General features: G+C 63.5%; 103 protein-coding genes, 2 tRNA genes, 3 pseudogenes and 1 riboswitch (1 of these 109 cut by a window edge). Of the genes and pseudogenes, 59 read left to right on the top strand and 49 right to left on the bottom strand.

Annotation, left to right across the window (positions count from 1 at the left end; translation table 11 throughout):
* Window positions 1–214, top strand: partial view of a hybrid sensor histidine kinase/response regulator gene (locus BMX61_RS12095; RefSeq protein WP_075629472.1) — the end only. It extends 3,320 nt beyond the left edge of the window; only the last 214 of its 3,534 coding nucleotides appear in the window; its start codon lies off the left edge, out of view; the stop codon is at window positions 212–214.
* A 57-nt stretch (window positions 215–271) separates the two neighbouring features.
* Here BMX61_RS12095 and BMX61_RS12090 read toward each other — a convergent pair whose 3' ends face one another.
* Together BMX61_RS12090 and BMX61_RS12085 are read right to left on the bottom strand one after the other, a co-directional pair.
* A complete protein-coding gene (locus BMX61_RS12090; RefSeq protein ID WP_075629590.1) occupies window positions 272–964 on the bottom strand; it encodes a response regulator in 693 nt (230 codons plus the stop codon).
* 250 nt (window positions 965–1,214) lie between these two features.
* Entirely contained in the window at window positions 1,215–1,667 is a 453-nt protein-coding gene (locus tag BMX61_RS12085; RefSeq protein ID WP_075629591.1) for a hypothetical protein, read from the bottom strand.
* A gap of 257 nt (window positions 1,668–1,924) precedes the next feature.
* Here BMX61_RS12085 and BMX61_RS12080 point away from each other — a divergent pair, with 257 nt between their 5' ends.
* Complete coding sequence (locus BMX61_RS12080; RefSeq protein WP_075629473.1) at window positions 1,925–2,308, top strand: DUF952 domain-containing protein; 384 nt, start codon at window positions 1,925–1,927, stop codon at window positions 2,306–2,308.
* Entirely contained in the window at window positions 2,305–3,387 is a 1,083-nt protein-coding gene (locus tag BMX61_RS12075) for a quinone-dependent dihydroorotate dehydrogenase (protein ID WP_075629474.1), read from the top strand. Before BMX61_RS12080 ends, BMX61_RS12075 begins: the two co-directional genes overlap by 4 nt.
* 134 nt (window positions 3,388–3,521) lie before the next feature.
* On the opposite strand, the gene BMX61_RS12070 is transcribed toward BMX61_RS12075, so the two are convergent.
* The 3 genes from BMX61_RS12070 to BMX61_RS12060 form a co-directional block, all read right to left on the bottom strand.
* Window positions 3,522–4,889 (bottom strand): MATE family efflux transporter, encoded by a 1,368-nt coding sequence (locus BMX61_RS12070; protein WP_075629475.1) that lies wholly within the window; start codon window positions 4,887–4,889, stop codon window positions 3,522–3,524.
* 167 nt (window positions 4,890–5,056) lie between these two features.
* The gene (locus BMX61_RS12065; RefSeq protein WP_075629476.1) at window positions 5,057–5,575 is read right to left on the bottom strand and encodes a CAP domain-containing protein; all 519 of its coding nucleotides are present in this window, start codon (window positions 5,573–5,575) and stop codon (window positions 5,057–5,059) included.
* Window positions 5,575–5,841, bottom strand: a complete 267-nt coding sequence (locus BMX61_RS12060) for a DUF6460 domain-containing protein (RefSeq protein WP_075629477.1) — start codon at window positions 5,839–5,841, stop codon at window positions 5,575–5,577. The genes BMX61_RS12065 and BMX61_RS12060 overlap by 1 nt, the downstream gene beginning before the upstream one ends.
* Before the next feature lie 399 nt (window positions 5,842–6,240).
* On the opposite strand from BMX61_RS12060, the gene BMX61_RS12055 reads away from it, so the two are divergent.
* The 3 genes from BMX61_RS12055 to BMX61_RS12045 all read left to right on the top strand — a co-directional run bounded on the left by BMX61_RS12055 (window position 6,241) and on the right by BMX61_RS12045 (window position 9,176).
* Window positions 6,241–7,200, top strand: coding sequence for a class I SAM-dependent DNA methyltransferase (locus tag BMX61_RS12055; protein WP_075629478.1), 960 nt, complete (start codon window positions 6,241–6,243; stop codon window positions 7,198–7,200).
* Between the two features lie 184 nt (window positions 7,201–7,384).
* Complete coding sequence (locus BMX61_RS12050; RefSeq protein WP_075629479.1) at window positions 7,385–8,020, top strand: YitT family protein; 636 nt, start codon at window positions 7,385–7,387, stop codon at window positions 8,018–8,020.
* Between the two features lie 337 nt (window positions 8,021–8,357).
* Complete coding sequence (locus BMX61_RS12045; protein ID WP_139198916.1) at window positions 8,358–9,176, top strand: hypothetical protein; 819 nt, start codon at window positions 8,358–8,360, stop codon at window positions 9,174–9,176.
* A gap of 37 nt (window positions 9,177–9,213) precedes the next feature.
* Here the strand turns inward: BMX61_RS12045 and BMX61_RS12040 are convergent, their stop codons facing one another.
* Both BMX61_RS12040 and BMX61_RS12035 read right to left on the bottom strand, forming a co-directional pair.
* The gene (locus tag BMX61_RS12040; RefSeq protein ID WP_075629481.1) at window positions 9,214–9,675 is read right to left on the bottom strand and encodes a carboxymuconolactone decarboxylase family protein; all 462 of its coding nucleotides are present in this window, start codon (window positions 9,673–9,675) and stop codon (window positions 9,214–9,216) included.
* Window positions 9,676–9,677: 2 nt separating this feature from the next.
* Window positions 9,678–10,211: an RrF2 family transcriptional regulator gene (locus tag BMX61_RS12035; protein ID WP_075629482.1), complete on the bottom strand. Its 534-nt coding sequence runs from the start codon at window positions 10,209–10,211 to the stop codon at window positions 9,678–9,680.
* Between the two features lie 193 nt (window positions 10,212–10,404).
* On the opposite strand from BMX61_RS12035, the gene BMX61_RS12030 reads away from it, so the two are divergent.
* The 4 genes from BMX61_RS12030 to pdeM all read left to right on the top strand — a co-directional run bounded on the left by BMX61_RS12030 (window position 10,405) and on the right by pdeM (window position 16,066).
* Window positions 10,405–11,139: an ABC transporter substrate-binding protein gene (locus BMX61_RS12030; RefSeq protein ID WP_075629483.1), complete on the top strand. Its 735-nt coding sequence runs from the start codon at window positions 10,405–10,407 to the stop codon at window positions 11,137–11,139.
* A 148-nt stretch (window positions 11,140–11,287) separates the two neighbouring features.
* The gene (locus tag BMX61_RS12025) at window positions 11,288–12,541 is read left to right on the top strand and encodes an NAD(P)/FAD-dependent oxidoreductase (RefSeq protein WP_075629592.1); all 1,254 of its coding nucleotides are present in this window, start codon (window positions 11,288–11,290) and stop codon (window positions 12,539–12,541) included.
* Between the two features lie 208 nt (window positions 12,542–12,749).
* Entirely contained in the window at window positions 12,750–15,254 is a 2,505-nt protein-coding gene (locus BMX61_RS12020) for a ligase-associated DNA damage response DEXH box helicase (protein ID WP_075629484.1), read from the top strand.
* 74 nt (window positions 15,255–15,328) lie between these two features.
* Window positions 15,329–16,066, top strand: a complete 738-nt coding sequence (pdeM, locus tag BMX61_RS12015; protein WP_083639613.1) for a ligase-associated DNA damage response endonuclease PdeM — start codon at window positions 15,329–15,331, stop codon at window positions 16,064–16,066.
* A 51-nt stretch (window positions 16,067–16,117) separates the two neighbouring features.
* Here the strand turns inward: pdeM and BMX61_RS12010 are convergent, their stop codons facing one another.
* The 6 genes from BMX61_RS12010 to BMX61_RS11985 form a co-directional block, all read right to left on the bottom strand.
* Window positions 16,118–17,419 carry a histidine-type phosphatase gene (locus tag BMX61_RS12010; RefSeq protein WP_139198915.1) on the bottom strand — a complete coding sequence of 434 codons (1,302 nt, stop codon included), beginning with the start codon at window positions 17,417–17,419 and terminating at the stop codon, window positions 16,118–16,120.
* A gap of 127 nt (window positions 17,420–17,546) precedes the next feature.
* Window positions 17,547–18,311, bottom strand: coding sequence for a class I SAM-dependent methyltransferase (locus BMX61_RS12005; protein WP_075629486.1), 765 nt, complete (start codon window positions 18,309–18,311; stop codon window positions 17,547–17,549).
* 20 nt (window positions 18,312–18,331) lie between these two features.
* Window positions 18,332–18,568 carry an Lrp/AsnC ligand binding domain-containing protein gene (locus BMX61_RS12000; RefSeq protein ID WP_075629487.1) on the bottom strand — a complete coding sequence of 79 codons (237 nt, stop codon included), beginning with the start codon at window positions 18,566–18,568 and terminating at the stop codon, window positions 18,332–18,334.
* Between the two features lie 93 nt (window positions 18,569–18,661).
* Entirely contained in the window at window positions 18,662–19,513 is an 852-nt protein-coding gene (locus BMX61_RS11995; protein WP_075629594.1) for a TIGR02186 family protein, read from the bottom strand.
* A 5-nt stretch (window positions 19,514–19,518) separates the two neighbouring features.
* Complete coding sequence (locus tag BMX61_RS11990; RefSeq protein WP_075629488.1) at window positions 19,519–20,445, bottom strand: sulfite exporter TauE/SafE family protein; 927 nt, start codon at window positions 20,443–20,445, stop codon at window positions 19,519–19,521.
* A gap of 475 nt (window positions 20,446–20,920) precedes the next feature.
* Window positions 20,921–25,333 (bottom strand): peptidoglycan-binding protein, encoded by a 4,413-nt coding sequence (locus tag BMX61_RS11985; RefSeq protein ID WP_075629489.1) that lies wholly within the window; start codon window positions 25,331–25,333, stop codon window positions 20,921–20,923.
* 496 nt (window positions 25,334–25,829) lie between these two features.
* Here BMX61_RS11985 and BMX61_RS11980 point away from each other — a divergent pair, with 496 nt between their 5' ends.
* From BMX61_RS11980 to BMX61_RS11960, 5 genes are read left to right on the top strand one after another with little or no spacing between them, the layout of a single operon-like run.
* Window positions 25,830–27,623: an acyl-CoA dehydrogenase C-terminal domain-containing protein gene (locus tag BMX61_RS11980; RefSeq protein ID WP_075629490.1), complete on the top strand. Its 1,794-nt coding sequence runs from the start codon at window positions 25,830–25,832 to the stop codon at window positions 27,621–27,623.
* Between the two features lie 53 nt (window positions 27,624–27,676).
* The gene (locus BMX61_RS11975; protein ID WP_075629491.1) at window positions 27,677–27,934 is read left to right on the top strand and encodes an AbrB/MazE/SpoVT family DNA-binding domain-containing protein; all 258 of its coding nucleotides are present in this window, start codon (window positions 27,677–27,679) and stop codon (window positions 27,932–27,934) included.
* Window positions 27,934–28,263 (top strand): type II toxin-antitoxin system ChpB family toxin, encoded by a 330-nt coding sequence (locus BMX61_RS11970; protein WP_075629492.1) that lies wholly within the window; start codon window positions 27,934–27,936, stop codon window positions 28,261–28,263. Before BMX61_RS11975 ends, BMX61_RS11970 begins: the two co-directional genes overlap by 1 nt.
* 48 nt (window positions 28,264–28,311) lie before the next feature.
* Window positions 28,312–29,520 carry an acetyl-CoA C-acetyltransferase gene (locus tag BMX61_RS11965; RefSeq protein ID WP_075629493.1) on the top strand — a complete coding sequence of 403 codons (1,209 nt, stop codon included), beginning with the start codon at window positions 28,312–28,314 and terminating at the stop codon, window positions 29,518–29,520.
* Window positions 29,521–29,539: 19 nt separating this feature from the next.
* Window positions 29,540–31,753, top strand: coding sequence for an FAD-dependent oxidoreductase (locus BMX61_RS11960; protein ID WP_075629494.1), 2,214 nt, complete (start codon window positions 29,540–29,542; stop codon window positions 31,751–31,753).
* A gap of 54 nt (window positions 31,754–31,807) precedes the next feature.
* On the opposite strand, the gene BMX61_RS11955 is transcribed toward BMX61_RS11960, so the two are convergent.
* The 5 genes from BMX61_RS11955 to BMX61_RS11935 all read right to left on the bottom strand — a co-directional run bounded on the left by BMX61_RS11955 (window position 31,808) and on the right by BMX61_RS11935 (window position 37,820).
* Window positions 31,808–33,451, bottom strand: coding sequence for a hypothetical protein (locus BMX61_RS11955; protein ID WP_075629495.1), 1,644 nt, complete (start codon window positions 33,449–33,451; stop codon window positions 31,808–31,810).
* On the bottom strand, window positions 33,444–33,884 hold the full coding sequence (locus BMX61_RS11950) for a GtrA family protein (protein WP_075629496.1): 441 nt from the start codon (window positions 33,882–33,884) through the stop codon (window positions 33,444–33,446). Before BMX61_RS11950 ends, BMX61_RS11955 begins: the two co-directional genes overlap by 8 nt.
* Window positions 33,884–34,909: a glycosyltransferase family 2 protein gene (locus BMX61_RS11945; protein WP_075629595.1), complete on the bottom strand. Its 1,026-nt coding sequence runs from the start codon at window positions 34,907–34,909 to the stop codon at window positions 33,884–33,886. Before BMX61_RS11945 ends, BMX61_RS11950 begins: the two co-directional genes overlap by 1 nt.
* Before the next feature lie 355 nt (window positions 34,910–35,264).
* A complete protein-coding gene (locus BMX61_RS11940) occupies window positions 35,265–36,296 on the bottom strand; it encodes a Tim44 domain-containing protein (RefSeq protein ID WP_075629497.1) in 1,032 nt (343 codons plus the stop codon).
* A gap of 150 nt (window positions 36,297–36,446) precedes the next feature.
* Window positions 36,447–37,820 (bottom strand): Nramp family divalent metal transporter, encoded by a 1,374-nt coding sequence (locus BMX61_RS11935; RefSeq protein WP_075629498.1) that lies wholly within the window; start codon window positions 37,818–37,820, stop codon window positions 36,447–36,449.
* A gap of 283 nt (window positions 37,821–38,103) precedes the next feature.
* On the opposite strand from BMX61_RS11935, the gene mntR reads away from it, so the two are divergent.
* From mntR to BMX61_RS11915, 3 genes are all read left to right on the top strand, one after another.
* Window positions 38,104–38,562, top strand: a complete 459-nt coding sequence (gene mntR, locus BMX61_RS11930; RefSeq protein ID WP_075629499.1) for a manganese-binding transcriptional regulator MntR — start codon at window positions 38,104–38,106, stop codon at window positions 38,560–38,562.
* Between the two features lie 191 nt (window positions 38,563–38,753).
* On the top strand, window positions 38,754–39,530 hold the full coding sequence (locus BMX61_RS11925) for an SDR family NAD(P)-dependent oxidoreductase (protein ID WP_075629500.1): 777 nt from the start codon (window positions 38,754–38,756) through the stop codon (window positions 39,528–39,530).
* Window positions 39,531–39,701: 171 nt separating this feature from the next.
* Window positions 39,702–40,445: a FadR/GntR family transcriptional regulator gene (locus tag BMX61_RS11915; protein WP_075629502.1), complete on the top strand. Its 744-nt coding sequence runs from the start codon at window positions 39,702–39,704 to the stop codon at window positions 40,443–40,445.
* 107 nt (window positions 40,446–40,552) lie between these two features.
* Here the strand turns inward: BMX61_RS11915 and BMX61_RS11910 are convergent, their stop codons facing one another.
* Window positions 40,553–42,490 carry an autotransporter outer membrane beta-barrel domain-containing protein gene (locus BMX61_RS11910; protein ID WP_075629503.1) on the bottom strand — a complete coding sequence of 646 codons (1,938 nt, stop codon included), beginning with the start codon at window positions 42,488–42,490 and terminating at the stop codon, window positions 40,553–40,555.
* A 536-nt stretch (window positions 42,491–43,026) separates the two neighbouring features.
* Window positions 43,027–44,247, bottom strand: coding sequence for a calcium:cation antiporter (locus BMX61_RS11905; protein ID WP_075629596.1), 1,221 nt, complete (start codon window positions 44,245–44,247; stop codon window positions 43,027–43,029).
* Between the two features lie 455 nt (window positions 44,248–44,702).
* On the opposite strand from BMX61_RS11905, the gene BMX61_RS11900 reads away from it, so the two are divergent.
* The 3 genes from BMX61_RS11900 (at window position 44,703) to BMX61_RS11890 (ending at window position 46,836) form a co-directional block, all read left to right on the top strand.
* Window positions 44,703–45,359: a S24 family peptidase gene (locus tag BMX61_RS11900; RefSeq protein ID WP_075629597.1), complete on the top strand. Its 657-nt coding sequence runs from the start codon at window positions 44,703–44,705 to the stop codon at window positions 45,357–45,359.
* 1 nt (window position 45,360) lies between these two features.
* Window positions 45,361–46,257, top strand: coding sequence for a hypothetical protein (locus BMX61_RS11895; RefSeq protein ID WP_075629504.1), 897 nt, complete (start codon window positions 45,361–45,363; stop codon window positions 46,255–46,257).
* A gap of 147 nt (window positions 46,258–46,404) precedes the next feature.
* On the top strand, window positions 46,405–46,836 hold the full coding sequence (locus BMX61_RS11890; RefSeq protein WP_075629505.1) for a tellurite resistance TerB family protein: 432 nt from the start codon (window positions 46,405–46,407) through the stop codon (window positions 46,834–46,836).
* Window positions 46,837–46,873: 37 nt separating this feature from the next.
* On the opposite strand, the gene BMX61_RS11885 is transcribed toward BMX61_RS11890, so the two are convergent.
* The gene (locus BMX61_RS11885; protein ID WP_075629506.1) at window positions 46,874–47,689 is read right to left on the bottom strand and encodes a transporter substrate-binding domain-containing protein; all 816 of its coding nucleotides are present in this window, start codon (window positions 47,687–47,689) and stop codon (window positions 46,874–46,876) included.
* Between the two features lie 196 nt (window positions 47,690–47,885).
* On the opposite strand from BMX61_RS11885, the gene BMX61_RS11880 reads away from it, so the two are divergent.
* Window positions 47,886–49,832 carry a glycosyltransferase family 2 protein gene (locus BMX61_RS11880; RefSeq protein ID WP_075629507.1) on the top strand — a complete coding sequence of 649 codons (1,947 nt, stop codon included), beginning with the start codon at window positions 47,886–47,888 and terminating at the stop codon, window positions 49,830–49,832.
* A 104-nt stretch (window positions 49,833–49,936) separates the two neighbouring features.
* On the opposite strand, the gene BMX61_RS11875 is transcribed toward BMX61_RS11880, so the two are convergent.
* Together BMX61_RS11875 and BMX61_RS11870 are read right to left on the bottom strand one after the other, a co-directional pair.
* Window positions 49,937–50,010 (bottom strand) — tRNA-Gly (locus tag BMX61_RS11875).
* A gap of 78 nt (window positions 50,011–50,088) precedes the next feature.
* Window positions 50,089–51,189 (bottom strand): 2'-deoxycytidine 5'-triphosphate deaminase, encoded by a 1,101-nt coding sequence (locus BMX61_RS11870; RefSeq protein WP_075629508.1) that lies wholly within the window; start codon window positions 51,187–51,189, stop codon window positions 50,089–50,091.
* Between the two features lie 76 nt (window positions 51,190–51,265).
* Window positions 51,266–51,344, top strand: a riboswitch (SAM riboswitch).
* Between the two features lie 46 nt (window positions 51,345–51,390).
* On the opposite strand from BMX61_RS11870, the gene BMX61_RS11865 reads away from it, so the two are divergent.
* A complete protein-coding gene (locus BMX61_RS11865) occupies window positions 51,391–52,575 on the top strand; it encodes an O-succinylhomoserine sulfhydrylase (protein ID WP_075629509.1) in 1,185 nt (394 codons plus the stop codon).
* 330 nt (window positions 52,576–52,905) lie between these two features.
* Window positions 52,906–53,298: a Co2+/Mg2+ efflux protein ApaG gene (apaG, locus tag BMX61_RS11860; RefSeq protein WP_075629510.1), complete on the top strand. Its 393-nt coding sequence runs from the start codon at window positions 52,906–52,908 to the stop codon at window positions 53,296–53,298.
* A gap of 133 nt (window positions 53,299–53,431) precedes the next feature.
* On the opposite strand, the gene BMX61_RS11855 is transcribed toward apaG, so the two are convergent.
* The 3 genes from BMX61_RS11855 to BMX61_RS11845 all read right to left on the bottom strand — a co-directional run bounded on the left by BMX61_RS11855 (window position 53,432) and on the right by BMX61_RS11845 (window position 57,170).
* Complete coding sequence (locus tag BMX61_RS11855; RefSeq protein WP_407703767.1) at window positions 53,432–54,415, bottom strand: Hsp33 family molecular chaperone; 984 nt, start codon at window positions 54,413–54,415, stop codon at window positions 53,432–53,434.
* A gap of 478 nt (window positions 54,416–54,893) precedes the next feature.
* Window positions 54,894–55,811, bottom strand: coding sequence for an ornithine carbamoyltransferase (gene argF / locus BMX61_RS11850; protein ID WP_075629512.1), 918 nt, complete (start codon window positions 55,809–55,811; stop codon window positions 54,894–54,896).
* Window positions 55,812–55,967: 156 nt separating this feature from the next.
* A complete protein-coding gene (locus BMX61_RS11845; protein ID WP_075629513.1) occupies window positions 55,968–57,170 on the bottom strand; it encodes an aspartate aminotransferase family protein in 1,203 nt (400 codons plus the stop codon).
* Between the two features lie 429 nt (window positions 57,171–57,599).
* On the opposite strand from BMX61_RS11845, the gene BMX61_RS11840 reads away from it, so the two are divergent.
* Window positions 57,600–58,145, top strand: a complete 546-nt coding sequence (locus tag BMX61_RS11840) for a GcrA family cell cycle regulator (RefSeq protein ID WP_075629598.1) — start codon at window positions 57,600–57,602, stop codon at window positions 58,143–58,145.
* 570 nt (window positions 58,146–58,715) lie between these two features.
* Here the strand turns inward: BMX61_RS11840 and phoB are convergent.
* The 7 genes from phoB to phoR form a co-directional block, all read right to left on the bottom strand.
* Window positions 58,716–59,399, bottom strand: coding sequence for a phosphate regulon transcriptional regulator PhoB (gene phoB / locus BMX61_RS11830; protein ID WP_075629515.1), 684 nt, complete (start codon window positions 59,397–59,399; stop codon window positions 58,716–58,718).
* 462 nt (window positions 59,400–59,861) lie between these two features.
* A complete protein-coding gene (gene phoU / locus BMX61_RS11825; RefSeq protein ID WP_075629516.1) occupies window positions 59,862–60,572 on the bottom strand; it encodes a phosphate signaling complex protein PhoU in 711 nt (236 codons plus the stop codon).
* A gap of 44 nt (window positions 60,573–60,616) precedes the next feature.
* On the bottom strand, window positions 60,617–61,432 hold the full coding sequence (pstB, locus tag BMX61_RS11820; protein ID WP_075629517.1) for a phosphate ABC transporter ATP-binding protein PstB: 816 nt from the start codon (window positions 61,430–61,432) through the stop codon (window positions 60,617–60,619).
* A 14-nt stretch (window positions 61,433–61,446) separates the two neighbouring features.
* Window positions 61,447–62,769 carry a phosphate ABC transporter permease PstA gene (pstA, locus tag BMX61_RS11815; RefSeq protein WP_075629518.1) on the bottom strand — a complete coding sequence of 441 codons (1,323 nt, stop codon included), beginning with the start codon at window positions 62,767–62,769 and terminating at the stop codon, window positions 61,447–61,449.
* Window positions 62,766–64,250 carry a phosphate ABC transporter permease subunit PstC gene (pstC, locus tag BMX61_RS11810; protein WP_075629599.1) on the bottom strand — a complete coding sequence of 495 codons (1,485 nt, stop codon included), beginning with the start codon at window positions 64,248–64,250 and terminating at the stop codon, window positions 62,766–62,768. The genes pstA and pstC overlap by 4 nt, the downstream gene beginning before the upstream one ends.
* Window positions 64,251–64,680: 430 nt before the next feature.
* A complete protein-coding gene (locus BMX61_RS11805) occupies window positions 64,681–65,715 on the bottom strand; it encodes a substrate-binding domain-containing protein (RefSeq protein WP_075629519.1) in 1,035 nt (344 codons plus the stop codon).
* 198 nt (window positions 65,716–65,913) lie between these two features.
* On the bottom strand, window positions 65,914–67,194 hold the full coding sequence (phoR, locus tag BMX61_RS11800; RefSeq protein WP_092742690.1) for a phosphate regulon sensor histidine kinase PhoR: 1,281 nt from the start codon (window positions 67,192–67,194) through the stop codon (window positions 65,914–65,916).
* A gap of 348 nt (window positions 67,195–67,542) precedes the next feature.
* Here phoR and ppk2 point away from each other — a divergent pair, with 348 nt between their 5' ends.
* Window positions 67,543–68,427, top strand: coding sequence for a polyphosphate kinase 2 (gene ppk2 / locus BMX61_RS11795; protein WP_075629520.1), 885 nt, complete (start codon window positions 67,543–67,545; stop codon window positions 68,425–68,427).
* A gap of 28 nt (window positions 68,428–68,455) precedes the next feature.
* On the opposite strand, the gene BMX61_RS11790 is transcribed toward ppk2, so the two are convergent.
* Complete coding sequence (locus tag BMX61_RS11790; RefSeq protein ID WP_075629521.1) at window positions 68,456–69,853, bottom strand: hypothetical protein; 1,398 nt, start codon at window positions 69,851–69,853, stop codon at window positions 68,456–68,458.
* 225 nt (window positions 69,854–70,078) lie between these two features.
* On the opposite strand from BMX61_RS11790, the gene BMX61_RS11785 reads away from it, so the two are divergent.
* The 11 genes and pseudogenes from BMX61_RS11785 to BMX61_RS11740 all read left to right on the top strand — a co-directional run bounded on the left by BMX61_RS11785 (window position 70,079) and on the right by BMX61_RS11740 (window position 79,042).
* Entirely contained in the window at window positions 70,079–71,062 is a 984-nt protein-coding gene (locus BMX61_RS11785) for an NAD(P)H-dependent flavin oxidoreductase (protein ID WP_075629522.1), read from the top strand.
* A 164-nt stretch (window positions 71,063–71,226) separates the two neighbouring features.
* Window positions 71,227–71,302 (top strand) — tRNA-Thr (locus BMX61_RS11780).
* Window positions 71,303–71,488: 186 nt separating this feature from the next.
* Complete coding sequence (locus BMX61_RS11775; RefSeq protein ID WP_139311779.1) at window positions 71,489–71,827, top strand: hypothetical protein; 339 nt, start codon at window positions 71,489–71,491, stop codon at window positions 71,825–71,827.
* Window positions 71,828–72,058: 231 nt separating this feature from the next.
* The gene (locus BMX61_RS24685; protein ID WP_170854934.1) at window positions 72,059–72,217 is read left to right on the top strand and encodes a PVV-CTERM domain-containing choice-of-anchor G protein; all 159 of its coding nucleotides are present in this window, start codon (window positions 72,059–72,061) and stop codon (window positions 72,215–72,217) included.
* A gap of 45 nt (window positions 72,218–72,262) precedes the next feature.
* Window positions 72,263–72,460, top strand: a pseudogene (locus BMX61_RS11770) (hypothetical protein); the annotation flags it as partial.
* 107 nt (window positions 72,461–72,567) lie between these two features.
* A complete protein-coding gene (locus BMX61_RS11765; protein ID WP_075629525.1) occupies window positions 72,568–72,816 on the top strand; it encodes a hypothetical protein in 249 nt (82 codons plus the stop codon).
* A gap of 437 nt (window positions 72,817–73,253) precedes the next feature.
* On the top strand, window positions 73,254–74,246 hold the full coding sequence (coxB, locus tag BMX61_RS11760) for a cytochrome c oxidase subunit II (protein ID WP_075629601.1): 993 nt from the start codon (window positions 73,254–73,256) through the stop codon (window positions 74,244–74,246).
* A gap of 59 nt (window positions 74,247–74,305) precedes the next feature.
* Window positions 74,306–76,813 (top strand): cytochrome c oxidase subunit I, encoded by a 2,508-nt coding sequence (gene ctaD, locus BMX61_RS11755; RefSeq protein ID WP_092742686.1) that lies wholly within the window; start codon window positions 74,306–74,308, stop codon window positions 76,811–76,813.
* Between the two features lie 5 nt (window positions 76,814–76,818).
* The gene (locus tag BMX61_RS11750) at window positions 76,819–77,202 is read left to right on the top strand and encodes a hypothetical protein (protein WP_075629527.1); all 384 of its coding nucleotides are present in this window, start codon (window positions 76,819–76,821) and stop codon (window positions 77,200–77,202) included.
* The gene (locus BMX61_RS11745; RefSeq protein WP_075629528.1) at window positions 77,199–77,966 is read left to right on the top strand and encodes a cytochrome c oxidase assembly protein; all 768 of its coding nucleotides are present in this window, start codon (window positions 77,199–77,201) and stop codon (window positions 77,964–77,966) included. The genes BMX61_RS11750 and BMX61_RS11745 overlap by 4 nt, the downstream gene beginning before the upstream one ends.
* Window positions 77,963–79,042, top strand: a complete 1,080-nt coding sequence (locus BMX61_RS11740) for a c-type cytochrome (RefSeq protein WP_083639616.1) — start codon at window positions 77,963–77,965, stop codon at window positions 79,040–79,042. Before BMX61_RS11745 ends, BMX61_RS11740 begins: the two co-directional genes overlap by 4 nt.
* Here BMX61_RS11740 and BMX61_RS24680 read toward each other — a convergent pair.
* Both BMX61_RS24680 and BMX61_RS11730 read right to left on the bottom strand, forming a co-directional pair.
* Window positions 79,024–79,194 (bottom strand): hypothetical protein, encoded by a 171-nt coding sequence (locus tag BMX61_RS24680; protein ID WP_170854933.1) that lies wholly within the window; start codon window positions 79,192–79,194, stop codon window positions 79,024–79,026. The two genes, BMX61_RS11740 and BMX61_RS24680, sit on opposite strands and share 19 nt — an antisense overlap.
* Window positions 79,195–79,804: 610 nt before the next feature.
* Window positions 79,805–80,662 carry an SDR family oxidoreductase gene (locus tag BMX61_RS11730; protein WP_075629603.1) on the bottom strand — a complete coding sequence of 286 codons (858 nt, stop codon included), beginning with the start codon at window positions 80,660–80,662 and terminating at the stop codon, window positions 79,805–79,807.
* Window positions 80,663–80,889: 227 nt separating this feature from the next.
* Between BMX61_RS11730 and BMX61_RS11725 the strand changes: the two genes are divergently transcribed.
* Entirely contained in the window at window positions 80,890–81,495 is a 606-nt protein-coding gene (locus BMX61_RS11725) for a cysteine hydrolase family protein (protein WP_075629530.1), read from the top strand.
* Window positions 81,496–81,516: 21 nt separating this feature from the next.
* Here BMX61_RS11725 and BMX61_RS11720 read toward each other — a convergent pair whose 3' ends face one another.
* The 3 genes from BMX61_RS11720 to BMX61_RS11705 all read right to left on the bottom strand — a co-directional run bounded on the left by BMX61_RS11720 (window position 81,517) and on the right by BMX61_RS11705 (window position 86,526).
* Window positions 81,517–83,556: an NAD(+) synthase gene (locus BMX61_RS11720; RefSeq protein ID WP_075629531.1), complete on the bottom strand. Its 2,040-nt coding sequence runs from the start codon at window positions 83,554–83,556 to the stop codon at window positions 81,517–81,519.
* Between the two features lie 238 nt (window positions 83,557–83,794).
* Window positions 83,795–84,961: an AI-2E family transporter gene (locus tag BMX61_RS11710; RefSeq protein ID WP_075629533.1), complete on the bottom strand. Its 1,167-nt coding sequence runs from the start codon at window positions 84,959–84,961 to the stop codon at window positions 83,795–83,797.
* Window positions 84,962–85,332: 371 nt separating this feature from the next.
* Window positions 85,333–86,526, bottom strand: coding sequence for an MFS transporter (locus BMX61_RS11705; protein WP_075629604.1), 1,194 nt, complete (start codon window positions 86,524–86,526; stop codon window positions 85,333–85,335).
* Window positions 86,527–87,066: 540 nt separating this feature from the next.
* Here BMX61_RS11705 and BMX61_RS11695 point away from each other — a divergent pair.
* The 4 genes from BMX61_RS11695 (at window position 87,067) to BMX61_RS11680 (ending at window position 91,252) form a co-directional block, all read left to right on the top strand.
* Window positions 87,067–88,782, top strand: coding sequence for a long-chain-fatty-acid--CoA ligase (locus BMX61_RS11695; protein WP_075629535.1), 1,716 nt, complete (start codon window positions 87,067–87,069; stop codon window positions 88,780–88,782).
* Window positions 88,783–88,884: 102 nt separating this feature from the next.
* Complete coding sequence (gene pgi / locus BMX61_RS11690; RefSeq protein WP_075629536.1) at window positions 88,885–90,510, top strand: glucose-6-phosphate isomerase; 1,626 nt, start codon at window positions 88,885–88,887, stop codon at window positions 90,508–90,510.
* Window positions 90,511–90,578: 68 nt separating this feature from the next.
* Complete coding sequence (locus BMX61_RS11685; protein ID WP_075629537.1) at window positions 90,579–90,815, top strand: CopG family ribbon-helix-helix protein; 237 nt, start codon at window positions 90,579–90,581, stop codon at window positions 90,813–90,815.
* 2 nt (window positions 90,816–90,817) lie between these two features.
* Window positions 90,818–91,252, top strand: a complete 435-nt coding sequence (locus tag BMX61_RS11680) for a type II toxin-antitoxin system RelE/ParE family toxin (RefSeq protein ID WP_324610616.1) — start codon at window positions 90,818–90,820, stop codon at window positions 91,250–91,252.
* Here BMX61_RS11680 and BMX61_RS11675 read toward each other — a convergent pair.
* From BMX61_RS11675 to BMX61_RS11650, 6 genes and pseudogenes are all read right to left on the bottom strand, one after another.
* Window positions 91,197–92,123 (bottom strand): carbohydrate kinase family protein, encoded by a 927-nt coding sequence (locus BMX61_RS11675; protein ID WP_075629538.1) that lies wholly within the window; start codon window positions 92,121–92,123, stop codon window positions 91,197–91,199. The genes BMX61_RS11680 and BMX61_RS11675 overlap by 56 nt on opposite strands.
* Before the next feature lie 150 nt (window positions 92,124–92,273).
* Window positions 92,274–92,963 carry an orotate phosphoribosyltransferase gene (locus BMX61_RS11670; RefSeq protein WP_075629539.1) on the bottom strand — a complete coding sequence of 230 codons (690 nt, stop codon included), beginning with the start codon at window positions 92,961–92,963 and terminating at the stop codon, window positions 92,274–92,276.
* Between the two features lie 35 nt (window positions 92,964–92,998).
* Window positions 92,999–93,367: pseudogene (locus BMX61_RS11665) on the bottom strand (glyoxalase superfamily protein); the annotation flags it as partial.
* Window positions 93,366–94,415 (bottom strand): dihydroorotase, encoded by a 1,050-nt coding sequence (gene pyrC / locus BMX61_RS11660; RefSeq protein ID WP_075629605.1) that lies wholly within the window; start codon window positions 94,413–94,415, stop codon window positions 93,366–93,368. The pseudogene BMX61_RS11665 and the gene pyrC, both read right to left, overlap by 2 nt.
* A 128-nt stretch (window positions 94,416–94,543) precedes the next feature.
* Window positions 94,544–95,176, bottom strand: coding sequence for a nucleoside triphosphate hydrolase (locus BMX61_RS11655; protein WP_075629541.1), 633 nt, complete (start codon window positions 95,174–95,176; stop codon window positions 94,544–94,546).
* A gap of 222 nt (window positions 95,177–95,398) precedes the next feature.
* Entirely contained in the window at window positions 95,399–95,797 is a 399-nt protein-coding gene (locus BMX61_RS11650; protein WP_083639626.1) for a DoxX family protein, read from the bottom strand.
* A gap of 198 nt (window positions 95,798–95,995) precedes the next feature.
* Here BMX61_RS11650 and BMX61_RS11645 point away from each other — a divergent pair, with 198 nt between their 5' ends.
* Both BMX61_RS11645 and BMX61_RS11640 read left to right on the top strand, forming a co-directional pair.
* Window positions 95,996–96,703 (top strand): Crp/Fnr family transcriptional regulator, encoded by a 708-nt coding sequence (locus BMX61_RS11645; RefSeq protein ID WP_075629606.1) that lies wholly within the window; start codon window positions 95,996–95,998, stop codon window positions 96,701–96,703.
* 112 nt (window positions 96,704–96,815) lie between these two features.
* Complete coding sequence (locus BMX61_RS11640; RefSeq protein WP_075629543.1) at window positions 96,816–97,286, top strand: hypothetical protein; 471 nt, start codon at window positions 96,816–96,818, stop codon at window positions 97,284–97,286.
* Between the two features lie 30 nt (window positions 97,287–97,316).
* Here BMX61_RS11640 and BMX61_RS11635 read toward each other — a convergent pair whose 3' ends face one another.
* Window positions 97,317–98,351, bottom strand: a complete 1,035-nt coding sequence (locus tag BMX61_RS11635; RefSeq protein WP_075629544.1) for a proline racemase family protein — start codon at window positions 98,349–98,351, stop codon at window positions 97,317–97,319.
* Window positions 98,352–98,623: 272 nt separating this feature from the next.
* On the opposite strand from BMX61_RS11635, the gene BMX61_RS11630 reads away from it, so the two are divergent.
* The 10 genes from BMX61_RS11630 (at window position 98,624) to BMX61_RS11585 (ending at window position 109,229) form a co-directional block, all read left to right on the top strand.
* Window positions 98,624–98,998: a YkgJ family cysteine cluster protein gene (locus BMX61_RS11630; protein ID WP_092742684.1), complete on the top strand. Its 375-nt coding sequence runs from the start codon at window positions 98,624–98,626 to the stop codon at window positions 98,996–98,998.
* 222 nt (window positions 98,999–99,220) lie between these two features.
* Window positions 99,221–102,937 carry a trifunctional transcriptional regulator/proline dehydrogenase/L-glutamate gamma-semialdehyde dehydrogenase gene (gene putA, locus BMX61_RS11625; RefSeq protein ID WP_075629545.1) on the top strand — a complete coding sequence of 1,239 codons (3,717 nt, stop codon included), beginning with the start codon at window positions 99,221–99,223 and terminating at the stop codon, window positions 102,935–102,937.
* Between the two features lie 195 nt (window positions 102,938–103,132).
* Window positions 103,133–103,714 (top strand): IMPACT family protein, encoded by a 582-nt coding sequence (locus BMX61_RS11620; RefSeq protein ID WP_075629546.1) that lies wholly within the window; start codon window positions 103,133–103,135, stop codon window positions 103,712–103,714.
* A gap of 321 nt (window positions 103,715–104,035) precedes the next feature.
* Complete coding sequence (locus BMX61_RS11615; protein ID WP_075629608.1) at window positions 104,036–104,512, top strand: DUF1810 domain-containing protein; 477 nt, start codon at window positions 104,036–104,038, stop codon at window positions 104,510–104,512.
* Window positions 104,513–104,737: 225 nt separating this feature from the next.
* A complete protein-coding gene (locus tag BMX61_RS11610) occupies window positions 104,738–105,184 on the top strand; it encodes a hypothetical protein (protein WP_075629547.1) in 447 nt (148 codons plus the stop codon).
* Window positions 105,181–106,452, top strand: a complete 1,272-nt coding sequence (locus BMX61_RS11605) for a relaxase/mobilization nuclease domain-containing protein (RefSeq protein ID WP_075629548.1) — start codon at window positions 105,181–105,183, stop codon at window positions 106,450–106,452. The genes BMX61_RS11610 and BMX61_RS11605 overlap by 4 nt, the downstream gene beginning before the upstream one ends.
* Before the next feature lie 29 nt (window positions 106,453–106,481).
* The gene (locus BMX61_RS11600) at window positions 106,482–107,003 is read left to right on the top strand and encodes a hypothetical protein (RefSeq protein WP_075629549.1); all 522 of its coding nucleotides are present in this window, start codon (window positions 106,482–106,484) and stop codon (window positions 107,001–107,003) included.
* Window positions 107,000–107,227 (top strand): hypothetical protein, encoded by a 228-nt coding sequence (locus BMX61_RS11595; protein WP_075629550.1) that lies wholly within the window; start codon window positions 107,000–107,002, stop codon window positions 107,225–107,227. Before BMX61_RS11600 ends, BMX61_RS11595 begins: the two co-directional genes overlap by 4 nt.
* Window positions 107,224–108,729, top strand: a complete 1,506-nt coding sequence (locus BMX61_RS11590) for a type IV secretory system conjugative DNA transfer family protein (protein ID WP_083639620.1) — start codon at window positions 107,224–107,226, stop codon at window positions 108,727–108,729. The genes BMX61_RS11595 and BMX61_RS11590 overlap by 4 nt, the downstream gene beginning before the upstream one ends.
* A gap of 14 nt (window positions 108,730–108,743) precedes the next feature.
* The gene (locus BMX61_RS11585; protein ID WP_075629551.1) at window positions 108,744–109,229 is read left to right on the top strand and encodes a hypothetical protein; all 486 of its coding nucleotides are present in this window, start codon (window positions 108,744–108,746) and stop codon (window positions 109,227–109,229) included.
* Between the two features lie 156 nt (window positions 109,230–109,385).
* Here the strand turns inward: BMX61_RS11585 and BMX61_RS11580 are convergent, their stop codons facing one another.
* Window positions 109,386–109,949, bottom strand: coding sequence for a recombinase family protein (locus tag BMX61_RS11580; protein WP_075629552.1), 564 nt, complete (start codon window positions 109,947–109,949; stop codon window positions 109,386–109,388).
* A gap of 160 nt (window positions 109,950–110,109) precedes the next feature.
* Here BMX61_RS11580 and BMX61_RS11575 point away from each other — a divergent pair, with 160 nt between their 5' ends.
* The 4 genes from BMX61_RS11575 to BMX61_RS11560 all read left to right on the top strand — a co-directional run bounded on the left by BMX61_RS11575 (window position 110,110) and on the right by BMX61_RS11560 (window position 112,017).
* Complete coding sequence (locus BMX61_RS11575) at window positions 110,110–110,469, top strand: hypothetical protein (protein ID WP_139198914.1); 360 nt, start codon at window positions 110,110–110,112, stop codon at window positions 110,467–110,469.
* The gene (locus BMX61_RS11570; RefSeq protein ID WP_092742613.1) at window positions 110,466–111,227 is read left to right on the top strand and encodes a hypothetical protein; all 762 of its coding nucleotides are present in this window, start codon (window positions 110,466–110,468) and stop codon (window positions 111,225–111,227) included. Before BMX61_RS11575 ends, BMX61_RS11570 begins: the two co-directional genes overlap by 4 nt.
* Window positions 111,228–111,346: 119 nt before the next feature.
* Entirely contained in the window at window positions 111,347–111,694 is a 348-nt protein-coding gene (locus BMX61_RS11565; protein WP_075629555.1) for a type II toxin-antitoxin system RelE/ParE family toxin, read from the top strand.
* Entirely contained in the window at window positions 111,691–112,017 is a 327-nt protein-coding gene (locus tag BMX61_RS11560) for a helix-turn-helix domain-containing protein (RefSeq protein ID WP_075629556.1), read from the top strand. Before BMX61_RS11565 ends, BMX61_RS11560 begins: the two co-directional genes overlap by 4 nt.
* A 55-nt stretch (window positions 112,018–112,072) precedes the next feature.
* On the opposite strand, the gene BMX61_RS11555 is transcribed toward BMX61_RS11560, so the two are convergent.
* Window positions 112,073–112,327 carry a hypothetical protein gene (locus BMX61_RS11555; RefSeq protein ID WP_075629557.1) on the bottom strand — a complete coding sequence of 85 codons (255 nt, stop codon included), beginning with the start codon at window positions 112,325–112,327 and terminating at the stop codon, window positions 112,073–112,075.
* 62 nt (window positions 112,328–112,389) lie between these two features.
* Entirely contained in the window at window positions 112,390–112,641 is a 252-nt protein-coding gene (locus tag BMX61_RS11550; protein ID WP_075629558.1) for a hypothetical protein, read from the bottom strand.
* Between the two features lie 129 nt (window positions 112,642–112,770).
* Here BMX61_RS11550 and BMX61_RS25485 point away from each other — a divergent pair.
* A pseudogene (locus tag BMX61_RS25485) lies at window positions 112,771–113,026 on the top strand (transposase); the annotation flags it as partial.

The following is a 113,026-nucleotide window of genomic DNA, read 5'->3' as shown; positions in this document are numbered from 1 at the left end:
GGACGAGGGAACGGGGCTGGAGGCGATCGACAGGCTGCAGGCGCATCTTGGCCGAACCCTGCCGGCGCTTCTGGTCACGGCCGATCGCTCGCCGGAGCTGCGTGCGGCGGCCGAAACGGCGGGCGTGACTTTGCACAACAAGCCCGTGCGCCCCGCCTCCTTGCGTGCCTGGCTGACACGCTTCGCGCCCGCAGCAAGACTGGCGGCGGAATGACGCTGCCCTCTCGATGCTCCAGCGCCCTTTGTCGGCGCGTCAAGAGGTCGAAATCGCCTAGACTTTCCGTTCCGGCTCCCGCTCCAAGATCCTGCCGTAATGGATCACGGCCTGGGTGCGGCTGTCGACATGCAGCTTGAGGAGGATGGCGGAGACATGCGCCTTGATCGTCGCCTCGGAGACACCGAGCTCATAGGCGATCTGTTTGTTGAGTAACCCCTCGGCCAGCATGGACAGGACGCGCGCCTGCTGCGGGGTGAGGGATTGCAGACGCTGAAGCAGCGTCTGGTTCTCAGGGTCTACGCCGGCGCCTGGGATAAAGCCCGGAGGCATAAAGATCCCGCCGTCCAACACCGTCCCGATCGCCGCGCGGATCTCATCCAGACCGGCCGACTTCGACAGGAAGCCGCAGGCGCCGAGATCGAGCGCGCGCTGGATCGTCGCGGGATCGTCATGGGCGGAGACGACCATGACCGGCAGGGCCGGATGTTCCACCCTGAGGCTCATCAAGCCGGAAAAGCCGCTGACGCCTGGCATCGTCAGATCGAGGAGGAGCAGGTCAGCCTCCGGCGTCTCGGCCACGGCATGCCTGAGCGAGGCGAAGTCCTGCGCCTCGATGATGACGGGGCCGTTCTCGGCGGCAAGCGCCTGGGCCATCGCACCTCGAAACAGCGGATGATCATCCGCGATGATGATTGTCGCTCTGACGGCCACCGGATCGGGATCCTCGCGACAAAGGGCGTGCCTCATCCCCGCCTGCATCGTGGACATGCTCATGTCGCTCCTCCCCGAGCCATGTGCCTGGCGCGGCGCCTCACGCCGCAGCCGATCGCTTCTTTGCAGCCGGAGCGCTTGCGCGCCAGCTTCACCCAAGCAAGGCCTCGCCGCGCACCTCCTGCAGGCCCCTCCAACCGCAACGCCTGCACGGCGCGCGGCAAAGCGAAAGGTCCCAGCCATTCCAGGGACAGCCGCGCCTGCCGCATATCCCCGGATCGAGGCCTCAGGTCTTGTCGGGCTCCGCACGCTCCCGCCCCTCCCCGGCCGGTGGCGTGCTCTGCTTGTTTTCGAAGGAATGGACCATGTCGAAAAAGCTGCGCATCCATCTTTCCATGATGCCGATGCTGCGGTCAATCTCCTCATCTGTGGGCAGATTTGCCGATGGACGCGGCGCTGGCGCGAGATTTCTGGCTTTTTCCAGCGCATCGACACGGCGCGTGAGGTCATCGAGTTCGCGTTCGAAGGCGGCGCGCTCGTCGGCCGCCATGCGGCAGGCGACGGTTTCGCCGCTTTCCCGGCAGAGCGAGACTTCGCCCGTGGCGGTATCCAGCCGGATGAGGCCATGCTCGCTGCGTTCCATCACGTAGCGTCCGGGTGCGGGCTCCTCGGCCTTCACCGGCGTGCCGGCCATCCAGACGAACGCCGCAAGACCCAGCAGCGGAAAGGGTTTGTCCATGGCAATCTCCATTCATGTCAGGGCCAAGCGCCGCAGGAGCATGATCATCAAGGGTCATGCAGGCGCCGCCTTCCCGCGAGGCGGGAAAGGGCCGATGCCCTCAGGAATCCGTTGGATCTTAGCGCATCACTTCCCGCATTGGTGGACATTGGCGCGCAATTGAGGCATGCCGCAGGCAAGAGCCGGTCGAAAGGGGTCAAGCGAGACTGTGCGCGCAACCCGCGACATCCTTGTGGGCACGGCAGGAGGGTGCAGATATGACGCAGGTGATCTACAAGATCGTGCCGCGTGCGCTGTGGCAGGAGGCCCGCGCGTCAGGCCGTTTCGAGGGCGCGCCGGTTGATCTCGCCGATGGCTTCATCCATTTTTCCACCGCTGACCAAGCTGTGGAAACCGCGATGCGCCATTTTAGCGGACAGAGGGATCTCCTTCTGGTTGCCGTGGATGCCGAGGCGCTCGGCACGGCGCTGGTCTTCGAGCCATCGCGCGGCGGCGCCCTGTTTCCCCATCTTTATGGCTTGCTGCCGCTTTCGGCCGTTCTGTGGGAGGCCGAGCTGCCGCTTGGCGAGGACGGGCGCCACATCTTTCCCCCGCAGGTGATGTCGGACAGAGACACGGCAGGACCGGAGGCCGCGCGATGAACCGCTTCATCGACCGGATGGGCCGGCGCGCCTTGTTTCGCTTCGACCCCGAAACGGCCCATGGCCTGTCGATCGCAGCCCTGAAGACCGGTCTTGCCCCAGCCAAGCCGACGCGCGCCGACCCGCGCCTGCGCCAGACGGTTGCCGGCATTTCCTTTCCCAATCCGCTCGGCCTGGCCGCCGGCTATGACAAGAATGCCGAGGTGCCCGAGGCGATCCTCAAGCTCGGCTTCGGCTTTACAGAGGTCGGCACGCTGACGCCGCGGCCGCAGGCCGGCAATGACAAGCCGCGCATCTTCCGCCTGAAGGCCGACGAGGCGGTCATCAACCGGCTCGGCTTCAACAATGACGGCCATGATGCGGCCCTCGCCCGCCTGGCGCAATGCCGCAGGGACGCGCTGATCGGCGTCAATATCGGCGCCAACAAGGACAGCGCCGATCGCATTGCCGATTATGTGCAGGGCATTCGCCGCTTTTCCGGGCTCGCCCGCTATTTCACGGTCAATATCTCCTCGCCCAACACGCCGGGCCTGCGCGACCTGCAGGCGCGCGAAAGTCTCGCCGCGCTTTTGAAAGCCGTGCTCGCCGCGCGGGACGAGGTGGCGGTCGAGGCCCGTGTCCCGGTTTTCCTGAAGATCGCCCCGGATCTGAGCGAGGAGGGCATGGACGATATCGCCGCCGAGGCGCTGGCCCACCCACTGGACGGGCTAATCGTTTCCAACACCACGCTTGCGCGCGATGGTCTGAGCGATACGCGCCAGGCGCAGGAAGCCGGAGGCCTTTCCGGAAAGCCGCTTTTTCGCCGTTCCACCATCATGCTGGCCCGAATGCGCCAGCGCGTCGGCCCTTCCCTGCCGATCATCGGCGTGGGCGGCGTCAATTCCGGGGAGACGGCGGCGGAGAAGATCCGCGCCGGAGCGGATCTGGTTCAGCTCTATTCCTGCATGGTGTATCACGGGCCGCGCCTGCCCGGCCTGATCGTCAGCCACCTCTCGCATCTGTGCGCGCGTGAACAGCTCTTCTCGATCCGTGATATCCGCGACAGCCGCACCGACTTCTGGGCGGCGGAAAAGCTTTAGGACAGCATCAGATCGGTTTGCCCCTATCGGCGCTTTTCAACACTGCGCTTGTCGATCCTCGTTATGCCGGATGGATCACGGCTCTGCGGCGCTGCTTTCGTGTCGTCCATCGATGCGAGGCGCAAACCGGAGCTTCAGGACACGAAGGTTGCGGTCACCCGCCTGGGAAGCCGCGCCAATAGCAGGACACCGCGCGCCACCAGGAAGAGATTGAGCGCCGCCCAGAGGCCATGATTGCCGAAAACGGGCACCAGCACAGCCGCTGCCAGGGCGTAAAGACAGAAAGCGGCCAGCATCATGTTGCGCATGTCGCGCGACCAGGTGCCGCCGATGAAGACGCCATCCATCAGGAAGGCCAGGGCGCCGGTCAGCGCGGTGACGGCCGCCCAGGGCACGTAACGATAAGCTTCGGCGCGCACATCCGCCGCATTGGTCAGTGCATCGATCATCCAGGGGCCGATGACCAGAAACAGAAGCGTGGTCGCGGCGGCAAGCGCAAAGGCCCAGAGGGCCGTCAGCTTCAAGGCCCGCTCGAAGGCCGGACGGTAGCGCGCGCCGATCGCCCGGCCCGTCAATTGCTCGGCCGCATTGGCAAGCCCGTCGAGATAATAGCCCGCCAGGAGGAAGATCGTCATCAAAAGCGAATTGGCCGCCAGCGTCACCGCGCCCTGCGCTGTACCCAGCCGCGTCATCACCATGAAGGCGGCGAGCAGCACGAAAGAGCGGATCATGATATCGCGGTTGAGCGCGAAGAGCGCCATCAGCCGATCCCGGGCGACGATTTCCGCAAAGGCGGGACGGTGGCGGCGATCGAAGCCGGACATGACCAGGAACAGGCCAACCAAAGCACCGATCGTTTCGCCGGCCGCCGTGGCGCAGGCAACGCCGACCACGCCCCAGCCCAGCACCAGGCCGAGGGTGATCGACAGCACGATGTTGATGCCGTTGATCAAGCTTTGCAGGAAAAGGCCGAGCGCGCCCTGCCCCCGGCCGAGTACGAAGCCAAGCACGGCATAATTGGCGAGCGAGGCAGGCGCGGCGAGAATCCGGTAGAAGAAATAGCTGCGGGTAACCGCGGCGATCTCCTCGCCCGGCTGAAGCACGGCAAGGCCGGCACGCAGGATCAATGGTGACAGCGCCGCAAGCGCCAGGCCGCATACCAGCGCGATTGCGAGCGAGCGCCAGAAGATCGCCTGCTGCTCGCGCAGATCGCCACGCCCAAAGGCTTGCGCCACCAGGCCGGTGGTGGCCGAGCGCAGGAAATTGAACGTGGTGAAGATCAGGTCGAAAAGAATGGCGCCGACCGCAAGACCTGCCAGCAGCCGCGCCTCGCCAAGCCGCCCGATAACGCCGGTATCCACCAGACCGAGAAGTGGCGTGGTGAGAAAGCCAAGCGTCATGGGAATGGCGATCGATAGAACCAGCCTGTTGGTGACGACAAAGGCGCCACCCTCGCTTTTCGTCACGGCATTCTCGGGCAGATCGGGCGAAGCGGCGGTCATGAGGGGCTGTCCATGGATCGGTCCAGTCATCGGCGCAGGGCCGGCGAGATCGGAACATTCAGCGAACACACACCCCTCGTCAAGAGGGTTCAGGCCGCAAATCGGACGGCAGAATCCGTCAGTCGGGGCACCGGTGCTCTGCAGTGCCAAAGGGTGATCCGGCAGGCTCAGCCAGAGGACAGGACCATGGCCCAATAAGGCCGGTTGCCAGTCGCGGGATTGGCGACCACTGCCACGCCGAGCCCGCTATAATGGGAACCCAGCATGTTTTCGAGATGTTTCGGCGAGTGGAACCAAGCCTGATAGGCTGCTTCGGCGCTCGCCTGACCGGCTGCGATGTTTTCGGCCGCCGGCAGTTTGACATTGCCGTCCTTCATCCGGTCATGAAAGCTGTCGGAGATCGAAAGCAGATGCGCCATCTTCCCGGCCTTGGCCATGCGCGCGGCCTGATAGCGGGCAGCGGCAACGGCAGCGGGGTCGCGCGACAGCGGCGTGAGGCCCTTGTCCTTGCGCAACTGGTTGACGAAGCCGAGCACCGTATCGGTCTCATCGCGGCCGACGCCGGGCGGCGGAGGAACGGGCCGGCCAGCGCAACTCGCCAAAGCGGAGAGGCCGCCCAGCGCAAGGAGGGACAGAACGGCCCGGCGCGAGCGGCCGAGCTGCGAGACAACAGGCAGAGACGACATCAGCGGCGGATGCTCAACAGGCGGATGATCAGGAAGGCCGGCACGACGATGGCGCCGCCCAGGAGCAGATAATCGCCGAACGAACCGAGCGCTGCAAAACCCTGGCGCCAGAGATCGCGCAGGAAGTCCTCGATCGTGTGGAGAATGCCGAAGGGCGTCCAGCCGAAGACCTTCATCAGAAAGCCGACGATCAGGGAGATCACCACCAGCTTGATCACCACGCGCAGCGGCGAATCCCCCAGAAACCGGTTCACACCGTCGCTCATCTCGATCCTCTCACTCGGTTGCCGTAGCGACAGTGTCGCCGCCATCGGCTGCGCAAACATGGTGTCGCAGGCTCAAATCTGCTGCATGACCTTGCCTTGAATCGATACCGATCCAAGGCATGACGCGGTCGCGCCCTCTTCGACGCGATCTGCTTTATCAGCCCTGGCTGACGCGGGCATGACGCGGCGATGGCGTCCGAGTTGGGCTTTTCTTCGACCACGACCGATTATTTCATGCGCGGCATATCGTCATGGCGCGCGTCGGGCTTTTCCGAAGGCCGCGAAAGACGATTTCACCCGCGACCGGTCTGCGCTATCAGCGGCGGATCTCGAAGACAAGACGGGGCGCATGACGGCGGGTATGCTGCTGATCCCCGACAGCGCGGAGCCAGACAGCCGATGAGCCTCCATTCCCTGACCTCCGGCGACCTGCTGGCCGACCGGCGCGCCGAATATGCGGCCATGCTTGCCGAAAGCGGCGATGCCGAAGGTGCGGCCGACCTCATGCGCCAGGCGCTGGAACGCGTGCCGGACTGGGCTGCCGGCTGGTTTCGCCTTGCCGATTATGCCGAAAAGGCCGGCGCGAAGGCAGAGGCGCTGGCGGCGCTGGAGCGGGTGCTGGCGCTTTCGCCCGAGGATGTCTTCGGCGCGCGGCTGAAGCAGGCGGCACTTGGTGGCGCGCCTGCACCGCGTCAGGCGCCCAGCGCCTATGTCGCCCAGCTCTTTGACGATTATGCCGATCGGTTCGACGCTGCCCTGGTGGAGCGGCTTGGCTACAGCGTGCCGCAAAGGCTTGCCCGCCTGGTGACAAGCCAAGCCGACGTCCCCTTTGGCCTGGTCGTCGATCTCGGCTGCGGCACTGGACTTTTCGGTGCCGAAATCCGCGCGCTTGCCCATCGGCTCGAGGGCTTTGACCTCTCGGCCAACATGCTGGCCAAGGCGCGGGCCAAAGGGCTTTACGACCATCTCGGCCAGGCCGATCTTGCGCAGCCGGCCGAACGCTCGGGCCTGTTCGGCACCGCCCTCGCGCCTGAAAGGACGGATCTCGCCGCCGCTGCCGACGTGCTGATGTATCTCGGCGATCTCGTGCCGGTTTTCACCCTGGCAGGGCAGCTGGTGAGGCAGGGCGGGCTGTTTGCCTTTTCAGTGGAGGACGCCGATGCCGCGCCTGGTGGAGGCTCCTCTGAGGCAGGGATTCTCCTGCGTCCATCGCTGCGCTTTGCCCATCAGGACGCCTATGTGACGGCGATTGCGCGTGATGCCGGTTTCGATATCCTCACGACCGAGCGCGCGACCATTCGCAAAGATGGCGCGGAAGAGGTGCAAGGCATTCTGTTTCTTGCGCGCAAAACCAGCTGAGCGATCGATTCTTGCGATCTTGAATTAGGTCAGCATTCCTTACATATCGCGCTTGCGAAACCGGGCTAAACGCCTGATACTATTTGCGTGTTGGCAGAGCATTCTGCGGAATTTTCGTCGTCTTTCCCTGTTTTGTCCGCTGAGGGGCCTTGCCCGCTAGCGCGTTTTTGCCGGAGACATGCCGATGGCACAGCTGATGAGCACGCTTGGCTTCTGGAACTCCACGGCTGCGCGCCACACGCCTGTAGAGGATGTACAGGGCATCATAACCGGCAGCCTTGTGGCAGCCCTAGGGCTCTATATGCTCGCCAGCGCCGGGCTTCTCACCGGCAGCACGGCTGGGGTCGCCTTCCTTCTGCATTACGCCTTCGGCATCAATTTCGGCCTTGCCTTCTTCCTGCTCAACCTTCCCTTTTTCTACCTGTCGCTGAAGCGGCTCGGCCTGGCTTTTACGCTCAAGACCTTCATCGCCATCGGGCTGACCGCGCTTTTGTCCGATCTGCAGACACGCTTCTTTACGATTGCCGGCATGCAGCCGGCCTGGGGGGCGCTGACCGGCGGCCTTCTGCTTGGCTATGGTCTTCTGGCGCTTTACCGCCACCGCGCCAGCCTCGGGGGCGTCGGCATTCTCGGCATCTGGATGCAGGAGCGCTTCGGCATCCGCGCCGGGCTGGTGCAGCTCGTAATCGACATGGGCGTGCTCGCCGTCGCCTTCTTCGTCACCACGCCGCAGACCGTGCTTTATTCCGTCCTTGGCGCCGTCGTGCTCAATCTCTTCGTCGCCATCAATCACCGCTCGGATCGCTATATCGCGCTTTGAGCTCAGCGACGTGACGTAGCGGATCCGTCCGCCGCATCACCGGTTGCATTTTCGCAGATCGTGATGTGTGCCCGAAATTTTCCGCAATCGCTTCCCATGTCAGGGAAGAAGAAGGCGGCCGTCAAAGGCCTGTCCTCTTCGCTCCGAGCCCTCTTGCGTTCGGCGGGATGATGTATTGCGCCGCGGGCAAGACGCGCAATGCGGAAGGGCTCGTCGTCCGGTCCCTGACACGATGACAATCGACATCACCGATTTTGAAATTAGGCCGATCCGGAAGAAGAGACATTCTCTGGTCTGGCGGACCAGGCTTTATCTTCAGGCCGCGGCCGCTTCGGCCTTGCCGGGCTTCGCGGCCGGCCGGCTGGACAGGCTGAACAGCACGCTTCGGCTTGAGGGTACCGATCACCTCAAAGGCCAGGACGTGATCCTCGTGGCCTGCGATCCAGCCTATTTCCGCCGCTATGCCTTATCCTTCATCAAGTCGCTCGCGCTGATCGGCAAGGCTTTCTGTGTTCATCTGCACCTGCTCCAACCTGATCAGACGGTTCTGGACGAGGTCGACCGGCTGCGCCGGCTCTATCGGACGATCCGGCTGAGCACGACGATCGATCCGCTCGACGGTCTCGACCTGCCTCGACGGCTCAACATCTACTATAACGCCGCGCGGTTCGTCGGTGCGCCCAGGCTTCTGGACCTGGGTGTGGAACGCCTGCTGATCCTCGATATCGACACCATCGCCCGGTCCTGCCCCTGGGAGACGCTCGACGCTGTCACGGCGCAGGCCGCCTTCAACTTTCGTCCGCACAAGGCCAAGCCCTGGCAGAAGATCATCGCCAACGCTGTCTACTATCGCAACACGCCGCTTTCGCGTGATTTCGCGGGACGACTTGCGCGCGTGCTGCTGGCAGGGCTGGCGGCCGGTCCGCACTATCATCTCGACCAGATCCTGCCACATTACCTCCTGCAGATCGGTGCGCGCAGCTTCGCGGCTGGCATTGCCAGCGTTCCCGCCGACTTGATCAGCCTGGATTATGCCGAGGATGCCAGCCTCTGGACGGCCAAGGGGGCCGACAAGGCCTCCGCCAGGTTCCTGGCGGAGCGGGCGCGGATCGATGCGATGGCGCTGCCTGCGGCCAACGGCCGGCAGCGCGCCTGACGGCAGACGCGCGCCATCGCAGGGCTGCTGAACACCCTCAGGCCACCTGCGCCAGAGCATCGATCGGATGCTGAAGCCGGAAGCCGACGGCCAGCCTGTTCCAGATATTGATCGTGCCGATCGCCACGGTGATCTCGGTCATCTCCGCTTCGGAAAAATGCGCCTTCAGCGCCGCATAATCGGCATCCGGTGCGCCGGCATGGGCGATATCGGTGATCGCATCGACCCAGCCGAGCAGCGCGCGCTCGCGCGCGTCATAAAGGGGCGATTCCCGCCAGACGCACATCAGATTGATCCATTGCTCGCTCAGCCCGTCGGTGCGCGCTTCCTTCACATGCATGTCCACGCAATAGGCGCAGCCATTGATCTGCGATGCGCGCAGCTTGATGAGATGGATGAAACGCCGCTCCAGCCCGCTGGACTGGACATGGCTTTCCAGCGCAAGGACGGCCTTGTAGGCAGCCGGTGCGGCCTTGGCGAAATTCAGGCGGGTTTGCATCGTCAGGTCTCCTTGAGGGCCGGCGCAGCACCTTGGCCGGGCCGGCGTTGATGAAGGGTGAGAAAGGCGCAGCCGCGCGCGGCAATGGCGCCATCGCTATCTTCGGCGGCCAGTCCGGCAACGACATCGGCGATGGTCACGCGCGCAAGCTCCGCGCGATAGGCGCGCTCTGCCTTCAACATGGCGGCGGCAATGCCGCAGGGCTTGGCGAAATAGCGGCCAGGCAAGGGATCGGGGCCGCGCTGGCGGATCTCGGCACAGCGAAAGGCCGGCGCGAGCCCTTCGAGCGCGAGGACGATGTCGAGCAACGATATAGCGGAAGCCGGCCTCGCCAGCCTGTAGCCGCCACGCGGGCCGGGCACGGTTTCAAGAAGGCCGGTGGAGGAAGACAGCGCCTGGAGGTGCTTGAGGAGATAGCTGACGGAGACGCCATGGAAGGCCGCGAGCGCGGCGGCCGAGACCACGGCGCCGGGCTCAAGCCCTGATAGCAGCGCTACGCAATGGATCGCCTGTTCGACACCCTCGCCAAGTTTCATAAGCCATCTCCTAATCGTGGATAATTTTTATCCGCGATTTGGGAAAAAGGCAAGCACTGGGAACCGGCGACAACGAGCGACATCTTGCCGCTCGTCAGAGAAGCGCTTGTGCAACGCGGCAACTGCGCTAATCTTCGCCTGCCGCTCAGCCAGGGCGGCGCAAACAAGGGGAACGCGCGTGAAGAAGATTTTGATGGCAGCGGCGGTGCTGCTGGCCGCAACCCAGCTGGCACAGGCCCAAGACACGATCACCATCGCCACCGAGGGCGCCTACCCGCCCTTCAACTATGTCGACACGGATGGCAGCCTGAAGGGTCTCGATGTCGATATCGCCAATGCGCTCTGCGATGAAATGAAGGCCAAGTGCAAGATCGTCTCCCAGGAATGGGATGGCATGATCCCGGCGCTGACCGCCAAGAAGTTCGATGCGATCATCGCCTCCATGTCGATCACCGAAGAGCGGAAGAAGAAGATCGACTTCTCGAAGAAATACTACTCCCAGCCGCTGTCGATCGGCGTGCCAAAGGACAGCACGATCACCGGCGTGACGCCCGAAGCCCTGAAGGGCAAGGCGATCGGCGCGCAGGGCTCCACCACCCAGGCCGACTATGCCGAGGATCACTATGGCAAGGCCGGGGCCGAGGTGAAGCTCTATCCGAGCAATGACGAGGCGACGGCGGACCTGCAGAACGGCCGTCTCGATGCGCTGATCACCGACAAGTTCGTGCTGGTCGACTTCCTGAACAAAGCCGGCAAGGATTGCTGCAAGCTGCTTGGCGACGTACCCGACACGCAGACCGAGGTGGGCATCGGCCTGCGCCAGGGCGATCCGCTGAAGGAAAAGTTCAACGCGGCAATCGATGCGATCGTCAAGAACGGCACCTATACCAAGATCACCCGAAAATATTTCCCCTTCGATATCTATTGATTCATCGAGTCGATCTGCGCCGGGCCGGGCATTGAGCCAGGCCTGGCGCAGTCTTTTTCCCCTTTGCCTTTTGGCTTGTCCGCTGCGGTAGGCGCCCATCGATCGGGGCGCGGGGGAAGCCCTGTGGCGCGATTGCTGGTGAATGTTCATGACAACTGACTGTCTCGTCCTGGGCGCTGGCATCATCGGCGTCAGTGCGGCGTTGCATCTTCAGGCGCGCGGCCGTTCCGTCGTGCTGGTCGATCGCGCAGAGCCCGGCCGGGGCACGAGCTATGGCAATGCCGGGCTGATCGAGCGCTCCTCCGTGGTGCCCTATGCCTTTCCGCGCAAGCTCTCGGCCCTCTTTGCCTACGGCCTCAACCGGCGCTCGGACGTGCGCTACGATCCAAGATTCCTCGCCCGGATCGCGCCCTTTCTGCTGGGCTATTGGCGCGCATCCGCCCCTGATGCGCTGCAGGCCTCGGCCGCGGCACTTCTGCCGCTGATCGAGGCCTCGATCACGGAGCATCAGGCACTGGCCGAGCGCGCGGGCGCATCGACATTGATGCGGGCCGGCGGCTGGATCTCTCTCTACAAGAGCCAGGCCAGCTTCGAGGCCGCAGCGCGGGAGGGCGAGGGCTTTCGCGCCTCGCACGGGCTCTCGGTCTCGATCCTCGATAGCGATGCCTTTCTCGCTCTGGAGCCCGCCTATCGAACGGGTCGAAACGCCATTGCCGGCGCGGTGCATTGGCGCGATCCTCTGACAGTGGAAGACCCGCTGGCGCTGACCAAGGCCTATGCCGAACTCTTTCGCCGGTCGGGCGGACAGGTGCTGCGCGGCCATGCCGAGACGCTGCGGCAGGAGGCGGCCGGCTGGTCGGTCGAAACCGAAGTCGGGCGCCTTGAAGGCAGGCAGGCCGTTGTGGCGCTGGGTCCGCAGTCGGCAGCGCTCATTGCGCGCTTCGGGCTCAAGGTGCCAATGGCGGTCAAGCGCGGCTATCACCGCCATTACGCTCAGCCGGAAGGCCTGATGCCGGAACGGCCCGTGGTGGATGAGCAGGCCGGCTATGTGCTTGCACCCATGCGCCAGGGCCTGCGGCTGACGACCGGCATCGAATTCGCGGCTGCCGACAGTCCCGTCAATCTGGCGCAAATCCAGGCCTGCGAGGTGGCGGCGCGTGGGCTTCTGCCGCTGGGTCCGCCTGTCGAGGCCGAGCCGTGGCTGGGCCTGCGCCCATGCCTGCCCGATATGAAGCCGCTGATCGGCCCAGTCCCGCGCCAGGCTGGCCTCTGGTGCGATTTCGGCCATGCCCATCATGGGCTGACGTTGGGACCGGCCAGCGGCCGGCTTCTGGCGGAGCTGATAACAGGCGAAACCCCTTTCGCCGATCCCATGCCCTTTTCCCCTGCCCGCTTCGCCTGAAGCAGTCCGCTCTTCAATTCCCGCAGGCACAGACCTATTTTCGGTCATGGCAACGGGCTGCCTCCGGATCATGGTGATTTTGGACCGATACAGTCTGACGTCTCAAGCATGACCAACATGACAGGGCGAGAACGGGATTTGCGGCGGCAACTGCCGCGGGTGTCGCCATCCCACTCCAGGCCGAAAGGGAGTTTGCGTGGACAGGACGATGGATAGCCCGGACACGCTGCCTGCCCCTTTCCGCCAATGGTTCGAGAAAAAGGGCTGGCAGCCGCGGCCGCATCAGCTCGGGCTGCTGTCGCGCGTTGGCGCGGGCGAGGACATGTTGCTGATCGCTCCGACCGGCGCGGGCAAGACCCTGGCGGGTTTCCTGCCGTCGCTCGTCTCGCTGAGCCAGCGCGGCCGCATTCCGCCGGGCTCGGGCTTTGCCGGTATCCATACGCTCTACATTTCACCGCTCAAGGCCCTGGCCGTCGATATCGAGCGCAATCTGACCGGACCGGTGACCGAGATGGCCCTGCCGATCCGCATCGAGAATCGCACGGGCGATACGCCGCAGGGCAAGCGCCAGCGCCAGCGCGTCAATCCGCCCGATATTCTCCTGACCACGCCGGAACAGCTGGCGCTGCTGCTGGCCAATGGCGAGGCCGAGCGCTTCTTCAAGGATCTGCGCTTCGTCATCTTCGACGAGCTGCATTCGCTGGTCACCTCCAAGCGCGGCCACCTTCTCTCGCTCGGCCTTGCAAGGCTACGCCGGCTGGCACCGGATATGCGCGCCATCGGACTGTCGGCGACGGTCGCCGACCCGATGGACCTGCAGCGCTGGCTGGTCGGTCAGGTCGAGGGGGCCTCGCGCCATGCGGGGCTCGTCAAGATCGAGGGCGGGGCCAGGCCGGAGATTTCCATTCTGCATACCGAAACCCGCGTGCCCTGGGCCGGGCATCGGGCCGAATATGCCATGGGCGAGGTGTATGAAGCGCTGAAGCGCCACCGCACCACCCTGCTCTTCGTCAACACCCGCAGCCAGGCAGAGCGGCTCTTCCAGGCGCTGTGGACGATCAACGACGACAATCTGCCGATCGCCCTGCATCACGGCTCGCTCGATGTCGGCCAGCGGCGCAAGGTGGAAGCCGCCATGGCCGAGAACCGGCTGCGCGCCGTCGTCGCCACATCGACGCTCGATCTCGGCATCGACTGGGGCGATGTCGATCTCGTCATCCATGTCGGCGCGCCCAAGGGGGCAAGCCGGCTCGCCCAGCGCATCGGCCGCGCCAATCACCGCATGGACGAGCCAAGCCGCGCAATCCTCGTGCCGGCCAACCGTTTCGAGGTGATGGAATGCCAGGCGGCGCTCGACGCCAACTATCTCGGCGCCCAGGATACGCCGCCTGTCGGGCGCGGTGCGCTGGATGTGCTGGCCCAGCATGTTCTCGGCATGGCCTGCGCCGCCTCCTTCGATCCACTGGAGCTTTACGACGAGATCACCAGCGCTTCGCCCTATGCCGGGCTCGACTGGGAAACCTTCGAGCGGATCATCGATTTCGTCGCCACCGGCGGCTATGCCTTGCGCGTCTACGAGCGCTATGCCCGCATCCGCAAGACGGAGGATGGGCTCTGGCGCGTGTCGAACCCCAAGGTCGCCCAGCAATACCGGCTGAACATCGGCACGATCATCGAATCGCCTGTTCTCAATGTCCGCCTCGTTTCGAAGAATGCGCGTGGGCGGCTGGGGCGCGGCGGCATGTCGCTTGGCAAGGTGGAGGAGTTCTTCCTCGAAATGCTCTCGCCGGGCGATACATTTCTCTTCTCTGGCAAGGTGGTGCGCTTCGAAGGCATTCGCGAGAGCGAATGCCTTGTGAGCCAAGGCTATGCGCTCGACCCAAAGGTGCCGTCTTATGCCGGGGGCAAATTTCCGCTTTCCACCTATCTGGCTGCGCAGGTCCGGCGCATGCTGGCCAATCCATCCGGGCACGACGCCCTTCCCGACCAGGTGCGCGACTGGCTCGCGCTCCAGCAGGATCTCTCCATGCTGCCGGCGGAAGACGAGCTGTTGATCGAGAGCTTTCCGCGCGGCAACCGCTTTTTCATGGTTGCCTATGCCTTCGAGGGGCGGCTTGCGCACCAGACCCTCGGCATGCTGCTCACGCGCAGGCTCGATCGGGCAGGCCTGCGCCCCATGGGCTTCGTTGCCACCGATTATTCCCTGGCGATCTGGGCGACGGAGGATCTGGGTCTTGCCTTCACGCGGGAGCGCCCATCGCTTGAAGACCTGTTCGACGAGGACATGCTGGGCGACGATCTCGAAGCCTGGCTGGACGAGAGCTATCTGCTGAAGCGCACCTTCCGCAATTGCGCGATTATCTCCGGCCTGATCGAACCGCGCCATCCCGGACGTGAGAAGACAGGGCGGCAGATGACCGTCTCCAGCGACCTGATCTATGACGTGCTGCGCAGCCACGAGCCCGACCACATCCTGCTTCGGGCCACGCGCGAGGATGCGGCAACAGGGCTTTTGGATATTGGCCGGCTTGGCGATATGCTCAGGCGAATCAAGCGCCACATCACCCATCGGCCGCTCGATCGTGTCTCGCCGCTGGCCGTGCCCGTGATGCTGGAGATCGGCCGCGAGGCCGTGCCGGGCGGCGGGCAGGACCTGCTTCTGGCCGAGGCGGCGGAAGACGACCTGCTGACGCAGGCGATGGCCGAGGGATGAGGGCGCGGCGGCCATGGACGGGGCGAACAGGCAAGGCTGCCTTGTCGCTTCCAACAACGAGACCAACGACACGCATGAAATTTTCCTCGACCGGGCCCTATCCGCCGTCATCGCGGCAGACCGGACCTGCCTATCGCTTCGAGCGCATTGTCATTCAAGGCGTGGAAGCGCTGTGCGATCCCTCCGGCGCGCTGTTCCTGCCGGCGCAGTCGATGCTGATCGTGTCCGACCTGCATCTGGAGCGTGGCGCCGCCTTTGCCCGGCGCGGCAGCCTGTTGCCGCCCTATGACACGCTGGCGCAGATGGCCCGTCTGGAACAGGTGATCCTGCGCCACGATCCCAAGCGGGTCTTGAGCCTTGGCGACACTTTCCATGACCGGCGTGGGGCGGCCCTGATGCCGGCTCTCTTCCGCGAGCGGCTGGATGGCATCATGCGCGGGCGGGAATTCCTGTTCATTCTCGGCAATCACGATCCGGATGGCGTGGCCGATCTTCCCGGCATGGCCGCCAGCGTCCTGCATCTGGACGGCCTAACCTTCCGGCACGAGCCGAGCCCGGACGCAACACCTGGTGAGATCGCCGGCCATCTTCACCCGTCAGCCTCCGTCACCCGCAGGGGCGGCACGGTGCGCCGGCCCTGTTTTGCGACGGATGGACGCCGCCTGATCATGCCGGCCTTCGGCACGCTGGCGGGCGGGCTGGACCTCGACCACAAGGCCATGCACGGCCTGTTCGACCGCAGCCGGCTCACCGCGCATCTTCTCGGTCGCGATCGGATCTACTCGGTACGCTACGGCAATCTCGCCGGCTGATAATATATCAAAACGCAGCGCATTCGCGTGGCAAGGGCTGCGTCTTGCCAGTCAATGGTAGCTATAAGGCGCGACCGCAGTCATATCGAGCTTCGGCCGGGAGAGCTTCAGAAAGGTCTCCAGCGGGCAGGCGCCATCGACCGCCTCCGCCGCGCAGCCGGGAATGGCGGCAACAGCCTGGAGCGGCGGATGGGCGGAATCCAGACTGATGGCCTTGCGGATCTGGTCGAGGCTCGGCGCCGCGAAGCCAGCGCGGACATAGGCCTTGCCGGCGGCGTCATGCAGCCGCTCGAAGGTCAGCGCGCCGGTTGGCGGCGTTTCGTCATCGAGATAGGGCGGGATATGCCAGTGAAGGCCGAGCAAGGCGGCGATCTCGGCCTGCTGCGTATCGCTGCCCATGAACAGCAGGAACCTGGCATTCGGCGGGCCGCCGGCCGCCTCGTCGCCCTTGGGATCGACGGCCAGCGCGATCAGGATCTGGTTGAGGAAATTCGAGGCGTCGCGGGCCGCGAGATAGGGCACACGGTTGCCGACGTCGTACTTCAACTGACGCAGCTTTGACAGCCGGATGATGTCTTCGGCAGTCGAGGCCTTGCCGAAGGCCACCTGATCAGCCGGAAAGCCATTGGCATATTGCAGCAGGAAGACCTGGGCAAGCGTGCCCGCCTTTGCGAGCGGTCCCTTGACCGAGACGCTCGCCGGCTTGTCGTCCCTGGCCTCCTTGACGTCGAGCTTCCAGGGCTGCTCCGACAATGGGCACCCCTCGCTGCCGGCAGGGCATTCTAGGATAGCGTCGATCTCCTTCAGGAGCGGTTCAGTCTCGGCCTTGAGCCTATCGAAACTGCCACCGGCCGCCTGCAGAATCGCGGCCTTCGCCTCATCGACATCGATGGCGCCGAGATCGACGTCGGAGGCGTCATAGAGCGGGTCCGGCCCCTCGCCTTTCCAGGTGCCGACAGAAAGGCCGCAGCCGGGAAACATCGCCTCAAGCAACACATTGCCGGTGTCGATGGTGCGCTTGACCGCGCTGTTGGCCCAGCCGAAGACCGTGCCCGGCGGCGGGCAGCCCTCGGCAGGCACCAGCCCCTTGGCTGCAAGCATGCCGCGCTCGAAGGGCGCCAGACCTTTGACCGCTGCCACGCCATGCGCGGTCAGTTGGCCGTCGGCGACATCCCATTTGGGCCAGGGCTTGGGCGAGAGCTTGGCCAGTTCCTTGCTGTCGGTCTGCGGCCGCACGCCATGGCGCATGAGCGCGATGTATTTGTCGGTGAGCAGCGCATCGGCGCCTTGCGCTCCCGCGACCGTCAGCAGGAGCATCGCGAGGGCGCAAGCGAGGCGGGACGGCATAGGCATGGTTCATCCTCAAGATGGCAGCGATGCTGAAGACGATCGGCAAGAGTAAAGGAACACAGACCGCGCCGCACGTCTTCCCCTGATTTAGAAAGAGCTTATGACGGAAGCATGACGTCGTCACGCTGCATCAGCCCATGCGATAAATGTGAAGCTGTGTGCGCCTGCCGTCTTCGACCGCGACGACGCGTTCCGGCGTGACGTCGGGAACGATGAAGCTGTTGGAAACGAGAAGCGTGCCCGGTCGCATCTCCCGCCGGGCCTTCTCGTAGAGCCTGGGCATGGGCACCGGCGAGAGGAAGCAATAGACGAGGTCATAGGCCGAGAGATCCTCGTCCCAGAGGCTGCGATAGACGATCCTGGCATTGGCGCGGCGGGCAAGCCAGACGCGCAGGCGCGAGAGCGCGAAGACCAAGGGCGCCGTTTCGATGCCGGTCGCCGAGATCTCCGGCTTCAGCCGTGCCACATGCAGGACGACATCGCCCAGGCCACTGCCGAGATCGACCAGGCTTTTCGCGCCGCTCCCGTCGGCAAGCTCGGCAAGGGCGGCGGCGGCTTTGGCATTGGTGAGATAGAGCGGCACCTGTTCGGAGGCGCTGTTCCAATAGACCAAGGCGAAGAGCACGAAGGCAATAAGAAAAGCCCAGGCGGGCACCACATCCGAATAGAGAATGGCGAGCGGCAGGAGAAGCTGGATCGGAAAGAAGATGCGCGGCAGACGCAGAGCCAGCCCGAAAAGCGCGGCCACCGAGCCTTCAAACAGCAGAACCCAGCCCGGCCCGAAGCGCAGATCGTCGGGCAACATGGGCAGCAGCGTCAGGACCAGCGCCAAAGCCAGGATCTGACAAACGAGAACCTTGATCCAGGGCAGCAGATGCCGGCGGAACATGCGCATTGGAAAAACCGCCGCCTTTGTCAGAAGGCGTTGAAGGTCAGGGTGGTCAGCGAGCGCTGAACACCGTCGACCGTGGCGATGTTGTCGTTGACGAATTTGCCGATATCCTGGCCCTCCTCCAGATAGATCTTGATCAGGAGGTCATAATCGCCGCTCGTCGAGTACATTTCGGAGACGATCTCCTTGCGGTAAATCGCATCGGCCACCTCATAGGTCTTGCCCGGGGCGCATTGCAGCTGGACGAAAATCGGCTTCATGGGCAGGTTCCTCTGGAGGCACGCGTTATTGCCCCTCCCATACTGCATAAATGCGAGGATCGGAATCGATTTGCGCGCGGGAATCCACGCCGATCAATCGCGGCGGAAGACGACGCTGGCCAGCCAGCCGGTGATGACGGCGATGAGCACGGCGAAGAGACCGTAGAAGAAGGGCTGCTCATGCGCCGCACGCGTGATCGCCTGTTCGAGGCCGGTCTTGACCACGCGCAATTGCAGCGCACGGGCTGAGACGAAGGCGCCGTCGCGGAACAGATAGGCGCGGACGAGATGAGTGCCGTTCGGCACATTGGCAGGCAGGCGTACGGTGGCGCGAAACAGGCTGGCGCTGATGAACTGCACGCCGCCGGGATCGCGCTGATAGATGCCCGAGGCCTCCTTCAGCCGGCGGAAGGCATCGCGGAATGCGCCGACATTGCTGCCATCGCCCAAAAAGCCGACCGGCTCCAGCCGCATATGATCGACGCCGATACCGATATTGTTGATCTCTCCGGCCGGCGCGATGCGCTCGATATCGCGTGTGCTCGACAGGGAGTAGGATTGCGGCACGGATTCGAAGGTCATCGAATGGCGGTTGATCCAGATGCCGAAAACGCGCTCCTTGCGCCGGACCGTGGCATTCTCCTTCGGCCCCTCCAGCGCCACCACGATATCATATTTGCCCTGCGCCAGAAGACGGGGGTTGAAGCCGTCAATGGCGCCGAAAATCGTCAGATCCGCGCCGCGAAAGTCCGAGGTGATGGCGATCTCTTCCGTGGAAATACCGATGTCGAGATTTTCCGTCGGCTCCGGCGCCGGCGTGTCCTCGGCCGAGAGCGTCGGGCTGCCGCCGGTGATCGGTGTGACCGGCGGAACGGCCTGGGCCAGCGCATCCGTCGCCATGAGGAGGGTCGATGCGATCAGGGCTAGAGCGAGCAGACGGTGCATGCGCATCAGTAGCTCGCCATGCTGGAAACGATCGAATAGATCTCGGCCGGCGGAATGACCAGTTCCACGGCGAGCCGGATGCCGACCGCCAGCACGAGAATGGCCAGCAGTGCGCGCAACTGTTCGCCACGCAGCTTCTGTCCGACCCGCACGCCATATTGCGCGCCGATGACGCCAGCGATCATCAGGAAGAAGGCGAGCACGATATCGACCGTATAGTTCGCCGTCGCCTGGACGATGACCGTATAGGCGGAGACGAAGATGATCTGAAACAGCGACGTGCCGACGACGACATTGGTGGGGATGCGCAGGAGATAGATCATTGCCGGCACCATGATGAAGCCGCCGCCGACCCCCATGACCGAGGTGAGCACGCCGATACAGAAACCGAGCGCGATGACCGGCAGGACGCTGAGATAGATCTTCGACTTCTTGAACCGCATCTTCAGCGGCAGACGATGAACCCAGCTGTGATGGCCGGGACGGCGCAGCGGCATCGCCTCGTTGCGCGCTGCACGGCGCAACGCGCGCAGGCTTTCCGCCAGCATCAGCCCGCCCACCGTGCCCAGCAAAATGACATAGGCGAGCGAGATGACCAGATCGAGCTGGCCGAGCCGGCGCAGCAGTGCGAAGATCCAGATGCCGGCGCTTGCCCCCGCCAGACCGCCGCATAAAAGCACGGTGCCAAGCTTGATATCGATCGTTCCCCGCCGAAAATGGGTGATGGCGCCGGAGATCGACGAGGCGACGACCTGGTTTGCCCCGGTCGCAACCGCGACCACGGGCGGGATATTGTAGAAGATCAGGAGTGGGGTAATTAGAAAGCCGCCGCCGACGCCGAACATGCCCGAGAGAAAGCCGACGGCCGCGCCCATGCCCAGGATGATCAGGATGTTCACCGACAATTCAGCGATGGGAAGATAAACGGTCACGCCACATACCCGATCCAGATGACAAGCGCTCCGGCACGCTCCTGGCCGGCCTTCGCGATCTTCGCGGCGTTTCGGCGCGCCGTCCGCCTGTTCGTTTCAAAGAGGCCGCGATCATCATGCTGTTTCCGGCATGATTTCGCCACCTCTCGCAAGGCGGCGACAAGCGACCGGGACGAGCCATCCGCTGTTCGCAGCCTCTCCGCCCCACATAAGCGCTTGCGTCCAGCTGTGATCTTAGCGGATGATTCTTTCCGTCGCGTTGCGCTGCGAAACGAAGATGCAGGAGGAGCGGCGCGCCTGTGGGCGCTATCCAGTGTCCTTGCCATGGGTCGCTCCAGGGCCGCGCGCCGGCTTGCGACAAGCGAGGTCGTGCGCGCTTCGCAAGAGATCGTCCGGGCAGGTGCAAGGCAAAGGCCGAGGCGGATCGTCGATCCCCTCGCCCTTCTCCGGCCCATGCCGTTACGCCTTCTGGCCGTTACGCCTTCTGGCCGTTGCGCTTCAACAATTCACGCACCAGCTGATCGGTGATCTGGCCGGTCGGTGCCTGGCCGATCGCGCTCTGGAAAGCCTTGATCGCCGTCACCGTCTTCGCACCGATCTCGCCGTCCGGGCGGCCGGCGTCGAAGCCGTTATTGTTGAGGATGGCCTGGATGTTGCGGATGGCCTTCTTCATGTCGATGGCGCCGGTCGTCTGGGCCTTGCCCAGCCAGGCATCGGGCACGGATGGCTCGTTGGCAGAGGCCTCCAGCGCCTTCGGCTTCCACACGGCTGCTTCCGCCTTGGCGATCTCCAGATCGGCCGGCTTGATGACCTTGGCCACTTCGTCGCGCTTCTGCGCGGCATCCGTGTCGCCCTGCGCGGCGGCGGCGTCGAACCACTTCCAGGACTTTTTGAGATCCTGACTGACGCCATTGCCGCGCGCATAGAGGATGGCCAGATTGAACTGGCTGTCGCGAACGCCGCGCTCGGCCGCCATCTGGAACCAATGTGCCGCCGCGGCGAAATCAGGCGGGCCAACGCGGCCGCCGGCAATCAGCACCGCAAGATTGTGCATGGCGCTGGCATTGCCCTTTTCGGCCGCGACTTCGTACAGCGTCTTTGCCTTGGCGAGATCCTGCGAGACGCCGCTGCCCTTCTCATAGAGACTGCCGAGGCGGTAGAGCGCCGGCGCCAGGCCGGCATCGGCGGCGCGCTGGTACCAGAGCGCTGCCTTGGCGAGATCTGGCGCAACGCCGCGTCCATCGGTGTAGATCGCACCGATTTCGAAGAAGGCGAGCGGGTCGGCGGCACGGGCCGCGTCGGCGAGCGCCGGCGGGGCGATTTCGGCGGGCACGTCGATCGCGGCAGACGCAGACGGAGCGGGGCGAACGGCGGACGTGGTAACCCGGGTCACAGGCGCTGCGGAGACCGTGCTGGCGGACGCCGCCACCGACTGCGCCTCCATGGTCACCGGCATCGATGCGGATTCGGTCACATCCTCATTACCCGTCGCCTGCTCCGCCTTCAGCGCCGCGCCAGGAGGCGTGGAGGCTGCGGGCCCAGAGGCCTGCGGTGCGTCAGGCTCAGGCACAAAGGCTGTGGGATCACCTGCCTGCGACGATGGCGTATCGATCGCTTGGATCGGGGCAGCATCCGCCTGCGTCTGATCGGTCTGGATGGCCTTGCTGCCTGGCGCGTTGGCATCCGACGGCTTGCTGGAAGGGCCGTCCACCGTCGGCGCGGGCGCGCTCATCGGCGTGACGGCAGGCTTCGGCGCCTGGGCGGGCGCATCGATGATGACCGGGCTCTTCTCATCGCCGGTCAGCGCGCCGACCAGCGGATAGGCGAGCAGCGCCATCAGGATGGCGCCGACGGCGATCAGGATCGGCTTTCTGTGGCGTGCAAAACGGCCGCCTCGCGCGGGCTCGTGTCCGTCTTCCTGCGTCAGCCCATCGACCTCTTCGGCCGCAAGCTGCGCGGCGCGACGGGCAGCGGCGATGAAATCCGGAATGTCGCCGGTCTTGGCCTCGGCCGGAGCCTCGGGCATGCGGGCCTTCTGGCCAGCGCGCACGCGGGCGAGAATGGTCTTGACGTCCGGCCCGCCGGAGCCGGGCTCCAGAGGCTCGTTGGCAGCCTCCCAGCCCAGCAGCTCGGCCGGATCGATCGAAGGGGCAGCCTCCACCATCTGACGGTCGGGCATCGTCTCCGCCTTGCGGCCGGAGAGGCGGCGGGTCAGGCTGGAGATCAGCCCGGCATGGCCGGCGTCCTCCCGCTCGTCCTGGTCGCGCATGGCGGCCAGAACCGGCAGCGCGTCCGCCGGCTCTTCGCCGATGCGCGCGTCACGTCGACCGGCCGAAGCCGCCTCGGCAACCGGCGCACGTACGGCTGCAGCCGGCTGCTCCAGGCGCTCCAGCTTGCCGACGATGTCGACGAGAGTTTCATGCAGCGACTCAAAGGTGCGCGCCGTCTGCTCCTGGCTGGATCGGCTCATGTCTTCGAGCGTCTTGAGATCGTCCGCCAGGGCGGCAATGGCCGCCATATCGGTTCCCGCCGTGCCTGGCGCACCGTTTCCGCGCGCATAGGCATCCATTACCGCTTCCGCAGCCTGGCGCGCGGCCTCGATGATATATTCGTCGCTGGTCGACAGATAGTCTTCCAGCGCATTCATACGGTTTTCAATGTCTTCGGGAAGGCCGGCAGCGGTGCGCGGCATGCGCAGGAGATCGGACAGGCCGGCAATCTGCGCATGCAGCCCGGCCAATGCGCCGGGATCGTCGGCCGGCGCGCTCTGCGCGGTTTCGATCCGCTCGGCAATGCGGGCCAGACGCTCTTCCAGGCCGGACAGCGCATTCTCGCTGGAAGGGCCAACACCGGAGAGGCCCATGGCCTCGATCCGGCGCGACAGACCATCGAGCCGGTTGGCCAGATCCTCGTTGACGGCGCCGTTTTCCAGCGCATCGATCTTGCGGGAGATATCGGTAAGATGGCGGGTCAGCTCGAGCTCCTGCGCCTGGCCGCCATGACGGCGCTCGCCCTCGGCACGCTCCATCATCTCGGACAGCTGGGCGAGACGGGTCTCCAGGCGGGCTGCGGCGTCTTCCCTGGAGAGCTCCTCCATGCGGGCCGTCAGTGCCTCGATCCGACCGGCAAGCTCGCTGCCTTGGACCGGCATCGCCTCGATCTGGCGGGTGAGATCGCCAAGCCGTGCCTCGACCCGCGATACGGCGGCTGCGTCGGTGGCCGAGCGGCCACCGACAACGATGGCGCGCGTAATCTCGTCCAGACGCCGGTCGAGCGCCGAAAACTGTTCCTGGATTGCCGTGTCGCCGGGACGGACCTGACGGCTCAGCGTATCCACCGCCTGGGCAAGCGTAACGAGCCGGCTTTCGACCGCCGAAAGCGCAGCGACGCTGTCGAGCGAGACGATTTCCTCGGAAAGACCGGCCAGCCGGCGCTCCAGGACGGCCATCTGCTCCTGCAGGCGCCGATCGGCTTGCGGCCCGGCCGCCTCGATGGCCCGGACGAGTTCCAACAGGCGCGCTTCCAGCACGGATGGATCCGGCCGGGCCGAAAGGCGCTCCAGTTGTGCGTGCATTTCGCTAAGCCGCCCGTCGAGCTCGCCGAGCGAAGCATGCAGGCGGCGATCGTTCGGTGGCATCTGGATGGCGATGGCTTCCACCGCGTCCATGACACCGCCAAGCCGGTTTTCCAGCCCTTCGAGCGCGCCGAGGCTGTCGAGCTGCCCCATCTGCAAACGCATGTCGTCCAGGCGCCGATCGAGATCGGCAATATAGCCTTGAAGGCGGCGGTCCGTGGGCGCCACCTGGGCAGCGAGGCGATCGACCGCCTCCAGCACCTGCGAAAGCTTGCCTTCGAGCGCATGCAGCGCCGGCTCGCTCTGGGCTGCGGCGATCTGGTGCTTGAGCTCGTCCAGCCGGTAGGCCAACGCCACCAGCTCATCGTCGCGCGTGCTGTCGGATTGCAGGATGCGCTCCTCGACGCCGGCCCAGCGGCCCTCGATGCGGCGCATGCTGTCTTCGCGGGCAAGCCCATCCATCATACGGCGCAAGGCATCGAATTCGGCGCGCAGGTCGGCGGCATCCTCGGCGGGAGCCTGGCGACCCAAGGCGGCGACGCTGTCGGACAGCTTTTGCAGGTCGGCGCGAATGTCGCGCGCGGAGGTCTGATCGCGCTCGGCTTCGGCGGCCAGCCCACGCATCTCGCTGCGCAAGGCCTGCATTTCCCGCGCCAGACCGTCCGCGATCTCCTGCTTCAGTTCATGGCGCAGGCCGACAAGTGCCTGGGCAATTTCGGAGGCGGCAGGCGCAGCTTCGGTTCGGGGGGACCTGTGGATATCGGCGGAATCAGCCTCGGCCTGTGCCGGCGCGCGCCAACGGGGCCGCCGCTCGGCCGTGCGCGACGGCTCCTGGCGGTGCTGGGCATGGTCTAACCGCATGGGCGCCGGGCTGGCCGGCGCCGCGCCCTGCGTGGTTGCGGCACGGGAGTGGACGGACGGGCTTTGTATCGACTGGCTCGCCGTGGCGGGCCTGGACTGGCGCGCCGCTTCGCCACGGCTCAGAAGCGCCTTTTGCCGGGCAATGATTTCGGCGATCGCCTCCGCGCGCGCGCTCGTGACCGGTCCATCGGCCGCGTCCTGGCGGTTGCGCGGATCCGGCTGGCGCAGCGCCATTTCCCCCGTGCGGGCACGGCTCGGCGCGTCGTCAGAAAAGCGGTCAAGGGTATGGGATGGCGCCCCGGCCGGGCCACGGGCCCTCTCGCGGGCGGTTTCCATCAGCCCTTCGATCCGGGCCTCAAGGCCCTCGATGGTCCGGCTCAGCGTCTCGAAAGACGACGATCGGCGACCAGGCTCCTGGTTCGGCGTCTGCTGCTGCGATCGTGATCCGTTCATGATGCCCCGTGCCTTCCATCGGCTCTTTTCGGACATGAGACTTGCGTCAGCCTGTTGCTCGTCCCCCCGGCACAGCGCTGTGAAGAAACGCGGCGCAGGCACCTCTCCAAGGACTGGCCAGGGCTGGCTGCTGATTCGGCAAATCTCCTGACTGGGAAAAACTTTCGCCCTGTATGGTAAACAGTTGGTTAATCATACCGCCTCCATGGACCGCCAGAAAATCCACGGAGCTCCGAACTTTGACGTTTACGCAAACGTCAAAGTTTTATAGCATCCTGCGCACGATGCTGGGGGAGACAGCCCGGTGCGGGGACTCGGGCGGACACAGGCACAAGGTGCCCTCCCTCACCCCATGCGCTGGCGGCTCAAGGCTTTCCAGCCGCGCAAAGGATCAGGCGACCAGGGCATGGCCCGGCGCCACGAGGACATGAACGGGCACTCAGGCTTTCCGGGAGGCGGGAGCCGGCGGCCCCGACCAGGCGAGGACCAAAAGCACATGCCCATCTACAAGGCGCCGACCGACGATACGCTCTTCGTGCTCAACGATGTGCTGGGGCTCGAACGCTACAACAATCTGCCGGGCTTTGCCGAGGCGACGCCTGACATGCTGGAAGCCATTCTCGGCGAAGCAGCCAAACTCGCCGAGGACGTTCTCTTCCCCACCAACCAGGACGGCGACCGCGAAGGCTGCGTGCGCCATGAGGATGGTCGGGTGACGACGCCGAAGAGTTTCGCCGATGCGTACCAGGCCTATTGCGCAGGCGGCTGGCTGGGCTTGGCCGTTCCCGAGGAATTCGGCGGCCAGGGACTGCCCTACACGCTGCACAGCGCGGTGGGAGAATATATGTCGTCCGCCAATATGGCGCTGATGATGTATCCGGGCCTGACCCAGGGCGCGATTGCCGCGATCCTCGTTCATGGCGCGCAGGCGCAGAAGGATACCTATCTGCCGAAGATGGTCGAGGGCCGATGGACCGGCACCATGAACCTGACCGAGCCGCATTGCGGCACCGATCTCGGCCTCTTGCGCACCAAGGCCGTGCCGCAGGCAGACGGCAGCTACAAGATCAGCGGCCAGAAGATCTTCATCTCCGCCGGCGAGCACGACATGGCGGAGAACATCATCCACCTGGTGCTGGCTCGCATCGAGGGCGCGCCGGAGGGCACAAAGGGCATTTCTCTTTTCATCGTGCCGAAGATCCTGATAGGGGCCGATGGCAGCCTTGGCGCGCGCAATCCAGTGACCTGCGGCGCGATCGAGCACAAGATGGGCATTCACGGCAATGCCACCTGCGTGATGAACTATGACGGCGCCACCGGCTATCTGATCGGCGAGGCCAACCGGGGCTTGGCGGCCATGTTCGTGATGATGAACGAGGCCCGGCTCGGCGTCGGCCTGCAGGGCTTGTCGGTCGCTGAAATCGCCTATCAGAACGCCGCCCAATATGCCCGCGAGCGGCTTCAGGGCCGGGCGCTGTCGGGCGCCAAGGAGGCCAGCAAGGCGGCCGATCCGATCATCGTTCATCCCGACATCCGCCGGACCTTGATGACCATCCGCGCCTTCAACGAAGCCGGCCGCGCCTTCACGCTGTGGACCGCGCTGCAATCCGACATCGCCCATCGCTCGCCCGACGCGACTGCGCGCCAGCAGGCCGACGATCTGCTCGGGCTGATGACGCCGATCCTCAAGGGCGTGATGACCGACAAGGGCTTCGAGCATGCGGTGATGGCGCAACAGGTCTATGGCGGCCATGGCTATATCGAGGAGCATGGCATGAGCCAATATGTGCGCGATGCGCGCATCGCCATGATCTACGAGGGCGCCAACGGCATTCAGGCGCTCGATCTCGTCGGCCGCAAGCTCGGCCTGAATGGCGGGCGCGCCGTCATGGCGCTGTTCAAGGAGGTGGGCGATTTCTGCGAGGCCCACCGCAATGACGAGGCGATGGCCCCCTTCACCAAGGCGCTGAAAAAGGGGCTGAACGACCTGCAGGCCGCCACCATGTGGTTCATGTCCAATGCCATGGCCAAGCCCGACAATGCCGGGGCCGGCTCCACCGACTACATGCATCTCTTCGGCCTCGTCGTGCTCGGCTATATGTGGGCGCGCATGGCCAAGGCGGCGCAGGACGGGCTGGCCAACAGCGACCCGCGCCAGGCCTATCTCGAAGCCAAGCTGGTCACCGCCCGCTTCTTCATGGAGCGCCTGTTGCCGGAAACGGCGCTGCGCAAGACCCGCGTCGAAGCCGGGGCGGAAACGATGATGACGCTCGGGGCCGAGGCGTTCTGATTGCCGTCTGCGGGCGGAAGTTATATTCTGATATAACTTTCAAGGAGGCGACTATGGCGACATCGACGCTGCGCAATGTCGGAGGCTCTGTGATGATGACGATCCCGAAGCCCGTGCTCGAAGAGCTGGGCCTTGGGGCCAATGTCAAGCTGGAGGTGTCGGTTGAGGAAGGGCGCATCGTCGCCTCTCCTCAAAGACGGCCAAAATACACGCTGGAGGAGCTGCTGGCCCAATGCGACCCGGATGCCCCGTTCACTCAGGAGGATGAGGACTGGCTGAACGACGAGCCGGCGGGGCGCGAGGCACTCTGATGGAGCGGGGTGACATCTGGCATGTCGATCTCGAGCCGATCAAGGGCCGGGAACAGGCCGGCAGCCGCTATGTCCTGATCGTGAGCCAAGCCAGCTTCAACCGATTGGGAACACCTCTGGTGGTGCCAATCACGACAGGCGGCCAGTTCGCGCGCTTCCAGGGTTTCGCCGTTTCCCTCTCGGGAGCGGGCACGCTCAGTAACGGTGTCATTTTGTGTAACCAATTGAGAGCTGTGGACCTGAAAGCCCGCCAAGCCCGCTTCATCGAGCGGGTGCCTGATTTCATTGTTGAGGATGTGCTGGCGCGCGTCAGCACGATTTTCGATTAGCGATCCCTGGAACACTATGGCGCAGACGCGCCGACGGGAGAGAACAGCATGACCGAAGCCTATATTTACGACCATGTGCGCACCCCGCGCGGGCGCGGCAAGAAGGATGGGGCGCTACATGAAGTGCCCTCCGTTCGCCTGGCTGCCAAGACGCTGGAAGCGCTGCGCGAACGCAATGGGCTGGACACGGCCCAGGTGGACGACATCATCATGGGCTGCGTCGATCCGGTGATGGATGCCGGCGCGGTGATCCCCAAGGCGGCCGCTTTCGAAGCCGGCTATTCGACCAAGGCGCCGGGCATGCAGATCTCGCGCTTCTGCGCCTCGGGTCTCGACGCGGTCAATCTCGCGGCCGGCAAGATCGCCGCCGGATCGGACGAAATCGTCATCGCCGGCGGGGTGGAAAGCATGTCGCGCGTCGGCATGGGCATGTCGGGCGGCTCCTGGTACATGGACCCCTCGGTCAATTTCCCCTCCTTCTTCATGCCGCAGGGCGTCTCGGCTGATCTGATCGCCACCAAATACGGCTTCAGCCGCGACGACGTCGACGCTTATGCGGTGGAAAGCCAGCAGCGGGCTGCAGCGGCCTGGGAAAAGGGCTATTTCGCCAAGTCGGTCATCCCCGTGAAGGACCAGAACGGGCTGACCATTCTCGACCGCGACGAGCATATGCGCCCAAGCACGGACATGCAGACGCTGGCGGCGCTCAACGCCTCCTTCCAGATGCCGGGCGAGATGGGCGGCTTCGAAGCCGTCGGCATCCAGGCCCATCCAGAGATAGAGCGGATCAACTATGTCCACCATGCCGGCAATTCCTCCGGCATCGTCGACGGCGCCGGCGCCGTGCTGATCGGCTCCAAAGCAGGCGGCGAGACGCTGGGGCTCAAGCCCCGCGCACGTATCAAAGCCTTCGCCAATATCGGTTCGGAACCGGCGCTGATGCTGACCGGTCCGGTCGATGTCACCGAGAAGCTTTTGAAGAAGACCGGCATGTCGATCTCCGACATCGACCTGTTCGAGCTCAATGAAGCCTTCGCCGCCGTGGTGCTGCGCTATATGCAGGCCTTCGAGATTTCCCACGACATCATCAACGTCAATGGCGGCGCGATCGCCATGGGCCATCCGCTGGGCGCCACCGGCGCGATGATCCTCGGCACGGTGCTCGACGAGCTGGAGCGGCGCGATCTCAACACCGCGCTGGTGACGCTCTGCATCGGCGCCGGCATGGGCACCGCCACCGTGATCGAACGCGTCTGATTTTGGGAGAATTTCGAGGATGAGCTACAAGAATTTCACCATCGAGACCGACGCCGACGGCATTGCACTTGTCACTTGGGACATGCCTGAGAAGTCGATGAACGTCTTCACCGAGGAGGTGATGAACGAGATCGACGCCATCGTCGACGCCACCGTCAAGGACGAGGCGGTCAAGGGCGTGGTCTTCACCTCGGGCAAGTCGACCTTCTCCGGCGGCGCGGATCTCACCATGATCCGCGGCATGTTCTCGCTGCTGCAGGGCGAGCAGGCTGCCGATCCCGATCAGGCCATGCAGAAGCTCTTCGACGTGGCGGGACGGATGACCTGGCTCTGGCGCAAGGTCGAGACCAATGGCAAGCCTTGGGTCGCCGCCATCAACGGCACCTGCATGGGCGGCGCTTTCGAGCTGTCGCTGTCCTGCCACGGCCGCGTCGCCTCCAATGCCAAATCGGTGAAGATCGCCCTGCCGGAAGTCAAGGTCGGCATCTTCCCTGGCGCCGGCGGAACCCAGCGCGTGCCGCGCCTTGCCAATACGCAGGACGCGCTGCAGATGATGACCACCGGCCAGACGCTCACGCCACAGCGCGCCAAGGCCATGAACCTCGTGCATCAGGTGGTCGAGCCCGATCAGTTGATCACCGCCGCCAAGCAGATGATCAAGGACGGGCTGAAGCCCGTTGCCCCCTGGGACGAGCGCGGCTTCAAGGTGCCGGGCGGCGGCATCTGGACGCCGGCCGCAGCCCAGCTCTGGCCGGCCGCGCCCGCCATTCTCCGGCGCGAAACCGCTGGCAATTATCCCGGCGCTCTAGCCATCCTCAAATGCGTCTATGAAGGGCTGCAGCTGCCCTTCGACACGGCGTTGAAGGTGGAGCAGCGCTATTTCACGCAAGTACTGCGCTCCACCGAAGCCTTCTCGATGATCCGCTCGTTGTTTATCTCCATGCAGGAGTTGGGCAAGGGCGCACGCCGGCCGGCCGGTATCGAGAAGCAGAAGCTTACCAAGATCGGCGTCGTCGGCGCAGGCTTCATGGGCGCCTCGATCGCCTATGTCACCGCCGCCGCCGGCATCGCCGTCACCCTGATCGACCGTGACGAAGAAGCCGCCGCCAAGGGCAAGGCCGTCTCGGAGAAGCTGGTGGCCGACAGCGTCGGCAAGGGCCGGCTGAGCAAGGAGGAAGGCGAAAAGCTGCTCTCCCTGATCACGCCGACCGCCGACTACGCCACGCTGTCCGATGTCTCGCTGGTGATCGAAGCGGTGTTCGAGGATCGCCAGGTCAAGAAGGACGTGACCGAGAAGATCGAGACTGTCCTGCCGGAAGGCGCGATCTTCGCCTCCAACACCTCGACCCTGCCGATCACCGGCCTTGCGGAAAATTCCAAGCGGCCGGAGCAGTTCATCGGCGTGCATTTCTTCTCGCCGGTGGAAAAAATGATGCTGACCGAGGTTATCCTCGGCGAAAAGACCGGCGACAAGGCGCTAGCGGTCGCGCTCGACTATGTCGGCCAGATCAAGAAGACGCCGATTGTCGTCAACGACACGCGCGGCTTCTATGTCAACCGTTGCGTCTTCCGCTACATCAATGAAGCCTATGACATGCTGATCGAGGGCGTGCCGGCGGCAATGATCGAGAATGCCGCCAAGATGGCCGGCATGCCGGTTGGACCGCTCTCGCTCAATGACGAGGTGGCGGTCGATCTCAGCCAGAAGATCATGAAGGCCTCGATCGCCGATCTCGGCGAAAACTCGGTCAAGCCGGAGCACATGACGCTGATCGACAAGATGGTCAACGATCTCGACCGGCGCGGCCGCAAGAACGGCAAGGGCTTCTACGACTATCCGGCCAAGCCGGCGAAGAAGTCGCTCTGGCCGGGGCTGAAGGACTTCTATCCGCAGAAGAAGGCCGAGGATGTCGATGTCGGCGTGCTGAAGCAGCGCCTGCTCGTCACCATCGCGCTCGAAGCGGCCCGCACGATCGAGGAGGGCATCGTCACCGACCCGCGCGAGGCCGATGTCGGCTCGATCCTCGGCTTCGGCTTTGCGCCCTATACCGGCGGCACGCTCTCCTACATCGACGGCATGGGTGTGAAAACTTTCGTCGCGCTCTGCGAGACGCTGGCGGCAAGCTACGGCGATCACTTCCAGCCGACGCCTCTTCTCAAGGAGATGGCCGAGAAGGGCGAAACCTTCTACGGCCGGTTCGACCCTTACCGGGCAGAGAAGAAGGCGGCTTGATCAGCCTTACAGGATTGCACAGCTTTGACGGAAAGGGCCTCTCGGGGCCCTTTTCTATTTCACCACCTTATAGAGCTGCGCGAAGCCTTCATCCGCCACCAGCGTGAGGTTGGCAAGCTCCGGCATCGGACCGGCGACATTGGGCATGTCGGCATTGACGACGAGGATATAGTCGAAGCGGTGCGGCCAGTCGGCCATATAGGGAAAGTCGCGCTCGACCGGTTTGGCGAGAAGATCGACCGTGGGCGGAATGCCCTCGGGCACGGAAATCTCGGTGTAAGGCGGCAAAATCGTCAGCGGCTGCTTACCGGCGGCGGTGAACAGCGTGGGGATGAAGGCCTTCTGGCGAACGACGGCCAGGCTGCCATAATGCCAGTGGATCGGCATGTGGCGGCCGAGAAAACGGCCGGCAGGCGCCACCGGATCCAGCGCGCGATCATTGGTGTGCTGCATCGGCAGCACGGTGGACCCTGCCGGGACCGAGGCAAGGGCGGCTTCGACGGCGTCGATATTCCGTTCGCCCGCCCGCCAGACTCGATCGACGAGAATCGTGCGCGAGGCGACGACGGCGAGTGCGAAGGCCGAGACCGCCATGATCGTGCGCCGGCCTTCGAAGATTTCGGGGCGCAGGCCCGCCGCCAGCGCCAGCACCATCATCGAGGGAAGGCGAAGATCCATGGCGCCGGTGCCGAGATAGGCGACCGGCATGAAGGGCGAGGCCAGCGCCAGCAGGCCAGCGACGAGAACCAGCCCCCAATGCACCGCAAGCCGGCGGCGCAGATAGGCCATGCCGAGAACCGCGACGAATAGCGCGAGATAGATGGCATCAGGGCGCGGATCATAGGTCTTGAAATAGGTGAGCAGAACCGACGCCGCATTGGACAGCGACCACTCGCCCCAGACCAACCCGGCCCGGCCGGCAGGGCCATCGGAGCCAGGCAGCGCCGGGCCGAATAGCATCAACGCCGCCAGCGGCACGAAACAGGGCAGGCAAAAGGCGAGCATGCGGCCGATCATGGCCGGCCATTCGCGCGGACGGAGAAAGAGCGAAATCCTGGGCCCGAAGGCGAGCGCGGCCTGCAGCAGCGCGAAAAACATCAGCGCGAAGGGATGGGCAAGAAGCAGCAGCGCAGAGGCCGCGATCCGATAGGCCATGCGCGACAAGGCCGGCTTGGCCGCAAGGCGGATGTCGCCCGCGGCAAAGAGCAGCGCCAAGCCAAGGCCGATTTCGAAATTGATGAAGCCGGCCAGGAAGATGAAGTTCCAGACGAGCATCATGCAGAACACGGCCCACCAGTGCAGCCCGCCAAACAGCGTGCCGTTCAAGGCGGCAATGCCGATTGCCGGCATCAGGAGGCCGATAGCCAGCAGGATCGGGCTCAGAACGGTGATCGGCAGGAAGGGCCCGATCAGGCCGGCGATCATGTCGATCAGCACATTGGTCCAGGCCACGCCCCAATCGACGCGGTAGACCGCGGAAAAAGCCGGATCCTCGACGCCGCCCGAAATCAGCCAGAGTCGGGCATAGTGATTGGGATAATCCGGCAGCGGCGGCACGGCGACGGAGAGGACGGGGAAAAGCGCGATCAGCGCCGCCAGAACGAAAAGCCCTGTCATCAGCGCATTCGCGCGACTGGCACCTTTGACACCTTGCGGAGCGGCAAAGGAAAAGGCCTGGGACGGCGCTTGATCAGCCATGGCGCGGCGCGCTCCTGAAGGTGATGAACTTGTTGAGCACGAAGCTCACCGCGAAGGTGAAGACGACCGAAACCAGCTTGGCGGTCATATGCCCTTGGCCCAGCGCGATCATGCCAGCGAGGCTGAGCTGGGAAATCGTCAGGGCAACCAGCGTTACGACGGCAAAACTTGCCACCAGCCGCAGCGAATAGCGCGCGCCAGTGCCGCGAAACGTCAGCGTCTTGTTGAGCACCAGGCTGTTGAGCGCGCCCAGGCTGAAGCTGATGAGGTTGGCCATCAACGGGGCGAGCCCGAAGAAGACCAGCCCGGCAAAAGCGGCGATATCGACCGCCGTGTTGACGACGCCGACGAGGGCGAAAAGGGACGCCTGCGCCCATGGCGGCAGAAGCCCCCTGCCCGCCTGCTCGAACAGGGCAGGCCGATGCTCAACCATCAGCCGGAAACCTTGAGGAAGCGTTGCTCCAGCAGCGCGCCCTGTTCGGCCACGCCGAGCTTGTAATAATCGGCGGGCAGCGGGGTGCTGATGCCAGCCTGGCGGATCGAGGCGATGGTGAACAGCGGCCGCCGCTTCATCTCCTGCACCACACGGCCGAGATATTCGCCGAAGACACCCATGACGATCAGTTGCACGCCGGAGAAGAAGGAGATGGCGACCAGCGAACTTGCCCAGCCGGGAACGACATTGCCCAGCATCCACTGAAGCACGGCGTAGCTGAGGATCAGGAAGGCGAAAACGCCCGACATCAGGCCGAGCCAGACGGCAAGCTGCAGCGGCACCGTCGAGAAGCTCGTCAGCGCATCGGTTGCAAAGGCGATCATCTTGCGCAGCGGATATTTCGTCACGCCGGCAAAGCGCGGCTCACGAACATAGGGCATGGGAACCTGCCGCCCGCCGATCCAGCTGACCATGCCGCGAATGAAGCGATGCTGCTCCGGCATGCCGCGCAGGATATCGACCACCGTGCGGTTCATGAGACGGAAGTCGCCCGTATCCCGCGGGATCGGAACGGCGGAAAGCTTGTTCAAGAGGCGATAGAACAAGGCGGCTGAGGCGAGCTTGAATGTGCTCTCGCCCATCCGCGCGGCGCGCTGGCCATAAACCACATCGGCGCCGCCATCCATGATGCGCATCATCTTCGAAAGCAGTTCCGGCGGGTCCTGAAGATCGGCATCGATCAGCAGCACGCGGTCGCCTTTGGCCACGGACAGGCCGGCCGTAACCGCCAGCTGATGGCCATGATTGCGGAAAAGCCGCACGCCGACCACATGGGCATCCTCATCCGCCAGGGCTTCGATCAGCGACCAGGTCGTATCAGAGGATCCATCATCGACCAGAATGATTTCGTGATCCTCGCCCGTGGCAAAACGGCAAGCTCGCGACATGCGCTTATGGAAGTCGCGCAGGACTGCCTCTTCATTATAACACGGCGCCACGACGGACAGTCTGATCTCGCCCATGGGAAGATGACCTTCTGCAAGATGGAATGATAAAAAGGGCATGTGACGACTTGGAGCTCACTCTACTCCTGAAGTCTTGCGAAGACTATGGGGCACACCCATGAGTCTTGCCTCAAGGTAAATGCTAAAATTTTAGGGAGATGGGCGATTCCAGCACAGATTACGAGCCTGTGATCCTCCAAAGGACATGCTGCACTGCCTACTGAATTTTACGTTTTTTTAAGGCGGGATAATAGTTTCGGGTCTTTCATCGACATCGCGACCAGATAAGGATTCCGTTTACCCTGCCGCGGCCATGAAAAAACCCGCCTGCGAAAACACAGGCGGGTCGAAGAGACGGCAGATAGGCGCAGGCTCAGGCGGCCCTGGAATCCTGGATGGCCGAGACGCGCCAGTCACGCTCGCCACGCTTGCGCAGGAAGGTCCAGATCTCGGTCGCTTCGGTGGGGCGTGCCGGATCGCCCTCGACGACACGGCCGCTTGCGCGATCACGCATGACGTCGACGCTTTCATAGCGCATGGCCACTGTCGCATAATCGGCATCGCCTTCGCGCCAGGCTTCGGCAAGATCGCCCTGAAGCAAGCGAACGCCGGAAACCTCGTTGCGCACACCGCTGGTGGCATTGTCGCTCAGCTCTTCGGCCAGATAGGACATCGCCTCCGGCGTCGTCAGCGCGCGCAGCGTGGCATAATCCTCGACGCCATAGGCCTTCTGCACCTCGGCAAGCATCGCCTCGAAGCGGTCGAAGTCGGTCCCGGTCAGGCCAACCTCATCCGTGCCTGTGGCAGCGGCGGCAGCCGGTGGCACGCCACGGCCGAGGCCGCCCTTCAACGAGGCGCTCGTTGCCGCCTGCGGGCTGGGGGCCATGCGAACTGGCGCATCATAGCGACCGGGATTGGCGGGCGCGCTGCCGGCATAGCCCGGCTGCTGGCGGCCGCGCGCGAGAAAGCGCATGAGCAGCATGATACCGCCACCGATCAGCACCATCTGCAGGAGCAGGCCCAGGAAGCCGAAGCCGCCGCCGAAGCCATGGCCAAGCATCATACCGAGCAAGCCGCCTGCAACGAGACCGCCGATCATCGAGCGGCCGAAGCCGCCGCTGCCGAAAAAGCCAGGGCGCGCGGCCTGCTGCGTTTGCTGCATGCCAGGTGCTGCGCGGTTCATGCCGGGCTGCGCGGCCGGGCCCGTGTCCGGCGTCATGCTGCGGTTGATGCCCTGGGCGCCGCTGGGCGCGGTCTGGGTCGCCGGCGGCGCCGAATAGGTGCGCGTGCCGCGGCTGCCGAAGCCGCCGCCACCTGCGCGCCGCGCTTCGGCAACATCCGCCACCGTGATCGCCAGCGTGAGCGCGACCGCCGTCATTGCGAAGATGCGTCGAAAGCCTGACATGAAACTCGTGTCCTCCAAAAGTTCGTTTCCCCTTATATGGGATGCCGCCTGCCGCAACGGAAGGGTGCGCCCGCCACAATGCAGACTCGCCGCCCGCGCGTCGCTTCACGAATCCGTCAGGCAACTGTCAGCGCGCAGACGCCCATGCCCTCAGTGGCTGAGGCCACCGATGCCTGAAAACGTGTCGATCAGCAGCTTGATGTTGAGAACGACGATCACCCCGGCGATCAGCCAGGCGGGCAAGGCCAGCCAGCGCGGCGCCACGAGATTGCCCATGATCCGCCTGTTGGTGACGAAGCTGACCAGCGGGATCACGGCAAAGGGCAGCTGCATGGACAGCACGACCTGGCTGAAGATCAGCAGTTCGGCCGTGCCCTTCTCCCCATAGATCCAGGTGACGACGATGACGGGAACGATGGCCAGAAGGCGGGTGATCAGCCGGCGCGCCCAATTGGGAATGCGCAGATGCAGAAAGCCTTCCATGACGATCTGGCCGGCGAGCGTGGCCGTGACGGTCGAGTTCAGCCCCGAGGCCAGCAGAGCGACGGCAAAGAGCGTCGAGGCGAGTCCGAAGCCGAGAAGCGGCGAAAGCAGCTCATGCGCCTGTTCGATTTCGGCCACATCGGTCCGGCCGGTCTCGTGAAAAGCGACGGCGGCCACGATCAGGATCGCCGCATTGATGAAAAGCGCCAGCATCAGCGCAATCGTGCTGTCGGCGACGGCGAAGCGGATCGCCTCGCGCCGGCCGGGCTCAGTGCGGGGATAGTCCCGCGTCTGCACGATGGAGGAATGCAGGTAGAGATTATGCGGCATGACGGTCGCGCCGATAATACCGATGGCGATGTAGAGCATGGCCGGGTTGGTCACGACCTCGCGCGAGGGGATGAAGCCCGAGAGCACGGCGGCCACAGGCGGCTGGGCCGCGACCATCTGCGCGATGAAACAGAGCGCGATGATGGTCAGCAGCGCGATGACGAAGGCTTCGAGATAGCGGAAACCGCGATTCATCAGAAGCAGCACCAGCACAGCATCCGCCGCCGTCAGCAATGCGCCGGCCAGAAGCGGAATGCCGAAGAGCAGCTTCAGCGCAATGGCCGTGCCGATCACCTCCGCCAGATCGCACGCAATGATCGCCGCCTCGCAGGCCAGCCACAGCATGAAGCCGACGGGCCTGGAATAATGCGCACGACAGGCCTGGGCGAGGTCGCGGCCGGTGGCGATGCCGAGCCTTGCGGCAAGTGCCTGCAGGAGGATCGCCATCAGGTTGGACAGGAGGATGACGGAGAGCAGCGTGTAGCCGAACTGCGCACCCCCTGCGATATCCGTCGCCCAGTTGCCCGGATCCATATAGCCGACCGAGATCATATAGCCTGGCCCGACGAAGGCTAAGAACCGTCGGAACCAAGTGCCATCCTTGGGCACGTGGATGGACGCATGGACTTCGGAGAGGCTGGCGCGCGAAGCGGCTGCGCCGATGCGGCCAAAGGCGGCCGGTGTCGTGTCGGAAAGATCGGATGCGCTCATCGTCAATATGCCCTGGTGCGGGGGTTGCGCCACATGTCAAAAACTAGGCCTCGGGTCAGAATTATGCAAGATGCTATATTTCATCGCCGCAGCTTTTTTGTGCGGTGCGGCCAAAGTCTCACGGAAAACGAGGCGTGGACCGGGCGGTTCCCTGACATCAGGCCACAAGGGCTTTTGAACGCGATTCCGGGACCGATCTGGGGAGAAGCCATGCTGCGCCATTCTGCATGGCCCGGGGACATGCTAAGAAAGCGGCTCAAGGATTTTAGAAAAGAGACAGGATTTGGTGCGTCGAACCATCCCCCGTTCCGATCCGCTACCGGACGCGGACACGCATTCGGAGGGCTTCCGCCAGAGCCGGGAAGCCCAGCGCGGCGCGCTGGTGGAGGATTATGTCGAGCTGATCGCCGACCTGATCGAGGACGGCAACGAGGCCCGTCAGGTCGATATCGCCGCCCGCCTCGGCGTTTCGCAGCCGACTGTCGCCAAGATGCTGGCGCGACTTTCCTCTGAAGGCCTCGTCTCACGCAAGCCCTATCGCGGTGTGTTCCTGACCGCCGCCGGCCAGAAGATGGCCGGCGAAAGCCGGCTGCGCCACCAGACGGTAGAGGCCTTTCTGCGCGTACTCGGCGTCAGCCCGGAAACGGCGCGCATCGATGCCGAGGGCATCGAGCATCATGTCAGCGAGGAAACGCTGTCGGCCTTCCGCCGCTTTATCGAGCGGGACACGAGCCACAGCTAGACGCCGAGGCCACAGGCGCCGGTGCCGCCGCAAGCTGCGGGCAATGCTCTGCGCCGTCCCCTGACAGAGCCCCGCGCAGCGGGTGTTACGTGCCTGTCTTCTTTGTCGCTTAGCAGGTTGCGATCAGCTGCCAGCGAATGAGGCTCTCGGGCTTCGATGCTGGCTGCGCGCGACAGAGGCATCGACATCAGATGAACAGCCAGACAGCCTATGCCAACTATCCCAGCCTTAATGGACGCAGCGTCTTCATCACCGGCGGCGCCACCGGCATCGGGGAAAGCCTCGTGCGGCACTTCTGCGCCCAGGGCAGCCGCGTTGCTTTTGTCGATCTTGCCGAGGAGGCGGGAAGTGCTCTGGCCGATGCGATTGCCGATCAAGGTCTTGCCAAGCCGCTCTTCCTTCCCTGCGACCTGCGCGAGATCGACGCCTTGAGGGCCGCAATTGCTCAGGCGAGCGCCGAGAACGGGCCGATCGCGGCGCTGTGCAACAATGCCGGCAATGACGACCGCCATCAGACCGAGGAGGTCGACGTTGCCTATTGGGACGACCGCATGGCCATCAATCTCCGCCACCAGTTCTTCGCCGCCCAGGCCGTTGTTGCACAGATGCGAGCAGCCGGCGGCGGATCGATCATCAATCTCGGCTCGATCACCTGGATGGTCGGTGACCCCGATTGCTGCGCCTATGTGACCGCCAAGGCTGCAATCACGGGCATGACGCGGGCCCTCGCCCGCGAGTTCGGACCCGATCATATCAGGGTGAACTGCCTGGTTCCCGGATGGGTCATGACCGAGCGGCAGGTCAGGCTTTGGCTGACGCCGGAGGGCGAGGCACAGATTGCCCAGCGTCAATGCCTTCAGGGACGGCTGCAAGCGGAGGATATCGCCCGCATGGCCCTGTTTCTCGCCGCTGATGACAGCCGTATGTGCACCAGCCAGCAATTCATCGTGGATGCAGGCTGGGTCTAAAGGCATCGACTCGACCTTAGAGCCTTATTTGTCGGCAAGGGTCCATCTGGCGGCAAAGCAGGAGAAGGTCATGTGGCACGATCAGGACGTGTTCCCGCGCGCGCGCATACAGTTGACGGCTGCTTGGTCCAATAATAATATCAATAGGATGAATAAAGGGGAGTCCTGATCATGCCTTTCAACGGTGCAGGCCCGCAAGGATCGGCAAGCGTCAGCGTGCACGCGAAGTTGCTCGATCTGCTGGGTCGCAGCATCGTGCGGGGCGAGCTCCAGCCGGGCGATCCGCTGCCCAATGCCGACGATTGGAGCGCGGCCCATGGCGTCAGCCGAACGGCGCTGCGTGAGGTGATCAAGGTTCTGGCGGGCAAGGGCATGGTCGAGGCCAGGCCGAAGACCGGGACACGCATTCGCGCCCGCACGGATTGGAATTTTCTCGATCCCGATATCCTGGCATGGCGCTATGGGCCGAAGACGACCTTCGAGGAAGCACAGTCCCTGTTCGAACTGCGGCGTGCCATCGAGCCGAGCGCCGGCGCGATTGCCGCGCAGCGCGCCACCAAGGAGCAGATCGCGACGCTTGAGAAGATCTATGAGAAGATGGAGCGCTTCGCCGACGACAATGAACGCTTCGCCGAAGCCGATCTCGAATTTCACCAGAGCATTCTGCATATGACCGGAAACGAGCTGTTCGGCTCCCTGGCGAGCTTGACCGCAACGGCCATGCTGATCAGCTTCAAGCTGTCCGACGACAATCCCTATGGCCAGCGCCCATCGCTCCCGCTTCATTGGGGCGTCTATGAGGCCATCGCCCAGCGTGATCCGGAGGCCGCACGCAGCCGGCTGATCGAGCTGCTCGATCTGGCGGAGGAGGATGTCAATCGCTCTCTGGCGGCGCGCAAGGCTCGTGGCCGCTGAAGCGAAGGCGGACGCTGCGTCCTGACGCAGCGCCGCTCATGAAAAAGCCCCGACAGCCTCCAAGGATCGGGAGGGCTGCCGGGGCCGAGCCATCCAAGGGGATCGAATCAGAACTTCACCTGAAGGTTCACCTTCACCGCGTGGCTCTGCTCCTTGCTGGCGATCTGGCCGGAATAGTTGGCGCTCAGCTGGGTCTGCTGGCTCAGCGCCAGATCCATACCGAGATTGAGACCCAGCGCATTCTTGGCGATGGGCACGCCGGTGCTGGTGAAATCGGCACCGGATGTGAAGGTCAGCTGCTTCTCGGTCGCCGGATCGGCAAAGGCATGCTGCCAGCCGATCATGCCATGGACCTGCCCTTCCATCGTGTCGAGTGCGACGGGCGCGGATGCGCGCAGGCCAAGCGTGGAGAAGCTGTTGTCGATGCTCTGGCCATCCGCTGAGAGCGCAGCGACGCTGCCGCCATCCTCCGAAAAACCATCCGTTTTCAGATGCACATAGGCAAGGCCGGCAAAGGGCGAGAGCGTTACGCGCTCGAGCTTGATGCGATAGTCGATCTCGCCATAGGCTTGGGCCGTCACGGCGTCGTAATCCGCCGTCAGCGTCTCGGCAAAGGCGGGGAAGATGACGTTTCGCCTGGTTGAAATGGCATGATGACCATAAGCGCCGCCAAGGCGCAGCCCGAAATCGCCGAGCTGCGTACCGGCATAGGCGCCGATCTCATAATCATGGCTGTCGCCGGAGGACAGGCGCTGATCGACATCGAAGCTGGTGCGGCCATAGCTGCCGACGAGGCCAAGGCGCCATGTGTCGATCGGCGCATCGACGCCGGCGATGATGCCGCCCGCCGAGCGATCGAAATCAGCGGCATCGCCCGTCGCGCGGTGCTTGCTGGTGGAGGCCAGCGCCTCGCTCCAGAAGGCCGGAGCATCGGCATCCTGCACACCCTGCCCGTCTTTCGCGCCCTTGGCGGATGGCAGCGCAACCGCATCGAAGGCAGCCTGCAGACGGCGATTGGTAGCCTCGCGCAGGAAGCGGCTGTCCTCCAGCAGCGAACCGGCGATATCGCTATGGATCTCGCCCGAAAGCACGTTTCCATAGGGGCGGAGATATTTGTAAAAAGCCACGCCGCCGTCCCCGTTGCCGGGCATGCTCTCTTCCCGGTCGAGAACGTTGAGTGACCAGCCATCCTTCGTATGACGGATCGACAGTCCTTCGACTTCCTGTTCGGCATTGAGCTTGAGATTGCCGATGGTCTCGACCTCGCCCGTCGCCAGATTGGCGCGCATCAGCTTCTTGTCGTCGTTGTCAGTGGCAAAATACATCCAGCCATCGAGAACCTTGCCGCCCTGGGCCTGATCGACCACGGTAGATAGCGGGATGTATTTGTTGAAGCTGAAATCGGCGAGATTGTAGACCGTCAGCTCCGTGGCATTGTCATAGGCAATGCCATAAGCGAGCCCGTGCTTCGCATCGACGGCAACCCAGCTGGCGATGTCGTGAACCCCATGCGGCGGATTGAGCGGATAGGCCTTACCCGTATATTCAAGCGTCTTGGCGTCATAAATGGCGAAGACGGGGTTGCTGTATTTATTGCCGGTCACCGGGTCGCGCTTGCTGGAGTCCAGCGAGATATAAAGCAGGCCGTTGGCGTAATCGATGTCGCCGATATGGTTGAGCCCGACGCGCGAGAGCGAAGATGGGATCTGAAGCTTCGAGGCGATGGCATTCTTGTCGATTTTGATCGTCTTGAACGTATCGTCGGCGATTTCGAGCGAGTGGGTGCCCGAGAAGAACCAGTGCTGGCCATCGGTCGTGACCCCCTGCCCGCGCGCCGCATCGGCATCGTCGCCGCCGAAGAACGTGCGCTCGGTCATGATCCAGGGCTCCTGGGCAAAGGCCGCCGGCGCCGTGGCGGCGATCAGGCCAAGGCAGATCAGCGGGATTTTCGCAGCCGAGGCGACAAGCGTGGCGCGCCTGGCGGGCGCCTTCGGTTCGCCGTCGCGCGTCAGGCATTGGGGATGGTCGAAGATCGAATGAAACATGACAGTGTCTCTTTGCTAACAAGAGGATTTTGGCCGAGATCCCACGTCATCGGCCGCGCTCGAAGACGGCCGACCGCAGATGCGGCGGGAGGTTGGGGGGCCTCTTCCGAAGGCTGGCTGGCAAGCGCATGCGCTCTTCGGCCAAAGGCCGGCTGTAAAGGCAGGCGCGGGCAACGCGCCGCGAGGCCTTGGTGATCACTTAGTTCGACATCGTCTTCCGGCCCCTGTTTTGCCCCGGCCGTTCATTAGCGAGCGTGAATGACGCAGACATGACAATGATCGTATTATTCATACGAATAGGGCTTCGACCGCAGGAGTGGCCGACATGCGGCTCGAGGGGCCGACCAGACACGCACTTATTTTAGCAAGGAGATGATGTAGCCTTGATGGCAGACATGCCGGGTCTGGATGCGCATCGTCGTCTGAAAGACGCGTACGCCATATGCCAAGGCTCGCTGACTTCGATTTTCGGCGCGGTGCTTATACCGGGTCTCGCTGATAGGAACCCATAGGACTTCTATCAGCGAGACCCGGTATCAAAGCCCCAGCACGGAGAGCATGATGAAGGTGGCGAAGAGCACGAAATGGGTCATGCCTTCGATCGCATTGGTCTCGCCGTCATTGAGGTTGATAGCGGCGGCGATCAGCGTGATCGTGACCATCACCGTCTGAACCGGCGTCATCGCCATGATGAAGGGCTGGCCGGTAAAGAGCGCGATCGCCTCCATCACCGAGACGGTCAGGATGACGGTGGAGAGCGAGGCTCCAAGCGCGATATTGACCACGGCCTGCATGCGGTTGGCGAGCGCCGCGCGCATCGCGGTCATGATTTCCGGCGCGGCGGAAATGGTCGCCACCACCAGCGCGGTGAGAACGGGCGGAGCGCCGGTGTCCCGCAGGCCCTCGGTCAGGAGGGCCGACATGAGTTCCGCGAGAATGCCGATGATCACCACGCCGAAGACCAGGATGGCGATCGAAAAACCCGCTGGCGCATCCTCGCCGGGATGGCTGGCATCCTCCTCGGACACGGCGGCGGCTGGCTGGCTGGTGCCGGATGGCGGAGTGCCGGCGGCAGCCGACGCTTCCGGCGCCGCCGGCAAGGCGCGCGCCGGCGCCGAACCTTGGCCAACCGGCAGCGCTGCAGCCTGGGGCTTGCGGCGGTTTCGATTGGGATAGCTGTAGCTGAAGAAATAGCTGTGCGCACCAACCTGCATGCGCAGGAAGACGGCATAGAGTGTCACCATCGCCACGATGGTGAAGCCGGAATAGAAATGCCACTTCGCCTCCGGCACGAATTCCGGCACGATCATGGAAATGCCCATGGCCGTGAGGATCATCACCGAATAGGTGCGGCTGGAATCGTCATTATAGGGCTGTTCGCCGTGTTTCAGCCCGCCAAGCAGGGCGGCAAGGCCGAGAATGCCGTTGATGTCGAGCATGACGGCCGCATAGATCGTATCGCGCACCAGGGTCGGCGAACTCTCTCCGCTCATCAGGATCGCAAGGATGACGACCTCGACCAGCACCGCCGACAAGGTCAGGATCATCGTGCCATAGGGATCACCAACCTTGACGGCCAACATTTCCGCATGGTGAGCCACGCGCATCGATGCGACGATGATCGCGGCGACGAGAAGACCAGCACCGGCAAGTGCGGCGAAGCGGCCGGCCTCCATCAGGCTGTGCTCGAAGGCAAACCCGATGAGAGCAGCGCCAATTGCAATCAGGAGGCTCCATTCGGAGCGAAGCAGGGACAGGGGCACGGATAATCTCGCCAGTTGAAGCCATCACCGCAGCCGGGCGGCGCGGGCGATGGAAAGCCGGCCATGCTGTATGACCTGCTCCCGATCGTCTGCCGAAGGGTAGAGCCGGGCGACGGCAAGTCAAACGCGCTTGCGCGATAAGGCGACGGCGTCGGCGATAAAAGGATTATTTTCCTCTCCATCTTGCTCTTAAGTGGCCTTTCAGCTAGGTTATCGGCATTTCTTCCGCGCTTTTCGTTCGCTCGCACAGGCGGCCCGCGCTCAAGCCATATCGGCGTCCACCGCCAAGGGCAGAGCCTCGTCGGATTGGTCTTTCGTTTTCTGTGCGGCACGCCGGGAAAAGCCGCCTTTCACCTTGAAGCGTTCGCCCTTTTCAGGCCACGCTTGTCCTGTTGCATTCGGGAGCGCGCGGCTTGCGTGCCCGGCTTTCGATCTGGGGCTTATCGAGCATGCTGTCACATGAGGGGATCTGGAGCGCCATCGATGCGCTGGCCGAGCGCCACCGGCTGACGCCGTCGGGGCTGGCGCGCCGTGCCGGGCTCGATGCCACCGCCTTCAACAAGTCCAAGCGCCGCTCTGCCGACGGACGGGAGCGCTGGCCCTCCACCGAATCGGTCGCCAAGATCCTGGAAGCAACGGGCGCGACCATCGACCAGTTCATGGACGTGCTGAAAGGCGAGCGCGCGCCGGTGGCCACGCCTGCTTCCGCAGCGCTGCCGGCCATTCCGTTGATCGGCTTCGCCCAGGCCGGCGCCGGCGGTTTTTTCGACGATAGCGGCTTTCCCGCCGGGCAAGGCTGGGACATGGTGGATTTCCCCACGGCCTCCGGCATCAAGCAGGGCGTCTATGCGCTGGAGGTGCAGGGCGACAGCATGATGCCGCTTTATCGCGATGGCGATGTTCTGATCGTGGAGCCGGGCGCGCCTGTGCGCCGGGGCGACCGCGTGGTGGTCAAGACCACGGAAGGTGAAGTCATGGCCAAGATTCTGATGCGCCAGAGCGCGCGCTCCATCGAGCTTCATTCGCTCAATCCCGAACATCCCAACCGCAGCTTCGAGCCGGCGCAGGTGGAGTGGATCGCCCGCATTCTCTGGGCGAGCCAGTAGGATGCGGCGCGCCCTTGTTTCCACCGGCGGCGGTTTGGCCTGCCTCCTCGCCACCACCCTGATCGTCTGGGGCGGTGCAGCCTCGATCCGCACGCGGGAGGCGGCCGGCCCCTCGCTTGCCCTCGAAACGCCAGAGACCATGCCCGGCAGCGAAGACCCGGTCGCCGCCCTGGCCGGATCGGACGACGCCTCCTCAACGGGCGAACCGGACACCAAGACCTCGGACCAAGCCCAATCCTCCGGAGAGCCAAAGGCGGGAGCATCTCCTCTTGCCGCCTCTCCGGCACCCGTCACCACCGCGCCCCTGCCCCCGCCGAACAGTGCGCCTGCCGGCAGCGAGACCGCGTCACCGGCGCAATCCGCATCCAGCGAATTGGACATGCTCGCCTCCAGCGAACGTCGGGATGTCGTGTTGCGCCATCCGATCGTGCTCGCCGCAGGCCTGATCCGCTTTCCCGAATATCGCGTGCAGCTTGCCGGCCTGGTTCCTGAAGATCCGAAGCGGCGCTGCGGCGTCGGACGTGACAGCTGGCCTTGTGGCGCGCTGGCCCGCACCGCCTTCCGCAACTTCGTGCGCGCCCGCGCCTTCGTCTGCACCTTGCCCAAGGATTTGATGCTGCCGGAACATCAGCTGGCCAAGGATCCGCCGGTCACGGCAAAATGCTCCGTCGGCGGCGACGATCCTACGCAATGGCTCGCAAGCCAGGGCTGGGCAGACGTGCCCGAAGGCTCTGATCTGGCGCCCGTGGTCGAAAAGGCGCGCGCCGCCAAGCTCGGCTTTTTCGGCGAAGACCCGCGCAAGGACGAAGCCAAGCGCATGCAGGAGGCGATCGACACCGCCCCTGATGATGCAACCGCGAACCCCGCAGACAGTGCCGAGCCGCCGGCCAGCCCTTGACGGCTTGGGACGATATCGGCCGATCACCTCAAGCTTGACGGTCGGCAGCATCTTCAAACAGGCGCGGTATGGGCGGCTCTCGCAAGGCCTGTCAATCCGGTCCGAACCGCGATAGACCTCCCTTATCCTCCTTCATACGTGATTGCCATGTTCAGCAGCCCCACCGCCCAGGAAGCCCTCGTCTATGTCATGGTAATGGTCTCGGCCGCCGATGCGGTGATGAGCGATCCCGAGTTGAAGCGGATCGGCCATATCGTGCGGGCTTTGCCGATCTTTGCCGACTTCGATGATGACAGGCTGGTAGCGGCAGCGCGCGAATGCGCCGTATTGATCTCCGGTCCCGAGGGTCTCGACATCACCCTCGAAGTCGTGCGCGAGGCCCTGCCCGGCCAGCTTTGCGAGACGGCCTATGCGCTGGGCGCCGAGCTTGCGGCCGCAGATGGCCATTTCAAACGGGAAGAGATGCGGCTTCTCGATATGCTGCGCGAACGTCTTGGCCTGGACCGGCTCGTTTGTGCCGCGCTGGAACGCGCCGCCATCGCCCGCAGCCGCAGTCTTGTCGGCCGATCAGACCGCTGAGAAATCGCTTCGTGGCCTCCGGCCCGCCCAGCTTTCCTTAAAAAAGCCCCATCGGAAAATAGCGCAGATAAAGCTCATTGAGCCGGCCGCTACGGGCAAGCTCCAGAAGCGCATGATCGATTGCCTGGGTCAGCACCGGCTCATCCTTGCGCAGGGTGATCGTCAGTCCTTCGCCGAGGAAGTTGTCCGAGACATAAGCGCCCTCCAAGAGCATGCAGCAATTGGCGGCCTCGGCCGAAGCCGTCCAGAAACCGAGCTGAACGCCGTCGCCGAATGTCGCTGCGATGCTGCCATCCTTCAAGGCCGCCAGCACCGCCGGCCGATCCGGAAAGCTGCGGCGGTCGAGATCGGGGAAGAAGGCCTTGGCCATCGCCTCATGCGCCGTGCCGGCCACCACGCCCACGGGCTGCCCGGACAGGGCCGCAGGCGACGTTGCGCCCTTCAGCCGCGCACGATTGCCGACAAACCGCGCCGGAAGCTTCAGAAAAGGCCGGGAAAAGGCATAGGCGCGCCTGAGCTCCGCCGTCACCTTGAGGCCGGCGATCAACGCCTCGCCTTCTCCGCTATCCAGCGCCGGCCGGAGCTCGTCAAAGGTCAGGGCCTGGATCTGGCATCGTGATTCGATCGCCAGGACACGGCAGATTTCCCGGGCCAGATCGATGTGGAAGCCAGCGAGGCGGCCATCCTGATCGATGAAATTGAAGGGCGGAAAATCGACCGTCGTCAGGAAGCGCAGACGGGCAACTCCCTGGAGATCCGGCTTGGTGATCCGCTCGCGGGTGTCGAAGGTCAGTGGCAACAGGGCAAGATCATCCGCCATCGCGGGACAGACCGCCCCAAGGCACATAAGCATCCATAAAATTATATATTTCTTAAATTTAAGGGATGCAATCCGGCAGATCGCGGTTATGATGCCCTCGGGATCAGGCCCATTGGCGCGTCCTGCACGGACATCCGCCGCAGCTCTGCGTCTCATAAAAATGTGCATGATGTCATCGATAGCCTGCCGTCCTCTTCGACCATGCATCCGCGGCGGCGACGGAGTGTGCATGCACGGGCCAGTCTACCCTGCAAGTCTGTCCATGGCCACCGCCGGATTGGCCCTGAATGAGCCGTCGTCGCCTGCTCTGCTACCTGAACTCTCTCACCTGTCCAACGAACAGGCCGCGCTTTCCGCGCTGGGACTCCCCACGCCGCTGCTTGAGCGCGCCCTGCAGGCAGCGCGCGCGCACGGCACCTCCGTGGAAGGCGAGTTGATCGCTCTCGGCCAAGCGGAAGAAGAGACATATTATCGCGCCGTGGCGCAGCAGCTCGGTCTCGCCTTCCTCGACGCGATCGATCCGGATCATGTGCGCGACAGCGCCTTTCTCGACACCCAGCTTCTGCGCCCGGAAAGCTTGCGGCTGACGCCGCCAACCCGGCCTCCGATTCAACTGATCGTTCCCCGCCTGCGCGACCTCGGCTCCATTGCGGCGCATATCGAGGCTCGTCCGAGCCTGCGCGCCATGCTGGCTATCACCACGCCGCGCCGGCTGCGTCGGGCCGTGTGGCAGGCAGGAGCTCAGCGCCGACTGAAGAAGGCGACCGACAGTCTGTTTGACACGCAACCGCTTCTCAGCGCCCGTATCACCTTCTGGGGACAACAAGGCTTCCTGGCCGGCATGGGAACGGCCATGCTTCTGATCGCGCTGATCATGGCGCCGCTCGCCACGCTTTTGGCGATCCATCTCGCTTTGGCATTTATTCACTTAGCCGGCTTTTTGTTGCGCCTGAGCGCTTTTGCCAGAATGTCCAGGGATGAAGCTGCAAGCGCAACGGAGCCTCAGCCAGCAGGGGATCACGCGCCGCGCCCCGTCTATTCGATCCTCGTCGCGCTCTATCGGGAGGAGGCGGTGGTCGGGCAGCTGGTTGCGGCGCTTGACCGGCTGGACTGGCCGGCGAGCCGGCTCGACATCAAGCTGCTTTGCGAAGCCGACGACACCCCCACGCTTGCCGCGCTTCGCGCCCTGCCGCTGGGCGCACAATACGAGATCGTCGAAGTCCCGCCCTCGCTTCCGCGCACCAAACCCAAGGCGCTGAATTACGGGCTGGAAGGGGTAAGAGGCGAGTTTGTGGCGGTTTACGATGCGGAGGATCGTCCAGCGCGCGGCCAGCTTGAGGAAGCCTGGCAAGGATTTCGCCAGGCCCCTGCCGACGTCGCCTGCCTGCAGGCACCGATCATCATCACCAATGGCGGAGAAAGCTGGCTCTCGGCGCTGTTCGCGCTCGAATATGCCGCGCTGTTTCGTGGTCTTCTGCCGCGCCTTGCAGCGGCAGGCCTGCCGCTGCCGCTCGGCGGCACCTCCAATCACTTCCGCACCGCAGCGCTGCGCCAAGTCGGCAGCTGGGATCCTTTCAACGTCACCGAAGATGCCGATCTCGGGATCCGGCTGGCCCGATACGGCCTCAGAACACAGATTCTCACGTCCCCGACCTATGAGGATGCGCCGACCGAGCGCGATGTCTGGATCCGCCAGCGCACCCGCTGGTTCAAGGGCTGGCTGCAAACCTGGCTTGTCTGCATGCGCGCGCCGGGAAAGCTGGTCGCGCAGGTCGGATGGCGCGGCTTTCTCACCCTTCAGATCCTGATGGCAGGCCTGCTTATCGCCGCCCTCAGCCATCCTTTGCTGTTCGGCTTCATCGCCTATCTCGGCCTGCTGCTGAGCTTCGATCTCTTACCCGGCGATAGCGTCGTCGCATCGGCTCTGATCGTCGTCGATCTCTGCAATGCGTTCGGATGCTACCTGATCCAGCTTCTTCTCGGCCTCCGGTCGATGCGGCGCTGGGAGCGCCACGCCCTTGGCCGGCGCTGGCGCAGGCTTCCGTTCTACTGGCTGATCATGTCCTACGCCGCCTGGCGCGCCATCTTCGAACTGCGCAGCAAGCCCTTTGCCTGGAACAAGACCCCTCATCGTGTCGTGCAAACCGCGCGCAGGGAGCCTCCCGTGGCAAGTTGAAACACTCCATCGCCGCTTGAGAAACAGACTGACAGAGAACAGAGGCTGTAAAGCCGTCTCCGAAACAGTCTTAAGCGCCGGCCATAAAATTTTGAAATCGTTGATGGAGCGGGTAGCGGGAATCGAACCCGCGCGTTCAGCTTGGGAAGCTGACAGGCTACCATTACATCATACCCGCACGGCCTGTGGCGCCACGTTTCCATCATAGGACGGCAGCTGTCAAGAGCGGCCAGGGCCGATCGGATGGCCTTGGCGCTCAGCCTTCGGCGCGAAAATGCTTGGAGAGCTTCAGCCCCTGTGCCTGATAATGCGAGCCGAGACCGCTGCCGTAAAGACTGTCAGGCCGCGCGAGCATATGTTCATAGACCAGGCGGCCGATGATCTGCCCGTGCTCCAGGATGAAGGGCACTTCATGGCTGCGCACCTCGAGCACGGCGCGGCTTCCGGTGCCGCCGGCCGAGGCATGGCCGAAGCCGGGATCGAAGAAGCCGGCATAATGCACGCGGAACTCGCCGACCAGCGGATCGAAGGGCGTCATTTCCGCTGCGTAGTCAGGCGGAACATGCACGGCTTCGCGGGAGACGAGAATGTAGAATTCGTTCGGGTCGAGGATCAGGTCCTCGCGGCCGCGGCTATAGAGCGGCTCCCAGAAGTCATAGATGCCGTGCTCCGCCTTCTTGTCGACATCGACCACGGCCGTGTGGCGCTTGCCGCGATAGCCGATCAGCCCGTCTGCACCCGAGCCGCGCAGATCGATCGACAGTGCAATGCCGCCGCCCGATATATTCGGCGCATCGCTGGCAACGAGCGTCTGGCTGGCATGCAAATCCATCAATTCAGCCTCCGCAAGCAGCGAAAGCCCTCTGCGGAAGCGGATTTGCGACAGGCGCGAGCCGCGCCGCACGATGATCGGGAAGGTGCGCGGGCTGATTTCGAGATAGAGCGGCCCGCGATAGCCTGACGGTACCTTGTCGAATTCCTGCGCGCGATCGGTGATCACACGGGTGAAGATATCCAGACGACCGGTGGAGCTCTTGGGATTGGCAGAGGCCGAAAGTCCCTCCGGCAGATCCAGGCTTTCCATCAGCGGCACGATATAGACGCAGCCCGTTTCCAGCACGGCGCCTTCGCTGAGGTCAATGACATGCAGTTTCAGCCGGTCCAGCTTGTCGGCCACCAGATTGGCAGGCCCCGGCATGAAGCTGGCGCGCACCCGGAAAGCGACCGAACCAAGCCTGAGATCGAGGCTCGCCGGCTGAATCTGGTCGCCGTCGAGCGGCGCCTCGCTTCTTAGCCGACCGGTTGAAAACAGGTCCGCAATGGCGCCATCCGCCAGAATACCGCTGTCGCGCATCATGCGTTAAGCCTCCATCTTTGTGGGAGGACAAAACCAAACTCCTGCAATTGACGCAAGAACGGCGAAGCGCTATGCCTGCTTATCCCGTGGTGATTTGGCCGGTCGGCTTGCAGCCACGTTAAACAAATGGCTAAAGAGACCGGGGCGATGGAACCGGTCTGCTTTGCGCGGCCGGTTTTTTTGTGTGTGAGAACGCGAACCATGAGCAGCTCCTGGCGTCCTGCAACGCAACTCGTCCATGGCGGCACAACCCGCTCCAATCATGGCGAAACTTCCGAAGCCATTTTCCTGACGCAGGGTTTCGTCTACGAAAATTCCGCGGCCGCCGAAGCCCGCTTCAAGGGCGAGACCGACGGCTTCATCTATGCCCGCTACGGCAGCCCCACCAACGATATGTTCGAAAAGCGCATGTGCCTCCTGGAAGGTGCGGAGGATGCGCGCGCCACCGCCTCGGGCATGGCGGCCGTTTCCGCCGCCATCCTGTGCCAGGTCAAGGCTGGCGACCATATCGTGGCCGCCCGCGCCCTCTTCGGCTCCTGCCGCTGGGTTGTGGAAACGCTGGCGCCGAAATATGGCGTCGAATGCACGCTGGTCGATGGCCGGGACATTGCCAATTGGGAAGCCGCCGTCCGGCCGAACACCAAGGTCTTCTTCCTGGAAAGCCCGACCAACCCGACCCTTGAGGTGGTCGATGTCGCGGCCGTTGCCGCGCTGGCCAATTCGATCGGCGCCAAGCTCGTGGTCGACAATGTCTTCGCCACCCCGCTCTTCCAGAAGCCGCTGGAACTCGGGGCCCATGTCGTCGTCTATTCGGCCACCAAGCACATTGACGGCCAGGGGCGCTGCCTAGGCGGCGTCGTGCTTTCCAGCAAGGAATGGATCGACGAAAACCTGCACGACTACTTCCGTCATACGGGCCCGGCCCTTTCGCCCTTCAATGCCTGGACGCTGCTGAAAGGCATCGAGACCCTGCCGCTGCGCGTGCGCCAGCAGACCGCCAATGCCAGCGCCGTGGCCGATCTCCTGGCCGGGCATTCGAAAGTGGCGAAGGTCATCTATCCCGGCCGCGCCGATCACCCGCAGGCCGATATCATCGCCAAGCAGATGAGCGGCGGCTCGACCTTGGTGGCCTTTGAAATGAAGGGCGGAAAGCAGGCGGCCTTCGCCCTGCAGGATGCGCTCGAGATCGTCAAGATTTCCAACAATCTCGGCGACAGCAAGAGCCTGATCACCCATCCTGCCACCACCACCCACAAGAACCTGAGCGACGAGGCCCGGGCCGAACTCGGCATTTCCGACGGCACGGTGCGGCTTTCCGCCGGGATCGAAGATGCAGAAGATCTGGTCGCGGACTTTGCCCGCGCGCTGGACGCCGTTCAGGCCTAAAACTTAAGACGAGCAGCCATAAACCCACCGCCATACCGCACGGCGGCTTTGCTGAAACCTCTACACCGCCCGGCCTGCTGATCCCTCATTGGGCTCTTGCAGGCCGGGCGGTTTTGTTTATGGCGTCTGACTGCAATCGACCTCCTGGCAACAGCCGGCCATTCGCGAGACGCCGACGCTTTTCCGCCTTGCCTCAGTAAGCTTTTCCTTTCGATTGCCGGCCTCGCACTCTATAAGAAGATCGTTCCATTCTTACGCAGGCTCGCGAAGCGTTATCGTTGAGTAAACCATCCGGCGTTAGAATGGGAGAAAGGCTGAAGGGTGCTATCCATGTATCGCGCGGTAACACGGGAGATCGAGGTCACGGTCGAACCCTATTATCTGGAAGAGCAATCCGATCCGGAAGACAGCCGCTATGTCTGGGGCTACCGCATTCAGATCGTCAATCGCTCGGCCAAGGCGGTGCGGCTGATGACGCGCTATTGGAACATTACCGACGCCAATGGTCATGTCGATGAGGTCGATGGCCCTGGCGTAATCGGCCAGCAGCCGGTCTTGCAGCCCGGCGAAAGCTACGAATATTCTTCCGGCTGCCCGCTGGACACGCCCTCCGGCGTGATGTTCGGCCATTATTCGATGGAAACCAACGATGGCGAGGTCTTCAAGGTCGGCATTCCCGCCTTCTCGCTGGACGCGCCGGGCCAGATCCGCGTGCTGAACTGATCCGAACGAAACCGCTGCGCCACAAAAGCAAACGGCCCGACCGAAGGGTCGAGCCGCAGGTTCGCAGAAGGCGGATGAGGCGGGAAAACCCCTGAATGCGCCGCAAGCTGCCTTTTGGCAGCTCCCAACCGCACTATTGCGGGCGGATTTCCGTCGCCTCGAAGCGATAGGTGGTCGAGCAGAATTCGCAGCTGACCGAAACCGACCCTTCCTGCACGGTTTCCTCCAGTTCCTCCTGGCTCAGGCTTGCCAGAACATCCCGGATCTTCTCGCGCGAGCAGGTGCAACGGTCATAGACCGGCTGAGGCGGATAGACCCGCACGCCACGCTCGTGGAACAAGCGATAGAGCAGTCGCTCGGTGCCGACGGTCGGGTCGGTCAATTCGTCCGCATCGATCGTCTCGACCATCACCCGCGCCTCGTCCCAGAGATCGTCGATCTCAAGCTCATGCGCGCCGGCGCCATCGCCGCCATGCAGGTCCGGCTGGCGCATACGCTCCGGTGACTCCGGCAGAAATTGCGCGACCATGCCGCCCGCCCGCCAGCGATGGCGCGGCTTGCCGCTTTCGTCGCGGTCGAGCAATTCGGCCACGCCCAGACGCACCTTGGTCGGAATCTGCTCCGACTGGCGGAAATAGACACCGGCGATCTCTTCCAGCGAAGCACCATCGAGCGGCACGATGCCTTGATAGCGCTGCATATGCACACCCTGATCGATGGTGAAGGCCAGGATGCCCTCGCCCAGCAATTGTTGTGGCAGAACCTGGCCCTTGTCGATGGCGGCCTGCAGCGCCTCCTCGTCATAGCGGGCATAGGCGCGCACGCGATCGGGCGTCGCGAAATCGGCGACCACGAGATCGACCGGACCATCGCTCTTGGTCTGCACGATCAGCTTGCCCTCGAATTTTAGCGAAGTGCCGAGCAGCACGGTCAGCACCACGGTTTCAGCCACCAGACGGGCGACCGGAAGCGGATAGTTGTGGCGCTCGAGAATAGCATCGAGCATCGGGCCGAGCTGAACGGCGCGGCCACGCACATCCAGCCCCTCCACCTGAAAGGGCACGACATGATCATCCCCTGCAAAATCGAACTGCCCAAGGCCGGGAGTATTGTCCATCGTCATCCTACCTGGGCCACGCCGGCCGCCAAGATGCGGAACACGCAGCCTCTTCTGGGAGAAGGCGGCACGCCCTAACGTGGGCCGCGGCCTTCTCGTCTTGCGTTCCAGTGCACGCGCTCGCCCTATGAGGAACAGGCTGATGCAGCAGATTGAAAGTGTCACAACGTCACGCGCGACTCGATGCGGCATCCCATTCTCGGGCGGCAGCTTCGAGGCGTATACAGGCGCAGGGCGCGGCATCGGCAAGGACCGATGCGCACCCATATTTTTGGGGTTTCAGATCATTTGTCCAGCCTCAACGCCCAAACCAAGGCAAGAGGCTGTCACCGGCCCCGCGAAGCGGAGAAACCGGCTCACCCTGTCGAAGGCTTAGATCGTTGCGGTCCTGCACGATTTCAAGGCCGCGCGACTAGCCGGATGGAGAGGCCGGCTGCGCGCTATAGCTCGATGCGTCAGAGGCTTGGCTGGAGCTGCCTTAGATGGCGCCGAGGCACCAGGCGAGCACAGACTTCTGCGCATGCAGACGGTTTTCCGCTTCGTCGAACACCACTGACTGCGCGCCGTCGATCACCTCATCCGTGACCTCCTCGCCGCGATGGGCCGGCAGGCAGTGCATGAACAGCGCGTCCGGCGCAGCCTTGGCCATCAAGGCGCCATTGACCTGGAAAGGCTGGAAGACATTGTGGCCACGGGCGCGATGCTCCTGGTTCATCGACACCCACGTATCTGTCACCACGCAATCGGCGCCCGCAACGGCCTGCTCGGCATCGTGGCAGAGCATGATTTCACCACCATGATTGCGCGCCCAATTCAGAAAGCGGTCCTCCGGCTCGGAGCCGAGCGGTGTCGCCATGGCCATGCGATAGCCAAAACGCGCCGATCCTTCGACGAAGGAATGCAGCACATTGTTGCCGTCGCCGGTCCAGGCGATCGTACGGCCTTTGACGGGTCCCTTATGTTCCTCGAAGGTCATGATATCGGCCATGATCTGGCAGGGATGCGTGGCATCCGTCAGGCCGTTGATTACAGGCACGGTCGCGTGTTCAGCCAATTCCAGCAGACGGGCATGGTCGGTCGTGCGGATCATGATGGCATCGACATAGCGCGAGAGCACGCGGGCGGTATCGCCGATCGTCTCGGCGCGGCCAAGCTGCATCTCCGTGCCCGACAGAAACAGCGTCTCGCCGCCAAGCTGGCGCATGCCGACATCGAAGGAGACACGGGTGCGGGTCGATGGCTTCTCGAAGATCATGGCCAGCATCTTGCCGGCGAGCGGCTTTTCTGCCGTGCCCTGCTTCGTCGCGGTCTTGCGAACGCGCGCATCGTCGATGATCGCCCGGAGATCCTCGGCGCCCATCGCCGAGAGATCGAGAAAATGCCTGGTGCTCGCCATCATGCCGTTCCATCTATCGTTTTTCGGGCGCAACCCCTGCAGTCCTTCGCTTCCAGCCACAGCGCGGCGGCGCGGACTGGAAAAACATCGAGAGCGGCGCGCCCTGCAGGCGCTGCCGCTCTCGACAGGAGCTTGGCTGGGGTAAGCGCGCCGGGTTTAGGCGGTCGCCCTTTGCGGCTGCGCGGCCTGCAGCCGGGAGGCCGCCCGCTCCAGCCGGTTCAGTCCCTCGCGCGCTTCCTCAGCCGTCGTGATCAACGGCGGCAGGATACGCACGACATTTTCACCGGCCGGAACGGCCAGCATGTCCTCGGCGCGGATGGCACCCAGAAGCTCGGCCACCGGCACGCGCCCCTTGATGCCCAGCATGAGGCCATCGCCGCGAATTTCCTCGATCACATCGGGGAAGCGGTCCTTCAGCGAGGCCAGACCTTGACGCAGAACCAATGCGGTGTCGCGCACCTGCTCTAGGAAACCTTCGGCCAGAACCACGTCCAGCACCGCATTGCCGACCGCCATGGCCAGCGGATTACCGCCATAGGTCGAGCCATGTGTGCCCGCCACCATGCCGGATGCTGCCTCCGCGGTTGCCAGGCAGGCGCCGAACGGGAAGCCGCCGCCAATGCCCTTGGCGACTGCCATGATATCGGGCGTGATGCCGTAATGTTCATGCGCGAAGAACTTGCCAGTCCGGCCGACGCCGCACTGAACCTCGTCCAGCATCAGAAGCAGGCCGAACTCGTCACAAAGCGCGCGCAGACCCTGCAGGAACTCGCGCGACGCGACCCGGATGCCGCCTTCACCCTGGATCGGCTCGATCAAGATGCCGGCCGTCTCATCGTCGATCGCAGCCTTCACGGCGTCGAGATCGCCGAAAGGCACCTGAAGGAAGCCCGGCGCCTTCGGGCCGAAGCCTTCCAGATATTTTGCCTGGCCGCCGGCCGCGATCGTCGCCAGCGTGCGGCCGTGAAAGGCGCCCTCGAAGGTGATGATCGTGAATTTTTCCTGGCTGCCCTTGGCGTAGTGATAGCGCCGCGCGGTCTTGATCGCGCATTCCAGCGCTTCCGCGCCGGAATTGGTGAAAAAGACCTTGTCGGCAAAGGTTGCCGCCGTCAGCCGGGCGGCAAGCGTTTCCTGGCCCGGAACCTCATACAGGTTGGACAGATGCCAGACCTTGTCGGCCTGCACCTTCAGCGCTTCGACGAGATGCGGATGCGCATGGCCGAGCGAATTGACCGCGACGCCAGCGGCGAAATCGAGATATCGCTTGCCATTTTCGGCGATCAGCCAGACGCCCTCGCCGCGCTCGAAGCGCAAAGGCGCGCGCATGTAAGTCTCGTAAAGCGGCGTGGCAGTGGCCATAGCGCAATCTCCAGATCGGCGATCATCTTGCAGGCAGGCTCATGCACCGCAGGGGGTCCGCGAGCCTTTTGAAAAGAAAATGCCGCCTTCCGGCGGCGGCCGCACTATCGGCATTTCAGGGGTCGCTGTCAACAAAACTGCCGGAAATGCAGGCGCTTGAGGCGAAATTTTTCCGAGATCGCGCCTCATTCCTGCCCTTGCAAATGCGTCACACTCGGGCAGCAAGTTGGGGAAAACCAGAAAATCGATTCGAGGCGATTCCAGGGACTCTTGTCACGGAGTCTGCCCGACTCTAGGTTAAGACCATCACTAGACGCGTGCGGCGGACCTAGTCACCAAAACAGTTGCGGCGCTCAAGGCCCCGGAAGAACAGCCGGGCCTGGGATGACGGATTCCGTCAACTTCAGCGCCCGAAATGGAGACGAGAGCATGAATTGGACCGATGAGAGAGTCGAAAAGCTCAAAAAACTCTGGTCCGAAGGCTTGAGCGCGAGCCAGATCGCCGCACAACTCGGCGGTGTCAGCCGAAATGCGGTGATTGGCAAGGTTCATCGTCTCTCTCTTCCAGGCCGCGCCAAAGCCGGCGGCTCCGCCCCTGCGGCGGCCAATGCCCGCCCGAAACGTCCTGCGACACCCGCTCCAGCACCGCAGCGTCCTCAGGCCGAAGCGCCGCGGATTCTGCCGCGCACCACCATGCGCCCGAACGATGTCGCCGTGATGAAGGATGGCGGCGCACCGGTGCCCGCGGAAGAAACCTCCCCGGTTACCGCCACATCGGGCAACGTCGTCGTGCCGATGACGCGCAAGCTGGCGCTGACCCAGCTGACCGACCGCACTTGCAAATGGCCTGTCGGCGATCCGATGAAGGACGACTTTCACTTTTGCGGCAATGACTGCAATGAAAACTCGCCCTATTGCACCTATCACGCCCGCCTGGCTTACCAGCCTTCGGCCGAGCGCCGCCGCATGCGCTGATAACGCTTTAAGGTCCAGACCTGCAAAAGCCGCTGATCTCCTGCGAGATCGGCGGCTTTTTTGTGCCTGGCTGTACGAAGAGCCGGACGTCAGGCCAGCAACGGAGCAGTGGCGCCGCGTCCTGACGCAGATGATCAAGAAACACCTGCACAACAAGGGGATCGGGCGCCGCCCCCTCCTCGAATATCATCTTATTCGGATTGTCTTGCTTACCCTGCCAAATCGGGTCAAACCATCTTTGCCGCGTCAACTGGATGCGGCGAAAGAAATGAGGTGAGACGATTGAAATTCCGGCTAATGCTGACGGTCAGGTTAAAGGCTTGCAGGCTAACCCTGACATTCAGCTTCTAGTAAAACGGGGGTCGGGCGAAAGCCCGGCTCCCACCGGAGAGAAAGTCGTCTCACCTCCTCCTAAATCAGAAGTCTATCACAACCCGGAGATCTTTCAAACCGATTGGGTTGCCATGCATCATCGTCCGGATGACAGGCCCATTCAACGAGCTGGCATTATGCCCTACCCAGCGAATGACAGCCCTTCAGCCAAAGTGGACGAGCCTCTGGCAACGCCGCCTATCCCTCGAGGGAATAGCCTGCGCCACGCACAGTGCGGATCACATCCTGCATATTGGCGAAGTTCAGGGCCTTGCGCAGGCGCCCGACATGCACGTCGACCGTGCGCTCGTCCACATAGATATCATGGCCCCAAACACCATCGAGAAGCTGGGAGCGCGAGAAGACCCGGCCGGGAGAGGACATGAAGAATTCGAGCAGGCGAAATTCGGTCGGGCCGAGCCGGACTTCGCGGCTCTTGCGATGAACGCGATGGGTTTCGCGATCAAGCTCGATATCGCCGCATTTCAACAGCGTCGAGAGCACCTCCGGCTTGGCGCGACGTAGCATGGCCTTGACGCGGGCCATCAGCTCCGGTGTCGAGAACGGCTTGACGACATAATCGTCTGCGCCGGTTGCCAGACCCCGAACGCGCTCGCTTTCCTCACCGCGCGCGGTCAGCATGATGATGGGCAGGCGTTCCGTTTCAGGCCGCTGGCGTAGGCGCCGGCACAGTTCGATGCCGGAGACGCCGGGAAGCATCCAGTCAAGAATGAGAAGGTCTGGCAGACGCTCCTGCAGGCGGATTTCGGCCTCATCGCCGCGCAGGATGGCATCGACTTCAAAGCCTTCCGCTTCGAGATTGTAGCGCAGAAGAACGCTCAGAGCCTCTTCATCTTCGACAACGGCAATTCTTGGCACCATGGCATGTCACTCCGAAAGTCGCATATTTTTCGCCTGTTGCGCGCTCTTCACGAGCAGCAAAGCGCAATTTCTCATTTGCAGGACCGGACAGGTGACCCTCGGCACGGCAGGAAGAGCGCGTCTGCAGATCCGCACCAGATCATGAGCCGGCTATTGTTCATGACGTGCACTCCGCCTATTCGGCCGTCTCTTTCGCATCCATGTCCGCGGAGCCTGCCGCCCGCGCCGCGCGTGGGGAACCCTTCCCCAACCTTGCCCATCGGCGCGAACAGCTCAGCCGCTGAGAGATAAGCCGGCAAAACAGGTGCATTCCAGTGGCCATCGACAGCGATCTGCCACGCTCACACGGAACAGACCAACGCAGACAAGACACACGGCTCGCACGCTATTTCGCCGGTTACGGAAACAGGCCCTGGCAAGAGTGCGACCGGCCGCCATTGGGCGGCCGGCTGCCTTGCTGTCTCAGCCGTTGACGGCGCCGACGGTGTTGGACGAATCGTCCTTCGGACGCTCGCCAACGAGCTGGGAACCCGTCGCCATGTAGTAGATCGTCTCGGCAATGTTGGTCGCGTGATCGCCGATGCGCTCGATGTTCTTGGCGCAGAAGAGAAGATGCGTGCAGGAGGTGATGTTGCGCGGATCTTCCATCATGTAGGTCAAGAGTTCGCGGAACAGCGAGGTATAGATCGCGTCGATCTCCTCGTCGCGCTCGCGAATGCTGTTGGCCTTTTCCGGCGAGCGGGAGGCATAGACATCGAGCACTTCCTTGAGCTGGGTCAAGGCAAGCTCGGCCAGATGCTCCAGGCCACGCGCCAGCTGCCGCGGCAGGCTGGTGCTGGCCACAGCGATCACGCGTTTGGCCGTGTTCTTGCCGAGGTCGCCGACACGCTCGAGATCGGCGGCGATCCGGATCGAGCCCATGATCTCGCGCAGGTCGGCAGCCATGGGCTGGCGCTTGGCGATAGTGACGATCGCCTTCTCGCCGATCTGGCGTTCTGCCTCATCAAGCAGCACGTCGTCGGAGATGACCTTCTGGGCCAGGCCGAGATCGGCATTGACGAGCGCGCGGACGGACTCCGCCACCATCTGCTCCGCCAGGCCGCCCATTTCGGAAATGCGGCGCGACAGATATTTCAGGTCTTCGTCATAGACGGAAACGATGTGATTGGACATGTTCGTTCTTTCCTCGCGATACGGACAACGGCAGGGCGCAGGCCTCAGCCGAAGCGACCCATGATGTAGTCCTGCGTCCGCTGGTCATCCGGATTGGTGAACATCTTGTCGGTGTCATTCTCCTCGACCAGATGGCCAAGGTGGAACATGGCGGTGCGCTGCGAGACGCGAGCCGCCTGCTGCATCGAATGCGTGACGATGACGATGGTGAAATTGGCGCGCAGCTCGTGGATCAGCTCCTCGACCTTGGCGGTGGCGATCGGATCGAGCGCCGAGCAGGGCTCGTCCATCAGGATCACTTCCGGGCTGACGGCGATGGCACGTGCGATGCACAGACGCTGCTGCTGGCCGCCGGACAGGCCGGTGCCGGCCTCATGCAGACGATCCTTCACCTCGTTGAACAGGCCGGCCTTCTGCAGGCTCTGCTCGACGATGGTGTCGAGATCGGCCCTGCTGCGGGCGAGGCCGTGGATCTTCGGTCCGTAGGCGACATTTTCCCAGATCGTCTTGGGAAAAGGGTTCGGCTTCTGGAACACCATGCCGACACGAGCGCGCAGCTCCACCACGTCGATCTGCGGATCGTAGATGTCATCGGTGTCGAGCGTGATCTTGCCGGTGACGCGGCAATGGTCGATCGTGTCGTTCATCCGGTTGAGCGTGCGCAGGAAGGTCGACTTGCCACAGCCGGAGGGGCCGATCAACGCGGTGACCGTGTTCTCGCGGATGTTCAGGTTGACGTCGAAAAGCGCGCGCTTCTCGCCGTAGAAGACCGAGACGTCCTTGCCGATCATCTTGTAGGGGACAGCATTCATTTTCTGATCAAGCGCCTTTTCGACTGCAGCTTCCGTCATCATGTTCATGGCCTTCTATCCTTCTACCAGCGGCGCTCGAAGCGCCGGCGCAACAGGATCGCGCCGAGGTTCATCACGATCAGGAACACCAGGAGCACCATGATGGCCCCGGAGGTACGCTCGACAAAGGCGCGCTCCGCCTCGTTTGCCCACATGTAGATCTGCACCGGAAGCGCGGTGGAAGGCTCGAGCGGCGAACCCGGATAATCGACCACGAAGGCCACCATGCCGATCAGCAGGAGCGGCGCGGTTTCGCCCAGCGCATGGGCGAGGCCGATGATCGTGCCGGTGAGAATGCCCGGCATGGCAAGCGGCAGCACATGGTGGAAGATAGTCTGCATCTTCGAAGCACCGAGACCGAGAGCAGCCGCGCGGATCGACGGCGGCACGGCCTTCAGTGCCGCACGGGTGGCGATGATGATCGTCGGCAGCGTCATCAGCGTCAGCACCAGGCCACCGACCAGCGACGCCGAGCGTGGCAGGCCGGCGAAGTTGATGAAGATCGCCAGGCCCAGGAGACCATAGACGATCGAGGGCACGGCCGCGAGATTGTTGATATTGACCTCGATCAGGTCGGTGAACCTGTTCTTCGGTGCGAATTCTTCCAGATAGATCGACGCGGCGACGCCGATCGGCAGGGCCAGGACCAGAACGATCAGCATCATGTAGAAGGAACCGAGCGCGGCCACGCCGATGCCGGCGGCTTCGGGACGGCTGGATGCGCCGAAGGTGAAGAGGCCGGTATTGAACTGCTTGGTCAGCGCGCCCTTCTCGCGCAGCTGGTCCATCCAGGCGAGCTGCTGGTTCTTCACCTTGCGGTTGGCCTCGTCGGCCTTCAGGTCGATCTGGCCCTTGTTGGCCGAGTCGATATTGCCTTCGGCAAGAATGGCGACCGGCAAGGTCTGGCCGATCACCTGCGGATTGGCCACGACGATGTCGCGCAGCTGGGTGCGGGCGCTGGCCGAGATCATGTCCGTGGCGAGCTTCACCTTGGCGCGGTCATTGGCGTCGATGCCCAGCTCCTGGATCAGCGCGTCACGCACCAGCAGCGGATAGTTGGCCGCCATCAGCTTCTGCGGATTGTCGGCCCGCTCGTTCTTCGGGTCGATCACCTTTTCCGAGAAGGTGATCGGCAAGGTGATGGTCGTCTGCAGGAAGGCGGTGTAGCCATTCGACACGACGGTCCACAGCAGCACGGCCAGGAAGAACACGCCGGTCAGGATGGCGGCCACGCCATAGGCGCGGAACCGGCGCTCTGCGGCATAGCGTTTGGCAATGCCGATATCGCGGCGGCCGGGCCGGGCCGAAGCCTGCGCCTGGAAAGCGGATGAGGTGACGTCGCTCATTCGTACTGTTCCCGGTATTTGCGCACGATATAGAGCGCGTAGATGTTGAGGCAGAGCGTGATGGTGAAGAGCGTGATGCCAAGCGCGAAGGCCACCAGCGTCTGCGGCGAGGTGAATTCGAGGTCACCGGTCAGCTGGTTGACGATCTTGACGGTCACGGTCGTCATCGGCTCGAAGGGGTTGAGCTGCATGCGCGCGGCCACGCCGGCGGCAAGCACGACGATCATGGTTTCACCCACGGCGCGGGAGGCTGTCAGCAGCAGCGCACCGACGATCCCGGGCAAGGCGGCCGGCAGGACGACACGCTTGATCGTTTCCGAGCGGGTCGCGCCCAGACCCAGCGAACCGTCCCGCAGCGAGCGTGGCACCTGGGTGATGATGTCATCCGACAGCGAAGACACGAAGGGGATCAGCATGATGCCCATGACGATGCCGGCGGTGAGGACGCTCTGCGCCTGGATGAAGTTGGTGTAATTGCCCGTGACCAGCCCGTTCAGCTCGGCCGAGATATCCCGAAGGAAGGGACCGACAGTAACGAGCGCGAAGAAGCCGTAGACGATGGTGGGAATGCCGGCCAGGATTTCAAGCAACGGCTTGGCCACGGCGCGCACATGCGGGCTTGCATATTCCGACATGTAGATCGCGGCAAAGAGCCCGACCGGCACGGCAAAGAGCATGGCCACGAAGGCGATGTAGAGCGTGCCCGAAAGCAGTGGCAGCAGACCGAACTGACCGGCGCTGGCCGTGCTGCCGGCAGCGGCGAAGCGCGGATCCCAGACCGTGCCGAAGAAGAAGCTGGCGGGCGAAACCGACTGGAAGAAGCGGATGGCTTCCGACAGCATCGACCCGACGATGCCGATGGTCGTCAGGATGGCGATGGATGAGGCCAGCACCAGCGCGAACAGGATGATCCGCTCGACGCGGTTGCGCGCCCGAAAACGCAAGGAGACCGAGCGGAGGGACAGAAACACGCCGAGGACCGAAACCACGAGAACAACGGCGGTCATGGCCAGGCTGCTTGTGGCCGACAGGCTGTTCAGCATCTGGGCGGACTTGATCATGTAGGGCTGCGTATCGCCAGCCAGGGCCACGCCCTTGGCAGCCAGTGCAGCGCGCACGTCAAGCGTCCCCGTCTCCAGCGCCGAGCGCTCGGTGTCGCTGAGCAGCGGCAGGCCGCGCGCCACGGAGCGCACCTGGCCCATGGCCAGCTCCACCGGGGCCGCGCCCTGCTGCAGAACCTCTGTCGGCAGCGAGAAGCGCACGTCGCGTTCGATCACCGAGGGCGCGACCGCGCTCCAGATGGCCAAAATCAGAGCGGCGGGCAGAATGGCCCAGATTGCCGCGTAAGCGCCGTGATAGCCGGGCAGCGAGTGCAGCGAAACGGATCGCCCGCCGGCAGCAGCCACCGCGCGCGAATGCGCCATGAAATAGGCGCCGAAGCCTATCAGTAGAACAAGAAGAAAAAGAAACGATGCGCTCATCTTGAAGCGGTCCCCTCGCGCCGTTCGATGTCCGAAGGCTGCTGTCCCGTATTGCCGCGGCAGGCCTGCCCTGCGCAGCATCATCTTTCCGTGCGAATGCCCTCGCATTGCCAGGGCGCAGTGGACGACAGTCCGGCAAAACAGCCAGCTTCCCCACACCGACCGGCCCTACGCAATCTGTCCGCCAAGACCTGAGGCGTTCCGCCTGGACGGCCTCAAGACGGGCAGAACGAACGACGACTATTCCTGCATCATCGCTTATGAAACGGCCGGTGCCGCGTCAACAGCGAGATCGCATGATGCCTGCCCTACCGCGATCGAAGGCAGGCCGAGCGCCATGCATGGCGGATTTCCGCCTGAGCGGATGTCGGGCGGAAGAACCACCCGGCATCGCTTGTCGATACGCCCGAAGGCGCCGAGCACAGCTAGATCAGAGGGTCTTGCCGTCGGCAAAAGCCTTGCGGCCGGCTTCGCGCTCGGCGTCCGGAGCGGACACCAGGCCATAGGCGGCGAGCGGGCTATCGGGGCCGATCATCTGGTCGTCGAGGAAGAACTCGACATATTCCTTCAGGCCGGGGATCACGCCCAGATGTGCCTTCTTGACGTAGAAGAACAGCGGACGGGAAACCGGATATTTGCCGGAGGCGACCGTTTCGGTGGAGGGAACGACGTCGTTGACGGTCGCGACCTTCAGCTTGTCGGCGTTGTTTTCATAGAAGGACAGGCCGAAGACGCCGATGCCGGACTTGTTGGCGGCGATACGGGCGAGCGTTTCGCTGTAGTCACCGTCGATGTCGACAGCCAGACCGTCCTTGCGAACGGCGATGCACTTGCGCGCCTGTTCCTTCTCGTCCTTGATCGTTTCCTTGATGGCCTTCTCTGCGCCAGTGTCGGCGCAGCCGGCATGCAGGACCTTCTCTTCGAAGACTTCGCGGGTGCCGTGCTTTTCGCCCGGGATATAGGCGGCGATGGTGGCGTCGGGCAGCGACGGATTGATTTCCGACCACTTCTTGTAGGGGTTGGCAACCAGCTTGCCGTCCTTGACGATCTCGGCGGCGAGGCCGAGGTAGAGATCCTTCGGCGTCAGCTTCAGATCCGGGTTGCCGGCGTCGGTCGCAAAGACGATGCCGTCATAGCCGATCTTGATTTCCTCGACTTCGGTCACGCCGGCCTTCTTGCAGGTGTCCAGCTCGCTGTCCTTGATCTTGCGCGAGGCATTGGCGATGTCGATCGTGTCGGCGCCGACGCCCTTGCAGAATTCCTTCAGACCAGCGCCGGTGCCGCCGGACTCGACGACCGGGGTCTTGAAGTTCGGGAAGGTCTCGCCAAAGGTTTCGGCAACGATCTTGGCATAGGGCAGAACGGTGGAAGAACCGGAGATCTGGATCTGGTCGCGTGCAGCAGCCGCGCCGGCAATCGCGACGGAGGCGACGAGGGTCGCCAGGGTGAGCTTGAAGGACGTCATCTATGAATTCTCCCAAATAAGGGCTTGGTTGAAGCGCCTATAGAAAAGCGCTTGCGGGCGCCGTCATCATCGGCCGTCCGTTGATTAGACCCCGATAGCCCGAGCTTTTATGTCAGTTTCGCAAAAGTTTTATGACACCATAAATATCTGAAAATGTTCTATTTTTTATTCTGATGCGGATTGAGAACGACAATCCTGTCAAAAACGCACGGTGAAGATCGTCCCCTGCCCCAGTTCGGACTGGATGATCAGCCTGGCGCGGTGCCGGGTCAGGATGTGCTTGACGATAGCAAGGCCCAAGCCCGTACCCTTCTTCGAGCGGCTGGCTTCGACATTGACCCGGTAGAACCGTTCGGTGACGCGCGGGACATGCTCGGCAGCCATGCCCGGCCCCCAATCCTCGACCGCCACCTCGACCGGCCGCCCGTCTCCGCCCGTCAGGCGCACTTCGACGCGCTTGCCTTCCTGGCCATATTTGCAGGCATTTTCGACGAGGTTCTGGAAGACCTGGATGAGCTCGTCGCCATCCCCGCGCACGATCACCGGCGTCGGCGGGAGGATGAGGTCGACCTCGACATCCAGTTCGCCGGCCAGCGGCAGGAGGGCGTCACGGACATGACCCAGCAGCGGCGCCAGATCGACCGCCTGGTCCGGCGCGATATGCGCCTTCAGCTCGAGGCGCGACAGCGACAGGAGATCGTCGATCAGCCGGCTCATGCGGTTTGTCTGCTCCAGCATGATGCCGAGGAAGCGGGCATGAGCCTGCGGATCGTTGCGTGCGGGCCCGAGCAGGGTTTCGATGAAGCCGCGCAGCGAGGCCAGCGGCGTGCGCAACTCATGGCTGGCATTGGCGACGAAGTCGGAGCGCATGCGTTCGATGCGCCGTGTCTGGGAAATATCGCGGAAAGACAAGACGAAAAGCGGCGGCGCCGCCGCTTCCGCCGCCATGACCGGTGCGGCGCGGAGAATATAGACGGCCTCGGCCGGCAGATGCTGCGAATGCTCGATCTGGTTCGGCCGGCCCGTGGCGATCGTCTCGCGCATGAGATCGAGAATGGCAGGCGAGCGCAGCCTTGCCGCGAGATCCGTCATGGGCGGGATGACGCCGAAGATCGTTTCGGCGGCCTGATTCTGGAAAACCACCTGCTGGCTTCGGGAGATCACGAGGACCGGCATGTCCAGGGCGTCGAACGCGGCGGCCAGCGGATCGAAGGCAACAGCGGGCTCGCCATCCGCCTCATCGCGATCCTGCGCCTGCGGGCTGTCCTCGGCGGTGCGCGGCAATGGCGGCCCCCACCAGAGGAACAGAAGGAAGACCAGCCAGAAGCCGACGACCGGCACGGCGGGAAAGCTGAAGGCAAGGAGCAGGCCGCAGAACAAGAGCGACAGGGTCAGGCTCCAGCCTTCGCCGGAGAGTGCTGCCAAGCGCCCCTGCCGCTTGCGCGCGATGACCTGTTCCAGCTCGGCTTCCTGCGGCATCATCATTCCCTCCACACGGCCAGGCCGGTGCCTCTCGCGCCCTCGACCCCCCGGCCTTGCGCGCCGCGCAAAGGCCGTCCTGCATCCATGTCGAGAAGCTCGTGGCTTCCATAGCCGGCTTTCATGACACATTGGTCACGATGACTATCTTAAACCCGCCCTTTTACAATCATTCGTACGGGCAATGCCGGCCTTCACAGGCTTTGAGCGCCCTTGCCTGCGCCGCCAGACGCCATAAGTGCGCAAGGGAGGGCGCATGTGCGCGCCGCCGCACAGCCCTGGCCTAAAGCGCGGCGCAGAAGAGCCTCTCGCCGCCCCACCCGCCAATCGCCGTCAGATGAGGATTTCATGCCGCTTACCGATTCCAAGCCCGTCGACCTGCTCGTCAGCAAGACGCCGCGTCGCTTCGACATCGACGATCCGAAGCTGCCGGATTGGGTGGACAAGCACGCGCTAACCTCAGGCGATTTTCCCTATGAGCACAAGCTCGACAGCGACAGCTATGACGAGGCGCTCCAGGCGCTGCAGGTGGAGCTGGTCAAGGTCCAGCTCTGGATGCAGGACACCGGCAAGCGTGTCATCGCGCTCTTCGAAGGGCGGGACGCGGCCGGCAAGGGCGGCGCCATCCAGGCCATGCGCGCCTATATGAATCCCCGCTCAGCCCGCATCGTCGCTTTGTCGAAACCCGGAGAGACCGAGCGCGGCCAATGGTATTTTCAGCGCTACGTCGCGACCTTTCCTTCCGCCGGCGAATTCGTGCTCTACGACCGTTCCTGGTACAATCGCGCCGGGGTCGAGCCGGTGATGGGTTTCTGCACACCGGCGGAGTACGAGGCCTTCCTGCGCCAGGCGCCGAAGCTCGAATCCATGCTGGTGGACGAGGGCATTCTGCTCTTCAAATTCTATCTCGACATTGGCCAGGAGATGCAGCTGAAGCGCTTCCACGACCGGCGGCATGACCCGCTCAAGATCTGGAAGCTTTCGCCGATGGATATTGCCGCGCTGAACAAATGGCAGGATTACAGCGACAAGCGCGACCGCATGCTGAAGGAGACGCATACGGACAAGGCGCCCTGGACCGTGATCCGCGCCAATGACAAGCGGCGCGCGCGGCTGGAACTGATCCGCCATGTGCTAAAGGCCATGGAGTATGACGGCAAGGACAAGGACGCCATCGGCAAGATCGATGACAGGATCCTGATGGACGGCGAGACCTTCCTGAAGACCTTATGAGGCACTTCGCACCAGCAGGCTTGTCGGCTTACTGGTCCGCCATCACGCGCACGGCATAGAGATTGAGGCCGAGGCCGCTGCCGGTTACGTCGCTGTTGATCAGGATGCGGCCGGCGGCAGTGGGGGCGCGTGCGGAGATTGTGGTCTTGAACAGCAGGTCGGTGCGCTCGTCGTTGACGGTGAAGCGATGGCGGCCGCAATTGCCGAGCGGACCGAAATCGCACTCCACGGAGAATTGCGTGGTCGAGCCCCGATCGGCCTGGACGGTGACGGCGAGCGTAACGGTCTTGCCCGCGAGGTCGCGCAGGATATCCACCGGCACGGCAATCGCAACGGCGCCATCGGCATCGGGCGAGGAGGAGGTGATGCGCAGCCTCTGGCCGCCCTCATCGCTGACGGAGGCCGCCACCGCGCGCGGATTGGCGCTGACGCCATGGGCGGCCTGATCAGGTGCGAACAGCGTTTGCCAGGCTGCGGAAAAACCGGATTTGTCGTTGAGCTGGCGCAGCCCCTTGGATGGGTCGTAATCATCGCCACGCACGGAGATCTGGCCGATCACGCCTTCGCGCGCCGCCTTCATCAGGCCGCCATTGACCGCCCACCAGCCAGCCAGACCGAAGGTGCAGACGAGCGTCACCAGCACGAGAAGAAAGGAAAAGAAGCGGCTGCGGCGTCGGCGGCGGGGCCGCTCCGCGCGCCGGCTGAGCGGGCCGATCGGGGCGGGCTCCGGCGCCAGCAGGCGTTCGGCCACAGCCCGATCCTGCTGCGACAGCACCATGTCCTCGTCCAGTTCGGCAAAGCTCGGCTCCTGCGGGCCAGCGGCCGCGCGGCCGCGGCGTGTCGGACGGGCGGGCTCAGGCGATCTTGACGCCGTGCGCTCATCCGCACGCGAAACAGGTGACACCTGACCCGGCCGTGCCCAGTCCGATGGCTCGGCATGGCCATCGACGGCGCCGACGTCATGATCGTCAGCCTCGGCGCGCATGTCGAAATCGTCAGGCGCCTGGTGGAAAGCAGCATCGTCATCCTGCGGGCGCGGCGCTTGGCTCGCACGGCCACGTTCGGCGCGCAGACCCTCCAGACTGCCATCGGACGACGACATGGAGGGAGAGCCCGATGCAGGCGTGGAGAGGTGCGGCCCAAGCTTCGCCGGCGTTACAGGCGGACTCTGCGACCCGGCGCCTGCTGCCGGCTGGCCAAAGATCTCGGCCGTGAGGTTCAACCGCTCATCGCGCTCGATCGCGTGGATCGCGGCCTCGAGGCGATGGCGCTGCTGTTCTACCAGCTTGGGATCGGTGACATTCTGCTTGCGCAGGCCCGCTTCCAGCGCATTGCGGGCGGATTGATAGATCCGGGCGCGCGTTTCGGGGCTGCGACGGTCAGAGCGCGAAAGCGCTTCCCGTATTGCCGTCTCCAGTCCGCTCACGCCTTCGATCCTTCCACGCCATGCCGTCCGTGCGACCTGCAGCCCATCCTCCAGCCTTGTATCACGGGCAGAGGAAAAGGCCGCTCTCGTCTCGGTACAATCTGGCGCTTCGATCCGCAAGCCTCGGCAGGCCGCAGCCGGCATCTTGCCAAGCAAAGCCCGCTGCGGATATCTTACGTTTACGCAAACGTCAATTTTTGCCTTCCCGCCCGATGGAGCCCGCCAATGCCGCTTCCCGCCGTGCTTGCCGATCGCCTGAGACTGCCCGTCATCGGGGCGCCGCTCTTCATCATTTCCCATCCGGCCCTGACCATCGCACAATGCAAGGCCGGCGTGATCGGCGCCTTTCCGGCGCTCAATGCAAGGCCGGAATCGCAACTGGACGAATGGCTGGACGAAATCACCGGCGCGCTTTGCGCCCATGACCGTGACCATCCGGATCGTCTCTCCGCTCCTTTCGCGGTGAACCAGATCGTCCACCGCTCCAACAGGCGGCTGGAGCATGATCTGGCGCTCTGCGTGAAGTACAAGGTTCCGGTGGTGATCTCGTCGCTCGGCGCGGTGCCGGAGGTCAATGCGGCCGTCCATTCCTATGGTGGCATCGTGCTGCACGACGTCATCAACGACCGGCACGCGCGCTCGGCGATCTCCAAGGGCGCCGACGGGCTGATCGCGGTGGCGGCGGGCGCCGGCGGCCATGCGGGCACGCTTTCGCCCTTCGCGCTCATCCAGGAAATTCGCGCCTGGTTCGACGGGCCGCTGCTGCTCTCCGGCGCGATTGCCACCGGCAGCGCCATTCTCGCCGCCCAGGCCATGGGCGCCGATATGGCCTATATCGGCTCGCCCTTCATCGCCACCACGGAGGCACGTGCCAGCGAGGCCTATAAGGCCATGATCGTCGACAGCGGTGCGTCCGACATTCTCTATTCCCCATCTTTCACGGGCATTCCCGGCAATTATCTGCGGCCTTCGATCGTCAAGGCCGGTCTTGATCCCGACAATCTCCCACCACCCGGCCCGGCAAGCCTCGACCTCGACCGGACGGCGCCATCCGGCGACGGCGCCAAGGCGTGGAAGGACATCTGGGGCTGCGGCCAGGGCATCGGCGCGGTCAAATCCGTCCAGCCGGTCGAAGATCTCGTCGCGCGTCTTGCCGAAGAATATGCCGCCGCACGCACCCGCCTGACCGCGCTATCGACAGCGAAATGAGCCATCGGAGGGCGGGACAAGTTGCGAGGAGGAGATGACCGCAGCGTCATTGTCGCGTCTTTTTCACCGCCACCGCAACTCCCCGCTTGAAATCCCCCGCCTTTGCCTGTATCAGCCCCCTCACACCGCGCTCGCGCCGCTTTGACGGCGCCTGTTTCGCGAGGGCCGCTTTAGCTCAGTCGGTAGAGCACATCATTCGTAATGATGGGGTCACGTGTTCGAGTCACGTAAGCGGCACCATTTTTCAAGCACTTAAGACCACTCACATTCCCGGCGTTCCGGGGGCGTTCCCGAGACGCGTTTATGGCCTGTTCTGGTCGTCTTAGCGCGTGACTGCAACGTCCGACCGCGCATGTCGATGCGGTTTTCATAATTTCTAAATAAAAACGATCTAATTACAAGCGATCGAAGCGCTTGGAGATCGCCATGAAGCCGTATGCCGCGATTGCCCTCTTCACCGCCCTGTCGATCATCGCCGGGTGCGCACCGAGCCAGGAACGATTTCTGGCCGCTAGAGAGGTTCTTCGCGGCAGTGAAAAGGCTCGGCAATATGCTCTTAGCGCATGTGTGAAAAAACTCTCGAGTGCGAAGGACCTCAAGGCCGGGGCAATTCTTATGGACACGTCGGAGAAGCGTGCGCCCCGCCTCGCTTGCAGCCGTATCGTCGAAGCCATCCGGTCAAGACGTCTGCAATATTCTGATCTCGTGAAGCTTGAGCAAGGCCGGATCACACCCGAGATGGTCAAGATGATTCAGGGGCGATAACGGCGGCCGTGCCGAACGCCAGCATCCCGACAGCCCCGCGCCTTCCAGCGCTCCTTTAAGCTGACCTTCTGTGGTCTTGACGGTCGGCAACGGACATTTTCCGTCTGCCTGCGCGATGCTGCGACCGCCATCTAACGTCTCTTCCCACGGAACAATCAGCCCTTGCGACGGTTGCCATTTCATGACAGCCGTTCCGGCCGCCTTTGCGCCGGACAAGAAGGCGGGAGCGAGATGATGATCAACAATGTCTGGTTGCTGGCAATTGCCGGTGGCGCCCTCGTTCTGGGTGCGGCGATCGCTTTTGCCATTATGCGCCAGCGTCGGCTTCGTCCGGACGAGAAGCGGGCACAGGACGCCAACATAGACCGTCTTTACACCGAACCGCGCTGAAGCCTCTTCCAACGGAAGCAAAGCGGCGCAAGAGGAGTGATCCATATGAATCTGGAACAAAAGACCCCGCAGACGGGCGCAGCCGGCACGACAGCCCAGTCGCCCCGCTGGGAAGGCCCGCCGGAAACGCGGCCGAGCGGATATCTGGACGCGAAGGATGATGCGATCCATGCGCGCGATGCCTTTGGCGAAAACCTTGAGGATCCCGAGCGCCGCCATTTGGGCGAGGCGCACAAGGTGAAGGGTGACGATCATCGCGATTCGGATGGGACTCGGCTTTCCACGAAACATCCCACACCGAATGCAGGCCATGGCGCGGTCAAGGCCGATGTGACTGGGAGAACGGGATCATGACGAATGTCTCGAACCCCGGCCAGGGCGCGGGCGGCAAGTCCGCGGTCGAGGGCGATGCCAAGGGCCAGTTCGCCAAGGGCAAGACCTCCAGCGACAACAATGGTGTGGCCAGTGCGAAGCCGACCGTGATCACCGGCTCTGACGATGCCACCGCGAACAAGCGGCCGGATGGAAGGCGGGTCGGAACGGAATTCTCGCCGCATTATGACGAGCGCGACATGAACGAGGGCGAATTTCGAGGCTAACGCCTTCTCGTCCTACCCGACCGAACGGACAGACGCCGCCGGCCTAACGGCGGCGTGTGGTTGTCGAAAGGCTCCGCCCACAGGTGCCGGCTGCCAAACAATCAGTATCCCTTCACCTGCCGCTGTATCTGCTCTTGCCCTACGGTCGTTCTGGTCCATATCGGCCTTGAGACGACAAAACGCCGAGCCCTGCTTGCACCGTCTTTTACGATGCACTGTTTGGCTGAGGCAGTATAAAAAGAGGGAACGAGACGGTCGATGGGGTAACGCGGTTTGGACGACAGGCTTTCAGCCAGACAAAGACCGCTTTACAGCGAGGCCACGCTACGCCCGTCTCCTTTGTTCAGGCACCTGAGGGCCTCCATTGCCGGGTCCCTCGCCTACCCGCTCTCCTCGGATTGATCGCGACGAGCCTGCTCGCCACCGGCTGTTCCGGCATGCAATCAGCACTGGATCCGGCCGGCGTGGAAGCGCAGGCGGTCTATTGGCTTTTCTGGATCTGCGTCATCGGCGGTGCCATCATCTGGGTCGGCGTCATGGCCGTGTTGTTCTATGCCGGGCGCGGCGGCCGTGAAGCGATCAGCCAGAAGGCCGGGCAGCGCATCATTCTCATCGGCGGCGTTCTCTTTCCCACCGTCGTTCTGGCCGCTCTGCTCTCCTATGCGCTCTGGCTCATGCCCACGGTACGGCCTGTGACGGCGCAGGCCAATTCCCGGCTGACGCTCGACGTCACCAGCGAGCAATTTTGGTGGCGCATCGCCTATCCGCCCGAGGGCGACCTGCCCGGCTTCGAAACCGCCAATGAGATCCGCCTTCCCCTGGGGGAGCGTGTCGGTTTCCGGCTGCACGCGGCCGATGTGATCCATTCCTTCTGGGTGCCGGCGCTGGGCGGCAAGATGGACATGATCCCCGGCCGCACCAATTTTCTCTCGCTGGAAGCCACGCGGCCGGGCCTTTATCGCGCCCCTTGCGCCGAATTCTGCGGCACATCCCATGCGGTGATGGGCCTGACCGTTGTCGTGATGGAGCAATCCGCCTTCGATGCCTGGCGTAAGGCACAGGCGCAGCTTCAGCCTGTTGCAGCGGCCTCCGGCACCGCACCGCGTCCCGCAACCGGCAACGGCCCGGTTGTGGCAGCCGATCAGACCGATCGCGGGCAAGACGGCCTCGCGATCTTCCAGCGTCACGGCTGCGCGGCTTGCCATGCGCTGCGTGGAACGACGGCGCAGGGCAAGATCGGGCCGGACCTTACCCGGCTTGGCGAGCGCGCCACGCTTGCGGCCGGCGCACTGCCCAACACGCAGGAGGCCCTAGCTGCGTTCATCCGCAATCCGCAAAAGGCCAAGCCCGGCGCGCTGATGCCGGCCTTCCCGATGATCCCGCCGGAAGAGCTCGCAACGCTCGCCGATTACTTGAGAGCCAGCCCATGACGCGCCCCGGCACGAGGACCGAGACCATGCCGGGCGCCGCAAGCGCCGGCGGCCAGCCCATGGAGGGCCAGGATCCGCCGCGCGACCTCAAGGCCGAGGAGGCCCGGCTGCGCAAGGTCTGGAACACGCCGGGCGGCTGGCGCTACTGGACCTCGGTCAACAATTCCGAGATCGGCCTGTGGTATGGCGCCACGGCCTTTATCTTCATGCTCTTTGCCGGTCTCCTGGCGCTTGTCGTGCGGGCCCAGCTTGCAGTGCCGCAGAACGATCTGATCTCGGCCGACCTCTTCAACCAGGCCTTCACCTTGCATGGCACGGTGATGATGTTCCTCTTCGCCGTACCGATCTTCGAGGCCGTGGCGATCTTCCTCCTGCCCCCGATGCTCGGCGCGCGGGAGCTGCCTTTTCCGCGCCTCTCGGCCTTCGGCTTCTGGAGCTTCGCCATCGGCGGCGTCTTTGTCTGCGGCTCGATCTTCTTCAAGGCCGCCCCGAATGCCGGCTGGTTCATGTATGCGCCGCTCGCTACCGACAAGGACTATGCCGGGATCGGCGCCGATGTCTGGCTGCTCGGCCTCTCCTTCATCGAGGTCGCCTCCATCGCCGCTGCCGTCGAGCTCATCGTCGGCATCATGAAATGCCGGGCGCCAGGCATGCGCATCAATATGATGCCGCTCTTTGCCTGGTATCTCCTCATCGTCGCAGGGATGATCCTCTTCGCCTTTCCGCCCTTGATCGCCGGTGACATCCTGTTCGAGATGGAACGGATGTTCGACTGGCCGTTCTTCGATGCGGCACGCGGCGGCGATCCTCTCCTCTGGCAGCACCTGTTCTGGATCTTCGGCCATCCCGAGGTCTACATCATCTTCCTGCCGGCCATCGCGCTGATGGCGATGATCGTGCCGACCTTCTCGCAACGGCCGATCGTCGGCTATTCCTGGATCGTTCTGGCAGCCGTCGGTACCGGTTTCTTAAGCTTCGGCCTGTGGGTCCACCACATGTTCGCCACCGGGCTGCCGCAGATCTCGCTCGCCTTCTTCTCGGCGGCATCTACGGCGGTGGCGATCCCCACGGGCGTGCAGATCTTCGTCTTCATGGCGACGATGCTGGCGGGCCGGGTGATTTTCTCCGTGCCGATGCTGTTCGGCACTGGCGGCGTCGCCATCTTCATCATCGGCGGGCTTACCGGCGTGATGGTGGCACTCGCGCCTTTCGACTGGCAGGCACACGACACCTATTTCATTGTCGCCCATCTGCATTACGTGCTGATCGGCGGCATGCTCTTTCCTGTTGTCGCCGGCATCTACTATTATTTTCCGCTGGTCGATGGAAAGGCCCTGTCCGACAGGCTCGGCAAAATCGCCTTCTGGCTGATGTTCACCGGCTTCAACGTCGCCTTCTTCCCCATGCATCTCACGGGGCTACGCGGCATGCCCCGGCGCGTTTTCACCTATCCGGCGGACATCGGCTGGGATTGGCTGAACCTCATCTCCACCATCGGCGCCTTCGTCTTTGCGGCCGGTGTCGGCGTTGTCGTCATCGATATTCTGCGCCCGAAGAAGCGCCAGCCGGACGTAAAGCCCAATCTCTGGAATGCCGGCACGCTGGAATGGCTGGCCGAGCCGAAAGAGAGCTGGGGCGTGCGCTCGATCCCGATCATTTCCAGCCGCTATCCGCTCTGGGATCAGCCGGATCTCGCCGAAGGCATCAAGCAGGGCCGATATTATCTCCCCGACGCAAAGGAAGGCCTGCGCGAAACGCTGGTAACCTCCGTGCTCGATGCCAAGCCCATCCAGGTGCTGCGCGTCGGCGGCACATCGATGGTCACGATCGCCGCTGCCATTCTGCTGGGCGGTGTCTTCATCGCCATGACATTTCATCTCTGGACGCTGACGATCCTCTTCGGCCTGGGCACGCTGATCGCCATCCTCTACTGGCTATGGACCGGCACGGGCGCCATTCCCGAGGCTAAGGAGAAGGATGTCGGCCTGGGCCTCAGCCTGCCGATCTACGTCTCCGGCCCTGCCTCCGTCGGCTGGTGGGCGATGTTCATCACCATGGTCGGCGATGGCACGGCCTATGGCAGCCTGCTCTTCGGCTATTTCTTCTATTGGACCATCCACGACGATTTCACCGCCGGTCTGGCGGGCCCCGGCCTCGTCTGGCCGCTGGCCGGCAGTGCGCTATTCCTGGCAAGCTGGGTGCTGATGCTCATGGCGCGCCAGGCCAATGAACGGGACCGAACAAGCCTCACCCGCATGCTTCTTTCCGCCTCCATGCTCGCCACCCTCATCGGCGCGCTGGCGGCCTTCCTCGGGCCGCACCGCTACGGCATGGACCCGACAGTCCATGTCTATCCGGCAATCGTCTGGGTGCTGGTCGGCTGGCTGATGGTGCATGCGGCGGCGGGATTGATCATGCAGGGCTTCTGCCTCGCGCGCTCCTTCGCCGGGCGGATGAGCGCTGCTTATGACATGGACATCCGCAATGTCACGTTGTTCTGGCATTTTCTCACCGTCACAGCCTTGACCACCCTTCCGGTCATTGCCCTCTTTCCCTTGGCGAGGTGAAGCCAATGCGCAGCTTCATCCCCCGCGAAATCGAAACGCTCTGGACGCTGTTTACCGCGCCGGTGGTCTGGGCGTTCCATTTCGTCGTCTGCTACGTCGTCATGGCGATTGCCTGCGCCAAGGGCAGCGGCAGCATCGAAGGGCTGATGGGGCTGAGGCTTTTCCTCGGCGGGTTCACCCTGTTCTGCCTGCTTCTCATCGTCGGCTCGGCCTATCTGGCGTGGCGGCAATGGGGTTTCGGCACCGACACACCACCGCATGATGCGCCGACGCGCCAGGAGCGACAGCTGTTTCAGGGCTTCGCGACGCTGCTCCTCTCGGGCCTCAGCTTCATCTCGGTCGTTTTCGTGGCGCTGCCGCTTCTGTTCATTCCGGCCTGCATGCCATGAACAAGCGGCCGCTCCTCCTCTTTCTGCTCGTTCTGGCCGCCCTTGCGCTTATCGCTTTGCTGGCCGGGGACCAGAGCTTCACCCGGCATATGCTGATCCATATGGGCGTGGTGGTTCTGGCCGCGCCTTTCCTGGCTTTGAGCCTGATCGGCACCCGCTACGAGCGGATGAGGGCAGACCGGATCATGACCCCGATCACCGCTTCGCTGGTGGAACTCGTGACTGTCTGGTTCTGGCATATGCCGGCCCTACGCCGCCTGGCGGATGGCTCCACCTTCATCACCGCACTCGAGCTTTCGAGCTTTCTCGCGGCCGGCACGCTCCTCTGGCTGGCCTGCCTTGGCACCCGCCAGGCCGGCACCGCGCCGCGGCTCGCCGGCGTGATCGGCCTGCTGCTCACCTCCATGCACATGACCCTGCTCGGCGCGCTTTTGACCCTTTCGCCCCGTCCGCTCTATGGCGGGGGCACAGTCACCTGCTTTGGCCTGACGCTTTCGGCCGCCGACGATCAGGCGCTGGGCGGCGTCGTCATGTTGCTGATCGGCGCCGCAGCCTATCTTGCCGGTGGCGTTGCCCTGCTGGCCGGGCTGCTGAAGGATGAAAACGTCACAGGCACGTCAGCCACGACCATGGCAGGCGCCGACCTGGGCAATGAGCACCAGGACGCGCCGGAGCGTGACAGGGCGCGGAAAAGCCTCACCCTGAAGCCTTCGCGCGTGCATGCCGGCGCCTCCGCGCCCGCCACCCTGGCAAGAGGACGATGATGGATAAGCGCTGGCCCCTCATGCTCGCTGGCAGTGCTGCCGCTCTTGCTGTGGTCGGCCTGGGCGCGATCTGGCTCGGCGCCATCGATGTCCGCGCCAGCACTGGTCACTGGAAGATCACCGAATGGGTGCTGCATGGTGTCATGCGGGCCTCGGTCAAGGCAGCGGCGGGGGAGGCGCCACAGCCGCTCGATCCCGATCTGGTCGCCATGGGTGCAGGGCATTTCGAGCAGGCCTGCCTTTTCTGCCATGGCGCGCCCGACACGCCGCGCTCGGCGCTGGCGCGTGCCATGCTGCCGCCGCCGCCGGATCTGAAAGAAGTCGTGGCCACTTGGCGCGATCAGGACCTATTCGAAATCGTCCAGCATGGTGTGCGCTATAGCGGCATGCCCGCCTGGCCGGCGAAGGGGCGAAAGGATGAGGTCTGGGCCATGGTCGCCTTTCTGCGCGCCTATCCCGATATGACGGGCGATGCTTACCGCCGCATGGCGACGGCGCCTGAGGTGGCAGGTGCGGTCGCGACCGGCGATCGGCAGCCGAAGGCGGACGTTCTTGCCAGATGCGATGCCTGCCACGCGGCAGACAAGCTGGCCGATGGCAGCTTCGTGCCGCAGATACAGGGACAGAACCAAGCCTATCTCGCGGCCTCGCTGCGCGCCTTCCTGTCGGGCGAGCGCGAAAGCGGGATGATGCGCGTGGCGGTCAATGGTCTCGCGCCGGAGGAGCTGGATCAACTGGCCGCCCATTATGCGACGCTGGCGCGCGCGCCCTCGCCCGGGCCGGACCGCCCGGCACCGACGCTCAGCGAGGCGGGACGCATGCTGGCCGAGCGGGGCGATGCATCACGCGACATTCCCGCCTGCAACAGCTGCCACGGTGCCGGCAGCGGCAATCCGCTGTTTCCCAGGCTTGACGGCCTCAGCCAGGCGACGATCGCCACGCGGCTGCATCTTTTTCAGGATAAGGAAGCGCAGCCGGGCGGCACGCCCTATCGCGAGCTGATGCGCAAGGCCGCGCGCAAGCTGGAAGAGCGCGACATCAAGGCCCTGTCCGCCTATTACGGCAGCGGCCAATAAACATCGGCGTGATAATCCGACGGAATGACGTTCAATCGGGCCAGTGCCTTGGCCACGAATTCGATCTCACGCCGCTTGCGGGCAATGTCACGGGGGACCGGCAGGCCCGTTGCGCGGTGCCGGGCCTCCCAATGGCCGATGTTTAAAGTCATGAGCCGTCGTGCCGCCTCGGCCTGTACATCGGCAGGGCATGGGCCCGAAGGCACAACGGCATCTGGCGCCGAGCCCTTCGGCATGCCGCCGGGCCAGGCTTCGACAAGTTGCAAAGACGGCGCGCGCTGAAGCCGCTCCGGCACCTGCACCAAAGGCAGCGCCCCCGCGCCGCCTTCAATCACCCTCAACCCCATCCGATCAGACCCCCATCATTCCATCTTCGCCGATCCGCCCCCGGATCCGCCTGCGCAAGCTATGCTCCCCGAGGAGCATTTCTTAGCCATCGGCCGTCATCGAAGCGCTCTGTAAAAGAGCGTGGATGACCTGCCAAAGCCGAACCAATGTGCCTAAAAACCTTTGTCGGCTCAACACCCGCTTGTCGGGAGCCGTCACCAAGGCCTTCGCCTTGCTTTTGCCGCAGTCGGCATTCCCGCGCTTTTGCCACTGGCCGCCACAATGAAAAGCCCGGCGCGGCGGATGCCGAACCGGGCTTGATCGTGACAATCAGAGCATCGGACCGAAAAGTGGGAACCGGCTTTCGGAAAAATCCGATGCAAGAACAAAAAATAGCATCGGACTGGGTATGATTTTCATCCGATGCTCGCGCGATCAGAGAATCGGCTTGCCGCCCGTCACCGCAATCGTGGCGCCGGAGACATAGCTCGACAGAGGATCGGCCAACATCACATAGGCGGTGGCGAGTTCGGCTGGCTGTCCCGGCCGCTTCATCGGCACCTGCTTGCCGAAATTCGACACCTTGTCCGCCGGCATGGTCGAGGGGATCAGCGGCGTCCAGATTGGACCCGGCGCCACGGCATTGGCGCGGATGCCCTTTTCGGCCAGCATCTGCGCAAGACCGGCCGTGAAATTCTGGATCGCCCCCTTGGTGGTGGCATAGGCGAGCAGCGACGGATTGGGGTTGTCGGAATTGATCGAGGCGGTGTTGATGATCGAGCCGCCCTCCTTCATATGCGGCACGGCGGCCTTGGTCAGGTAGAACATGGCGTGAATATTGACCTTGAAGGTCAGCTCCCATTCCTCGTCCGGAATGTCGCCGATGTCGCTGAAGGTGGCCTGATGTGCGGCATTGTTGACGAGGATATCGATCCCGCCGAGTTCCTTCACCGCCGTGTCGATGATGCGGCGGCAATGATCGGCGGTCTGGATATCGCCGGCCACCAGTACGGCTTTTCGCCCCGCTTCTTCGACGATGCGCTTGGTATCCTCGGCATCCTCATGCTCGTTGAGATAGGCGATGAGCACATCAGCACCCTCGCGGGCATAGGCGATGGCGACCGCACGGCCGATGCCGCTGTCGCCGCCGGTGATGACGGCCTTCTTCCCGGCGAGGCGACCAGAGCCCTTGTAGCTCGTTTCGCCGTGATCGGGCTTCGGGTCCATCTGGCTCGTCAGGCCAGGCATGGGCTGCTGCTGATCGGGAAAAGGCGGCTGGGGATGGGCGTTCATGGACATGACCTCGTCTGTTGATTGGAAAAGACATCCAACGGGAAGGACATCGAAAAGAAGACGGACCACGCGCCGCGCGGATCCGATCAACCGGATGTCGAACGGCTCAGCCCGGCCATGGTTCCCATCTCCGCCTGCTTCGAGAAACAGGCCAGAATTGCAGCTCTGGTGAAACTGCCGGCCGGCGTGCCAGTTCGGCGGGCAGATCGTCAAACAGAGAGGGCGGGATGGGTGACGACATCGGCAGTGGGACGCATCGTGAGGTCTGGCGGCATCTCTGTGTCGACATGCAGCGTCTCTTCTTCGAGGAAACGCCGTGGAGAGTGGAATGGATGGCCCGTATCCTGCCGCAGGTGGTCGAACTTGCCGAGCGTCACGCCGAGCGCAGCATCTTTACACGCTTCATCACGCCCGAAAGAGCCGAGGACATGCCTGGCGCCTGGGCGGACTATTATCGAAAGTGGCCGATGATGACGCGGGCGGAACTGCCGCGCGACATGCTGGACCTCATCCCCGCGCTGCGCCGCTTCGTGCCGCCGGCGCGGCTCTTCGACAAACCCGTCTATTCGCCGTGGATCGACGGCCGGCTGCACGCAACGCTGCAGGCGGAACGGGTAAGCCGTCTGGTGATCACGGGTGGCGAAACGGATGTCTGCGTCATGGCCGCCGTGCTCGGCGCCATTGATCTCGGCTATCGGATCACGCTGATCAAGGATGCGCTGTGCAGCGGCGCTGACACCACCCACGATGATTCGCTGGAGCTTTTCGGCTCGCGCTTTTCGGTGCAGGTGGAGATCCTGACGGCCGAAGCCTTCCTCAGCCGCGCGGGCTGAGGAAGGCTTTCATCCGACCGTTCAAGGCACGTTGCGCTTCAGTTCCTCGATCCAGGCGCGGGCATTGCCGTCGGACGGTGCCCGCCAGTCGCCGCGTGGCGAGAGCGAGCCGCCGGAGGTGACCTTCGGCCCATTGGGCGAGGCCGAGCGCTTGAACTGGCTGATGGTGAAGAAGCGGAACAGGAAGGTCTCGAACCAACGCTTGATCGTCGGCAGGTCATAGGCCTGCCGGCTCTCCTCCGGAAAGCCCGGCGGCCAAGCGCCAGCCTGCGCATCCCGCCAGGCATGATAGGCGAGGAAGGCGACCTTGGACGGCTTCAGGCCGAAGCGCGTGGTGTAATACAGCATGAAATCATGCAGCGCATAGGGACCGATCTTGTCCTCGGTGCTCTGCATCTGACCGTTCTCATCCGCCGGCACCAGTTCGGGCGAGATGATCGTGTCGAGCACGGCCGCCAGCGTCTCGTTGGTCTCGGCGGTGAACATGCCGGTGCGGATCATCCAGCGGATCAGGTGCTGGATCAACGTCTTCGGGACGGAGGCGTTGACGTTGTAATGGCTCATCTGGTCGCCGACGCCATAGGTCGACCAGCCAAGCGCGATCTCCGACAGGTCGCCCGTACCGAGCACCATGCCATCATAGCGGTTGGCAGCGCGGAACAGGAAATCGGTGCGCAGGCCTGCCTGGACGTTTTCGAAGGTGACGTCATAGACCTTTTCGCCCGAGGCGAAAGGATGGCGCAGATCCTTCAGAAGCTGATGGGCAAGCGGCTTGATGTCGATCTCTTCTGCCGTGATGCCTAGGCTGTTCATCAACGCCCAGGCATTGCTCTTGGTGGCGTCCCCGGTGGCAAAGCCCGGCATGGTGAAGCCGAGAATGCCCGCGCGCGGCAGGCCCAAGCGGTCGAAGGCATTGGCGGCGACCAGCAGCGCATGAGTGGAATCGAGCCCGCCTGACACGCCGATGCAGAGCTTTTTCAGGCCGGTGGCGCGCATGCGCTGCATCAGGCCTTCTACCTGGATGTTCACGGTCTCGTAGCAATCCTGGTCGAGCCGGGCCGGATCGGCCGGCACGAAGGGATAGCGCGAGATTGCGCGCTCCAGGCCGATATCCTCTGTGGGTGCCGAAAAATTGAAGCCGATGCGGCGCATCGTCGTTTCCGGACGGCCGTTCATCAGCATGGCATCGTTGAAGGTGCCGGTGCGCAGCCGCTCCAGTGCCAGGCGATCGACATCGATATCGGCCGTGCAGAGCTGCGAAGCTGACGGAAACCGGTCGGTTTCGGCCAGCAGGCGTCCAAGTTCATAAATAACGGCCTGGCCGTCCCAAGCGACGTCCGTGGTCGATTCACCCGGTCCGGCCGCGGCATAGACATAGGCGGCGAAGCAGCGCTCCGATTGCGAGGCACAGAGCAGGTGGCGCGTGTCCGACTTGCCGACCGTGATGTTGCTGGCCGAAAGATTGGTGAGGATCAGCGCGCCGGCCAGAGCGCCGAAATCGCTCGGGCAGGCCGGGACCCAGACATCCTCGCAAATTTCGACATGGAAGACGAAGTTCGTCATATCGCGGGCGGCAAACAGCATATCGACGCCGAAAGGCACCTCACGGCCGGCAACGGTGATCGTCTGCTGACGGATGCCGCGCCCCGGCGCGAACCAGCGCTTCTCGTAGAATTCCCGGTAATTCGGCAGATGCGTCTTCGGCACGACGCCGAGAATGGCGCCGCGATGGATGACGACGGCGCAATTATACAGCCGGCCGCTATGGACCAAAGGTGCCCCGACAAGGAGCACCGGCATCAGCGCGCGGCTTTTCTCCACGAGATCGGCAAGGGCATGATCCACGGCCTCATGCAGGGCGGCCTGGCCTAAAAGATCGTCGATCGAATAGCCTGAAATGCCGAGTTCGGGAAACACCATCAGGCCGACGGAGCGGCGATGCCCCTCCTCCGCCAGCGCCAGCGTGGCAGCGGCATTGGCGGCGGGATCGCCGAGGCTGACCACAGGCGTGCAGGCGGCAACGCGCACGAAGCCCTGATGGTAGGCGGAGAAGAACGACATGGAGGGACGGCCCCTTTCAGAAGACGGCGGGAACCGGCAGAAACAGGCGGAAGGCGCCGGAAGTTGCACCCGCGACGGCAGTCAGTCCTATCGCATCGGCTTGAAAAACGAAACGGCTTTCGGCGCTCGTAGCCTGTCCAGCGACGGCATGGGCGAGAATGCAGGAAGAGCCGACCTTGGATCGACAGCGATCCGTCGCCACGCAAGCCGATGCGCGCTGGATATCCGTCCCCTGCTCTTATTCGCCCGGCGCGGTGATGATGGCGGGCGTCTTGCGTGCCGGTTCCACCGGGGTCGTCACCTCGTGCAGCCATTCGCGCCAGATCGCGACGATCAAGGCCATCAGCACCGGGCCGACGAAGAGGCCGAGGAAGCCCATGGTCTTCACCCCGCCGACGAGGCCGAAGAAGGTGGGCAGGAAAGGCAGCTTGATCGGCCCGCCGACCAGGCGCGGACGCAGAGTCTTGTCGACGATGAAGAGTTCGACCGTGCCCCATATGCCCAGCGCCAGCCCATGAAAAGGCGAGCCGCTGGCGAGGAGATAGAGGGACACCAATGTGAAGGAGAGCGGCGCACCGCCCGGCACCAGCGCCATGAAGCCGGTGATGATGCCCAGCGTCACAGGCGACGGCACGCCGGCCAGCCAATAGGCCAGGCCCAGCACGATGCCTTCGCCAATGGCGATGACACCCATGCCTGTTACCGTGGAGCTGATGGTCAGCGGCACGATCCGCGAAACGCGCTCCCAGCGCATCGGCAGGATGCGCTCGCCCAGCCGGTCGAGCTGGGCAACGAAGCCTTCTCCGTCGCGATAGACGAAGAACAGCGTGATCAGCATGAACAGGAGCGTCAGGAAGGAGTTGAAGGCCGAAGCGCCGACGACGACCAGGCCGCGATAGATATTGCCGATGTTGGAGCCGCTGACGAGCTGCACCAGTTCGCCCAGGGCGCCGGGATGGCCGATATGACGCTCCCACTGCTCGCCGGACCAGGCGCCGATCCCCGGCAGTTGCAGCACCCAGTTCGGCACGGGCGCGCCGACACTGTTGGCCTTGATCGCCCAGGCAGCCCAGGCGCGGAATTCATCCACCGAATAGATCGCGGCAATCGAAATTGGCGCGACGATGAAGGTGACGACCAGAACGATGGCAATGGTGGCGCCGAGAGTGCGGCTGCCGCCGATAGCGGCGAGCAGGCGGCGATAGAGCGGCCAGCTGGCAAAACCGATGACAAGCGCCGCCAGAACCGGCACCAAAAAGCCGTGAAAGAAATAGACGCCGGCAAGCAGCACGAAAACAAGAAGCCAGCGGGCGGCCGACATCGGACCGATCAACGCCGACCGATCATAGGCCGGTCGGCCGAAAAGTCGCGGCTCGCTGGGAAAGTCACGTTCCCGAGTGCCCATATTCACCTTCGATGTCCTCTCCTACAGTCTCTGCGCGCGCTCGGTGGAACGCAGACCAGACACTGTAATACTTTCGATCTGCTGCATCATCTTGTCCCCCGGTCGACGCCGATCCGAGGATTTATGCAGCGGGCCTTGTCGTCGGTCGCCAGGGCCGAACCTATACGACCGCCCCACATCAAAGGCCAGCGCGCCTTTCGTCCATGCCGCATGGATGTCAGGCGCCTTTTTATTTGGTAGAGACGACAATTCTATAATGGAAGCCAAAATAAGGCGAAGCCCCGACGAAAAATCGCCAGACCTTGGCTCAGATACGCTTCTTCCTGCCGTTCGGCACAGCAAGACAAGCGGACCCTAAAGGAATTTTTCGCTTACCAGCGGCGACGGTCGCTCGACAGAGCGACGGCCCAGACGGCAAGCGCGCCGAGACAGACGACCGCACCCACCAGCCCGGTCGAGGTCCAGCCATAGCCATGCGCGATGGCGACACCGCCGCCCCATGCACCCAGAGCATTGGCGAGGTTGAAGGCCGAATGGCTCAAGGCCGCGGCAAGCGTCTGCGCCTCACCAGCCACATTGATCAGCCGCATCTGGATCGCCGGAACGAGCAGGAAGCCGCAGCCGACAAGGAAGATGTTCAAGGCGGCGATGGCTGGCGTGTTCATGGTGAAGGCGTAGAGCAGGAAGGCCGTGAGATTGAAGAGCAGCGCCAGGCCGATCGCATATTTGATTGACCAATCGGCCAGCCGCGCGCCGATCAGATTGCCGGCGATCATCCCGGCACCGAACAAAGCCAGCATGACCGGCACCAGACCGAGCGGCACGCCGGCCACCTCCGTCATCGCGGGCGTGATATAGGTGAAGACCGCGAACAGACCGCCGCCGCCGACCGCGCAGACGCCGAGCGCCAGCCAGACCTGCAGCTTGCCGAGCGCGCCGAGTTCGCGCAGCGGCGAGGCGCCGGCCTCCGGCTTGTCCTTGGGCACGAAGCGCAGCGTCATGGCGATGGTGATCAGGCTGAGCGCTCCGACAATGCCAAAGGCCGCACGCCAGCCGACGATCTGGCCGAACCAAGCCGTCATCGGCGTGCCCACCAGGGTCGCGACCGTCAGCCCCATCATGACGCGCGCCACAGACCGGGCCTTTTGATGCGGCGGGGCAAGACCCGCAGCGACGATGGCGGCAACGCCGAAATAAGCGCCGTGCGGCAGGCCGGTGAAAAAGCGGGCGGCCACCAGTGTCAGAAAGCCGGGCGCGAATGCGCTGGCAATATTGCCGAGCGCGAAAATCGCCATCAGCGCGAGCAGGACGTTGTGGCGGCTGAAGCGCGCGGCAAGAACGGCGATGACCGGTGCGCCGATCACCACACCGAGCGCATAGGCACTGATGACGATGCCGGCCGTGGGCACGGACACGGCCGTGTCGCGCGCCACATCGGGCAGAAGGCCCATAATGGCGAATTCGCCCGTGCCGATGCCGAAGCCGCCAAGAGTCAGCGCGAATTCGGCCGGCGTCATCATATTGGAGCGCGAAGCCGGCACGGAATGAAGCAGGGTGTCCGCCATGGGGTGAAAGGCCATTAAGGAAGCATGTCGCGCAAAATCAGATCACGACGGACATGGGAATGTCGGGAGCAGGCGAAGCCCGCTGGAGGATGAGCCGGCACGCCAGCTGCGGAAAACACCTGTTGCGGACAGAAACGAGGGATCTGCCCGCATGATGTCGAGTCACGATATTATGACGTATCGGCCCCTCTGCGAGTTATGCGCATGCGTCCTATCTTCCCTGCGCAAGACACATGGCTTATTGACGTTTACGTACAGGTCATTTACGCCTTCATGAGATGACGCTGCGGCAACATGCACAGCGCAAAGGCGCCGGGAGGGCTGACGGGGAGGAGCCCGCCATCTCCGGGCGCGGCTGCCGGCGCCGCGACTGGATCAAGTTTCAGATCTGCTTGGTCGGATCTCTGAACCGTGATCCACATGACATATCGAGAGCGGAATTTTGCGCGAAGACCGTCGACAGGTTTCGCTAGTCCGCTCTCGCGAGGCTGCATGGGGACGGCCTGCGCGTAAGCGCCTTGGACGACCGGGAGGACTGATATGCCGGAAACGAGTGTCTCTATGCCCCCGCAGGGCGCGCGCAAACCCTGGCTGAAATCCTATCATCCAAGCGTTCCGGCTCATATTCCGCCGCTCGAACATGCCTCGATCGGCGCCCTTTTCGACGATTGCTGCCGCCGCTTTTCCGAGCACGGCGCCTATGCCTGCATGGGCAGCACGCTGAGCTTTCGCGCCCTGGCAGCCGAAGCCGAGGCTCTGGCCGCCTTCCTGCAATCTCTCGGACTGGAAAAAGGCGACCGCGTTGGCGTGATGATGCCGAATGTGCTGCAGAACCCGATCACGCTGTTTGCCGTGTTGAAGGCCGGACTGACGGTCGTCAACATCAACCCGCTCTATACGGCCCGCGAGCTGAAGCATCAGCTTGCCGATTCCGGTGCGAAAGCGCTGGTGGTGCTGGAAAATTTTGCCGCCACCGTGGAGCAGGCCCTGCCCGGCACGGCGGTGCGTCATGTGCTGGTGACGAGCCTGGGAGACTGCCTGGGTTTTAAGGGCGTGATCGTCAATGCCGTCGTGCGCCACGTGAAGAAACTCGTGCCGCGCTGGTCGCTGCCGGGCCATGTTCCCTTCAGGCAGGCGCTGGCCAAGGGACGCCGGCTGGCCTTGTCACCGGTCGCCGTCGGCCCGTCCGATATCGCCTTCCTGCAATATACCGGCGGTACGACCGGCGTGTCCAAGGGCGCGATCCTCACACACGCCAATCTCCTGTCGAACATGACGCAGCTGGGCCTCTGGCTCGAAACCGCCTTCGTCACGCGGCCTCGGCCGGACCGGATCGTCTTTCTCTGCGCCTTGCCGCTCTACCACATCTTCGCGTTGACGGTGAATGCGCTGATGGGGCTGAAGCTCGGCGGGCTGAATGTGCTGATTCCCAATCCGCGTGACATCCCTGCCCTCGTCAAGGAAATCGGCCAGAACCGCATCACCATATTTCCGGGCCTGAATACGCTGTTCAACGCCCTGCTCAACAATGCGGATTTCCGCACCCTCGACCATTCCAGCCTGGCTTTGACCTTCGGCGGCGGCATGGCGGTGCAAAGGCCGGTGGCCGAGCGCTGGGAGGCCGTGACCGGCTGCCCGATCAAGGAGGGGTACGGCCTGTCGGAAACCTCGCCGGTGGCCACCGCCAATCGCCTTGACCTGGCGGATTTCACAGGCGCTATCGGCCTGCCGTTGTCCTCAACGGATGTGGACATCCGCGACGAGGCGGGGCTGAGCCTGCCGCTGGGCGAAACCGGCGAGATCTGCATTCGCGGCCCCCAGGTGATGAAGGGCTATTGGAACATGCCGGAGGAGACCGCGCGCGCCATCTTCCCCGACGGCTTCTTTCGCACCGGCGACATCGGCTTCATGGATGAGAATGGCCTCGTCAAAATTGTCGACCGCAAGAAGGACATGATCCTCGTCTCCGGCTTCAATGTCTTCCCCAACGAAATCGAGGAGGTGGTGATGACGCTGGAGGGCGTGCAGGAATGCGCCGCTGTGGGCGTGGCGGACCCGCATTCCGGCGAGGCGGTGAAGCTTTTCGTCGTGCGCCGGCGGCCGGAGCTGACGGAAGACGAGATCCGCGCCCATTGCGCCAAGCACCTGACCAATTACAAGCGTCCGCGTCATATCGAATTTCGCCAGGAGCTGCCGAAATCGCCCGTCGGCAAGATTCTGCGGCGGGAACTGCGCGACATCAAGACAGACGCATGACAGATCGGAACCATGTCCTGCATATTTTTGTCAGGAGATCGATTTTGATTTTCAACATTTTGCAGTAGCGTGCCCCGCGAAATCAGAAGCGGGAGTTCCCTGATGAATGCGCTTGTCGACAAGCTCAAGACCATTGCCACGAAGACCTCGGCCACCGACCTTCGGGCAGCCTTCGCCGCCGATCCCCAGCGTTTCGACCATTTCAGCGTCGCCCTTGACGACCTCCTGCTGGACTATTCCAAATGCGCCGTGAACGAGGAGGTGCTGGCCGGGCTTGAAGAGCTGGCCGCCGCCGCCAAGGTCACGGAGAAGCGCGATGCCATGTTCTCCGGCGCGCCGATCAACTTTACCGAGGGCCGCGCCGTTCTGCATACGGCACTGCGCAACCGCGCCAACACGCCCGTTCTGGTCGATGGGCAGGACGTGATGGGTGACGTCAATGCCGTTCTCGAGGCCATGGGCGCCTTTTCCGACGGCATCCGCTCCGGCACGCTGAAGGGCGCGACTGGTCAGAAGATCACCGATGTCATCAATATCGGCATTGGCGGTTCCGATCTCGGCCCGGTCATGGCGACGCTGGCGCTTGCCCCTTATCATGATGGCCCGCGCCTGCATTTCGTCTCCAATGTCGACGGCGCGCATATTGCCGATACGCTGAAGCTCGTCGCGCCCGAGACCACGCTGGTCATCGTCGCCTCCAAGACCTTCACCACCATCGAAACCATGACCAATGCGAAGACAGCGCGCGCCTTCATCGCCGACAAGCTGGGCGAGGATGCGGTCGGGCATCATTTCTGCGCCGTTTCCACCGCGCTCGACAAGGTCGCCGCCTTCGGCATCGATGCGGAGCGTGTCTTCGGCTTCTGGGATTGGGTCGGCGGGCGCTATTCGATCTGGTCAGCCATCGGCCTGCCGCTGATGATCGCCATCGGCAAGGAGAATTTCGGTGAGTTCCTGGCCGGCGGCCATGCGATCGACACGCATTTCCGCACCGCCCCCATCCGCCAGAACCTGCCGATGCTGCTTGGCCTGATCGGCTTCTATCACCGCAATGTGCTCGGCTACCCGTCGCGCGCCATCCTGCCTTACGACCAGCGCCTGTCGCGCTTTCCGGCCTATCTCCAGCAGCTGGACATGGAATCCAACGGCAAGGGCGTCACCATCGACGGCACGCCTGTCGACGGCGACAGCGGCCCGGTCGTCTGGGGCGAGCCCGGCACCAATGGGCAGCACGCCTTTTACCAGCTGATTCACCAGGGCACGAGCGTCATCCCGGCCGAATTCATGATCGCCGCCAATGGCCATGAGCCGGAGCTGCGCCACCAGCACGATCTCTTGATCGCCAATTGCCTGGCGCAGTCGGAAGCGCTGATGAAGGGCCGGCCGCTTTCGGAAGCCCGGGCGCAGCTGGAAGAGAAGAAGATGCCGGAAGCCGACATCGCCCGCATCGCGCCCCACCGCGTCTTCACCGGCAACCGCCCGTCCCTGACGCTGGTCTATGACAAGCTGACCCCGTTTGCGCTCGGCCGCCTGATCGCGCTCTACGAGCACCGCGTCTTCGTCGAAGGTGCCCTGTTCAACATCAACTCCTTCGACCAGTGGGGCGTCGAGCTCGGCAAGGAACTCGCCACCGGTCTTCTGCCGGTCGTGGAAGGCAAGGAGAGTGCCGAAGGCCATGACAGCTCGACGGCAGGCCTGGTGAAGGCGCTGCTGGCGGCGAAGGGCTGATCTGTCAAACTGTCTTGACGCGACGAACCGGTTGGCCAAACATCTGGCCAATCGGAAAGGCCTTTCAAATGAGTGACCTGACCATAAGCCTCCCTGACGAGACTGTTGCGAAACTGGCTGAAAGGCTCGACCGTTCGCGCTCCACGATGCTGACAGAAGCTATTGAAGACTTCGTGGCACGCGAAGACTTCCACTTTTTGGACATTAAGGCACGGCTCGCAGAGGCAGATCGCGGGAGTTTCGCAAGCGGCAAGGAGCTGGCGGCAGTCATTGGTAAATACACCAAGGCCACCCGCCCGTCCTGACGATGCGACCAATCACGTGGACAAATCGGGCACTGCGAAGGCTTGAAGAGATTGGTGACCATATCGCAGCCTCCAACCCGAATGCAGCGCTGCGCATTCTTACGCGAATTGCCTCTCGCGTGGAGACGTTGGCAGAACTTCCGGAAAGCGTCGGGATCGGCAGGGTTCGAGGAACGCGCGAACTCGTGCTCGTCGACATTCCCCTATATTATTGCCTATCGCTTTCGTGGCGAAGACATCGAAATCATCCCCATCCTTCACGCCGCTCAGAAATGGCCGCGCGAGCTATAGTCGCACAGCTTGAAAAGACCGGATCCACGAACGGCAGGCCCTCGGGACGAGCCCGAGGGCGACGAAGACGTTCTTGTTCAGAAATGGGCCTTACAGCCCGATCTCGCTTGCCCAAGGCGGATTGGCGCCTGCACGGGAAACGGTGACGGCAGCGGTCTTGGCACCGAGAGCAAGGGCTGCGCGCACCGCCTCTTCGGAGAGCGTGGCGACCGCGTCCTTGGTCAGGAGATTGTTGAGCTTCAGCGAGGCCAGCACGCCGGCATCGAAGGTGTCGCCGGCGCCGACCGTATCGACAACAGTGACCTTCTCGCCGCCGACCGAAACCTTACCGCGCGCGGTGTAGCCGTCCGCGCCGTCGGCGCCCTTGGTGATCACCACCAGCTTGGCGCCGCGCGCCAGCCACTGGCCGGCCAGTTCCTCATGGCTGCCTTCCATGCCGAACCAGTCCAGATCCTCGTCGGAGAATTTGACGATATCGGACATGGCGGCCATGCGCAGCATTCGGGCGCGGTGAGCCTCTTTGTCCTTGATGAAGCCGGGGCGGATGTTCGGGTCGAAGGAGATCACCCGCTTCTTATGCTCGCGCACCATCAGCGCCTCATAGGTCGAGCCGCAGGGCTCCGGGATCAGGCTGATGGCGCCGAAATGCAGCGCCTCGCAGAAATCGCCGAGCGCCGGCAGGTCAGCCTCGGTGATCATCCGGCCGGCGGTATTCTCGTCGAAGAAGGCGTAGCTCGCATGGCCATTGGTCAGCTTGACGAAGGCGAGCGTGGTGTGCAGGTCGGAGGTGGCGCAAGGCGCGAAATCGACATTGCTGGCCTTCAGCGTCTCGCGCAGGATATCGCCGAACATATCGGTCGAAAGCCCGGTGAAGAAGCCGGTGGGAATGCCAAGACGCCCGAGCGCGATAGCCGTATTGAAGACCGCGCCGCCTGCGTAAGGCGCAAAAGCGCCCTCCCCACGGTCAGATTGGCGCGGCAGCATGTCGATCAGCGCCTCTCCGCAGCAGATGATCATTTCGCGGGTCCCCCAGCAAGGTTCAATCGATTAGATCGGCTTACGCCAAGGCTTTGAAAAAGGCCAGAGCGTAAGTCTCGGCAGGTCGGTTTAAGCTTTGTGGCATTGGATCTGCCCCGAAAACCGGTTCCTACCTTTCGGTTCGATGCATTAGAGACTGGCCACGCCGCCATGGCGGGCCGACCAGTCGAGCGGCGAATTGAGAAAGCTTTCGACTTCCGCCAGCTTGTTCGTCTCGAAAAGCTGCTTCTCACGCGCGACCGCCAGCACATCGCGCCAGGTGGCAATGTTGTGCAGGGTCACGCCCTTCTCCAGCATCTCGCTGCGCGCGGCCGGGAAGATGTCGTAGTAAAATAGCGCCATGCCGTGATCGACAATGCCGCCGGCAGCGCGCACGGCATTGATGAAGGTGAACATCGAGCCGCCTGCTGTCGTCAGATCCTCGATGACGAGCACGCGCGCGCCCTCGCGCATATCGCCCTCGATCTGGGCGTTGCGGCCATGGCCCTTCGGCGCCTTGCGCACATAGATCATTGGCAGGGCAAGGCGCTCGGCCAGCATGGCGGCGAAGGGAATGCCTGCCGTCTCGCCGCCGGCAATCACATCGAACTGCTCGAAGCCGGCTTCGGACAGAAGCGTGGCGGCGGCGAAATCCATCACCGCCGAGCGGATGCGCGGATAGGAGATCAGCTTGCGGCAGTCGATATAGACCGGGCTCGCCATGCCCGAGGCGAGCTTATAGGGCTGCTCGGGGCGGAAATGCACCGCCTTGATCTCCCAGAGCATGCGGGCAAGCTGGTTGGCCATGGTGGCCTTGTCGCAGAAGGGGGTCTGGATCATCGGGCAGGTCCTTGCGGTCGGTCGTCTTGTGACAGTCAGGTGTTGCGCTGGCAAAAGGTGATGCGGTTGGCGAAGGGGTCGGTCACGGTCACTTCGAGACCCCAGGGCACCGTTTCCAGCCCGGGCCGCATGAAGGGAAAATCACGCGCCGCCAGTTCCGCCTGCAGCGCCCGCGCATTCGCAACCGGCACAAAGATGCGGGTGCCTGGCGTGGTATCGCCGAAATGTTCGCTGAGATGCAGGACGAGTGCATCGCGCGAGACCTGCGCGTAAAGCGGCATGCCAGGCTCGAAGCGATGTTCCCAATCCAGCCTGAAACCGAGAAAGCCGAGATAGAACTCCATGGCCTTCTCGACCGAGAAGATCCGGAGGATCGGGATTGCAGCAGAAAGGCCGGCAGGCTCAGCCATGGTTCGCCTCGACCTCCCAATGGATGGGGAACATCGGATCGAAGACGGTGACCGGGCCCGCCCCGGTCTCGATCTTCTCAGGGAAGGTCACAGGCTCGGCCCGGCGCGTGAGCGTGATCGTCTCCTCATTGACGGGCAGACCGTACCAGGCCGGGCCGTTGCGGCTGGCAAAAGCTTCCAGCCGGTCCAGCGCATCCTCTTCCTCGAAGACATGGGCGAGGCAGCTCATGGTGTTGATCGAGGTATAGATGCCGGCGCAGCCACAGGCGCATTCCTTCAAGGGGTCGACATGCGGCGCTGAATCGGTGCCGAGGAAGAAGCGGTCATTGCCCGAGGTCGCCGCCTTGCGCAGCGCCTGGCGGTGCAGTTCGCGCTTGGCGACCGGCAGGCAGTAGTAATGCGGCCTGATGCCACCGACGAGAATGGCGTTGCGGTTGATGATCAGGTGGTGCGTGGTGATCGAGCCGGCGAGATTGCGCTCGGCCCCCTCGATATAGTCGATGCCGTCCTTGGTGGTCACATGCTCCATGGTCACCTTCAACTCCGGCAGGCGCCGGCGCAGAGGATCGAGCACGGTGTCGATGAAGACGGCTTCGCGGTCAAAAATATCGACCTCTGCGGTCGTCACCTCGCCATGGACGCAGAGCGGCAGACCGATCTCGGCCATGCGCTCGAGCACCGGCATCACCTTGTTCAGGTCGCGCACGCCGCCATGGGAATTGGTGGTGGCCCCGGCCGGATAGAGCTTGACCGCGGTGATCAGCCCGCTCGCCTTGCCGGCGGCAACGTCATCGGCCGCCGTGTGCTCCGTCAGATATAGCGTCATTAGGGGCTGGAAGCGGCTGCCTTCCGGCAGCGCGTCGAGGATGCGGGCGCGATAGGCCTCGGCATCGCCCGTGGTGACGACGGGCGGCACCAGGTTCGGCATGATGATGGCGCGAGCAAAATGCCGGGCGCTGTCGGCCACGACGCCGCGCAGCATCGCCCCGTCGCGCAGATGCAGGTGCCAATCGTCCGGACGGCGCAGGGTGAGCGTCTTCAGAGCATCGGCGGGCATCGGCGTCTCCGGGCAGGCGGCAGGGAATGAAGGCGGCGCCGCCCGGATATCACTCTTCCTTGGTCCGTGACAATTCCCTTCGCAGAGAATGACCGACGAAGGGGGCCGCAGGCTCATTCCGGCAGAGCGATTGCCTCAAGCGTGATATCGGCGACCCTCGCCTTTTCCCGGATGCGGTCGCCATTCGGCAGGTCGTTGCCGTAGAGCTTCCATTCGATGCCGGCCTCGTCGAGGCCATAATAGACCCAACGTGCCCGCAGCCGCTCTTCCAGGACCGCGCGTGGCGGGGACAGCAGGATGGTGAGGTCGAAAGCATCCGCCAGCCGTGACCAGGGCGTCTCGTCCAGGAGCAGGTAGTTGCCTTCCGCGACGATGATGCGCGTCTCCGGCGCAATCGGCCGGGCCGAGGCGATGGCGATTTCGCGGGAACGATCGAAGACCGGCACCAGAACCTCTTCCGAGCCGGTACGCACGGCTTCAAGAATATCGGCAAAGCCGCGCACGTCAAAGGTCTCGGGCGCGCCCTTGCGCTTCAAAAGCCCGCGCGCCTCCAGAATGCCATTGTCCATATGGAAGCCATCCATCGGCAGCACGACCGCGCTTTCACCCTTGGCGACCAGGAGCTCGGCCAGCGCATCGGCCAGGGTCGATTTGCCGGAGCCCGGAGGCCCGGCTACGGCAACGATCATCCGCTGCCGTCCTTCAACGCGCTTGAGCACCTCGCCAGCCAGTTGCTCCAGATCCATTCGCCCTCCCCTTTCGCAAAAGCAGGATGACGAAAGTCACCCTGATGCTGTCTGATCCCTGCCGCAGGCGCGGCGTCGTCGCGAGTCATGGCGGGAAATGCGCAGTGTTTCAAGCAGCTGACATAAGATGGCGCGCATCCGGCAAGACTTGGCGCCAGTCATAACAAAACGCCCGCCGGCGAAATGCCGTCGGGCGCTGCAAGAGATTGGACGCCCTCTGGATCAGGCGAAGGACGGGCCGGCGCGGCGCGCGTCGATCGACAGAGCGCCGGCGCCATAGGCAGCCAAGATCAGGAAGCCGCCGGCCATGGCCAGGTTCTTCTGGAAGTTGATCAGCTGCATCTGATCGGCGAAATTGGCATGGGCGATGAAAGCGGTGGCCACACAGAAGACCGCCAGAAGGATCGAGGCCGGGCGGGTAAAGAATCCGAGCAGGATGGCCAGACCGCCGCCGAGTTCGACCAGCGAGACAATGGTTGCCGTCACCATTGGCACCGGCAGGCCTTGGCCGGCAAAATAGCCAGCCGTGCCACCGAGATGGGTGATCTTGGCAAAGCCTGACAAAAGGAAGATGACCGACATCAGGATGCGGCCGGCGAGGATGACTGCACTGTTGGACATGGAGGGCTCCATCGGGTTCGAATGAAGCCAATCTAGCCTTTTCCTTCATTCGGAAAAGCAGGCAAGGCGACGACGCATCGTTCACTTTCAGAGAACAATCCAAGGAGATCGTCAACGCGATCACGGCAGCGTGAATGCTTGCCAAGGAGTGAAGGCGCGTAAGATAGTGGATAGATACACCTCATCACAATGGACCTCATGAGCGAGACATCCAAAAGCCCGGCCTTCTGGCGCTCCTTTCCGATCTTCGAGGATTTTGACGGGGAAACGATCGCGCGGCTGGCTAGCCTTGCGCATTACCGCAAATGGCCTGCCGGCACGGTGCTGTTTCAGCGCGGCGACGAAGGGCAGGAGTTGATTGCGGTGCTGTCGGGGCGCATCAAGCTGTCCTTGATCACCCCGCAAGGGCGTGAGCTGGTGCTGCGCTCGATCGAGCCGGGCGCCCTCTTTGGCGAAATGTCGGTGCTGGATGGCCAGCCTCGCTCGGCCGACGCGGTCACGGTTGCGCCGACCGAGGCCTATGTCATCGGCAAGGCGGCGTTTCTCGATCTGGTCACCCATCGCCCGGCCGCCGCCGAGGCGATCATCCGCCATATTTGCGGCATGCTGCGCGAGACCAACGACCGGTTGGAAACACTGGCGCTGTACGAGCTCAATGCCCGGGTGGCCCGCTTCTTCCTGACGCTGCTGCGCCAGTTGCATGGGACCGATCTGCCGCCGGAAGCGCATCTGCGCCTGTCGCTCAGCCAGTCGGATATTGCCGGCATCCTCGGCGCCAGCCGGCCCAAGGTAAACAGAGCCATTCTCGCCTTGGAAGAAGCCGGCGCCATCAGGCGCGGTGCCGATGGCGTCATCGCCTGCCTGCTTCATCCCCTGATGCGGCTGGCCGAGCCGGACGAGGCCTGATGCCCATCTGCGGGGATAGCTGGGCATCCCTAATTCTAGCGTTTCCGAGGGAACAGACGGATCAAAAGCCGAAGTTTAACGTTTCTTAACTCGCAGAAGAGGGACGACTTCGATGACCGCGCGTTCACGCCTCCTGATGGCCACATCAGGCTTGATCATGCTGGGCCTTGGCCTGCCGGCCCAGGCTTCCCATGCCACCCACACGACTGCCTCCGAGGCCTGCGATGCAAAGGCAGGCGATCCGCGCGATCTCGATCGAAACCCGGCCTTTTCGCCCGTCAATCTTGGCAGCATCAAGATCGGCGAGGCCTTGTCGGCCTGTCGCGAGGCCTATCGCGAACGCAGCGGCGCGCGCCAGACCTATCAGCTCGCCCGCGCGCTCTATCGCTCAGGCGCGCCGGCGCGGGCGCTTGCCATGCTGCGCGAAGCCGCCAGCGGCGGCCATCGCCTTTCGGCACAGCTTCTCGCGACGGCCAAGGACGATATCGCCCAGATCGACAGTGTCTTCGAGGAACCGCTTCGCACGGCCGCTGTCGCCGCCCCCTTACTGAGCGGCGACAAGGACCAGGACAGCACGCGCTGAGGTCTGAAGGCAAAAAGGCGAGCGAAACGCTTAGCGGATCTCGCCGGCCTGCGGGCCCCATGTATCGGTGAGCGCGAAGCCTTCGGCCAAGGGGTCGAAGGGATCGAGCGAGACTTGGTGCAGGCCGAAGGTCCAACCGCGCCCCGATATGGTCGGCACGATGGCCGGCCGTCCCGCCACGTCCGTCACCCGCACGATGCCTGCCTGGAATTCCGAGCCGATGATCGAGCGCGAGGTGAAGACATCGCCGACCTTGGCAAGGCCGCGCGCGTGCAGCGTCGCCAGATTGGCGGAGCTGCCAGTGCCGCAAGGCGAACGGTCGACGCGGCCGGGCCACATGGTCGTGCAGGTGCGCACGGCGCCATCGGCCTCGCGCCCGCGGAACATCACATAGGCGACGCCGCGGATTTCCGGAATTTCGGGATGGACGAGCGGCACGGCCTTGTTGACGAGATCCTTGAGGATCATGCCGGCCTCGACCAGCGTGCGGGCATTCGCCTTTTCGATTGTTGTGCCGATCTGCTCGACATCGACAAGCGCATAGAAAATGCCGCCGAAGCAGAGGTCCAGCTTGATCCGGCCCCATTGCGGCGTGTCGATTTCGACATCCAGCGCCTCGACGAAGGAGGGCACCATGGTCAGCGTCACGCGCTCGCAGCGCCCGTCGCGGCAGGTGGCCGTGGCCTTGACCAGGCCGGCGGCGGTGTCGAGCATCACGACCGTCTCCGGCTCCTTCATCTCGACCATGCCGGATTCCAGAAGCGCCGTGGTCACACAGATGGAATTGGAGCCGGACATGGCATGGGCCTGATCGGCCTGCAGGATGATAAAACCGAAATCGGCTTCCGGCCGCTTGGCCGGCACCAGGAGATTGACCGAGCCGATCGAGCCGGAACGCGGCTCCAGGCAGAGGAAACGGCGCAGGCTGTCATCCACCGTGTTGATGTGGTTCAGTTGCTCGGCGATCGAATTGCCGGGGATCTTCGGCACGCCGCCGATCGCCACCTTGCCGATTTCGCCTTCGCAATGAACGTCCAGAAGCTGGATCGTGCGCTTCCATCTCATCGGTCTTCAAGCTCCCTGAAGGATAACGATCGTGCTCTGACAGTCAGCGCTTCCGGCCGTCCATCAGAGACTTCTGCCACGGTGATAGCGAGCCCCGGTCGCTTTGCAAAGGGCTCCCCGCTTTGCCTGCATACAATTTGTCGCCAGAGCGTGTGAGCCCTGTAGGTTAAATGCTGCGCGCGGCTTTGCGCGATATCGGTTAGAGTGGGACAAAGCCATTTGCCAATGTCGAGTCTTTTATGTCGCAAACCGCCAGCCCGGCCGTCCCTTTGATGGGTGATCCGTCTCCTGCTGAAGCCGCAGCCGTCTTCCTCAGCACCGAAGCACTGAAGACGGATGATTTCGACTGTCAGGCCTGCGGCGCCTGCTGCGCGTATTCGCAGGAATGGCCACGCTTTTCCCTGGAGAGCGACGAGGATCTCGACAAGATCCCGGAAGACCTTGTCGCGGCGGATTTGAGCGGCATGCGCTGCGAGGCGGATCGCTGCCTGGCGCTTGACGGCACGCTTGGTCTTCACGTCGGCTGTCGGATCTATGCGGTCAGGCCCATCGTCTGTCGGGACTGCATGCCAGGCGATCCCGAATGCCTAATGGCCCGTGCCAGACTGACGGAAACCCTGCAACGCGCTGCCGAAGCAGCGGCGTAGGAAGCACGGGACAAGGCACATGGAGGTTTCACATCGCCAGACTTATCGAGCGTATGGCGAATATTTCTCTATAATTTTCGACTTTATCGGATAAATCCTCTAGGATGAGCGCATTTATCCGGATCGTCATTTGCCGGCGTTCGATCTATCCTCACGACTGATGCTGGCACCTGCCGGCCGGGCCCGATGCCGCGCCCGCTGACCCCATGAGGATCGACCGAGATGTCCCTGCCCCAGCCGACCGGCACCCCCTCCCTCGAAGCCGCATCGAGCGACGATCCGGCCCCACCGGCCTTCGCCGCCTTTGCCCCGCCGGTCTCTTCCCCGACGCCTCTGCGCGCCGCGATCAGCGCCGCCTACAGGCGCGACGAGGCCGAAGCCGTTGCACCGCTGCTGGAGGCAGCGAGCCTGCTGGATAGCGACAAGGCAGCGATCCGCGAGACCGCACGCAAGCTGATCGTGGCGCTGCGCGCCAAGCATAGGGGAACCGGGGTCGAAGGGCTGGTGCAGGAATACTCGCTCTCCAGCCAGGAGGGCGTGGCGCTGATGTGCCTGGCGGAAGCGCTGCTGCGCATTCCCGATGTCGAGACGCGCGACGCGCTGATCCGCGACAAGATCGCCCATGGCGACTGGCGCGCCCATCTCGGCGGCGGACGCTCGCTCTTCGTCAACGCCGCCACCTGGGGCCTCGTCGTTACCGGAAGGCTGACCTCGACCGTCAACGACCGCAGCCTTGCCACCGCGCTGACCCGCCTGATCGCGCGTGCTGGCGAGCCGGTGATCCGCCGCGGCGTCGACATGGCCATGCGCATGATGGGCGAGCAGTTCGTCACAGGCGAAACCATCGAGGAAGCCGTCAAGCGCGCGCGCCCGCTGGAAGCAAGGGGCTTCGGCTATTCCTACGATATGCTGGGCGAAGCCGCGACCACGGCCGGCGATGCCAAGCGCTATTATGCCGATTACGAACATGCCATCCATGCGATCGGCAAGGCCTCGGCCGGGCGTGGCATCTATCGGGGCCCGGGCATTTCCATCAAGCTGTCGGCGCTGCATCCGCGTTATTCCCGCGCCCAGGCGACCCGCGTCATGGCCGAGCTTCTGCCGCGTGTGCGCGATCTCGCGCTGATCGCCAAGGGCTATGACATCGGCTTGAACATCGATGCCGAGGAAGCCGACCGGCTGGAGCTATCGCTCGACCTTCTGGAAGCGCTGCGGCTCGATCCGGCGCTGTCGGGCTGGAATGGCCTCGGTTTTGTCGTCCAGGCCTATGGCAAGCGCTGCCCCTTTGTGCTCGATTACATCATCGATCTCGCACGCCGCTCTGGCCATCGGATGATGGTGCGCCTCGTCAAGGGCGCCTATTGGGATGCCGAGATCAAGCGCGCCCAGGTCGACGGGCTGCCCGGCTTCCCCGTCTTCACCCGCAAGGTCCATACCGACCTCTCCTACATCGCCTGCGCCCGCAAGCTTCTGGCGGCGCGCGATGTGATCTTCCCGCAATTCGCCACCCACAACGCCCAGACGCTCGCCACCATTCATCACCTGGCCGGACCTGCCTTCGAGATCGGCGATTATGAGTTCCAGTGTCTGCATGGCATGGGCGAACCGCTTTATGACGAGGTGGTGGGCGCGGAAAAGCTCAACCGCCCGGCCCGTATCTATGCACCGGTCGGCACCCATGAAACGCTGCTTGCCTATCTCGTGCGCCGTCTCCTGGAAAACGGCGCCAACTCGTCCTTCGTCAACCGCATTGCCGATCCCAATGTCTCGGTCGAGGAGATGATCGCCGATCCCGCCGATGTCGTGCGCACCATGGCGCGGCCCGGCGCGGGGCATGAGAAGATCGCGCTACCGGCCGATCTCTATGGCAACAGGCGCAACTCCGCCGGGCTCGATCTCTCGGATGAAACGATTCTGGCGGATCTTTCTGCGCGACTGAAGGAAAGCGTCACCATCGACTGGCAGGCAGCCCCCACCGGCGTGAATTTCGATCCGGCCCGCGCGGCCACCGTGGCCAATCCCGGCGACCGGCGCGACCGTGTCGGCCAAGTGCAGGACGCGGGGCCCGACGACGTCGCTGCGGCCATGGCGCGCGCCGCCGGTGCGGCCGCACGCTGGGCCGCCACCCTGCCTTCTGCCCGCGCCGCCTGCCTCACCGCCGCCGCTGACGCTCTGGAAGCGCGCATGCCGCTCCTGCTGGGCCTGATCATCCGCGAGGCCGGCAAATCCGCCGCCAATGCCATTGCCGAAGTGCGCGAGGCGGTGGATTTCCTGCGCTATTACGCCGAACAGGCGCTGAAGACCTTTGGACCCGCCCATCAGGGCCTTGGCCCCATCGTCTGCATCAGCCCCTGGAATTTCCCGCTCGCGATCTTCACCGGGCAGGTCGCCGCAGCCTTGGTCGCCGGCAATCCCGTGCTCGCCAAGCCGGCCGAGGAAACGCCGTTGATCGCCGCCGAGGCCGTGCGCCTGCTGCACGCGGCTGGTGTGCCCGAGGATGTGCTGCACTTGCTCCCCGGCGATGGCAAGGTCGGCGCGGCGCTGGTCGACGCTCCCCAGACAGCCGGCGTGATGTTCACCGGCTCGACGGAGGTTGCCCGGCTGATCCAGCGCCAGCTGGCCGATCGGCTTTCGGCCCAAGGCAAGCCGATCCCGCTGATTGCCGAAACCGGCGGGCAGAACGCCATGATCGTCGACTCCTCGGCGCTTGCCGAACAGGTGGTGGCCGATGTCGTCGCCTCTGCCTTCGACAGCGCCGGTCAGCGCTGCTCGGCGCTGCGCATCCTCTGCCTGCAGGCGGATGTGGCCGATCGCGTGCTCGCCATGCTCAAGGGTGCGCTGCACGAACTGGTCATCGGCCGGACCGACCGTCTTTCCGTCGATGTCGGCCCCGTGATCACCGAGGAGGCACGCACCAATATCGAAAATCATATCGCCGCCATGGCCGCGCGCGGCCACAAGGTCGAGCGTATCGCGCTGCCGGATGGCACGCAGCACGGCACCTTCGTCGCGCCCGCCATCATCGAAATCGGCGAGATCGGCGATGTCGAGCGGGAAGTCTTCGGGCCGGTGCTGCATGTGGTGCGCTTCCGCCGCGATGGGCTGGACCGGCTGATCGACGCGATCAACGCCACCGGCTATGGCCTGACCTTCGGCTTGCACACAAGGCTGGACGAAACCATCGCCCATGTGACGAGCCGCGTTCGGGTCGGCAATGTCTATGTGAACCGCAATGTCATCGGCGCGGTGGTCGGCGTGCAGCCCTTCGGCGGGCGCGGCCTGTCTGGCACCGGTCCCAAGGCCGGTGGACCGCTCTATCTCGGTCGGTTGACACAGGTCGCTCCATTGCCGCCGCAGATCAATTCGGTCAGCGTCGATGCCGGCCTGACCGACTTTGCCCGCTGGCTGGAAGCCAGGGGCAACAGTGCGGACGCGGAAGCCGCGCGCGAGATCGGCGGGCGCTCGGCGCTCGGCTTCGTCACCGAGCTTTCCGGCCCCGTGGGCGAGCGCAATCTCTATGCGCTTCATCCGCGTGGCCGCATTCTCTTGGTGGCAAAGACGCAGACAGGGCTCATGCGGCAGCTTTCAGCCGTCCTGGCAACCGGCAATGAGGCGGTGATCGACACCGCGCGCGGGCTGGATGCAAGCCTTGCCGGCCTGCCCGATGGCGTGGCACGGCGCATCACCAAGGCCGCCGACTGGACGGCTGCAGGCCCCTTTGCCGGCGCACTGATCGAGGGCGAAGGAGACGAGATCCTCGACGTCCAGCGGCGCATTGCCATGCTGCCAGGCCCGCTGGTGCTGACCCAGGCCGCCTCAAGCCAGGCGCTGGCCGACAATCCCGAGGCCTATGGTCTGAACTTCCTTCTGGAGGAGGTTTCCACCAGCATCAACACGGCCGCCGCCGGCGGCAATGCCAGCCTGATGTCGATCGGCTGACGAGATGCCGGCCGGCCCTTTTGCGTATACCGGCCCAAGCTGCGGACGAGGCGCGCGCAAGACGCAGCAGGCGATGCGCGCTTCGTGATCCGATGGGAGCCAGACCTCCCCGGAACACGCGGGATTAACGCTCCGCAGGCCACATGGCAAAAAGGCTTCGCACAGGCGCGGGCAAGGGCCTATAAGCGAGCGATCATGCTGACGCTCGCCGAACCCGTGACCCTCGAACAGGAGGTGCGCAAGAGCCGCTTTCTCGCGGCCTGCGCCCCCATTGCCGACGAACAGGAGGCGCGGGCCTTCGTCGACCGGGTCAGCGATGCCTCCGCCACGCATAATTGCTGGGCCTATCGCCTCGGCCAAATCTATCGCTTCAGCGACGATGGCGAGCCGGGCGGCACGGCAGGCCGGCCGATTCTGGCGGCTATCGATGGGCAAGGGCTGGATCAGGTCGTGGTCGTGGTGACGCGCTGGTTCGGCGGCATTCTCTTGGGCAGCGGCGGACTGATGCGTGCTTACGGTGGCACGGCAGCCATGGCGCTGCATGATGCGCCGCGCATCGAGCATATCGAGACCGTCAGCGCCTCGCTGGCCGTCAGCTTCTCCGACCTGCAGCGGATCAAGGCCCGCCTCGCCCAGCAGGGTGTCACGATCACTGCCGAACATTTTGACGCGTCAGGCCCGCGCCTCGATTTAACCCTGCCGGCGACAGCCACGCAGACGATCGCCGATCTGGTGCGCGACCTGACACGTGGGCAGAGCATGCTCGCCCTCGACTGACCGCATTAGCGGGCACAGGTGCATTCGACAGACGGCGCGGTTCTGCGGAGATCGTTGGACGGGTCGCCGCGCGCTTTCTGCGCCAAGCCTGGGATGGAGCTGTCGGGCCGTAGGAGCGCAGGACCGGCACAGCACAAACGCGATCCCGTCGAACCAAGAGACCATTTCCTTGTTTAACGACCGGCAGCAGCGGGCGAAGCGGCCCGAGCAAGCGTCGAGGTCGTCTGGCAGACGGTGCCGAACGAACGCTTTGCACCGAAGAGACACGTTTCAAGGAGAGGACAAATGGCAGCGCTGGATATTCTCTATGGCCATGGCGGCATGCCGGCCGGCGCGGCGGCGAAAGCGGAGCAGAAGGATATTTTCCATCTCTCGCGCTTCATCGACGCGCAGAAGGGCGTCTATCCGACTGCGCTCGCCGAATTGCAGGCCGGGCGCAAGAGAACCCATTGGATGTGGTTCATTTTCCCCCAGCTCGCCGGCCTCGGCCGCTCCTCGACAGCGCAGCATTTCGCCCTATCAGGCCAAGCAGAGGCGCTGGCCTTTCTCGGCCATTCCTGCCTCGGGCAGCGTCTTGTCGCCGCCACGCAGGCCGTCATGGACCAGGAAGAGGATCTGAGCGCACGGGAGATCTTCAGCACGCCGGACGACTTGAAATTCCTGTCCTCCATGACGCTGTTTGCCACCCTGTCCGAAACCGCCGGTCTGGATGCCAGCCTGTTCAGGAGCGCCATTCGCAAATTCTACGATGGGAAACCGGATCTGGTGACGATCGAGCTGTTGAAGCAACTGCCGTAAGGCGACATTGTGATGAAGATCTTTGACGCGACGCCAACCTGAGGACGTGCGCAGGCGCAAGCACACCTAATCCTGACCCAAAATCAGGAAGAGTAATACAGCACTAAGTCGTTGGAAAGAAATGGCGCGCCTTGATGGCGATGCCTCGAACGAACTCTTCGAAATTCTTGCCGATTGGAACACCTTCCTTGAGCACCGCAAGTCGCAGGATTTGCAGGTGCCGCCATGTCCCTGAGCGATGGTTTCAACACCGCAGCGGCAGGACTTGAGGAAGACCGGCCTGCGCCGCTTCGCAAACGTCGCGCCTCTCCCTTCAGTCTCCGGCTAACGGCAGACGAGCGGGCGCGGTTGATCGAAGAGGCGAAGGGCGCGCCGCTCGGGGCCTATATCAAGGCCAAGGTGACGGGTGCGCCGCTGCCCGTCCGGATGCGGCGCACGGGACTTTCGGTCGAGGACCGGCAGGCACTCGCACAGGTCCTCGCCCTTCTCGGCCGGTCGCGGCTTTCATCCAACCTTAACCAGCTTGCCTATCTCGCCAATGTCGGCGCGCTCCCGATGACGCCGGAGACGGAAGCCGAACTGATCGACTCGGTTCGTGCCGTCCGTGGCGTGCGCATCCTCCTGATGACAGCGCTCGGCCTCAAGCCGGAATTGCGGGAGGACAGGTCATGATCCTCAACGCTTCCCAGCGCGGCGGCGGGCGGGACCTTGCCGCACATCTCATGAAAACCGAAGAGAACGAGCATGTCAGCCTGCACGAGCTGCGCGGTTTCGCGGCAGGCGACCTAAACGGCGCTTTCCGGGAGGCGGAGGCCGTGAGCCGGGGCACGCGCTGCCAGCAATATCTGTTCTCGCTGTCGCTCAACCCGCCTGCCGATGCCCGCGTTCCGGCGGAGGTGTTCGAGCGCACTGTCGACCGGATCGAAGAACGGCTGGGGCTTCAGGGGCAACCGCGTGCGGTCGTCTTCCACGAAAAGGACGGCCGAAGACATGCCCATTGCGTCTGGTCCCGGATCGATGCCGCGACCATGACGGCAAGGCCCATGTCCTTCTACAAACAGAAGCTGACCGGCCTGTCCCGCGATCTTTACCTCGAACACGGTTGGACGATGCCGCACGGTATCGTCAAATCCGGTCGGCGCGATCCGACCACCTTCACTCTCGCAGAATGGCAGCAGGCCAAACGGCAGGGCATGGACCCGCGCTGGCTGAAGGCGGTGCTGCAAGATTGCTGGAGCCGTTCGGACGGCCCTGCCTCTTTCGGGCGGAGCCTGGAAGAGCACGGGTTTTTCCTTGGCCGGGGCGACAGGCGCGGTCTCGTCGTTCTCGATCATACGGGCGAAGTCTGGTCGTTACCCCGCGCCCTCGGCCTGAAGACGAAGGAGGTCCGCGCCCGTCTCGGCAACGGCGCGGCACTTCCCGATCTCGCAGATGTCAGGAAACGTATCGGCGAGCACATGCGTCCGGCCATCCGCCGCCATGTCGCCGAATCCCGCGAACGGTTTCAGGGGCGCTCAGCCAAGCTCAACGACTACAAGGCGGAAATGACGGTGCTGCACCGCCAGACGCGGCAGAAGCTCGAAGAGCGGCAGGCCGCCGATTGGCTGGCTACGACGCGCGTCCGCGCCGACCGCCTGCCGAGGGGTCTGCGCGGCCTCTGGCACCGCATCACCGGCCGCTATGAGGAAGTGCGCCGCCAGAACGAAGCCGAAGCGCAGCGGCAGCGTGCCGAACAGGCGAAGAACCGTCAGTCCCTGATCAATGCGCAACGCAGCCAGCGGGCCGTCCTTGAAGAGCGCTTCAAGGACCTGCGGCGCGCGCAGGCCGCCCAGCTTCTCGAACTGCGCCGCGAGATCGGCCGGTATCTGAAGTTCTCCGGCGAGACGCCGCAGGCCGGAGCAGCACAGGACATGTCGATCGGCCTCAAACTCGAACGCTGACACCCACTCAACCGGAAAGGAGAATGCGCATGTCGTCACAGAACAACAATGCCGAAACGGCGGGGTTGGGGATCGGTTTCGCCTTCATAGCGATAGCGGCCCTGCTGGTCTTCGCCCTGGCTTCCTTCCTCGCGATGATCCTGACGCTCATCGCCCTCTGCGCGTGGTTCAGGCCGATCACGATCGCAGGCGCCACAATCGAGCCGGAAGAAGCCCGCTGGTTCGTCTATCGAGGCTTGATCGGGATCGTCACCCTTCCAGCCTTCGCCGCCTTTAGCTCGCTGCTGTTTCAGTCGCCGTTCGATTGGAGCCGCTGGCTCGTCTATCTCATGATCGGCGGATATGTCGGCGGATCGCTCGGCATTGCCCTCCTCAGGGGCGAGGAGCAGCAGCCCACCGAAATCACTGCAATGCCTGCGTCGATCCCGCCCCAGCTTCCCAAGCCAACGCCGAAGCCCAAGCCGCAGATGCCCGATCCGGATCGGCCGGAATGCCGGGATTGCCCTTTCACCTTCGCAAATTGGGACGATCGAGAGGAGGCATGGAAATGAGCCTGCGGGTATTCACCGGACTTTACCATCTACTCTGGACGCTGGAGTCGCATTCGCAGCAGCGGCTGGGCTGGGAGGATGCGGCGCAGGCCCGGATCGCGCGGGCGAAAGCGGAACGCCTTGCCGCCGCCCAGCTTCAGGGCATGCTGGACGCCAATCCCAGCGGCGCTCTGGGAACGGCACGGCTCGACGACCCGGAAAAGCTACGGGAGTCGGGGCTATGATGAGAGACCCGACCGCCCATCGTCCCGTTCGATGCGGGATCGAACTCGGCTTCCGCGGCGGCCGTCCGCTCGTCTATGACGGGACCGAGCCTGTTGCCATCGATGCACAGGCTGGCAAAGGCAAGCTCGCCCGGTTCCTCGGCGTCAATCTGGTCTCGCCGCGCACCGCCCACCTGACGAAGATCATCACCGATCCGAAGGATGCGGAACTGGCCTGGGTGACCTGGAAGACGCTTGCGCGGCAGGGCTACCGGGTTCGCTTCATCAATCCCGGCCAGCTCTACGGCTATCCGTCGGAGAGCTACAATTTCAATACGCGGCTTTTGGAGGTCGCGGCGCGAAGCGCGCTGCGGCCCATTGTCGGCGAGGTCGCCTACGACGCCGCGAGCTACCTTGTACCGATCGATCCGAACCCCGCGCATCGCTGGATCGGTCTGGGCGTCCGCATCGCGTTTGCGCTCTATAACAAGATCACGGCGCTGTTTGCGTCCGAACGCTGGGCCTGCACGGCAGGCGGACTCTGGGATTTCTACGGTCGTGGGCCGGAGGAGATTGCCGAGGATTTGAGGCTCTGGGCGTCCGATTCCCGAATGCAGGACGATGCAGGCATGTGCCGCCAGATCGCCAGCATGACCGAATCCCGCGACCAGTGGAACGCCTATGCCTCGGTCATTCTGGAGCGGCTGCAAGGTTTTCAGCGGGGATCGGCCGGGCGCTTGGCGACGGACCGAAACACATTCGATCCGGCCGAAATGAAGCGCGAGCGCAGTGCATTGTTCATCATCGGCTCGGCCCGGTCGGAAACCAGCCGAAGCTTCGTCGGGGCGATGACCGCCGCCGTGATCGAGCGTTTCGCCGATGCCTCCGGTCCGCTTCGCGCCCTCGTCGTCGGCGAGGAATGGGGCCAGCTCTATGTCTCGAACTTCCCGGAAATCCTGACGCTCTACCGGCAGGGCGGCATCAACTTTCTCGGGGTTTTCCAGAATGCTGCGGCGCAGATCGAAGCCCGCTACGGGCGCGAGACGGCCCGCATCTGGAAAAAGGCGGTCGCGCATACGCTTTATCGCGGACTGCCCGACAATGACACCTTGCGCGATATCGAGCACCGTTCGGGCAAAACCTCCGTTATGGTGCGCGGCTTCAACGTCTCGGCGAGCCAGGTGCCGGGATCGGGCGACAACCTCGTCGAACAATCCCGGCCGTTGTTGCAGGTAGAGGATATCCGGGAGGTGACTGGCGGCGAGACCGGCCTTCTGGAATCTCGCGACTTCGGCTTTTTCACGGTTTCGATGCCGAATTTCTGGGAACGGCGGGAGGTCAGCGGCCTGCTCCGCGATGTCCGGCTCAAGCCGGACAAATACGAGTGGCTGACGCAAGCCGGGCCTCTTTCCCTTCCGGCTCCCGAGCCAACCCAGTCTGCCTCGGCGGATGCGGACGTGCTCGACATCTTGCGGGAATTACGCGCGGACGCCGGTACGCCCGACAAACGAAACCTTGGATAACGGAGACACCGATAATGTCTGACAGTGAGAAACGCATCAATGACGGCATCCAGCGTTATTATGCGATGCTTGGCTCGCTTCACGGCGTTCCAGCCGGTGTCATGCGGCGCGCTGAGGCTGACCGCATCACCTATGGTGAAATCTATGGCGGCCGGAGCGCAGTGGACGGCGAAATTCGATGGTCGTCCCTGCATGTGCTGCGGTTTCTGGTCGAGATTTGCGGCCTTACCTATGCCGAGGCGCGCGCGGGGCTCGTTGAAGAATTGAGCCATTGGAGATCGACCGGCCCGCTTCCAGAGCCGGAAGCGCTCGCAAGGGAAATGTTCACGACTGCGCGCGGCAACATTCTCGATGCGATGGTGCTGGCGCAGATGGAGCTGGATTGCCTGGCCCGCGACCCCGTGCGGTCACTCTACATGCGTGATGTGCTCCGTCATCTGGAGACGATGCGCTTTACCGATTGCTACGATGCCGGGAAGGACTGGCGGGAATTGTCCTGACACGATACTTCACGATCCCTGTCGGCTCGTCAGGATGCATGTCGCATCGTGGTCGACGCGTGTGCCATCAACGCCAGGGATCGTGGTACGGGTCGAAATCTCCGTTGTCGTTCGCCGGTATTCGGTCCGTCTGGGCATTGTTGAACAGTATAAAGATCACGATATTCTCATCTGCTGACGGCTCAATGATCGGCTCAGCGTATAGTGATAGACGCCCAATTCCCGCGCAACGCTGGCGGCGGTCTTGCCGCCCTCGATGTCGCGGCGAGCGGTCTGCAATTGTTCGTCGGTCAGAGCGCGCGGTCTGCCGATCCGCGCTCCGTTGCGCCGGGCCGCTGCCATGCCTTCTTTTGTTCGCTGCGACAGCGTACGCCGCTCAAACTCTGCCAGCGCGGAAAGCATCGTATAAACGAAGATTCCGGCGGGCGTGGACGTGTCGATATTGAGCGTTGCGATCTGGAAGTGAACACCTCGGCTGCGAAGTTTCTCGGCTTCGGTCAGAGCGTCCACCACCGAGCGAAACGCCCGGTCCAAATCCCAGACAACCAGCATGTCGCCGGGCTTGAGCAGCGTCAACACTTTCTCGTAGACGGGGCGGCGGGCACTGCATGCCGACACCGTTTCGATGTGAATTTCATGGCAGATGTCCCGCAAGCCCATGATCTGTCGGTCATGGCGCTGGTCGGGTGTCGAAACACGGATATATGCTATTTTTCTCATTGTAATTCAAAACTTTAATGGTTTTTTGAGCCTCACATAAAGGCTCCTTATCGCTCTTCGACGGCGGGCTGCTCACTTCCGACCTGCACCCCTTAATTTCTATAATATCCTAGCAGAAAGCGGCGCTATTATTCAAATAATAACAAAACCGAGCCTTAAGGTGATCGATAATCTACATAAATACTACGATCTTACTAAGATAATCCCGGCGACGCTGCTGTCTTCATTGCTTTCTTTTTCTTCAGTCCATGCGGAGGGGGATGCGTTCGACGCCGGAAAAGTGATGAATGCAATGTCTTCTGAGCAGAGAGCCGCCTATCTTGCAGGCGTTATCGAAGGACTGGCGATTGCCCGCTACAACAAGGACGGCAAGCAGAAGACGGGCCTGGGGTGCATCTACGACTGGTATTATAAGGACAAAAGCAACCTCAAACTGATCCACGACGCATTCGATAAATATCCGACCTACCCACCTGGCTCGATTGTCGATGTTCTCGTGAAACAGAAATGCGGGGAATGATGCACACCCTTCTGCCGCTGACACGAAAAGAGGAGTTTGCACTGGCGGCAGCGCTGGAGAAGGACTTCGTCCTGGAAAAGCTGAAGCTTGCCCGGTTCGAGGCTCGGATGAGACGGGAAGCGGAGCACGAGCGCGTCGAAGAGAAAAAGCGCGATCACGACACGGCGGACGCAATCGAAACGGCCCTTGCACCGCCGCGAGCGATTATCGAGTTCCGCTCGGAACTCGATACATACGACACCAAAACTGTCGAAGCCCTGATGGAAAATCGCGACGCCTTGGACCGGGTGGAAGATCAGATCGAAATAATGTTGGGGCAAGCGCAAGTCTTGCCTGACGGTCGCCGTGTGTTCAAAACACAGGACGGAAAGCGTGTCTTTGACGAGCATGGGCAGGAAATTGCATCCACTGTCATTGACGCGACCAGCATCGATGACAAGAAGCCAAAATGGGAGGTATTTAAAGGAGTGAACGACGAGGAAGCGCGTTTGACCGCCGAGCGTCAGGCGCTGCTCGACTACCAGCAAAGACTTGATGCCGCCCGCGAACGTCTTGACAAGGGTGAGATCACCAATGCCGAGTTGGGCCGTCTGAAAGCGGACCTCGCCGAGACTATGCCAGAAGCCGTAAGGCAAAAGCTCAATCTTGAAAATCCGAAGACTGAAACGGCTCCTCCTCTGACCGCCAGCGCTTCGGCCTTACCGAACAATATGGATGTGCTGATGCGCCAGACCGGCTTCGCCGCAGCCGTGCCGTAGTCGGTTCGCTTCTACCAAAATTTTCATCCACAGCCCGCCTTATCGGACCTTCCGATTCCAAACGCGCGTGCTCGGTTATTTTCTTGACAGATGGTGGCAAATTTGACACCATTTAATCGATGGTAGGCAACACCCGGCGCATTTCATGGATCAAGACCGCAAGAAAGGATTTCGACGCCTTTCCGGCTGGTGCGCGTGACAAACTGGCGGATGCGCTCGACATCGTTTCCGCAGGCGGACACCCCTTAATCGCCAAACCCCTCACGGGCCTCGGGTCGGGCGTTCTCGAACTCGCATTGAAGCATCAGGGCGAGGCTTATCGGGTCGTATATGTCGTGCAGATCGGCGCGGACATATGGGTCGTTCATGCCTTCCAGAAGAAGTCAAAATCGGGAATAGCCACCCCGAAAGCGGAAATCGATCTGATCCGCGAACGGCTCAAGCGCTTGAAGGAGGCACTGCAATGAATGACGATTTTGAACTGATACGCGGAAGCGGGAATGTCTTTCGTGATCTCGGTTATCACGATGCGGACCTTCGCCATGCAAGGGCGGTCTTAGCCGCAGAAATCATCAAGGCGCTCGATGAACGCCAATGGTCTACCCGCAAGGCCGAGCAGGAGACCGGCATCAGCCATGCTGATTTTTCTCGCATCCGGCGGGCAAATATCGAACGCTTTAGCTTCGAGCGGCTGGCGTCGATTCTCGGAGCTTTGGGTCGGGAGGTCGAGGTTTCCGTCGAAGTCCGCCCGCGTGTCCAACCTGGCGCTCCGGCCGAGATGCGCCTGTGATCCTCACGCCGATACTCGGCGACCTGCTGGAAGTCGGGTCGTCGCCATCTGCCCGCTAGAGCTGCCCCCATACGCCATGCCGCTCGGCCGCCACTTTTTGCCGCCGTAACATCTCACCGAGAAGATCGTCCACCGTCGCCGCGCCGTCGATCATTCGTGCGCAGCACTCCTGCATGATTTCGCTCGCCTCGATGCTGTAGCGGTTGAGCGGCGTATTCTCCTCCAATGCACCGGTCCGCTCCTTTTGCTCCCCGATCAGTTCCAGCAAAAACGCCTCGGTCAGGCCACCTACATCACCCCTCAAAGCCATTTAAAAACACCTCTCTGATTCAAACGAAGTTTTGCCGTCCTCGGCTTCCGGCTGTCCGGCGCTCAATGCATGCCGTTCATGCGGGCGAGCCACGCGCTTGGCTCCTCGCACAATGAAACGTGCCACCCTTCACGGGCACGCGACAAGTCTACCACCGCCTCGCAGACATCCGCCGAACCGCTCGCCGTATTCGCACCGAGTTGAACCTTCTGCAGAAATTCGCGAACCTGCGCGACCGTCGTAAAGGCGGGATAGTAATAGCCGAGATCGTCATCGCCTTTCAGCCTGTCCCAGACATCGTAGCATACCAGCATGAAGCAAGCGCCTTTGACGATTGCTTTCTTCGCCTGTTCCTCCAACGCCCAAAGTCTTAGGCCCTGTTGACAAAGTGGATTTCCAAATCAGGGGAAGCATGATTCAAGACTGCTTTTTGGGAGGCAGCTTTGGCTCGTGGCGACCTTACGGATATGGAGTGGCGGATCATTGAGGGTCTGTTACCCACCGAACGCGGTAGGAAATCCCGGCCCTCGCACGACAATTGACGATACCTGAACGGTATGCTGCATGTTCTTCGGGTTGGCTGCCCCTGGCGCGATATGCATGAGCGCTACGGAAAGTGGAACTCGGTCTATGTGCGCTTCCGCCGGTGGGCTGAACAAGGAGTTTGGGACGCTCTGCTTGAGACCCTCGTTGAACTGG

It is taken from the genome of Xaviernesmea oryzae, from assembly GCF_900109605.1.
In the GTDB taxonomy this organism is placed as follows: domain Bacteria; phylum Pseudomonadota; class Alphaproteobacteria; order Rhizobiales; family Rhizobiaceae; genus Xaviernesmea; species Xaviernesmea oryzae.
The sequence above is the reverse complement of the archived record's forward strand: the minus strand, read 5'-3'. Positions and strand labels throughout refer to the sequence as shown.

Coding starts and splice junctions, on each gene's coding strand:
- BMX61_RS12090 (WP_075629590.1), bottom strand. CDS start 964: ATGAGGCACGCCCTTTGTCGCGAGGATCCCGATCCGGTGGCCGTCAGA.
- BMX61_RS12085 (WP_075629591.1), bottom strand. CDS start 1,667: ATGGACAAACCCTTTCCGCTGCTGGGTCTTGCGGCGTTCGTCTGGATG.
- BMX61_RS12080 (WP_075629473.1), top strand. CDS start 1,925: ATGACGCAGGTGATCTACAAGATCGTGCCGCGTGCGCTGTGGCAGGAG.
- BMX61_RS12075 (WP_075629474.1), top strand. CDS start 2,305: ATGAACCGCTTCATCGACCGGATGGGCCGGCGCGCCTTGTTTCGCTTC.
- BMX61_RS12070 (WP_075629475.1), bottom strand. CDS start 4,889: ATGACCGCCGCTTCGCCCGATCTGCCCGAGAATGCCGTGACGAAAAGC.
- BMX61_RS12065 (WP_075629476.1), bottom strand. CDS start 5,575: ATGTCGTCTCTGCCTGTTGTCTCGCAGCTCGGCCGCTCGCGCCGGGCC.
- BMX61_RS12060 (WP_075629477.1), bottom strand. CDS start 5,841: ATGAGCGACGGTGTGAACCGGTTTCTGGGGGATTCGCCGCTGCGCGTG.
- BMX61_RS12055 (WP_075629478.1), top strand. CDS start 6,241: ATGAGCCTCCATTCCCTGACCTCCGGCGACCTGCTGGCCGACCGGCGC.
- BMX61_RS12050 (WP_075629479.1), top strand. CDS start 7,385: ATGGCACAGCTGATGAGCACGCTTGGCTTCTGGAACTCCACGGCTGCG.
- BMX61_RS12040 (WP_075629481.1), bottom strand. CDS start 9,675: ATGCAAACCCGCCTGAATTTCGCCAAGGCCGCACCGGCTGCCTACAAG.
- BMX61_RS12035 (WP_075629482.1), bottom strand. CDS start 10,211: ATGAAACTTGGCGAGGGTGTCGAACAGGCGATCCATTGCGTAGCGCTG.
- BMX61_RS12030 (WP_075629483.1), top strand. CDS start 10,405: ATGGCAGCGGCGGTGCTGCTGGCCGCAACCCAGCTGGCACAGGCCCAA.
- BMX61_RS12025 (WP_075629592.1), top strand. CDS start 11,288: ATGACAACTGACTGTCTCGTCCTGGGCGCTGGCATCATCGGCGTCAGT.
- BMX61_RS12020 (WP_075629484.1), top strand. CDS start 12,750: ATGGATAGCCCGGACACGCTGCCTGCCCCTTTCCGCCAATGGTTCGAG.
- pdeM (WP_083639613.1), top strand. CDS start 15,329: ATGAAATTTTCCTCGACCGGGCCCTATCCGCCGTCATCGCGGCAGACC.
- BMX61_RS12010 (WP_139198915.1), bottom strand. CDS start 17,419: ATGCCTATGCCGTCCCGCCTCGCTTGCGCCCTCGCGATGCTCCTGCTG.
- BMX61_RS12005 (WP_075629486.1), bottom strand. CDS start 18,311: ATGCGCATGTTCCGCCGGCATCTGCTGCCCTGGATCAAGGTTCTCGTT.
- BMX61_RS12000 (WP_075629487.1), bottom strand. CDS start 18,568: ATGAAGCCGATTTTCGTCCAGCTGCAATGCGCCCCGGGCAAGACCTAT.
- BMX61_RS11995 (WP_075629594.1), bottom strand. CDS start 19,513: ATGCACCGTCTGCTCGCTCTAGCCCTGATCGCATCGACCCTCCTCATG.
- BMX61_RS11985 (WP_075629489.1), bottom strand. CDS start 25,333: ATGAACGGATCACGATCGCAGCAGCAGACGCCGAACCAGGAGCCTGGT.
- BMX61_RS11980 (WP_075629490.1), top strand. CDS start 25,830: ATGCCCATCTACAAGGCGCCGACCGACGATACGCTCTTCGTGCTCAAC.
- BMX61_RS11975 (WP_075629491.1), top strand. CDS start 27,677: ATGGCGACATCGACGCTGCGCAATGTCGGAGGCTCTGTGATGATGACG.
- BMX61_RS11970 (WP_075629492.1), top strand. CDS start 27,934: ATGGAGCGGGGTGACATCTGGCATGTCGATCTCGAGCCGATCAAGGGC.
- BMX61_RS11965 (WP_075629493.1), top strand. CDS start 28,312: ATGACCGAAGCCTATATTTACGACCATGTGCGCACCCCGCGCGGGCGC.
- BMX61_RS11960 (WP_075629494.1), top strand. CDS start 29,540: ATGAGCTACAAGAATTTCACCATCGAGACCGACGCCGACGGCATTGCA.
- BMX61_RS11955 (WP_075629495.1), bottom strand. CDS start 33,451: ATGGCTGATCAAGCGCCGTCCCAGGCCTTTTCCTTTGCCGCTCCGCAA.
- BMX61_RS11950 (WP_075629496.1), bottom strand. CDS start 33,884: ATGGTTGAGCATCGGCCTGCCCTGTTCGAGCAGGCGGGCAGGGGGCTT.
- BMX61_RS11945 (WP_075629595.1), bottom strand. CDS start 34,909: ATGGGCGAGATCAGACTGTCCGTCGTGGCGCCGTGTTATAATGAAGAG.
- BMX61_RS11940 (WP_075629497.1), bottom strand. CDS start 36,296: ATGTCAGGCTTTCGACGCATCTTCGCAATGACGGCGGTCGCGCTCACG.
- BMX61_RS11935 (WP_075629498.1), bottom strand. CDS start 37,820: ATGAGCGCATCCGATCTTTCCGACACGACACCGGCCGCCTTTGGCCGC.
- BMX61_RS11925 (WP_075629500.1), top strand. CDS start 38,754: ATGAACAGCCAGACAGCCTATGCCAACTATCCCAGCCTTAATGGACGC.
- BMX61_RS11915 (WP_075629502.1), top strand. CDS start 39,702: ATGCCTTTCAACGGTGCAGGCCCGCAAGGATCGGCAAGCGTCAGCGTG.
- BMX61_RS11910 (WP_075629503.1), bottom strand. CDS start 42,490: ATGTTTCATTCGATCTTCGACCATCCCCAATGCCTGACGCGCGACGGC.
- BMX61_RS11900 (WP_075629597.1), top strand. CDS start 44,703: ATGCTGTCACATGAGGGGATCTGGAGCGCCATCGATGCGCTGGCCGAG.
- BMX61_RS11895 (WP_075629504.1), top strand. CDS start 45,361: ATGCGGCGCGCCCTTGTTTCCACCGGCGGCGGTTTGGCCTGCCTCCTC.
- BMX61_RS11890 (WP_075629505.1), top strand. CDS start 46,405: ATGTTCAGCAGCCCCACCGCCCAGGAAGCCCTCGTCTATGTCATGGTA.
- BMX61_RS11885 (WP_075629506.1), bottom strand. CDS start 47,689: ATGCTTATGTGCCTTGGGGCGGTCTGTCCCGCGATGGCGGATGATCTT.
- BMX61_RS11880 (WP_075629507.1), top strand. CDS start 47,886: ATGCACGGGCCAGTCTACCCTGCAAGTCTGTCCATGGCCACCGCCGGA.
- BMX61_RS11870 (WP_075629508.1), bottom strand. CDS start 51,189: ATGATGCGCGACAGCGGTATTCTGGCGGATGGCGCCATTGCGGACCTG.
- BMX61_RS11865 (WP_075629509.1), top strand. CDS start 51,391: ATGAGCAGCTCCTGGCGTCCTGCAACGCAACTCGTCCATGGCGGCACA.
- apaG (WP_075629510.1), top strand. CDS start 52,906: ATGTATCGCGCGGTAACACGGGAGATCGAGGTCACGGTCGAACCCTAT.
- BMX61_RS11855 (WP_407703767.1), bottom strand. CDS start 54,415: ATGGACAATACTCCCGGCCTTGGGCAGTTCGATTTTGCAGGGGATGAT.
- argF (WP_075629512.1), bottom strand. CDS start 55,811: ATGGCGAGCACCAGGCATTTTCTCGATCTCTCGGCGATGGGCGCCGAG.
- BMX61_RS11845 (WP_075629513.1), bottom strand. CDS start 57,170: ATGGCCACTGCCACGCCGCTTTACGAGACTTACATGCGCGCGCCTTTG.
- BMX61_RS11840 (WP_075629598.1), top strand. CDS start 57,600: ATGAATTGGACCGATGAGAGAGTCGAAAAGCTCAAAAAACTCTGGTCC.
- phoB (WP_075629515.1), bottom strand. CDS start 59,399: ATGGTGCCAAGAATTGCCGTTGTCGAAGATGAAGAGGCTCTGAGCGTT.
- phoU (WP_075629516.1), bottom strand. CDS start 60,572: ATGTCCAATCACATCGTTTCCGTCTATGACGAAGACCTGAAATATCTG.
- pstB (WP_075629517.1), bottom strand. CDS start 61,432: ATGAACATGATGACGGAAGCTGCAGTCGAAAAGGCGCTTGATCAGAAA.
- pstA (WP_075629518.1), bottom strand. CDS start 62,769: ATGAGCGACGTCACCTCATCCGCTTTCCAGGCGCAGGCTTCGGCCCGG.
- pstC (WP_075629599.1), bottom strand. CDS start 64,250: ATGAGCGCATCGTTTCTTTTTCTTCTTGTTCTACTGATAGGCTTCGGC.
- BMX61_RS11805 (WP_075629519.1), bottom strand. CDS start 65,715: ATGACGTCCTTCAAGCTCACCCTGGCGACCCTCGTCGCCTCCGTCGCG.
- phoR (WP_092742690.1), bottom strand. CDS start 67,194: ATGCCGCAGGAAGCCGAGCTGGAACAGGTCATCGCGCGCAAGCGGCAG.
- ppk2 (WP_075629520.1), top strand. CDS start 67,543: ATGCCGCTTACCGATTCCAAGCCCGTCGACCTGCTCGTCAGCAAGACG.
- BMX61_RS11785 (WP_075629522.1), top strand. CDS start 70,079: ATGCCGCTTCCCGCCGTGCTTGCCGATCGCCTGAGACTGCCCGTCATC.
- BMX61_RS11775 (WP_139311779.1), top strand. CDS start 71,489: ATGAAGCCGTATGCCGCGATTGCCCTCTTCACCGCCCTGTCGATCATC.
- BMX61_RS24685 (WP_170854934.1), top strand. CDS start 72,059: ATGATGATCAACAATGTCTGGTTGCTGGCAATTGCCGGTGGCGCCCTC.
- BMX61_RS11765 (WP_075629525.1), top strand. CDS start 72,568: ATGACGAATGTCTCGAACCCCGGCCAGGGCGCGGGCGGCAAGTCCGCG.
- coxB (WP_075629601.1), top strand. CDS start 73,254: ATGCAATCAGCACTGGATCCGGCCGGCGTGGAAGCGCAGGCGGTCTAT.
- ctaD (WP_092742686.1), top strand. CDS start 74,306: ATGGAGGGCCAGGATCCGCCGCGCGACCTCAAGGCCGAGGAGGCCCGG.
- BMX61_RS11750 (WP_075629527.1), top strand. CDS start 76,819: ATGCGCAGCTTCATCCCCCGCGAAATCGAAACGCTCTGGACGCTGTTT.
- BMX61_RS11745 (WP_075629528.1), top strand. CDS start 77,199: ATGAACAAGCGGCCGCTCCTCCTCTTTCTGCTCGTTCTGGCCGCCCTT.
- BMX61_RS11740 (WP_083639616.1), top strand. CDS start 77,963: ATGATGGATAAGCGCTGGCCCCTCATGCTCGCTGGCAGTGCTGCCGCT.
- BMX61_RS24680 (WP_170854933.1), bottom strand. CDS start 79,194: ATGACTTTAAACATCGGCCATTGGGAGGCCCGGCACCGCGCAACGGGC.
- BMX61_RS11730 (WP_075629603.1), bottom strand. CDS start 80,662: ATGAACGCCCATCCCCAGCCGCCTTTTCCCGATCAGCAGCAGCCCATG.
- BMX61_RS11725 (WP_075629530.1), top strand. CDS start 80,890: ATGGGTGACGACATCGGCAGTGGGACGCATCGTGAGGTCTGGCGGCAT.
- BMX61_RS11720 (WP_075629531.1), bottom strand. CDS start 83,556: ATGTCGTTCTTCTCCGCCTACCATCAGGGCTTCGTGCGCGTTGCCGCC.
- BMX61_RS11710 (WP_075629533.1), bottom strand. CDS start 84,961: ATGGGCACTCGGGAACGTGACTTTCCCAGCGAGCCGCGACTTTTCGGC.
- BMX61_RS11705 (WP_075629604.1), bottom strand. CDS start 86,526: ATGGCGGACACCCTGCTTCATTCCGTGCCGGCTTCGCGCTCCAATATG.
- BMX61_RS11695 (WP_075629535.1), top strand. CDS start 87,067: ATGCCGGAAACGAGTGTCTCTATGCCCCCGCAGGGCGCGCGCAAACCC.
- pgi (WP_075629536.1), top strand. CDS start 88,885: ATGAATGCGCTTGTCGACAAGCTCAAGACCATTGCCACGAAGACCTCG.
- BMX61_RS11685 (WP_075629537.1), top strand. CDS start 90,579: ATGAGTGACCTGACCATAAGCCTCCCTGACGAGACTGTTGCGAAACTG.
- BMX61_RS11680 (WP_324610616.1), top strand. CDS start 90,818: ATGCGACCAATCACGTGGACAAATCGGGCACTGCGAAGGCTTGAAGAG.
- BMX61_RS11675 (WP_075629538.1), bottom strand. CDS start 92,123: ATGATCATCTGCTGCGGAGAGGCGCTGATCGACATGCTGCCGCGCCAA.
- BMX61_RS11670 (WP_075629539.1), bottom strand. CDS start 92,963: ATGATCCAGACCCCCTTCTGCGACAAGGCCACCATGGCCAACCAGCTT.
- BMX61_RS11655 (WP_075629541.1), bottom strand. CDS start 95,176: ATGGATCTGGAGCAACTGGCTGGCGAGGTGCTCAAGCGCGTTGAAGGA.
- BMX61_RS11650 (WP_083639626.1), bottom strand. CDS start 95,797: ATGTCCAACAGTGCAGTCATCCTCGCCGGCCGCATCCTGATGTCGGTC.
- BMX61_RS11645 (WP_075629606.1), top strand. CDS start 95,996: ATGAGCGAGACATCCAAAAGCCCGGCCTTCTGGCGCTCCTTTCCGATC.
- BMX61_RS11640 (WP_075629543.1), top strand. CDS start 96,816: ATGACCGCGCGTTCACGCCTCCTGATGGCCACATCAGGCTTGATCATG.
- BMX61_RS11635 (WP_075629544.1), bottom strand. CDS start 98,351: ATGAGATGGAAGCGCACGATCCAGCTTCTGGACGTTCATTGCGAAGGC.
- BMX61_RS11630 (WP_092742684.1), top strand. CDS start 98,624: ATGGGTGATCCGTCTCCTGCTGAAGCCGCAGCCGTCTTCCTCAGCACC.
- putA (WP_075629545.1), top strand. CDS start 99,221: ATGTCCCTGCCCCAGCCGACCGGCACCCCCTCCCTCGAAGCCGCATCG.
- BMX61_RS11620 (WP_075629546.1), top strand. CDS start 103,133: ATGCTGACGCTCGCCGAACCCGTGACCCTCGAACAGGAGGTGCGCAAG.
- BMX61_RS11615 (WP_075629608.1), top strand. CDS start 104,036: ATGCCGGCCGGCGCGGCGGCGAAAGCGGAGCAGAAGGATATTTTCCAT.
- BMX61_RS11610 (WP_075629547.1), top strand. CDS start 104,738: ATGTCCCTGAGCGATGGTTTCAACACCGCAGCGGCAGGACTTGAGGAA.
- BMX61_RS11605 (WP_075629548.1), top strand. CDS start 105,181: ATGATCCTCAACGCTTCCCAGCGCGGCGGCGGGCGGGACCTTGCCGCA.
- BMX61_RS11600 (WP_075629549.1), top strand. CDS start 106,482: ATGTCGTCACAGAACAACAATGCCGAAACGGCGGGGTTGGGGATCGGT.
- BMX61_RS11595 (WP_075629550.1), top strand. CDS start 107,000: ATGAGCCTGCGGGTATTCACCGGACTTTACCATCTACTCTGGACGCTG.
- BMX61_RS11590 (WP_083639620.1), top strand. CDS start 107,224: ATGATGAGAGACCCGACCGCCCATCGTCCCGTTCGATGCGGGATCGAA.
- BMX61_RS11585 (WP_075629551.1), top strand. CDS start 108,744: ATGTCTGACAGTGAGAAACGCATCAATGACGGCATCCAGCGTTATTAT.
- BMX61_RS11580 (WP_075629552.1), bottom strand. CDS start 109,949: ATGAGAAAAATAGCATATATCCGTGTTTCGACACCCGACCAGCGCCAT.
- BMX61_RS11570 (WP_092742613.1), top strand. CDS start 110,466: ATGATGCACACCCTTCTGCCGCTGACACGAAAAGAGGAGTTTGCACTG.
- BMX61_RS11565 (WP_075629555.1), top strand. CDS start 111,347: ATGGTAGGCAACACCCGGCGCATTTCATGGATCAAGACCGCAAGAAAG.
- BMX61_RS11560 (WP_075629556.1), top strand. CDS start 111,691: ATGAATGACGATTTTGAACTGATACGCGGAAGCGGGAATGTCTTTCGT.
- BMX61_RS11555 (WP_075629557.1), bottom strand. CDS start 112,327: ATGGCTTTGAGGGGTGATGTAGGTGGCCTGACCGAGGCGTTTTTGCTG.
- BMX61_RS11550 (WP_075629558.1), bottom strand. CDS start 112,641: ATGCTGGTATGCTACGATGTCTGGGACAGGCTGAAAGGCGATGACGAT.